Annotated in this window: 93 protein-coding genes, 1 tRNA gene, 5 pseudogenes and 1 riboswitch (1 of these 100 cut by a window edge); of the genes and pseudogenes, 68 read left to right on the top strand and 31 right to left on the bottom strand. The window is 54.3% G+C overall.

What is annotated here, in order from left to right; translation table 11 throughout:
• Together A6070_RS07650 and A6070_RS07645 are read left to right on the top strand one after the other, a co-directional pair.
• A pseudogene (locus A6070_RS07650) lies at positions 1–922 on the top strand (cofactor-independent phosphoglycerate mutase) (it extends 298 nt beyond the left edge of the window).
• A gap of 923 nt (positions 923–1845) precedes the next feature.
• Positions 1846–1922, top strand: a riboswitch (cyclic di-GMP riboswitch).
• A gap of 165 nt (positions 1923–2087) precedes the next feature.
• Positions 2088–4541: an Ig-like domain-containing protein gene (locus A6070_RS07645; RefSeq protein WP_072287764.1), complete on the top strand. Its 2454-nt coding sequence runs from the start codon at positions 2088–2090 to the stop codon at positions 4539–4541.
• Positions 4542–4621: 80 nt separating this feature from the next.
• On the opposite strand, the gene A6070_RS07640 is transcribed toward A6070_RS07645, so the two are convergent.
• Together A6070_RS07640 and A6070_RS07635 are read right to left on the bottom strand one after the other, a co-directional pair.
• Entirely contained in the window at positions 4622–5953 is a 1332-nt protein-coding gene (locus A6070_RS07640; protein ID WP_072287763.1) for a lipopolysaccharide biosynthesis protein, read from the bottom strand.
• A 43-nt stretch (positions 5954–5996) separates the two neighbouring features.
• Positions 5997–7199, bottom strand: coding sequence for a YyaL domain-containing protein (locus A6070_RS07635; RefSeq protein WP_145926447.1), 1203 nt, complete (start codon positions 7197–7199; stop codon positions 5997–5999).
• Between the two features lie 286 nt (positions 7200–7485).
• Here A6070_RS07635 and A6070_RS07630 point away from each other — a divergent pair, with 286 nt between their 5' ends.
• The 20 genes from A6070_RS07630 to A6070_RS15360 all read left to right on the top strand — a co-directional run bounded on the left by A6070_RS07630 (position 7486) and on the right by A6070_RS15360 (position 32368).
• A complete protein-coding gene (locus A6070_RS07630; protein ID WP_072287761.1) occupies positions 7486–8523 on the top strand; it encodes an ATP-grasp domain-containing protein in 1038 nt (345 codons plus the stop codon).
• 78 nt (positions 8524–8601) lie between these two features.
• A complete protein-coding gene (locus A6070_RS07625; RefSeq protein WP_083558821.1) occupies positions 8602–9714 on the top strand; it encodes a glycosyltransferase in 1113 nt (370 codons plus the stop codon).
• Entirely contained in the window at positions 9651–10913 is a 1263-nt protein-coding gene (locus tag A6070_RS07620) for an O-antigen ligase family protein (protein ID WP_145928201.1), read from the top strand. The genes A6070_RS07625 and A6070_RS07620 overlap by 64 nt, the downstream gene beginning before the upstream one ends.
• The gene (locus A6070_RS07615) at positions 10906–12123 is read left to right on the top strand and encodes a glycosyltransferase (RefSeq protein WP_083558820.1); all 1218 of its coding nucleotides are present in this window, start codon (positions 10906–10908) and stop codon (positions 12121–12123) included. Before A6070_RS07620 ends, A6070_RS07615 begins: the two co-directional genes overlap by 8 nt.
• Before the next feature lie 11 nt (positions 12124–12134).
• Entirely contained in the window at positions 12135–13355 is a 1221-nt protein-coding gene (locus A6070_RS07610; protein WP_072287757.1) for a glycosyltransferase family 4 protein, read from the top strand.
• A gap of 18 nt (positions 13356–13373) precedes the next feature.
• On the top strand, positions 13374–14429 hold the full coding sequence (locus A6070_RS07605) for a GNAT family N-acetyltransferase (RefSeq protein ID WP_158514038.1): 1056 nt from the start codon (positions 13374–13376) through the stop codon (positions 14427–14429).
• Positions 14430–14730: 301 nt separating this feature from the next.
• On the top strand, positions 14731–15402 hold the full coding sequence (locus A6070_RS07600) for a hypothetical protein (RefSeq protein ID WP_072287755.1): 672 nt from the start codon (positions 14731–14733) through the stop codon (positions 15400–15402).
• Positions 15403–15501: 99 nt separating this feature from the next.
• Complete coding sequence (asnB, locus tag A6070_RS07595; protein ID WP_072287754.1) at positions 15502–17511, top strand: asparagine synthase (glutamine-hydrolyzing); 2010 nt, start codon at positions 15502–15504, stop codon at positions 17509–17511.
• Positions 17512–17515: 4 nt separating this feature from the next.
• Positions 17516–18526: an NAD(+) synthase gene (gene nadE / locus A6070_RS07590; RefSeq protein WP_072287753.1), complete on the top strand. Its 1011-nt coding sequence runs from the start codon at positions 17516–17518 to the stop codon at positions 18524–18526.
• Positions 18527–18562: 36 nt separating this feature from the next.
• On the top strand, positions 18563–18871 hold the full coding sequence (locus tag A6070_RS07585; RefSeq protein ID WP_235605429.1) for an acyl carrier protein: 309 nt from the start codon (positions 18563–18565) through the stop codon (positions 18869–18871).
• 86 nt (positions 18872–18957) lie between these two features.
• The gene (locus A6070_RS07580; protein ID WP_072288187.1) at positions 18958–20529 is read left to right on the top strand and encodes an AMP-binding protein; all 1572 of its coding nucleotides are present in this window, start codon (positions 18958–18960) and stop codon (positions 20527–20529) included.
• Between the two features lie 21 nt (positions 20530–20550).
• On the top strand, positions 20551–21216 hold the full coding sequence (locus A6070_RS07575) for a sugar transferase (RefSeq protein ID WP_145926446.1): 666 nt from the start codon (positions 20551–20553) through the stop codon (positions 21214–21216).
• On the top strand, positions 21213–22457 hold the full coding sequence (locus A6070_RS07570) for a DegT/DnrJ/EryC1/StrS family aminotransferase (RefSeq protein ID WP_083558819.1): 1245 nt from the start codon (positions 21213–21215) through the stop codon (positions 22455–22457). The genes A6070_RS07575 and A6070_RS07570 overlap by 4 nt, the downstream gene beginning before the upstream one ends.
• 217 nt (positions 22458–22674) lie before the next feature.
• Entirely contained in the window at positions 22675–24624 is a 1950-nt protein-coding gene (locus A6070_RS07565; RefSeq protein ID WP_072287752.1) for a polysaccharide biosynthesis protein, read from the top strand.
• Between the two features lie 172 nt (positions 24625–24796).
• Positions 24797–26131 carry an outer membrane beta-barrel protein gene (locus A6070_RS07560; protein ID WP_158514037.1) on the top strand — a complete coding sequence of 445 codons (1335 nt, stop codon included), beginning with the start codon at positions 24797–24799 and terminating at the stop codon, positions 26129–26131.
• Between the two features lie 38 nt (positions 26132–26169).
• The gene (locus tag A6070_RS07555; protein ID WP_072287750.1) at positions 26170–26979 is read left to right on the top strand and encodes an SLBB domain-containing protein; all 810 of its coding nucleotides are present in this window, start codon (positions 26170–26172) and stop codon (positions 26977–26979) included.
• 249 nt (positions 26980–27228) lie between these two features.
• The gene (locus A6070_RS07550) at positions 27229–29427 is read left to right on the top strand and encodes a GumC family protein (protein ID WP_072287749.1); all 2199 of its coding nucleotides are present in this window, start codon (positions 27229–27231) and stop codon (positions 29425–29427) included.
• On the top strand, positions 29424–30128 hold the full coding sequence (locus A6070_RS07545; protein ID WP_072287748.1) for a tyrosine-protein phosphatase: 705 nt from the start codon (positions 29424–29426) through the stop codon (positions 30126–30128). The genes A6070_RS07550 and A6070_RS07545 overlap by 4 nt, the downstream gene beginning before the upstream one ends.
• Positions 30129–30132: 4 nt before the next feature.
• Positions 30133–32052: a tetratricopeptide repeat protein gene (locus A6070_RS07540; protein WP_072502055.1), complete on the top strand. Its 1920-nt coding sequence runs from the start codon at positions 30133–30135 to the stop codon at positions 32050–32052.
• Complete coding sequence (locus tag A6070_RS15360; protein ID WP_145928200.1) at positions 31991–32368, top strand: hypothetical protein; 378 nt, start codon at positions 31991–31993, stop codon at positions 32366–32368. Before A6070_RS07540 ends, A6070_RS15360 begins: the two co-directional genes overlap by 62 nt.
• A gap of 58 nt (positions 32369–32426) precedes the next feature.
• Here A6070_RS15360 and A6070_RS07530 read toward each other — a convergent pair.
• Positions 32427–33646: pseudogene (locus tag A6070_RS07530) on the bottom strand (6-phosphofructokinase).
• Between the two features lie 179 nt (positions 33647–33825).
• Entirely contained in the window at positions 33826–34284 is a 459-nt protein-coding gene (locus tag A6070_RS07525; protein WP_072287745.1) for a hypothetical protein, read from the bottom strand.
• 298 nt (positions 34285–34582) lie between these two features.
• Between A6070_RS07525 and A6070_RS07520 the strand changes: the two genes are divergently transcribed.
• The 31 genes and pseudogenes from A6070_RS07520 to A6070_RS07370 all read left to right on the top strand — a co-directional run bounded on the left by A6070_RS07520 (position 34583) and on the right by A6070_RS07370 (position 64256).
• Positions 34583–34804 carry a 4Fe-4S binding protein gene (locus A6070_RS07520; protein ID WP_072287744.1) on the top strand — a complete coding sequence of 74 codons (222 nt, stop codon included), beginning with the start codon at positions 34583–34585 and terminating at the stop codon, positions 34802–34804.
• 77 nt (positions 34805–34881) lie between these two features.
• Positions 34882–35948, top strand: a pseudogene (locus A6070_RS07515) (3-methyl-2-oxobutanoate dehydrogenase subunit VorB).
• A gap of 14 nt (positions 35949–35962) precedes the next feature.
• Positions 35963–36709, top strand: coding sequence for a thiamine pyrophosphate-dependent enzyme (locus A6070_RS07510; RefSeq protein ID WP_072288184.1), 747 nt, complete (start codon positions 35963–35965; stop codon positions 36707–36709).
• Between the two features lie 54 nt (positions 36710–36763).
• Positions 36764–37339, top strand: a complete 576-nt coding sequence (locus tag A6070_RS07505; RefSeq protein WP_072287743.1) for a 2-oxoacid:acceptor oxidoreductase family protein — start codon at positions 36764–36766, stop codon at positions 37337–37339.
• Positions 37340–37360: 21 nt separating this feature from the next.
• Positions 37361–37777, top strand: a complete 417-nt coding sequence (locus tag A6070_RS07500) for a DNA polymerase III subunit chi (protein WP_072287742.1) — start codon at positions 37361–37363, stop codon at positions 37775–37777.
• The gene (locus A6070_RS07495; protein ID WP_158514036.1) at positions 37758–38513 is read left to right on the top strand and encodes an RsmE family RNA methyltransferase; all 756 of its coding nucleotides are present in this window, start codon (positions 37758–37760) and stop codon (positions 38511–38513) included. The genes A6070_RS07500 and A6070_RS07495 overlap by 20 nt, the downstream gene beginning before the upstream one ends.
• Before the next feature lie 48 nt (positions 38514–38561).
• On the top strand, positions 38562–39296 hold the full coding sequence (locus A6070_RS07490) for an RNA methyltransferase (RefSeq protein ID WP_083558816.1): 735 nt from the start codon (positions 38562–38564) through the stop codon (positions 39294–39296).
• A gap of 2 nt (positions 39297–39298) precedes the next feature.
• Positions 39299–40630 carry a 23S rRNA (uracil(1939)-C(5))-methyltransferase RlmD gene (rlmD, locus tag A6070_RS07485; RefSeq protein ID WP_083558815.1) on the top strand — a complete coding sequence of 444 codons (1332 nt, stop codon included), beginning with the start codon at positions 39299–39301 and terminating at the stop codon, positions 40628–40630.
• A gap of 119 nt (positions 40631–40749) precedes the next feature.
• Positions 40750–41238: a ribosome maturation factor RimP gene (locus A6070_RS07480; protein WP_072287739.1), complete on the top strand. Its 489-nt coding sequence runs from the start codon at positions 40750–40752 to the stop codon at positions 41236–41238.
• A gap of 76 nt (positions 41239–41314) precedes the next feature.
• Complete coding sequence (nusA, locus tag A6070_RS07475) at positions 41315–42535, top strand: transcription termination factor NusA (RefSeq protein ID WP_072287738.1); 1221 nt, start codon at positions 41315–41317, stop codon at positions 42533–42535.
• On the top strand, positions 42438–43139 hold the full coding sequence (locus tag A6070_RS07470; protein WP_083558814.1) for a DUF448 domain-containing protein: 702 nt from the start codon (positions 42438–42440) through the stop codon (positions 43137–43139). Before nusA ends, A6070_RS07470 begins: the two co-directional genes overlap by 98 nt.
• On the top strand, positions 43132–45951 hold the full coding sequence (gene infB / locus A6070_RS07465) for a translation initiation factor IF-2 (RefSeq protein WP_072287736.1): 2820 nt from the start codon (positions 43132–43134) through the stop codon (positions 45949–45951). Before A6070_RS07470 ends, infB begins: the two co-directional genes overlap by 8 nt.
• 14 nt (positions 45952–45965) lie before the next feature.
• Positions 45966–46256: a DUF503 domain-containing protein gene (locus A6070_RS07460; protein ID WP_072287735.1), complete on the top strand. Its 291-nt coding sequence runs from the start codon at positions 45966–45968 to the stop codon at positions 46254–46256.
• Between the two features lie 4 nt (positions 46257–46260).
• Positions 46261–46620, top strand: coding sequence for a 30S ribosome-binding factor RbfA (rbfA, locus tag A6070_RS07455; RefSeq protein ID WP_072287734.1), 360 nt, complete (start codon positions 46261–46263; stop codon positions 46618–46620).
• A complete protein-coding gene (locus tag A6070_RS07450; RefSeq protein WP_072287733.1) occupies positions 46613–47569 on the top strand; it encodes a DHH family phosphoesterase in 957 nt (318 codons plus the stop codon). The genes rbfA and A6070_RS07450 overlap by 8 nt, the downstream gene beginning before the upstream one ends.
• On the top strand, positions 47569–48492 hold the full coding sequence (truB, locus tag A6070_RS07445; protein ID WP_072287732.1) for a tRNA pseudouridine(55) synthase TruB: 924 nt from the start codon (positions 47569–47571) through the stop codon (positions 48490–48492). The genes A6070_RS07450 and truB overlap by 1 nt, the downstream gene beginning before the upstream one ends.
• A 97-nt stretch (positions 48493–48589) precedes the next feature.
• Entirely contained in the window at positions 48590–48856 is a 267-nt protein-coding gene (gene rpsO, locus A6070_RS07440; RefSeq protein ID WP_072287731.1) for a 30S ribosomal protein S15, read from the top strand.
• 270 nt (positions 48857–49126) lie between these two features.
• Positions 49127–51162 (top strand): annotated as a pseudogene (gene pnp / locus A6070_RS07435) (polyribonucleotide nucleotidyltransferase).
• An 11-nt stretch (positions 51163–51173) separates the two neighbouring features.
• Positions 51174–52433: a M16 family metallopeptidase gene (locus A6070_RS07430; protein ID WP_072287729.1), complete on the top strand. Its 1260-nt coding sequence runs from the start codon at positions 51174–51176 to the stop codon at positions 52431–52433.
• A gap of 47 nt (positions 52434–52480) precedes the next feature.
• The gene (dut, locus tag A6070_RS07425) at positions 52481–52924 is read left to right on the top strand and encodes a dUTP diphosphatase (RefSeq protein ID WP_072287728.1); all 444 of its coding nucleotides are present in this window, start codon (positions 52481–52483) and stop codon (positions 52922–52924) included.
• A gap of 31 nt (positions 52925–52955) precedes the next feature.
• Positions 52956–53570, top strand: coding sequence for an L-threonylcarbamoyladenylate synthase (locus tag A6070_RS07420; protein WP_072287727.1), 615 nt, complete (start codon positions 52956–52958; stop codon positions 53568–53570).
• A gap of 339 nt (positions 53571–53909) precedes the next feature.
• Positions 53910–55142 (top strand): Na/Pi cotransporter family protein, encoded by a 1233-nt coding sequence (locus tag A6070_RS07415; protein ID WP_236718874.1) that lies wholly within the window; start codon positions 53910–53912, stop codon positions 55140–55142.
• Positions 55124–55597: a PhoU domain-containing protein gene (locus A6070_RS16060; RefSeq protein ID WP_236718873.1), complete on the top strand. Its 474-nt coding sequence runs from the start codon at positions 55124–55126 to the stop codon at positions 55595–55597. Before A6070_RS07415 ends, A6070_RS16060 begins: the two co-directional genes overlap by 19 nt.
• Positions 55598–56533 (top strand): Ppx/GppA phosphatase family protein, encoded by a 936-nt coding sequence (locus A6070_RS07410; protein ID WP_072287725.1) that lies wholly within the window; start codon positions 55598–55600, stop codon positions 56531–56533.
• Between the two features lie 95 nt (positions 56534–56628).
• Positions 56629–58398: an indolepyruvate ferredoxin oxidoreductase subunit alpha gene (gene iorA / locus A6070_RS07405; protein WP_072287724.1), complete on the top strand. Its 1770-nt coding sequence runs from the start codon at positions 56629–56631 to the stop codon at positions 58396–58398.
• On the top strand, positions 58388–58981 hold the full coding sequence (locus A6070_RS07400) for an indolepyruvate oxidoreductase subunit beta (protein WP_072287723.1): 594 nt from the start codon (positions 58388–58390) through the stop codon (positions 58979–58981). The genes iorA and A6070_RS07400 overlap by 11 nt, the downstream gene beginning before the upstream one ends.
• Before the next feature lie 15 nt (positions 58982–58996).
• Positions 58997–60298 carry a phenylacetate--CoA ligase family protein gene (locus A6070_RS07395; RefSeq protein WP_072287722.1) on the top strand — a complete coding sequence of 434 codons (1302 nt, stop codon included), beginning with the start codon at positions 58997–58999 and terminating at the stop codon, positions 60296–60298.
• Positions 60299–60541: 243 nt separating this feature from the next.
• A complete protein-coding gene (locus A6070_RS07390; protein WP_072287721.1) occupies positions 60542–60973 on the top strand; it encodes an ACT domain-containing protein in 432 nt (143 codons plus the stop codon).
• Positions 60974–61092: 119 nt separating this feature from the next.
• A tRNA-Pro gene (locus A6070_RS07385) sits at positions 61093–61169 on the top strand.
• Positions 61170–62141: 972 nt separating this feature from the next.
• Positions 62142–63287 carry an iron-containing alcohol dehydrogenase gene (locus A6070_RS07375; RefSeq protein WP_072287719.1) on the top strand — a complete coding sequence of 382 codons (1146 nt, stop codon included), beginning with the start codon at positions 62142–62144 and terminating at the stop codon, positions 63285–63287.
• A gap of 36 nt (positions 63288–63323) precedes the next feature.
• Positions 63324–64256, top strand: coding sequence for a SphA family protein (locus A6070_RS07370; protein ID WP_072287718.1), 933 nt, complete (start codon positions 63324–63326; stop codon positions 64254–64256).
• 51 nt (positions 64257–64307) lie between these two features.
• Here the strand turns inward: A6070_RS07370 and A6070_RS07365 are convergent, their stop codons facing one another.
• Positions 64308–65675: a sigma-54 interaction domain-containing protein gene (locus tag A6070_RS07365; protein ID WP_072287717.1), complete on the bottom strand. Its 1368-nt coding sequence runs from the start codon at positions 65673–65675 to the stop codon at positions 64308–64310.
• A 1089-nt stretch (positions 65676–66764) separates the two neighbouring features.
• On the opposite strand from A6070_RS07365, the gene nuoE reads away from it, so the two are divergent.
• The 12 genes from nuoE to A6070_RS07305 all read left to right on the top strand — a co-directional run bounded on the left by nuoE (position 66765) and on the right by A6070_RS07305 (position 83188).
• Positions 66765–67226: an NADH-quinone oxidoreductase subunit NuoE gene (gene nuoE / locus A6070_RS07355; RefSeq protein WP_072287715.1), complete on the top strand. Its 462-nt coding sequence runs from the start codon at positions 66765–66767 to the stop codon at positions 67224–67226.
• A gap of 11 nt (positions 67227–67237) precedes the next feature.
• A complete protein-coding gene (locus A6070_RS07350) occupies positions 67238–69061 on the top strand; it encodes an NADH-ubiquinone oxidoreductase-F iron-sulfur binding region domain-containing protein (protein ID WP_083558812.1) in 1824 nt (607 codons plus the stop codon).
• 18 nt (positions 69062–69079) lie between these two features.
• Positions 69080–71005 carry a molybdopterin-dependent oxidoreductase gene (locus tag A6070_RS16055; protein WP_083568955.1) on the top strand — a complete coding sequence of 642 codons (1926 nt, stop codon included), beginning with the start codon at positions 69080–69082 and terminating at the stop codon, positions 71003–71005.
• Positions 70909–71760 carry a molybdopterin oxidoreductase family protein gene (locus tag A6070_RS16325; protein ID WP_269085287.1) on the top strand — a complete coding sequence of 284 codons (852 nt, stop codon included), beginning with the start codon at positions 70909–70911 and terminating at the stop codon, positions 71758–71760. Before A6070_RS16055 ends, A6070_RS16325 begins: the two co-directional genes overlap by 97 nt.
• 21 nt (positions 71761–71781) lie before the next feature.
• Positions 71782–72576: an Mrp/NBP35 family ATP-binding protein gene (locus tag A6070_RS07340; protein WP_072287713.1), complete on the top strand. Its 795-nt coding sequence runs from the start codon at positions 71782–71784 to the stop codon at positions 72574–72576.
• Between the two features lie 443 nt (positions 72577–73019).
• Positions 73020–74303 (top strand): hydroxymethylglutaryl-CoA reductase, encoded by a 1284-nt coding sequence (locus A6070_RS07335; protein ID WP_072287712.1) that lies wholly within the window; start codon positions 73020–73022, stop codon positions 74301–74303.
• A gap of 75 nt (positions 74304–74378) precedes the next feature.
• Entirely contained in the window at positions 74379–75482 is a 1104-nt protein-coding gene (locus tag A6070_RS07330; protein WP_072287711.1) for a BtaA family protein, read from the top strand.
• Positions 75479–76849 (top strand): diacylglycerol/polyprenol kinase family protein, encoded by a 1371-nt coding sequence (locus A6070_RS07325; protein WP_072287710.1) that lies wholly within the window; start codon positions 75479–75481, stop codon positions 76847–76849. The genes A6070_RS07330 and A6070_RS07325 overlap by 4 nt, the downstream gene beginning before the upstream one ends.
• A gap of 46 nt (positions 76850–76895) precedes the next feature.
• A complete protein-coding gene (locus tag A6070_RS07320) occupies positions 76896–79622 on the top strand; it encodes a PEP/pyruvate-binding domain-containing protein (protein ID WP_072287709.1) in 2727 nt (908 codons plus the stop codon).
• A gap of 32 nt (positions 79623–79654) precedes the next feature.
• On the top strand, positions 79655–80566 hold the full coding sequence (locus A6070_RS07315; protein ID WP_083558811.1) for a UbiA family prenyltransferase: 912 nt from the start codon (positions 79655–79657) through the stop codon (positions 80564–80566).
• 43 nt (positions 80567–80609) lie between these two features.
• Entirely contained in the window at positions 80610–81605 is a 996-nt protein-coding gene (locus tag A6070_RS07310; protein ID WP_072287707.1) for a GNAT family N-acetyltransferase, read from the top strand.
• The gene (locus A6070_RS07305; RefSeq protein ID WP_072287706.1) at positions 81602–83188 is read left to right on the top strand and encodes an AMP-binding protein; all 1587 of its coding nucleotides are present in this window, start codon (positions 81602–81604) and stop codon (positions 83186–83188) included. Before A6070_RS07310 ends, A6070_RS07305 begins: the two co-directional genes overlap by 4 nt.
• A gap of 27 nt (positions 83189–83215) precedes the next feature.
• On the opposite strand, the gene A6070_RS07300 is transcribed toward A6070_RS07305, so the two are convergent.
• On the bottom strand, positions 83216–84571 hold the full coding sequence (locus tag A6070_RS07300) for an alanine/glycine:cation symporter family protein (RefSeq protein ID WP_456119766.1): 1356 nt from the start codon (positions 84569–84571) through the stop codon (positions 83216–83218).
• Between the two features lie 234 nt (positions 84572–84805).
• Between A6070_RS07300 and A6070_RS07295 the strand changes: the two genes are divergently transcribed.
• Positions 84806–85381 (top strand): class I SAM-dependent methyltransferase, encoded by a 576-nt coding sequence (locus tag A6070_RS07295; protein ID WP_072287704.1) that lies wholly within the window; start codon positions 84806–84808, stop codon positions 85379–85381.
• A 30-nt stretch (positions 85382–85411) separates the two neighbouring features.
• Here the strand turns inward: A6070_RS07295 and A6070_RS07290 are convergent, their stop codons facing one another.
• From A6070_RS07290 to lepA, 11 genes are all read right to left on the bottom strand, one after another.
• Positions 85412–85630 (bottom strand): hypothetical protein, encoded by a 219-nt coding sequence (locus A6070_RS07290; protein WP_072287703.1) that lies wholly within the window; start codon positions 85628–85630, stop codon positions 85412–85414.
• A 90-nt stretch (positions 85631–85720) separates the two neighbouring features.
• Positions 85721–87874: an ATP-dependent DNA helicase RecG gene (gene recG / locus A6070_RS07285; RefSeq protein ID WP_072287702.1), complete on the bottom strand. Its 2154-nt coding sequence runs from the start codon at positions 87872–87874 to the stop codon at positions 85721–85723.
• 17 nt (positions 87875–87891) lie between these two features.
• A complete protein-coding gene (locus tag A6070_RS07280) occupies positions 87892–88095 on the bottom strand; it encodes a DUF1858 domain-containing protein (RefSeq protein ID WP_072287701.1) in 204 nt (67 codons plus the stop codon).
• A 43-nt stretch (positions 88096–88138) separates the two neighbouring features.
• Positions 88139–88615, bottom strand: coding sequence for a transcription elongation factor GreA (gene greA, locus A6070_RS07275; protein ID WP_072287700.1), 477 nt, complete (start codon positions 88613–88615; stop codon positions 88139–88141).
• 112 nt (positions 88616–88727) lie between these two features.
• Positions 88728–91982: a carbamoyl-phosphate synthase large subunit gene (carB, locus tag A6070_RS07270; RefSeq protein ID WP_072287699.1), complete on the bottom strand. Its 3255-nt coding sequence runs from the start codon at positions 91980–91982 to the stop codon at positions 88728–88730.
• Positions 91983–92062: 80 nt separating this feature from the next.
• A complete protein-coding gene (carA, locus tag A6070_RS07265; RefSeq protein ID WP_072287698.1) occupies positions 92063–93190 on the bottom strand; it encodes a glutamine-hydrolyzing carbamoyl-phosphate synthase small subunit in 1128 nt (375 codons plus the stop codon).
• Between the two features lie 128 nt (positions 93191–93318).
• Positions 93319–94590, bottom strand: coding sequence for a dihydroorotase (locus A6070_RS07260; protein ID WP_072287697.1), 1272 nt, complete (start codon positions 94588–94590; stop codon positions 93319–93321).
• A 28-nt stretch (positions 94591–94618) separates the two neighbouring features.
• Complete coding sequence (locus A6070_RS07255) at positions 94619–95560, bottom strand: aspartate carbamoyltransferase catalytic subunit (RefSeq protein ID WP_072287696.1); 942 nt, start codon at positions 95558–95560, stop codon at positions 94619–94621.
• An 87-nt stretch (positions 95561–95647) separates the two neighbouring features.
• Positions 95648–96184 carry a bifunctional pyr operon transcriptional regulator/uracil phosphoribosyltransferase PyrR gene (gene pyrR / locus A6070_RS07250; RefSeq protein ID WP_072287695.1) on the bottom strand — a complete coding sequence of 179 codons (537 nt, stop codon included), beginning with the start codon at positions 96182–96184 and terminating at the stop codon, positions 95648–95650.
• A gap of 214 nt (positions 96185–96398) precedes the next feature.
• Positions 96399–97055, bottom strand: a complete 657-nt coding sequence (lepB, locus tag A6070_RS07245) for a signal peptidase I (RefSeq protein WP_072287694.1) — start codon at positions 97053–97055, stop codon at positions 96399–96401.
• Between the two features lie 5 nt (positions 97056–97060).
• On the bottom strand, positions 97061–98860 hold the full coding sequence (lepA, locus tag A6070_RS07240; protein ID WP_072287693.1) for a translation elongation factor 4: 1800 nt from the start codon (positions 98858–98860) through the stop codon (positions 97061–97063).
• A gap of 210 nt (positions 98861–99070) precedes the next feature.
• Here lepA and A6070_RS16045 point away from each other — a divergent pair.
• A pseudogene (locus A6070_RS16045) lies at positions 99071–99508 on the top strand (AMP-binding protein); the annotation flags it as partial.
• A gap of 41 nt (positions 99509–99549) precedes the next feature.
• Positions 99550–101004: an AMP-dependent synthetase/ligase gene (locus tag A6070_RS07235; RefSeq protein WP_083568953.1), complete on the top strand. Its 1455-nt coding sequence runs from the start codon at positions 99550–99552 to the stop codon at positions 101002–101004.
• 61 nt (positions 101005–101065) lie between these two features.
• On the opposite strand, the gene A6070_RS07230 is transcribed toward A6070_RS07235, so the two are convergent.
• The 14 genes from A6070_RS07230 to A6070_RS07155 form a co-directional block, all read right to left on the bottom strand.
• On the bottom strand, positions 101066–101461 hold the full coding sequence (locus A6070_RS07230; protein ID WP_072287692.1) for an NINE protein: 396 nt from the start codon (positions 101459–101461) through the stop codon (positions 101066–101068).
• 91 nt (positions 101462–101552) lie between these two features.
• The gene (locus A6070_RS07225) at positions 101553–102959 is read right to left on the bottom strand and encodes a DNA recombination protein RmuC (protein WP_072287691.1); all 1407 of its coding nucleotides are present in this window, start codon (positions 102957–102959) and stop codon (positions 101553–101555) included.
• Between the two features lie 61 nt (positions 102960–103020).
• Complete coding sequence (locus A6070_RS07220) at positions 103021–103551, bottom strand: nitroreductase family protein (RefSeq protein WP_072287690.1); 531 nt, start codon at positions 103549–103551, stop codon at positions 103021–103023.
• 5 nt (positions 103552–103556) lie between these two features.
• On the bottom strand, positions 103557–104090 hold the full coding sequence (locus tag A6070_RS07215) for a nitroreductase family protein (RefSeq protein ID WP_072287689.1): 534 nt from the start codon (positions 104088–104090) through the stop codon (positions 103557–103559).
• Positions 104091–104383: 293 nt separating this feature from the next.
• Positions 104384–104659: a nucleoside triphosphate pyrophosphohydrolase family protein gene (locus tag A6070_RS07210; RefSeq protein ID WP_072288180.1), complete on the bottom strand. Its 276-nt coding sequence runs from the start codon at positions 104657–104659 to the stop codon at positions 104384–104386.
• Between the two features lie 28 nt (positions 104660–104687).
• Positions 104688–105185 carry a hypothetical protein gene (locus A6070_RS07205; RefSeq protein ID WP_072287688.1) on the bottom strand — a complete coding sequence of 166 codons (498 nt, stop codon included), beginning with the start codon at positions 105183–105185 and terminating at the stop codon, positions 104688–104690.
• Positions 105186–105731: 546 nt separating this feature from the next.
• Positions 105732–106982 (bottom strand): [FeFe] hydrogenase H-cluster maturation GTPase HydF, encoded by a 1251-nt coding sequence (hydF, locus tag A6070_RS07195; RefSeq protein WP_072287686.1) that lies wholly within the window; start codon positions 106980–106982, stop codon positions 105732–105734.
• Complete coding sequence (locus A6070_RS07190; RefSeq protein WP_201257950.1) at positions 106982–108391, bottom strand: aspartate ammonia-lyase; 1410 nt, start codon at positions 108389–108391, stop codon at positions 106982–106984. Before A6070_RS07190 ends, hydF begins: the two co-directional genes overlap by 1 nt.
• A gap of 1 nt (position 108392) precedes the next feature.
• A complete protein-coding gene (gene hydG / locus A6070_RS07185; protein WP_072287684.1) occupies positions 108393–109817 on the bottom strand; it encodes a [FeFe] hydrogenase H-cluster radical SAM maturase HydG in 1425 nt (474 codons plus the stop codon).
• Between the two features lie 4 nt (positions 109818–109821).
• Positions 109822–110892, bottom strand: a complete 1071-nt coding sequence (hydE, locus tag A6070_RS07180) for a [FeFe] hydrogenase H-cluster radical SAM maturase HydE (protein ID WP_072287683.1) — start codon at positions 110890–110892, stop codon at positions 109822–109824.
• 177 nt (positions 110893–111069) lie between these two features.
• Positions 111070–112827, bottom strand: coding sequence for an NADH-dependent [FeFe] hydrogenase, group A6 (locus A6070_RS07170; protein WP_072287682.1), 1758 nt, complete (start codon positions 112825–112827; stop codon positions 111070–111072).
• Positions 112828–112847: 20 nt separating this feature from the next.
• The gene (locus A6070_RS07165; protein WP_072287681.1) at positions 112848–114308 is read right to left on the bottom strand and encodes an NADH-ubiquinone oxidoreductase-F iron-sulfur binding region domain-containing protein; all 1461 of its coding nucleotides are present in this window, start codon (positions 114306–114308) and stop codon (positions 112848–112850) included.
• Positions 114309–114326: 18 nt separating this feature from the next.
• A complete protein-coding gene (locus tag A6070_RS07160; protein WP_072287680.1) occupies positions 114327–114710 on the bottom strand; it encodes a (2Fe-2S) ferredoxin domain-containing protein in 384 nt (127 codons plus the stop codon).
• A 19-nt stretch (positions 114711–114729) separates the two neighbouring features.
• Positions 114730–115248 carry an NADH-quinone oxidoreductase subunit NuoE family protein gene (locus A6070_RS07155; RefSeq protein WP_072288179.1) on the bottom strand — a complete coding sequence of 173 codons (519 nt, stop codon included), beginning with the start codon at positions 115246–115248 and terminating at the stop codon, positions 114730–114732.
• Between the last annotated feature and the right edge of the window lie 95 nt (positions 115249–115343).

Raw genomic sequence — 115343 nt, 5'->3', positions numbered from 1 at the left:
TCTCGGCAAGGATGGCGACGGCGAGATCATGGAAGATTTTTCGGCCGGGCACATCACCACCGACGAAGCCCGTGAAATCGTATTGACCCTGCAGAAAGAGCTTGGAACGGAGAATTTCCAGTTTTACCCCGGGGTGTCCTACCGTCATCTTCTCGTCTGGCGGGGCGGTGTCGACACCATGAGCTTTACCCCTCCTCACGATATTACCGGGCAACCGGTGGGGGGACAATTGCCCCGTGGCGAGGGTGCAGAGGTGCTTCTGGAACTTATGGAGCGGGCCAGGAGTATTCTCGCCTCGCACCCCGTCAATGAAAAGCGACAGGCGGAGGGCAAGCGCCCCGCCAACGCCATGTGGCTGTGGGGGCAGGGACGGGCTCCCCACATGCCGACTTTGCAGGAGCGTTTCGGATTGAGCGGGGCTGTTATTTCCGCCGTGGACCTGATCAAGGGCATCGGTATTTACGCCGGGCTCGATGTAATCGATGTTCCGGGGGCGACGGGGTACATCGATACCAACTATCGCGGCAAAGCGGAATATGCGCTGGAGGCGTTGAAGACACGGGATTACATATATGTTCATGTCGAAGCGCCCGATGAAGCCTCCCATGGAGGGTTGCTGCAGGAGAAAATCCGCGCCATCGAAGCCTTTGATGAGATGGTTGTCGGCACCGTTTTTGAGGGGTTGCGTTCCATGGGGCCTTTTCGTCTTCTGATTACCCCGGACCATCCCACTCCGCTGCGGCTCATGACGCACACCAGTAAACCGGTCCCCTTTATCCTATATGGCAGCGAAGGGGAATTCGCCTCACAACCTGAGGCCGCCTGTTATGATGAAGCAGCGGCCGCTGCGTCGGGACTCTTTATCGAGAAAGGATTCCAATTGATGGAAATGTTGCTCGCCTCACGGAACCAGGGGGCGTGAGGGCCTGACCGGCTGAAAAATGACCTTTTGTGTTAAGCGCATGGCGCCAAATGGCCGGGTGGTTCAATCCACCCGGCCATTTTTCGTCGATGATTCAAAATGTTCAGGCCAATTTTCCAAACGCAAAAGTTGCTTAACGCAGTGTAGCCAAGCTCTGCCTGGCGGGATTTTATCCATCGGCAAGCCAAATGCGCCTTTTCCCCGGCTGTATTTGGCTTTCGGATTTGTCTGTTGTCGCGATATGGTGACATCCTTCGAAAAACGGATTGTTTTGTCATGTGTACGACACGAAATACTCGCACTGTTTTCCTAACCTACTGAATTTAGATGTCTGATACGGAAAAAACGATTTGATGGCGACTGTCGCTGGCAGGTGACAGGGGTTTTTGCCCGATACCGGGTCTTGCCATGATCTCGCAGATTGATTTTTTGCCTGCTCGGTATAATCCGGTCATTTTTTCTGATTCGATCCTCTCAATAGCCGATCCGTCATGTCTCCATTTTCCTTCCTTTTTCTGATCTTCGAGTATCCTGAACACCTGCCTGTTTGTCAAAATCCAGGGTAAACCATCGAAATGACGCACCTGGCCGGGATGCTAAAGCGATTATTCGTATAGACCCATGGTTTTTGTATCATTAGATAAAAGACACAAAAAAAGACAGTTTTCATTATGGCCTGGCGCACTAAAGAGTTTTTAAGTAATTGAATTATCGATGAAAACTTGGCATGTGGCTTGCTCAATGGCTTGCTGTGCCAGGGAATAATCGCCAAATCGGGCTCATGAGAAATACGGGGAAATCCTGTGATCCGGTGAACAGGCAGATGATTTCTTGTCCTGGTTTTCATCCGGAGTTTCCGAATGGATCCTGTCCTGGTAGCCCCATAAAACGAGGTAAGGAGGTGCCGATGGTATAGGGAAAATTTTCGCTCAGGGCAAAGTCGGAGAGATCCGGCCACGCAAAGCCACGGGTCCAGCGCATGGATAGCCGGGTTGCCGAAAATCCTTAAAACCGGAAAACACCTCAAGGTCAGTCGGTATGTGTGTGGCGCTATGCTTTGGCATTTGCAAAAGGTCAGCGCCTTTTTTGTATGCATGACAAGGCGGACGACAGAATCCGCATTTCAAACCTTCACGTTGAGATTAAAACCGTAAAGAGGGAATCGATGAGAAAAAACCTGAAAACAACCTATCCAGGAAATGCATGGTTTGCCGCTCTGGCAAGCTTGTTGTTGCTCGTGATGCAGTTCGGGTTTCCGGCGTTGTCAGATGCGGGACCCCGGGTGCCGAAGGCCGTAACCCTGTCCGCTGCCTTGAGCAGTACCGGAAGCCAGGTGAATCTGACCTGGACTTCCCCCGATACAACCCCTACGGGGTTTCTGATTGAACGCAGCCAGCAGGCCAGCAGCGGGTATGTGCAGGTCGGCGCGGTCAGCGGAAGTGCCGCCTCGGCGACCGACGCGCCCGGTGGGACAACCGGTTCGTATTATTACCGCGTGCGCGGGTATGTCACCCTTGGCTCCAAAACCTACTATTCGGATTACAGCAATGTGGCTGGCGTAACCCTGACCGCCGCTGAACCGACGGATGATGCCGCTCCTTCGGTAATCATCTCTTCTCCCGAGACCGATCTGCAGGTCAACAATGAGCAGACGTTGACCGTCATCGCCGCAGCCAGCGACAATGTCAAGGTGACCCGTGTCGATTTTTACAATGGCAGTGCCCTTATCGGCAGCGATACGACCAACACCTTTTCAGCATCGCTTCCGTTGAACAAGGACAACAACGGCACGCACAGCATTTACGCCGTTGCACATGACGCCGCGGGCAACAGCTCCAAATCCGCCAGTGTCAATGTGGTGGTGGATATCGTCGATACCGTGGAGAGCCCCACCACGGAATCGTATCCGGCGCCGGTGCTGGATGCGGTGACGGTGGACGGCAGCAACTTCGTTCTGAAATGGTCCGTTCCGAGCAGTGCCTCCGGCCTTCCCGAAGGCGGCTATGACCTGGTGATCGACGGCGTCGATACCGGCAGCACCCATCGCACCACCGCCACCACCGCCACCATCGGCGGCCTGGAGGCCGGTGTCGCTCATACGTTCATGGTCGAGGCCCGCTGGACCCAGGCCGAGCCGGATCAATTTCCCCGCTCCAATCAGGTTCAGGGCATTATCCCAGTAAACGCCTATCCGGCGCCGGTGCTGGATGCGGTGACGGTGGACGGCAGCAACTTCGTTCTGAAATGGTCCGTTCCGAGCAGTGCCTCCGGCCTTCCCGAAGGCGGCTACGACCTGGTGATCGATGGCGTCGATACCGGCAGCACCCATCGCACCACTGCCACCAGCGCCACCATCAGCGGCCTGGAGGCCGGTGTCGCTCATACCTTCATGGTCGAGGCCCGCTGGACCCAGGCCGAACCGGATGAGTTTCCCCGCTCCAACCAGGTTCAGGGGATGATCGAAGCAAGCTCCGACGCGGGGACAACCGACACGGCGACCCGCCAACCGATGTCCCTGCGCGGCAACCCGTCCTTCGATGCGGCGCAGTTGCCCGAAGAGGCACGCCTCTGGTATCAGCGCCTGTGGGCATCCATTGAAAATTCGAATCAGTATCTGAACGCCACCACCCTGGCCGAAAGCAATGACACCTACAACTACGCCCGTCCCCTCAACACCCATATCACGTCGCTGCTGCATGCCTTCCGTATGACCGGCGATCTGCGCCTGCTGGACGAGATCGACCGTCTGGCCCAGATCATGCGTTCCAAGCTCAAGGACTGGTCCATTCTGGTCCTGAACGGAACGACCTACCAGGCTGACGGCTACCTGAACTGGCTGTACTTTTACGATGCGGGATACGAGGGCACCGATATCCACCAGATGGATGAGATGCTTAGCCACTCGCTGGTCGCGGCCTTTGCCTACGCCTTCCATGCCAACCGGGACCTCGATTCACGTTATGCCGAGCGGGCAACTTTCTGGACCGGTTACCTGAAAAATCACTTCGAGGCCAAATGGCGCAAAAGAAAAGGGATTGCCACCGGTTTTCCGTTCCTGACCAAGCTGCTGACCCATGTCTATGTACAATGGATCCGCTATCACTACTATATGCATAAGCTGACCGGCGAAGACGGTTATTACAACGAAGCCGTCCGCCTGTCACAGGATATCAAAAACCACATGGAGTATGTCGGTACCCCCCTGGGCACCACCGCTCAATGGGATCATGGCATGCCGGAACTTGGCGGCAGCACCCTGGGCCCCCAGCCGACCAACTATGCCCGTTATACCATGCAGGGCATGGCCGATCTGGCATTCGAGAATTTCAGTATCTTCGATAACGACAGTCTGCTGACTTCCGTGGCCAATACGGCGGCTTATTACGTATTGAACAGCAAGGCACCCTCGGCCATCGCCTATTATATCGATGGCAGCGGCGAACAAACGGATGACCTCTATGTCATTTCGCCTTTTACCGCAATGGCCTATTGGGACGCATCCGGTAAAATCGTCAACCTTTCCACGCAGATTTTTCAGAATATCGAAGGTGATGAAACAACGCCACGACGGATTTATGTCCCTGCGGGCCTGTTTCTGAATGCCATGAAAAATAAATAGAAAACATCCGTAGCTGAAACACGACGGCCCTGCATTTTGTGCTGCAGGGCCGTCGTTGTGTTTGGGATACAGAGATCGGATCAGATGCCGTTATCGGCCTTTATCACAGTTCTTCGGCAAACCAAAACCCAGATCCACAGGATCAAGGTCAGGTTCAGGAGAAATCCTAAAATGGAAAAGGCGATAATAGTGCGCAGAGCATCCCAGTAAATGCCGCCGGCGACCAGTATGATGGTCCGGGATGAGAGAATGAGGCATTCGAAAAAAAACAGGTTGCGCTGCTGCCTCAGGATCCTGGCGAACAATACGGCAGGAACATTGCTGAACGAAATGAAAATCCACAAGATCAGCCATCTTACGTAAATGCCCGCGGTAAGCCATTCCTTGCCGAAAATCCAGGGGAAAAAGCGCGGCGCCCAGACGAAAATGATGATGGTTGGCAGGGTCGCCAGCAGCATCAGGCCGCAGGTCGATTTGACGAACAGCGGCTGGATGTCCTGTCCCAGATTGTCGACTTCGCTGGCTTTTTGAAACAGTACCTGGCGCAGAGGCCGTAATATGAAATTAGTTGGCAGGTGCAGGATTTTCATGCCGAAAGCATAGGCGCCTGCGATGGCGATGCCGTAAAAATGCCCCAGAAGCAACACCGGCAACCCCTGGGAAAGAGCATTCATGAGGTTCTGTGGCGCGGAGTACAAAGGGAAATCGCGGTATTCCAGGGAGGTTGCTTTTACGTTGTGCCAGTGAAAAAAATAGCCTGCCTGGTCCAGATCCTTTTTGAACACGTTCCAGAGTTTCAGGCTGGCAATGAACTGGGAGACTACCGAGCCAAGAATCAAACCGACGGCGCCTGCCTGAAGCAGGCCGCTCATCAGCCAGATACTCACTGATGCCAGCGACTGGACGATCTGGGCTCTGGAGGTTTCGGCAAACGCCTTGATGCGCACGCACCAGGCCTGCAGGGTCTGGTGCAGGCCAAAAGCCAGGGCCGAGATGGCGAGCAGGGGCACGAACCACCATGCTTCGACCTTTATCAGGTTCCGGATGATGTCGGGCGCGACAATGCCGGTCAGCAGACAGAGAACAGTGATGGCCGCTACGGAAATACAGGCGGCAAAAAACAGGTTCAGAGCCTCGATTTTTCCCCTGGGAAGCATGATAGCCTGGGTATATTGAAGCGTGACGATGGCCGTAATGACTCCCAGTACCGAGTTGTAAGAGCCGAATACACCGAAATCCGTCGGGGAAAAAAGGCGGCTGATGACAGGCATCAGGGCAAAGCCGATTAACTGAGCGATCGCCGTGCCCGACATGACAATGGAAAGGTTGCGCAGAAAAGAGCCTTTTCTGAAGTGTTTTTTCCAGAACCTTTGGAAGACGCCAGACCCGATTTTCACGCTATCGTTGATCATTCTCCCACCTTTTAAGCGGATTCAGCTTGTCGTTACCGGTGTTTCAATTCTGACATCGCCATGGCGGTGGCGCTTGCCGCGCCAATGAAAAAACCATCCCGGCGGGAATGTAAATCCTGCGGGGATGGTCCGGGTTTTCCTCGGCCAGAAAATAGGCTTTTTCCGATATGCTCAAGATTTTACGGTCGTCGGACCATCGGCCGAGCATCGCCCAGGGGGAAATGGCGTAGCGGGCTGCCGTCTCCCGTTTTTTACCTGAACCATCGATATGAAAGGCGAAGGTTGCTCCAGTGAGGTCGTTCATTACGAAGTGAGCGAGAGTGGCGGCCAGGTCCTCCATGAACCCGGGCTCTGAAAAAACATCGAAATTTTCACTGGCGAGATCTGCCGCGGCCTGTACTGTATAACGCGCATATTGAAAAGGCTGCGGATCGTGCGCGTTATGCCCTTTGACGGCCATGGTGTGATTCCACATGGCCGCGGTTCCTTCCCGGACCGGAATTTTTCGTATGTGGCGCCGCACCGTTTCCGCCATGCGGCGTGCCTCGTTTTCATACGCTTCGTTTCCGGTCAGCTGCGCCATGTAATAGTGGTAGCGGATCCACTGCATGGTGACGTGGATGAGATGTTTTTCCAGAAAGGGAAAGCCCCGGGGGATTCCCTTGCGTTTACGCCATTTTGCTTCGAAGTGGTTGGCAAGATAATCGGTCCAGAACCGGGCGCGTTCGGCATACCTCGGGTCCAGGTCGCGGTTGACCTGATAGGCACGGGCGATCGCGGCAATCAGGGCATGACTCAGCATTTCGTCCATTTGATGAACGTCCGTGCCTTCGTATCCTTTGTCATGGCGATACTGCCAGTTCAGATAGCCATCGGTCTCATGGATATTGCCGCCTCTGCGCAGGACGGAGCGATCCCTGAGCTGCGCGCGCATCAGTTCGGCCAGTCGGTCGACCTCGGCGAGGATGCGCATGTCGCCGGTGATCCGGAATACCTGCAACATGGAGGTGATGTGGGTATTCAGGGCGCGGCCGTAATGATAGGTGTTGTTGCTCTTGGCCAGCAGGGTGGCGTTGAGGTATTGCCGGGGATTGTAGAGAACCGCCAGAAACCGGTGATACCAGGGTGCGATCTCCTCTGGAAGTTGCTCGGAGGAAAAGCCGGGATCCGCACGCAGCGGCAGACAAAAGGCGGGTCGCCTGTCCTGTGTGGAGAAGGGAATCGACGGCAGCCACCAAAAAGCCATGAGAACTGGCACCAATAGCAGGAACAGAAGTTTGCCTTTTTGGGTCATCGAAATCCTTACCTTGTGGCGAGCAAAGATGCATCCCGGTGAGAACCGTCTCCATGATGACAGATATCATTGCGTGCTGCAGTAAATTGTAGCAGGTCCCTGCCCCGGCGTCAGGCACATAGGGGTAAACCTGTTACAATGGGAAACAGATCAGATGCTGCCGGGAAGCAGCTGTGAGGCTTATGGTCAAGCCGGTGAAGGGGTGGAAAAACACATATATATTACCAGGAGTGAATCGATGAAGATTGCTATTCATGCCGGGGAAGGCGACTTTTCGAAACGCTGGATAGACTACTGCCAGGAAAAAAAACTCGTTTTCGAGATAGTTGATTGTTTTGATTCAGATATTATTGATACGCTTCGCGATTTTGACATACTTCTGTGGCATTGGCGATGGATACATCCAGAATCCCAACTGGCCGCAAGACAGATCGTTGCTTCAATTGATAAAATGAACATTGTAAATTATCCAAACCTTAATACATGCTGGCATTACGATGATAAACTAGGGCAAAAATATTTATTGGAAAGTATTTCCGCTCCTACTATAAAAACATGGGTTTTTTATGATAAGAAAAAAGCCCTTAAATGGATAAATGAGACGGAATTTCCAAAAGTATTTAAATTGAGGTGTGGTTCGGCATCAGTAAATGTGAGCCTTGTTAAAAATAAAAAAGAAGCCATAAAATTGTGTACCAAAGCATTCCACAATGGATTTATCCCACGAGGTTCCTATTTCAGTGATACAAAAACCAAAATTAAAACAATCAAAAACCGACGCATGCTTTTCGAAAAAATTAAAAGAATTCCGCAGTCCCTGCAACATATTGCAGCATCGAATCGGGTGATTCCCAGGCAGATCGGCTATGTCTATTTCCAGGAATTTCTGCCAGGAAACGATTGCGATCTGCGAATGACCATCTTGGGTGGCAAAGCCTTTGGCGTGATGCGAAAAACCAGGGAAAATGACTTTCGGGCCAGCGGTAGCGGTGTTGTTATTCACGACCCCGCCAAAGTGGATTTGCGCTGCGTAAAAATTGCTTTTGAAACAGCAAGAAAGATCGGTGCCCAAAGCCTGGCCTTCGATTTTCTCTGGGACCGGGACGGACAACCGCGCATAGCAGAGATGAGCTATTGTTTTCCGGAGCGTGGGGTGAAAGGGTGTCCGGGTTGGTGGGATGAAAACCTGGGCTGGCATGAAGGCAGTCTCTATCCCCAGGACCTCATTCTGGAAAGCATGGTCGATGAATATCAGCGAAAAATTACGCGTACTTGATGCTGGCTCCGTAAATGCAGCCTTTTTGCCAGAAACAAGAACATGCGCTGCGGTTTTTGAAAAAGTCCAACCGGAAAGATGCGATGCATGGAGACAGAGTCGAGGCGAATTATCGTTTACTTGCCCGCGTTGACGGGAGGAGGGGCTGAAAGGGTCATGCTCAACCTCGCTCACGGTTTTATATCCGCGGGGTGCGATGTTGATCTGGTGGTTTCCAGCCTGTCAGGTCCTTACCTGGCTGAGGTTCCTGAGGGGGTGTTGTTGCATGACCTCGGAACGCGCCGGGTGTCGAGATCCTTTTGGAAATTCTTTCATTTTATCAAAGCCCGGCCGCATGCCGTTGTCTTTACCACGCTGCAGTACGCGAACATTTTCTGTCTGCTGTTAAAAATTTTTTTCCGGATTAAAAATCCGGTCTTTATACGGGAATCCAATGCCGTATCCCGGAAATTGCGGGGACGAAACCTTAGGGAACGTGCTTTTCGGTTTTTGATCCAAACCCTGTATGCATCGGCCGATGGCATTATCGCGGTGTCCCGGGGCGTAAAGAGCGATTTGACGGCCAATTTTCGGATTCCGCCGCAGAACATTGCGGTTATTCCGAATCCGGTGGTCGTGCCGGCAGTCCTTCCGGAACAGCACAATTGCGCACCTCACGCCTGGCTGGAGGAAGGCAATCCCCCTGTTATACTTGGAGTTGGCAGGCTGGAAGCGCAAAAAGATTTTGAAACCCTGATCGAGGCCTTCTCGCAGGTGAGGAAACGTCTGCCGTGCAGGCTTATCATCCTGGGCGAGGGATCCCGCAGGGCGGCCTTGATGAAGGTTGCACAGGCTCTCGACGTAAGTGACCATGTCGATCTGCCCGGTTTTGTTCTCGATCCCTTTTCGTTCATGCGCAAAGCGGGGGTTTTTGTCCTGTCATCGAGGTGGGAAGGTTTTCCAAATGCTCTCATCCAGGCTCTTGCCTGTGGATGTCAGGTTGTAAGCACCGATTGCCCCTTTGGTCCGGCTGAAATTCTGGAAGAAGGCAAGTATGGTGCTTTGGTTCGTGTGGGAGAACCCCAGGAAATGGCCGAGCGCATCGCTGAGATTTTAAATGGTCATTTGCTCATGAATGAAGGCGTTGATTGGCACGCCAGATATGCAGAGGACAGCATTGTGAATCAATATTTAAGGTTCTTTGGGCTATGATAAAAAACAAATTATTCAATATAGAATTTCCATTATTTATTTATGTATTAAGCGTTATTCTCTTTTCGTTTCATAGTGAGAATTTTATTATATCTTATCTATCTGGAGTGCTTCTCGCTGTATGGTTTGTCGTTGATAAGTTGATAAGAAAAGATTTCGTTATTTTTGGATTTACAATCTATCACACAATTTTCATGGCATTTTTGTTTTTATGTTCATTTGGATTAATCTCTAACCCTGGCGGCTTTGAGAGATTTTTGACTGTTGTACAGATTTTTCTATTATCGATTATAGTAACAGATATTGTTGTAATAAAAAAAGGACTCGATGCCATAAAACTCGCCGTTATTTCGGGGTGTGTCTATGCTTGCTTTATTGTGAGCCTTCAACAAGGAAGCGAGATGATATACGGAAATGTAGACCGTGTTGGATCTACACTCCAAAATCCCAATGCATTTGCTTTAGCCCTCATTGTCGGCATGATTTTTTCTTTTCATGAGATCATTACGGAAAATAAAAAATTCAATAAGCTGCGTAATATTTTAAGTGTTTTACTTATTTTATGGTTTGGCTATTATATTATTTATTATACAGGATCCAGAAAAGGTATTATCTTGCTATTTTTTATCAATATCATGATTTTTGTTTATATTTTTATTTATTCAAAAATCAATCAGAAAATATTTGTTCTTTTTTCGTTTCCAATTATTGAAATGATCCTGATTTATTTTTTGGCAAAATCACCTTATTTTTCCAGGATGAGAAACCTGTTTGTATTGCTGTCCGGGGGGAGTGTTTCCGAGGGGAGCATGGATGTCCGCACCGCTATGTTATTGAGAGCATTTGATCTTTGGAGGCAAAGGCCCTTTTGGGGTTGGGGCATTGACCAATACAGGTTGGTTTCCGGGTTCAATACCTATTCTCATAACAATATTTCCGAGATTATTGTCAATAATGGATTGATTGGATTTCTGTTTTACTATGGGATGTTTTTTGTTTTGTTTTTATCAATATTTAAAAATATAACAAAACAAAATAAAATCATATTTTGGGTGATGACCGGATTGATTGTTTTGCTTATGAATGATTTCGGAATGGTTTCATATTATTCGAAAATACATTGGATTCTTTTTTCAACACTTGTTGCAACGATAAAAATAAACGAGACCAGAGATAAAATAGCGATACAGAATGATTAAAATTGCTATGATATTTATGCGATTTCCAGCAGCAAGCGAAGCATTTGCATCTTCCGATGTGAGGGTTCTTTCTTCATTGGATTGCGAAGTCCACGTTTATAATTTAAGGCCGTCGGTTGCAAACAATCAACAGTTAATAATCGAACGCGGTCTTGAAAATATAAAAATATCAAAAGCCAATTCTTTCAGTATTTTAAAAGGGATTCTTCAGTTTTTTCATCGCCCCCAAGTTGCTATTCCTTTGTTGTTGTGGTGTATTAAGAATTCACGATTTAATATCAATCATTTTTTGAAAACGTTGTTTCTTTTACCGAGAACCCTTGATGTCTTTACGCAGATTGAAAAGACCCGTCCCGATGTTGTGCATCTGTTTTGGGGACATTACCCGGCGATGGTCGGTTTCCTGGTCAAAAGGTTCTGCCAACGGATCCGCCTTTCCATGTTTCTGGGGGCTTACGATCTTCTGACGGCTTTTAACGGAAGCTGGCAGGTTGCATCAAAAGCCGATGTCGTGTGGACGCATGCCCGCTGCAATCTTGACAGGCTGGAAAATGCCGGCATTCCCGGCAGCAAAATTGTGGTGTGGCACCGGGGTATCGATCTGTCGCTGGTGCCTTCCTGCCGCGATAATCATCGACCTTTACGGATTGTCACTGCCGGTCGACTGGTCAGTGGCAAAGGGTTCGCGTTTCTCATCGAGGCTTTTTCCGCCATTCATGGACAATGCCCCGACGTGGAGCTTGTTCTGCTCGGTGACGGACCAGAAAGGGCCAACCTCGAAAAACAGGTGCGGGGCTTCGGGCTGGAGAGGGCCGTGACTTTCAAGGGGCATGTCAAGCATGCGCAGGTTTTCGCCGAGTTCAGCACCAGCCGGGTCTTTCTGTTCTGCAGCCAAAACCCTTCCGAGCGTTTGCCAAATGTTGTCAAGGAGGCGATGGCCTGCGGCTGCGTGTGCGTGGTAACGCCTACGCCTGGGATTGAAGAGCTTGTGCGGGACACGGTAACCGGCTTTGTTGTGCCGAAAGACATGCAACAGATCGTTTTGGTTGTCTGCCGTCTGTTGGAAGATGCCGCTTTGCAGCAAACCATTGCCGCTAACGCGAGGCAGTTCATCGCCGATGCCTTTAATGCCGAAACGCAGATCAGGTGGCAGTTGCGCAGATGGCAGGCTCTTGTTGAGCATGGATCGTTGCAGTCCCGGGGCGAATAGGGGGTACGATTTTGCACATCCTTTATCTGCATCAATATTTTGTGCCGCCCGATGGAGCTTCCGGGACGCGCTCCTATGAAATGGCCCGGCGCCTGGTGCAATCGGGGCATAAAGTTACCCTGGTTACGGGCAGCAGCGGCTTCCCGCCGGGATATCATGTCGGCGAGGGCCTTAAACAGCTCGTCATCGATGGTATTTCCCTGAAGGTTTTGCCGGTTCCCTATTCCAACCGCTTCTCCTTTTACAGGCGATTGCGTGCGTTTTTCGAATATTCCCTGCGCAGCCTGGTTCAGATCTGCAGGGAAGAACGGGTGGATCTTGTCTTTGCCACCAGCACGCCTCTGACCATTGCCATTCCTGGATGGATCGCAAAACTCTGGCATCGATGCCCGATGGTCTTTGAAGTTCGCGATTTGTGGCCCGAAATGCCCATAGCCATCGGCGCCTTGCGAAATCCGGTCCTCATCTGGCTGGCTGAAAAACTTGAACAGTTCGCTTACAGGCATGCCGCGCATGTGATCGCCCTGTCGCCGGGCATTGCCCGTGGTGTCGCCCTTGCAGGTTACCCCGAAAACAAAATTACCGTGATCCCGAACAGTTGCGATGTATCCCTGTTCCGTTTTGACAGTCAGCAGGGCAACCCTTTCCTCGAACAAAATCCGATGTTTCGGGAGAAGCGCCTGGTAGTCTATGCGGGAACCTTCGGTTTTCTTAACGGGGTCGATTATCTTGCCGAGATTGCCAGGGAAATGGCGCTGCTTGATTCCGAAATCTGTTTTCTGGTTGTAGGGCATGGCAGGGAAGAAGAGAAGGTTGCCGAAAAGGCCGCATCCCTCGGCGTTTTGAACAAAAATTTCTGGATGTTGCCGCCGGTTCCCAAAAATTTCATGCCCTACGTTCTGGGGGCCGCCGCCCTGGGCGTGTCGACTTTTATCGACCTGCCGCAGATGTGGAACAATTCCGCCAACAAGTTTTTCGACTGTCTTGCCGCCGGCCGGCCGGTGGTTATCAACTATGCGGGCTGGCAGGCTGAGTTCCTTGCCCGTACCGGAGCCGGGCTGGTCGTTCCCCCCCGGCAGCCAGACGAGGCCGCCCGGCGGATTCACGCATTTCTGCACGATCCGGATCGTTTGTGCAAGGCCCGTGCTGCGGCCCGTGCCGCGGCGGACCAGGAATTCAATCGTGACCGGCTGGCGGCGCAGCTCGAGGGTATTTTCCGATCATTGGTTTGACAGGCGAAGGGGATGGTAGTGGACGCTGAGTTTATTCTGCCGGAGGATCGCAGGTGGCGAGATTTTCTTACAACGGCGTCTCATGATTGCTATCACCTGCCGGAATATGTCCGTTTTGCGGCAAAACACGAAGGCGGCTCCCCCGGAGCGTACTATGTAGAAAACAATGGCATGGCACTGCTGGTTCCCGTGCTCAGGCAGGCGCTGCCGAAAGATCTTGGCGGCACGGGCATGGCATGCGATTTTATCTCCCCATACGGTTACCCGGGTCCGATTTTTTCCGGGGGTACGGATGCGCCCAACGCCCGGGAACTTTTCGCCGGTTTTCTCGATATTGCCAGGAGCCAGGGGGCGGTCGCAATTTTTTTGCGCATTCATCCCTTGTTGCAGGACTTTTTATCCACCATGGCCGATTTCGGCGAACTTGTCATGCATGGACGCACGGTTTTTGGTGAAATGAGCGGGGGGAGGGATGACATCTGGTCCGGATTGAGCGGCAATCACTGGAGAAATATCAAAAAATTGCAAAAATCCGGGTTTGTTTCCGTGCATAACGACTTCGCATGGTGGGAAGGTTTCATAGGCGTCTATCTCGAAACCATGCGCCGGGTCGGAGCAACGCGGCAGTATTTTTTCTCCAGGGATTACTTTGACGATCTCCGGCAGGCGCTCGGCAACCGGCTGCACTTGTGGTCCGTGCACTCGCCGCAGGGGGCACTGGCGGCGGCTTCGATTTTTATCGAAACAGATGGTATCGTGCAGTTTCATCTGGGCGGAACCGCTGCAGAATTTTCTTCATTCGCGCCGGCAAAGCTCCTTATGTACGATGTCGGAAATTGGGCAAATGCCCAAAACGCCAGGTTTTTTCACCTTGGCGGCGGGGTCGGTGGGCGGGAAGATTCTCTTTTCAGCTATAAATCGGGTTTTTTTAAAAACTACTCCAATTTTTACACGCTCCGGATTATCGCCGACGAACCGAAATACAGGCAACTGACAACAATCTGGAAAAACAATACCCTCGATAGCCATTGCGATCTGCATTTCTTTCCCATTTACAGGCAGGAGCTTTCCTGATTCACCCCGGGTTGTCTTTCCTGACCGTCTTTCAACATGCGACGCCAGCATGGTGCAACTCCCCGCAGCTATTGTCTTTGTGTCCCCTGCATTGCTTGACACGGTCGCATCTCGCGTTATTATCTTGAGAAACCACTTAGAAATAGCGTACTTAGCTGGTATCCATCCCTGACCTCCGGATGGACAGCAGCGTAGTTATCATACGAAAAAAATGGCGTCACCATTCCGAGTTCAGGGATGGTGCACGGGATCTCTGACATGGGTGCTATCGGCATGGGCTGTACGGCCCGGAAAGAACGCCATGTACTTCGAGCGAAGCATATTGAGCCTTGTTCTCGATAACCTTGGGCCATTTCCTGCTCTTAAAATATTAGCTAAACGAATGTTTAAAATTGATTACTATTACTTTTTGAAGATAAACTTATCCAGAATTGTTTCTTTAAAACGGATAAGGAATGATGTTTTTATTGAAAAGGCAAGTCAAGAAGATTGGGAAAAAATTCTATCCAAGTTAAAGAAATATTCAAAAACAGAAAGAAAGGAAATTCTGTCAAGACTTTTATTTTACAAGAAAGGATTCAATGGTTGTTATTTTGCAAAAGACAAATTTTCGGATATAATTTCAATGCAGTGGTTAATAACAAGTGAAGATAATGAGTTAATTTCAAGCGAGATGTATAGTGTTTGGGCCTCCTTAAAACCACATGAATGTATGGTTGAGAATCTTTATATTTTTCCTGAATATCGAAAAACAGGGGTGTTTTCCTCGGTAAACTATCTCTTGCTGAAAAAAGCCATGGATAGCGGGATATCGGTCTGTAAAACTTTTATTCGAAACGAAAATGTCCCGGCGCTGAACGGATTTCTCAGCCTGGGTTTCAAAATTGAAGAATTGTATCTCGGCACCAATTTTCTGGGCCATAGCAAAAGAAGGGTCCGGAAAGGCTCATTGGAGGGCTACCGCGCCGGGTAGCTACGGGTCGCCGACGCCCTTGCATATTTTTCCGAGGCACCAATACCATGGAATGCCGGCATTTTGTTGATTCCCATCCCATCGGAGACTTCAGGTTATATGTGTGGAATCGCGGGTGTTTTGAATACGTTGCAACACAATCCGCTGTCCGAACAGCTCGTTCCGCGCATGCTGGCCATGATCCAGCACCGTGGACCCGACGCCTGCGGGGCCTATTGGTCGCCGGACTTTGCCATGGGCAACGCCCGCCTCAGCATCATCGGTCTTGCCTCGGGCCTGCAGCCGATCGGCAACGAAGACGGCTCCCTCTGGATCGTCTACAACGGAGAGGCTTTTAATTATGTCGAGTTGAAAGAGGAGCTTGTAAAGGCCGGCCATCGTTTCAGAACCGATACCGATACCGAAGTTGTGCTGCATCTGTATGAAGAATACGGACCGTCCTGTCTGGAAAAAATCAACGGGCAGTTCGCATTGGCGATCTGGGACGCCGGCAGGCGGGAATTGTTTCTCGCCCGGGACCGATTCGGCATCCGTACGCTTTTTTACTGCGAACAGGGCGGCCGGTTTTCGTTTGCTTCAGAAATAAAGTCGCTGTTCGTTGTCCCCGGAGTTGCTCGCGAGATCGATCCAGGGGCGCTTGACGAGATTTTCACCTTCTGGACAACTCTGCCTCCCCGCACTGTGTTCAAAGGTGTGCAACAGCTTCTGCCCGGGCACTACATGACTGTCGGAGACGGACATGTCAGCCAGCATCGCTATTGGTCGCTGCCATATTTTAATAAATTCGAAAGGTGGGACGGCAGTTTCACCGAAGCCATGGAACATCTCGACGCGCTGCTCACCGATGCGGTGAGGCTGCGTCTGCGGGCCGATGTGCCCGTGGGAGCCTATCTGAGCGGCGGCCTGGATTCCTCGATTGTCACGGCCCTTATCACGCGGCATTTCAATAACAGGCTCAAAACCTTTTCCATGCGATTTGCGGAGTCCGCGTTTGATGAGTCTGTTTTTCAGGATCAGCTGGTCAAGCATCTGGGAACGGATCATTGTTCCGTTGTTGTGTCATCCGATCAGATCCGGGAGTCTCTGCCTGCGGTCATCTGGCATTGCGAAACGCCTCTTTTACGCACGTCTCCGGTGCCGCTGTACCTGTTGTCGCGACTGGTGCGTGAGCACCGTTTCAAAGTTGTCCTGACCGGGGAGGGAGCTGACGAGATCTTTGGCGGATATAATATTTTCAAGGAAGCCAAGGTTCGTCACTTCTGGGGAAGACAGCCTGACTCCACCCTGCGGCCGCGCCTTCTCGAAAAACTCTACCCTTATGTGTTTACCAACCCGTCCCGTGGACGGGCTTTTCTCTATCAGTTTTTTGCCACGCGGCCCGAAGATCGTTCAAATCTTTTATTTTCGCACCAGCTTCGATGGAATAACGGACGACGCAACACAGCGCTGTTTTCCGATACCTTGCGCAGTTGCCTGGACGGTTGCGATTCCTATGAGCGGGTGGCCGCGGGTCTGCCGGCCGATTTCCTTCAGCGGGAATTGTTTTCCCGCACACAGACGCTGGAAGTTGGAATTTTCCTTTCCAACTATCTTCTGTCTTCCCAGGGAGACCGGGTCGCCATGGCCAACTCTCTTGAAATTCGCCTGCCTTTTCTCGATTACCGTGTTGTTGAATTTGCCGCGCGCCTGCCGGCCCACTGGAAACTGCACGGTCTGAATGAAAAATATATTCTCAAGAAAACTTTTGGTGGTCTGTTGCCGGGAAGCATTGCGCAGCGCCCCAAACAACCTTATCGAGCTCCCATCCGTGAAGCTTTTCGCAACACCGTCGGCGACTCCTGGATGGCAGAACTGCTCAGTGAGGCGGCAATTTCCCGGGCCGGGTATTTTCATCCCGACCGCGTAGCGCATCTTGTGTCCCACTTTCGCAAGGACCCGGGCGTTGCCGCCGGCGAAAACCAGAATATGGCTTTGACCGGCATACTTACCACCCAGTTGACCCATCAGCTGTTTGTCGAGGATTTTCATGGATTGCAGGCCGCGCCGGCCACGCTGAAGCGCCTTGTGCGCGAAGACGGGCGGCACATTCAGGTTTCACATCCAGGGTGATGCGATGATTGAAAAACGACGGTTTTCTCCGGATTGCCTGCGGGTGGATCCGGCCGGGGAGGTGGAAGCGATTTGTTCGCGTCTGCGTGAGGTTCTCAAAAATAGCCTTCGCCGTCGGGGATTCGTCCTTGGCCTGTCCGGGGGCATTGACAGCAGCGTGACGGCCGCCCTGGTGGTGCGGGCGGTGGGCGCGGACCGTGTCCTGGGGCTGGAAATGCCCGAAAGACACTCTGCCGAGGAATCCTTGCGGCTCAGCAGTTTGCTGGCCCGCCATTACGGTATCGAAACCTGCCGGGAAGATATTACGCCGGTGCTTGAAGCCCTTCGGTTTTATCGTCGCTACGAGGACGCGGTTCGCAGGGTGGTGCCGGAATACGGGCAAGGATGGAAATCCAAAATTGTTTCTTCCAATCCGATACAAACCGGAGGTTACAACTTTTTTTCCATTGTGGTGGAAACCTCTGAAGGGCAGCGGATGAAGAGGCGCTTGCCTCTGCAGGCCTACCTTGAGATTGTAGCGGCCACCAATTTCAAGCAGCGCACCCGCAAAATGCTCGAATACTATCATGCAGACCGTTGCCACTACGCCGTAGCGGGTACCCCGAACAGGCTTGAGTACGATCAGGGATTTTTCGTTAAACAAGGCGATGGCGCGGCCGATGTCAAGCCGATTGCCCATCTGTACAAAAGCCAGGTGTATCAGCTGGCGGAATACCTGGAAGTGCCTGAAATCATTCGTCGCCGTCCTCCGACAACGGATACCTACTCCTTGAGCCAGGGGCAGGATGAATTTTACTTTTCGCTACCCTACAGGGAGATGGATCTATGCCTTTACGCGAAAAACAACGGCATTCAGGCGAGTGAGGTCGCGCCCTTTGTCGGGCTGGATGCCGCCCAGGTCGAAGGGGTTTTCAGGGATATCGAGATCAAACGCTCCACAACCCGCTATCAGCACCAGCCCCCGTTTCTTGTCGGGCCGGTTCCCCAGATCGATGTCTGCATGGGGCATGGCTGAGAACAGTTTTCCCGGTAATGGACGAAAGGAGGACAAATGAAAGAAGGTTTTTCGGCGGGTACCGGTTCCTCAGGACAGGAGTTGATGTCCGATGCTTCAAACCTGGTCAGGAAATACATCGTTGAAAATTTCATGTTCGGAGACGACGCCGGGCTGGACGATATGACATCCTTGCAGGCCAGCGGGATTATCGATTCGACCGGGATTCTCGAACTTGTCACATTTCTTGAGGAGCGCTTTTCCATTGCCATCTCCGACGAAGAGCTGATCCCCCAGAATCTGGATTCCATCCATAATGTGGTCTGTTTTCTGAATGGGAAATGCCCGCTCCGGAATATCCTCTGAGAAACCTGTCTTGCAGCGGGCCGCAGGGCTTTCGGTGGGGAGGCCGGAATGAATCCGGAATCGAAGGGCAGCAGAAAGCTGAAAATATGCAGACAAATCCGTACCTGGTTCATCATTTTCTCGAATATTCCGCTGCGCGGCATGGTCGTAAGGTGGCGCTGGTCTGCGACGGCCTGCGTCTGACCTATGGGGAGATCGACGCGGCTGCGAACCGGTTTGCACGGTATCTGGTTTCCATTGGCGTAGACCGTCACCAGCGGGTGGTGATTTTTCTGGACAATTCCGTTGAAGCGGTGATCGCTCTGTTCGGCACGCTCAAGGCCGGTGCCGTTTTTGTGCTGCCCAACGTTACCATGAAAAGCGCCAAGCTTGCCTATATCCTCAACAATTGCGGAGCGACGACCCTGGTTGCGCATGATTCCCGCAGACGCGTCATCGAGGAGGCCATGGCCGATGCGGACGGAGTGCGACACCTTGTCTGGTGCCATCACGGACAACCTTGCGAGGCTCCGCAAGGATCTCGCCGCCTGGATTCGTTTACACAATGGTCCGATCTGTTTGTAGCCGGTGACAGCGATGCCGGCGGGCGGCTGCCAGCGGTCATCGACAGGGATCTGGCCACGATCATCTACACCTCCGGGTCCACCGGCGAACCCAAGGGCGTGGTGTCGGCACATTACAATATGGTTGCCGCCGCACGCAGTATCACAACCTATCTGGAAAACGTTGAGACGGATATCGTTCTGAACACCTTGCCGTTTTCTTTCGATTATGGACTTTATCAGTTGCTGATGGTGTTTCTATTCGGTGGGACCCTGGTGCTGGAAAACTCCTTTACCTACCCCCGGGTTGTGCTGGAACGCCTCGCCGTCGAGGAGGTTACGGGCTTCCCCATCGTGCCGACCATGGTGGCCATGCTTCTTCAAATGCGGGATCTTGCCCGTTTCGATTTCAGATGCCTGCGCTATCTCACCAATACCGGGGCGGCGCTGCCGGTGGCTCACATCAGAAGCCTGCGGAAGATGCTGCCGCATGTCCGGATTTTCTCCATGTACGGACTGACCGAGTGCAAAAGGGTTTCCTATCTGCCCCCGGAAAAGCTGGATGAAAAACCCGATTCGGTTGGTATTCCCATCCCGAACAGTGAAGTTTTCGTTGTCGATGCCACAGGACGGGAGGTGGCGGCGAATGAAGTCGGCGAGCTTGTGGTTCGGGGGTCGCATGTAATGCAGGGCTATTGGAACGATCCCGTTGAGACAGCCAGGGTTTTTCGCCCCGGCAATCGGCATGGCGAGATTGTGCTGCATACCGGGGATCTGTTCCGTCGGGATGCGGAGGGCTACCTGTATTTTGTATCCCGCACGGACGATTTGATCAAAACCCGGGGAGAGAGGGTCAGCCCGAAGGAAATCGAAAATGCCCTGTGCGCTCTCGATGGCGTTGCGGAGGCGGCGGTTGTCGGGGTTCCCGATGAGGTGCTTGGCAAAGCCCTTAAGGCTTTTGTTGTTTGTGGGCGGCAGGCTCATCTGAGTGAGATGCAGGTGCAGGCATATTGCCATAAGACCCTGGAGCCATTCATGGTACCGAAATACGTGGAATTCGTGGAGGCGCTACCGAAAACCTCAAGCGGTAAAATCGACAGGAAAAGCCTGCATTGACGGCCGGAAGGAGGTGTCGGCATGGGCCAGGGCATCAAGACAGTCTGCAAAAGGGGGATGGATCTGATCTGTGTTCTGCCGGGATTGATTCTTTTGTCTCCCTTGCTGGCGGCTGTTGCCCTCGGGGTTTTGTGGAAAATCGGGCGTCCCGTGCTGTTTTGCCAGGCACGGCCCGGTCTCGGGGGCAAACCTTTCATGTTATACAAGTTTCGCACCATGACCGATGCCAGGGATGCCTCCGGGAAACTGCTGCCTGACGGTATGCGCCTTACGCCGCTGGGGATTTTTTTGCGCAATGCCAGCCTTGATGAACTCCCGGCCCTGTTCAACGTTCTTAAAGGCGACATGAGCCTGGTCGGTCCGCGACCGTTGCTGATGCGATATTTGCCGTATTATACGCCACGGGAACACATGCGCCACGATGTCCGGCCCGGCATTACCGGCTGGGCCCAGGTAAACGGCCGCAACTACCTGCCCTGGGATGAACGGCTGGCGCTCGATGTCTGGTATGTCGATAACTGGTCCTTGTGGCTGGATCTGAAAATTCTGATCAAAACCTTTTTACAGGTGCTGCGACGCGAAGGCGTGTCGGCCGATCCCGACGCCGCGGAAACCGATCTTGACCGGGAGCGGTCCGCCCGGTGCAAAGAGGGACATTCCGATCCGGGTACAAAGGAGTGCAGATGACATTGCATGCAAAAGGTGCCTCGGGCATGGACGGCAGCTGGGTCATGCCGCCGTGGCCGGTGTTCGACGAAGAGGACATTGCCGCCGTTTCGCAGGTGTTGCGCTCCGGCAAGGTCAATTACTGGACCGGGACGGTCACCCGCCGGTTCGAAGCCGAGTTTGCCGAGCGGTTGGGGGTGCGTCACGCCATCGCTCTGGCCAACGGAACGGTAGCCCTGGAGCTTGCCCTGCATGCTCTCGGCATCGGTCCCGGCGATGAAGTCGTGACCACCTGCCGCACCTTCATCGCCTCGGCAAGCGCGGTGGTTGCACGCGGTGCCGTTCCGGTTCTTGCGGATGTCGATCCCGATAGCCAGAACATCACCGCGGAAACGATCGCCAGGGTTCTTACGCCGCGCACGCGTGCCATTATCGTCGTGCATCTGGCCGGCTGGCCTTGTGAGATGGAACCTGTCATGCAGTTGGCCCGATCTCACGGGCTGAAAGTGATTGAGGATTGTGCTCAGGCCCATGGCGCCACCTACCGTGGGCAGCCGGTGGGCAGCATCGGCGACATGGGCGCGTTTTCCTTCTGCCAGGATAAAATCATGACCACGGGTGGCGAAGGCGGTTTGCTGGTCACCAATGATGACACACTGTGGGCCAAGGCCTGGGCGTATAAAGACCACGGCAAAAGTTTTGCCGCCGTTACTGCCTGCCGTGGCGAACCGGGATTTCACTGGTTGCACGAATCCTTTGGCACCAATTGGCGCATGACCGAAATGCAGGCGGCGCTGGGTTGCCGGGCTTTGCGGAAACTGGACCAATGGCTGCAGACAAGGCAGCGCAACGCGCATATCCTCACCCGGACCCTGGCAGGCCTTCCGGCCTTGCGTCTGACTCCGCCGCCAGCGCATGTGGGGCATGCCTACTACAAGTATTATGCCTTTCTCCGGCCGCGGATGCTCAAGCCGGGCTGGACCCGGGAACGCATTCTTTCCTGTTTGGAAGAGCGAGGTGTTCCTGGCCTGACGGGTGTATGCGGAGAGATCTATCTGGAAAAAGCTTTTACAAAAACCTGCCTTGGCCCGCCTGCGCCTCTGCCTGTTGCCCAGCGACTGCACCAAACCTCGCTTATGTTCCTGGTTCATCCAACGTTGCGGGAAGAAGACATGTTTATCATGGCAAACCGTATCGGTGAGATTTTGATGCAGGCCTCCAACGGCGACGCTGCTGCCGCAAGGCAGGTTTTGGATGGATGAAACTGGTTTTGCCGGGCACGATCCGTTGCGCATTTTCTTCAGTGACCGGATGGCCGCGCCGTTTGACAAAGCTCCGCCGTATGATATTTCTCTAAGTATGTAGATACTGAAAATATAAGCCTTCATTGATTTGGTATCGCGTCCTGGAATGACCGGGATGCGTGATCGGTTGCATGAAGGGGGTAGGGAGGCTTTTCAATCCTTCAGGAGGTAAAAAATGTTGAGCCTTCCTTTGCCATTTCAAAAAACCGGCGTCCGCAAGCTTCTGATTTTGCTCTTTCACATCGGAGCGATAGTCTTCTCTTTTGTAGATGCATTCGCGCTGCGATTCGATCTGAGGATACCTGCCGAATACTGGTCGGTGATCGTAACGCTGCTGCCCATTGTGGTACTCATCAAACTGCCTGTTTTCTGGCTCATGGGGCTTGCCGAGGGGTGGTGGCGCTACGTTTCCATGCCGGACCTGCTGCAGATTTTCAAAGCCAATATCGCGGCTTCTGTGGCTTTGGTCCTGTATGTGGTGTTTTTCCATTCCTATGAAGGCTTGCCCCGATCGGTCGTTCTTCTCGATTTTCTTCTGTGTTTTTCCATCATGATCGGTGTGCGGGTCGCGACCCGCATACTGCGCGAGCAGTTCGCGCTCAACTCCAAAGGCTATAACTCCAGGCACAAGTCGGTTCTGATCGTCGGTTCCGGGACTGTCGCCCAGACGATCGTTCGCGAGATCCGTGAAAATCCCAAACTCGACAAAGCGGTGCTGGGGTATATCGACAACGATATCCGGCGTCAGGGGAAAGTCTTCTATGGCGTGCCGGTGATGGGCACCCAGGATGACCTCGAAAAGATCTGCACCCGTCACGGGGTCGATATGGTTGTGGTTGCCCAGTCTTCCGTGACACCCCGGGATTTACGCGAGATCGCCACCTCTTGCAAGCGACACGGTATCGCTTGCAAAATACTGCCAACCCTCGGCGACATCATCGACGGCAGGGTTTCCATGGAACAATGCCGTTCCGTGTGCCTCGAAGATCTGCTCGGCCGATCCCCCATTCGCCTCGATGTGCGGGAAATCAACGCTTATCTCCACGGCAAGTCCATTCTGGTCACGGGCGCCGCGGGCAGTATCGGTAGCGAAATCTGCCGGCAGGTTGCAAATTTCGACCCGGCGCAGCTGATTCTTTTCGAAAATGCCGAAACCCCCTTGTTTCACCTCGAAAACGAACTGCGGGAAAAATTTCCCCGTCTTTCCCTGCTTCCCAGCCTCAGTGATATCCGGGATATGGAGAGAGTCTCAGCGGTTTTTTCCCGGTACAAACCCCAGGTCGTGTTTCATGCGGCGGCCTATAAGCATGTCCCGATGTCCGAGGTCAATCCGGTCGAAGTGGTTAAAAATAATGTTTTCGGAACCAGGAATATCGTCGATGCAAGTCTGGCGGGGGGCGTTGAACATTTCGTTCTGATTTCCACGGACAAAGCGGTCAATCCGACCAATATCATGGGGGCCACCAAGCGGGTTGCCGAACTCTACGTACAGAATCTGCCGCGTTCCGGGGAAACCAGAGCGGTTACCGTTCGGTTCGGCAATGTTCTGGGCAGTCATGGCAGCGTCATACCGACTTTCCGGGAGCAGATTCTCAGAGGTGGGCCGGTTACCGTAACTCATCCGGAAATTACCCGTTTTTTCATGACCATACCGGAGGCGGTACAGCTGGTTCTTCAGGCCGGGTGCATGGGGCAGGGGGGAGAGATTTTCCTTCTGGACATGGGTGATCCGGTCAAGATCGTCTGTCTGGCTGAAGAAATGATCCGGCTTTCGGGGCGCAAACCCTACGAGGAGATCGAAATTGTTTTCACCGGCCTGCGACCCGGGGAAAAACTCTATGAAGAACTGCTCATTTCCGGAGAGGGTGTCAAGGCGACCCGTCATGAAAAGATTCGTATTCTGGAGGCGGCATGTTTTTCGGAACAGTGGCTCAGAGACGAAACCGCCCTGCTGCTCCAGGCAACCCATGAGGCTGATGTCGAACGGGTGGTAGCCCTGCTCAAGGAATTGGTGCCCGAATATTGTAACCACAGTGCCACAGGGATACTGGATGAAGGGAACCCGTCGACAAGATCGGCGAACTTCAATCTGGCGGCGAGGAAAAATCCGGATTCGCCTGTATAAATCGATTGGACGTTTTCAGGAATTGTGAAGGGCTAGGGTCGGCGGCGCGGGTAATAGACTTTCCGACGGTTTTTGCTAGCATTTTAGCAGGTGTGTAATTCCTGACAGGCTTTGGAGGTTACAAAAGATCCGGGGTTTCCGGATGCAGACTGATGATGCAAAGGGGGATGCGATGATCGGTAGACGGATATTGGGAATGGCGTTTCTGATTGTGCTTGGCGGTCAGGCATGGGGTGCGGATATTGTCGCAACGGACGTGGAATCGCAGGAGATCGTCCCTCCCAGCATTTACAGCGAAGGCCCCTTCGAACAGGCAACCACCGCCGTCCGACTGGGCGATGTGCTCGGCGGCAAGGCTGGCTATATCCACCCTTATCTGTCCGTCGGCGGTTTTTATACCGACAATCTCTTCAATCGCGAATACGATCGCGAAGGGGACTTTATTACCCGCATCACCCCCGGCATCTGGGTCGTCCTGCCGAACAGCCGTTACCCTTTGATTCGTGTCAATACGCTTAATACGGCACCCGGCGGTCTTGAATTGAGCCGGTTCCGCAGCAAGGGAACCACCCGCCTGCAGGCCTATGGAAAATATCAGGCCGACATCCTTCTGCACGACAAATTCGATTCCGAAGATCAGGTCAATCAGCGCGCCGAGGCCTATGCCCGCTATAATTTCCGTGGCGGTCTTTCCTTTGATGTGCTCGATATTTACGAACTTGACCATGATGCCTATGGCACCGGAACCAGTCGCGAACTGGATAAGTTCAAATCCAATCTCGTGACGGCCGGGGCAAGTTACGAAATTACGCCTAAAACCAGCATCGAAGCGGAATACGGTTTCTATACCTTGAGCTATGATGCCCAGCGAAACGCCTATCGCGAGCGGGAAGACCACAGTTTTGCAGGACGGTTTTTGTACAGGATACTGCCGAAAACCTCGGTTTTTGTCGAATACGACTACATTTCTCTCGATTACGACGAGAACATACTTTCCGACAGCGAGGAACACCAGGTGTATCTTGGCGCGCAATGGATGGCAACGCGAAAATCCCGTTTGCGCGCCCGCTTTGGCTACGGCCTGAAGGATTTTGACGATTCCGATACAGGCGAAGTCGACAATTTTCTTGCCGAAGTGCAATTGCGGCACAGGTTTACGCCAAAATCCTATATTGAATTCAATGCCACACGCCAGACCAATGAAACAGATATCGCTGAAACAGACTATACCTTGTCCCAGAAATATCAGGTTCGGTATTTTCAGAGAATTCTTCCGAAGCTGATGACAACCGCAAACATCTATTATATGCGAAACAGCTACCGAGGCGAGGGTGTTTCCGGGGATCGTCTTGATGAATACTATGGCGCAGGGCTTGACATGAAATATTCCTTGACGAATTGGCTTGCGCTCTCCGGGGGGTATACTTTTATAAAAAGGAACTCCAACAACATCGCTTATGATTATGATCGCAACAATGTTTATCTCAGCCTGATTTTCGCCCTTTGATACCTGCTATTGAACGGGGTTCACAGCGGAGGCCATTGATGATGAAACATCTCGTCTTTATGAGTAGTTTGCTGTTTACGCTTTTTCTGAGCTGCCTGACATTCGCGGCAGTCGAACAACTGGACTACCGGGTCGGAGAGGGCGATGTGCTCAAGGTTATGGTCTACGATAACCCCGATCTGGATACAACCGCCAGAGTGAGCGGAAAGGGGACCATCCTGTTTCCCCTTATCGGCGAACTGGATATCGAGGGGCTTACCGTGTCCCAGGTCTCCGCCAAAATAGCCCGAAAGCTGTCCGAGGGATACATTCTCTATCCCCAGGTCTCGGTTTTCGTCGAAGAGTTTCGCAGCAAAAGGGCCATCATCATGGGGGAGGTTCGGGCTCCGGGGTTGTACGAACTCAGCGGCGCGACCAGCCTGATGGAATTGATATCCAAGGCCGGAGGATTGACCGCCGACGCGGGCAGCGAGGTGAACATCAAACGAAAAAATCCGGACAATCCCGGACAGGATGACCTGATTGCGGTGGATCTCAAGACCCTGCTCGAGGAACAGGAAACCTCGCCGAATGTACCAATCAAGGATGGTGACAGGGTTTTTGTTCCGCGCGCCGGGGTGTTTTATGTCACCGGTCAGGTTAACCGACCGGATGCCTATAAACTCGAGATGGGGACATCGGTTATCAAGGCCATCACCATGGCAGGTGGCTTCACCGAGTTGGCTGCCCAGAAAAGAGTCCGCCTGATCCGCAAGGTCGATGGTGTTGAGACCGTTATGGAGAAGGTTCCGATGCATACTGCTGTCATGCCGGAAGATGTCATTGTGGTTCCTGAGAGTTTTTTCTAGTCTGGTATCCATCCGGAAACTCCGGATGGATACAGCGTAGTTTTCATATGGGAAACGAGCAATTTTTCGTTGTGGCAAGGGAATCAAGGGGTTGCGCGGAGGCGTACATCGGTACGCCGCACAAGCAAGCCTGCGGATCGACACCGCCACGGCGGAAAAGGGCCGGTTCCGGATGAAAACTAGTCTGGTTTCGGGCAGGTATCCAACCGGGTGCAATTCAACAAATACTACAGGAGGCAGAGAGTTGATATGCCTTTTCAAAAAACCGATCTTCACCTGCTTGATCTGATCGCAACGGTACGCAAGTACCGTCGCCTGGTGCTGTCTTTTTTCCTTGTCGTGTTTGGACTGGTGGTGCTGTTTACCTATGCGTCCACGCCTCTGTACGAAGGCGCCGCCAAAGTACTCATAGAAAAGGGCGAGGCTGATGAGCTGGCCGCGCGGGGCCGGAGCAGTTCCTTTGATCCCGTTTTTTACGAAACCCAATTGCAGCTGATCCGCAGCCGGGCTGTCGTGGAGCGGGTCGTGGACATGCTCAATCTGGAGAAGGATTACGAGCAGTATCTGGAGTCCGCCAGCAACAGACGCACCGTGCTGCAATTCGCCTGGCAGCTGCTTGGCGATATGACCGATGGTGTCCGCAAGATGCTTTTTCGCAAAGAAGACAGTCCCGCGGGAGAAAACGGACGCAAAGCCTCGATTGTTGAAAAGATCACCGAAAACCTGCTGGTACGGCCGGTTGAAGGGACCCGGCTGGTGACGATAAATTTTCTGTCCCCCAACCCCGAACTGGCCGCGCTGGTGGCCAACACCACGGCCAGGGCCTATATCGAGGAAACACTGCAGCTCAAGATGGATGCCACCCGTCGCAGCCTCGAGTGGATGGGCCGTAAAGCGGAGGATGAAGCACAAAAACTCAAGGCCGCCGAGCAGGCTTTGCAGGATTATATGAAAGCCAACGATATCGTGACGATGGAGGATCGCATTGCGGTGGTGCCGGAGCAACTCTCTGAAATCAACCTGCAATTGCTGCGGGCCGAGACCCGCCGCAAGGAGATGGAGATTCTGGTCAACAAAATCGGCAGAGCAGGAAGAAACTATCAGAAACTGGAAACCATTTCGGCCATCACCTCGGATCTGGCGCTGCAGAGCCTGCGGTCGCAGATTGTTGAAACCGAAAAGAGCATCATGGAGTTGTCCAACAAATTCGGTTCGAAGCACCCCCTCATGGTCAAGACCAGAGGTGATCTTCAGGTTCTGGAAAGAAAAAAACGCCAGGAGATCGACCGGATCATCGATTCGTTGCGAAACGAATACGAGCTTGCTCTTTCCAATGAGCAGACCCTTCGAAGCAAATTGACGGGAAGCAAATCGGAAGCCATTGGCCTGAATGAAAAGTTCATTCAATACGGGGCCCTGAAGAGGGTGGTCGATACCAACAGGCAGCTTTACGATGCCCTGATGCTGAAACTGAAGGAGCAGAGCATCACCGGGGAAACCAATCCCGTCAATCTCTGGATCGTGGAGCAGGCCGCCGTCCCCAAAATACCCTCCAAGCCATGGAAAAAAGGCAACCTTATCCTTGGCCTTGCTATCGGTCTTATCGGGGGTATTGTGCTGGCATTTCTGATCGATTATTTCGACAACACCATCAAGGATCCGGAACAGGCCGAAAGTATTCTGGGTCTGCCGATCCTGGGAGTCATGGCCAAGCGCCGCAATCTGAAATACGATGTAGAGGAAACCGTTCTGCGGGAGCCTCATTCGTCGTTTGCCGAAAGTTACCGGGGCTTGCGTACGGCGGTATTTCTCTCGTTTGCCGACCAGGCGCCACGACGCATTCTGCTGACCAGTGCCGGCGTCGGCGAGGGCAAGACCACTACCTCCGTCAATCTGGCCATAACCCTGGCCCAATCGGAAAAGCGGGTGCTCCTGGTCGATGGCGACTTGCGCAAGCCACGCATTCACCACGTTCTCAAGGTGCCCAATACCCGCGGTCTGAGCAATTATCTGGCCGGTGCCGTCGACGGACATATCGTGCAGAAAACCGCGATCAAAAACCTGTTTGTCATTACGGCCGGTCCGATTCCGCCAAATCCCTCCGAATTGCTGATTTCCAGCAAGCTGCCGGGACTGATCGATTCGATGAGCAGCGAATTCGATGTCATCGTTTGCGATTCGCCACCGGTGCTTCCGGTATCGGACGCCCGCCTTTTGTGCCGCCTGTTCGAAGGCGTCATCATGGTGGCGGCCGGTGGCAAGACCTCTTACGAATTTGCAGACCGGGCCCTGCGCATTCTCAAGGATTCCGGTGCCCGGGTTCTCGGTCTGGTGATCAACGCTCTTGAGATAGAAAAATCGTCCTATTATCACCACAGCTACTATCATCACTACGGCAGTGACAAAAAAGACAAGACTCCTGTGGCAGAACCGGGAAAATCTTCATGATCGATCTGCATTGTCACATTTTACCCTCCATGGACGACGGTGCATCGTCCATGGAGGAGTCTCTGGCCATGGCGCGCATCGCGGTCGCCGACGGAACCCGGACGATTGTCGCCACGCCACATGTAAAAAACGATATTCCATCCCCGCAACTTATCGAACGAAAAATCGCACTACTGACCGAATGCCTGCAACAGCATAACGTAAACCTCGATATTCTCCCTGGCGGGGATGTCTCTTCGGTGCTGCCCGTCGATATCGTATCTCTTTATACTCTCAACAGATCCCGTTACGTGTTGCTGGAGTACCCCCACAGCCATCTTCCGGCCAACGCGGAACAAACGATATTCGAGTGGCGGCTGGCTGGTTTGTGGCCCATTATCACGCATCCCGAGCGCAATCCCGGCATTCTCAAAAACCCTGAGGCGCTGACGCGCCTGGTGGAGGTCGGGGCCCTTGTGCAGATCACCGCCGGCAGTCTTGCCGGGGGGTTTGGGGCGGACGCTCAGGCCTGCGCCTGCCATCTGGTATCATCGGGCCTGGTTCATATACTCGCCAGCGACGGGCATTCCTCCGGCCATCGGCTGCCACGGTTGTCCGAGGGACTGCGCATCGCCACCCAGCTGATTGGAAAAGCCGCTGCACTCAGGCTGGTTGAGGATAATCCTGCCGCAATTATTTCCGGAATGGTGGTGGATGTCTAGAATCATGAACTGGTTTTTGGTCGCGATCTGGTTGTTGAGCCTGTTTGGCGATGCTTTGCCCTGGACATGGCGATGGGCCGCCGTGGCGGTTTTTGTTTGCGTGTTTCTTGGCATGCGTTTGTGGCGTAACACGGAAAAGTTCTTTCGCCCGCCGGGGTTTGCCGCCCTTGCCGGCTGGCTGGCGTTGCTGCTGTTTCAGTGCCTGCCCCTGCCACCGGCAGTTCTTGGTTTTTTATCGCCGGGAAGTCACAGCCTCTACAGCGAAACCATCTGGGTGTTGCGGCCCGGCACATGGATGCCGCTGGCCGTTGCCGCTCAACCGGCTTTTTCCGGGATCATGCAATTCTGGGTATTGGCTTCGGTGTTCTGGCTGACGGCGCAGGCCGGGGCTGACCACATTGCGCTGGGCAAGCTTCTCAAACGCTTCGCAACAGGTGCTGGCGTGGTCGCCGTCCTTGTGATCTGTGCTCTGCCATTCAGGGTGCAAGGATGGGATGCGCTTCTGCCTCCGGGAATCGTGGTGGCTCTGGCAGCTGTCATGCCTCTGGTGTTGACCTGCCACCTGTATGTCAAACCTCAGCAGAACTATGGGAAATGGACCACACGCGTCATTCAGACCTTGCGGCATCCTGGCGGTCATCTTCCCGCTTACCTTTTGGCCTTTGTGATTCTGATGGGCGGGGTGGTCCTGTTCTGTGGCGCCGTGCAGACCCGGATTGCGCTGGTCGGCGGGTTGCTGATCATGACAGTCATGCTCCTTGCCCGCCGGGGAAGCAGAAGCCGCAGCGGCGCGGCGGTCGTCATCACCCTCGTCATGCTGCTTGTCGTCGGCATAGGGACCTGGCAGATCGGCAGGGACCGCGGGGTTCAGGAGGTTGCCCCGGTTTCCGCCGGACTGGACCAAAAGGTTCTGGCCCGCGATTTTCTGCTTGCCGGGGCCGGCCCGGGCAATCTGCCGTCTCTGGTTGCCCGTTACACCCGCCTGCGGGAAGATCCCGGTGCCCCTCTGGAAGGCGGCAAAGGGCTTGTGCTGCTCAGCGCAGGGGGATTGGCCGGTACCGTCATGTCGCTGTGGTTCTGGGTCATGGTACTGGTAACCGGAATTATCGGCTGGGCGGGCCGGCGCAATCACATGGCGCTATTTCTGTTGCCAGGGATATTGGCAGGTCTCATCGTCTGCTTCGCCTCCGGAATCGACACTTCCCAGCCCTTTGCCTCCTGGCCGGGCATGGCCGCCTATTTTCTGGCTGCCTTGTTGATAGGTATCGGATGTTTCAGCTCCACCGGTGAGCCGGGTTCCGCTATCGGCAATCTGCATTCCGTCGAACGCAGGGTCATGATGGCGTTCTGCATAATGATCGGTCTGGCCGGGTCGGTTTATGTGCTGGGGAAAGTGGTTGTTTCTTTTGGTCCGCCGATCGCGGATGATGGTAATGCCATCGAAGGGGCGGCGCCACAGTATCTTGCCGCCGGGGTTGATAAATATCTGCTTTTCGATCCCCTGGCGGATGCCAACTGGTACGCTGCCGGCAATTACATGGCTTCTCAAAGGATGGACGATCAGGCGCTGCGATATTACAAAAAGGCCCTGCGCCTCAACCCTCTTGCCGGAGATTCCATTTATCGTCTGGGAGTTTTCCTGTCCGGGCGTGGTCATGGTGACGAAGGAGCAGCACTCATGCAGGCCGGGTTGAAGAACGCTCCCCTGACCCTGTCACTGCGACGTGACCACCTGCTCTACATGCTGACCCGGGGGAAAGGAAGGCGGGTCTGGAGGCCTTGTCGGAGTTGCTGCTTCTGGCGCCGGATCAAACGGGTTTCTGGTTGCGATATTTTGAAAGCCGGAAGATCGCCGTCCATAGATGGCTGGACTATCTGCCCCGAGAGCGGAGGCTTACCGCCAATACGGGGACTATCTCATTGAGCGCGAGGAGAAACGTGCGGCAGAGGCCGTTTACAGGCGCGCCATCAGACATGCCGTTGCCGAACCGTGGGTTTCGACGGATATGTATCTGCATGTTGCCGGTTATTTCATCGGCCAGGAACGCTTCGAGCCTGCGCTGGAGGTGTTGCGCGCCGCCATGGAGGCGCACCCCGAGGATCTGACCCTGCTGGTTTCCGCGGCCGGCCTGTATGAGCGGATGGGAATTGTCTATCGTGCCCGTGAGCTGTATCGTAAAGCCTTGCTGCTCGATCCCGACAATTCAGAAGTGCGTTTGAGGCTGGATGCACTTTTCTGATCCGGCTGATCGCTTTATGCCGGCAAAGGTTTTGTGTTGCAGGCTCCGCGCATGTCTGTTACCCGGCTGTCGGCTTCAGGGTTGCGTCCTCGCTGGTCATGATAAAGGTGGGCTGGGCGTGAAAGGTTTCGTATTTGGGCCGCAGTCTTTCCTGGTTGTAGTATCTGTCTATGATCACCACTTTTTTGCGGCTTGTGACTACCTCAATGGGGACGTTGGCGTAACAGCCATTCCGCAGGGCGACCAGGTGGCCCGTGCGGTTTTCCAAAATCAGGTCCAGTGCGAGATTGCCGTAGGCCATGGGAACGATGGAATCTATGGCGTCCGGGTTGCCGCAGCGGACCAGATACCCGAGGCGCTGATTGACCACATTGATGCGGTGGCCGTTGTTGAATTGAGGCGATAATTCCTTGAGTTGCAAGGCGACCTTGTCTCCGATTCCGCCCAGTTTGCGGTGCCCGTACTGATCCTTTTCCTGACTTTCAAAAGACATCCCCTGCTCATCGATGGTGGTCGCGCCTTCGGAAACCAGAACCACGGCGTAGGCACTCGGGTGCCGATTGCGGTCCGCTACCAGCAGTGCGGTCAAATGTTCCATGTCAAAGGGGCATTCCGGAATCACGCAGCGGTCCGCTGCTCCGGCCATGGTTGGGAGCATGGCGGTGAATCCCGCATAGCGACCGAACACTTCGATGACAAGCAAACGTTCGTGGGACCCGGCAGTGGTGCGTAATGTGTGGGTCAATTCTATGGTGCGGGTGACGCAGGTACTGAAACCTATGCAGTAATCGGTGCCCGGGACATCGTTGTCCATGGTTTTGGGAATGGCGACCACCGGCACTCCTTCGCGATGCAGACGTTCGGCATAGCTCAGGGTGTCGTCCCCTCCGATCGGAATCAGATAATCTATGCCGATATTCTCCAGGGCGCGCAAAACGTGAGGCGTGACATCATTTATCTGCTGACGGTAAGTTTGCTTCAGATGGTCGGGCAAAGCTGCTGCGGGCAGGCGGGCGGGCAGGGTTCTGGATGTATGCAGGAAGGTGCCGCCGGTTCGGCCTGCCCGATTGACCAGATCTTCTGTAAGAATCTGGACATGGTCACTGTTGTCCGCATCTTTTTCCGGAATGTAGTCTACCAGCCCCCCCATCCGCGGCGAATACCGACAACCCGATAGCCCTCCCGCAGTGCGCGAAAGGTTACGGCCCTTATGGCCGGATTCAGGCCGGGGACGTCGCCGCCCCCGGTTAAAATGCCGATGGTTCCGCGATATTTCATAAGTTGTTCTCCTGTCGGAATTCTCATCAATATCCAGCGAATTTATGCGAATGCCTCAAGCATGGTCCGGATATAATGCAATGGTCCTACGGAAACCAATTATAGCGAAACTCCTGCACCCCGCAAAAAAACGGCCTGCGAAAAAAATCCGCAGGCCGTTTTTTTGCGGGGTTGAGTGATCAACGCAGGCCGACATCCCAGGCAACGGACAGACCCGGTTGTGCAAAAGTTCCACTGATGAAGCCGTGATTGTAGCGCGTGGCGGGTGCCCTGTGGACAACGGATCTGTGGTGGCCTCCGGAGCGTTTGACACAATAATTGCTTGCGCGATTGTGCCTGGCACGGTAGATATTGCGATGCGCCTCTTGCTTCATGCGTTGCAGGTTGCGGCGCTCCCACTGATTCACATGGCCGTCAGACCGCGCCTGGTGGCTGAACCGCCGGATATGACGCTGCTCCTGGCGTAGACGCGCAAGCTCGGGGCGGGTGATTTCACCTGATTTTACCCCCTGGGCAATTCTTTTCTGGAAATGCGCACCTTGCAGGCCGACGCGGTCTGCCGACCAGGCCGGTGCCGCCATCAGACAAAACATACCGAGAGCGAAGAAACTCAAAGATCCAAAAACTTTTCGATTCATGATTTATTCTCCTTTGTGGTGAAGTTGTCGTTTCAGCCATTCAGACGAATCGGCTTCGCCATGGTTTACCGCTATGGCGAATTTTTCCATGTCGATAGGGCCTATGGCGTTTCCATCGCTGGCGTGAACGCGTGAATGGAACATGGTAATCAGCGAGAGCGTTTCGAAGGCCAGTGCGTTAAGAACGCGCGAACTTTCATTCAGTGTTGCCAAAAATCAGGTGATTTGATATGGTTCGCCAATTGTGCGGTACAACTGAAGGTCGTAACCTCCGGACATCATGATGAGGATTCAGTCTGTGAAAAAAATCATTATTGACGAGGAATTTTGCAAGGGGTGCGGACTCTGTGTCGAAGTCTGCCCGAAAAAATTGCTGAAAATCGGCAGCAAACTCAATAAACAGGGTTATCCTCTGGTGGAAATAGACGAATGTGATCAGGACAAATGTCTATCCTGCGCCTTGTGTGCGCGGGTCTGCCCGGATGTAGCGATCACCGTGCTTAAAACCTCTGACAAATAGCATTTCGGCCCTGTGCGGTTTGTACCCGGAAAGAAATGTTTTTTAGTACCCAGGTTTATCGCAGCCAGGAGGTTGTTTTGAAAAAACGTTTATTTGTAAAAGGCAATGAAGCGATCGCCATGGGAGCGCTCGAGGCCGGTTGTCGATTTTATTTCGGCTATCCGATTACCCCTCAGAATGATATTCCGGAATATATGGCGCGAGAAATGCCCAAGATTGGCGGAACCTTCATCCAGGCTGAAAGCGAAGTGGCGGCTATCAATATGGTGCTCGGCGCCGGGGCGGCCGGCGGTCGGGTCATGACGTCCTCTTCCGGGCCCGGCATTTCGCTTAAGGCCGAGGGCATGTCTTTCATGGCCGGTTCCGAGGTTCCCGCGGTAATCGTCAATATCCAGCGTCCCGGCCCCGGTCTGGGCGGCATCGATGTCTCGCAAGGCGACTATTTTCAGGCGGTCAAAGGTGCCGGGCATGGCGGATATCATCTCATAGTACTGGCGCCGCACTCTGTTCAGGAGCTTTACGATCTGACCATGCTGGCTTTCGATCTGGCGGATTGCTACCGGATTCCCGCTCTGATTCTGGGTGACGCCATGCTGGGGCAGATGAAAGAGGCTTTGCTGCCGCATGCCTATCAGCGCCCTGCGGATCTCGCGGCCAAGGATTGGGCGGTTACCGGAAAGCGCGGAAGGACCAAAGGCAATACCATCAAGTCCCTTTATCTTGGTGACGGTGAGCTCGAAGCCCACAATTGGCACCTTCATGCCAAGTACGACTTGCTCAAAGCGCGCGAAACCCGCTGTGAAACCGCCGGACTGGAGGACGCCGAGCTTATCCTGACCGCTTTCGGCGGCGCGGCGCGCATTGTGAAGACGGCTGTCGCAATGGCCCGCAAGGAAGGACTCAGGGTTGGTCTGATCCGCCCGATCACACTGTTTCCATTTCCGGCTGGCGTTTATCGTGAAGCGACCGGTCGTACTCCCAAAGTGCTTTGCGTGGAGCTGAATAACGGGCAGATGGTCGAAGACGTACGGCTGTCATCCGATCCGCGGGCCGACGTAAGGTTTTATGGTCGTCCCGGGGGACCGGTTCGTTGCCCAATCCCGAGGAAATTTTCGAACAGATCTGCAAGCATTATAAGGACTGATCATGGCTGATAAGATTCAGACGGTATTTCAACGTCCTTCGTCATTGAAAGAGGTGCCTACCCACTATTGTGCCGGTTGCCATCATGGCACCGTGCATCGACTGGTGGCCGAGGCTATCGATCTGCTCGACGTACAGCAGCGTACCATCGGTATCGGGTCAGTCGGTTGCAGCGTTCTGCTGTACGAGTATTTTGATATCGATGTGGTCGAGGCACCCCATGGACGCGCGCCTGCCGTTGGCACCGGCGTCAAACGTGTGCATCCCGACAGTGTCGTTTTTACCTACCAGGGTGACGGCGACCTTGCTGCCATCGGCACCGCCGAAATCATTCACGCGGCCAACCGGGGCGAGTTGATCACCGTTATTTTTCTCAATAACACCACCTACGGGATGACCGGAGGCCAGATGGCACCAACGACTTTGCCTGGCCAGGTTACCACAACTTCTCCGTATGGACGCAGCCTGTCCGTGGAGGGCCATCCCATCCGCATGGCGGAATTGCTCGCCATGCTTGGCGGTACGGGGTTCTCCGCCAGGGTGGCCGTGGATACCCCCAGGCACGTCATGGAAGCTGGCCGTACGATCCTCAAGGCCTTTGAAATGCAGGTCAAAAAGCAGGGGTTTGCTTTTGTGGAGGTTCTGGGAGCCTGTCCTACCAACTGGGGGATGACACCCATCGCGGCCAATGCCCGTGTTGGCGGCGAAATGATGGACTTTTTCCCCCTGGGAGTCTACAAGGACATTACAGCCGGCGGATAGGGCCGGTGACCCGATGTTGTTTCCCTTATCAGTGCTGGAAATGGATGTTACCCAATGAACGATAACGTTTTTATGGCCGGATACGGCGGGCAGGGCATCCTGCTGATCGGCAACCTGCTGGCGTACGGGGCTATTCTCGAAAACAACAATGCCACCTACTTCCCCGCCTACGGTCCGGAAAAACGGGGTGGAGCGGCAACCTGCACCGTGATTGTCTCCGATTCCGAAATCGGCTCTCCGGTTATCGGTCACCCTTGTTCGGCGTTGCTTTTCAACCAGCTTGCCATGGACAAATATTTCGACCGTATCGCTCCGGGCGGGCTGTGCATTTACAACGCGTCGCTGGTTGAGAAGGTGCCGGAACATCGTCCGGAGGTGCGCCTGCTGGCGGTTCCCGCCAATGAACTGGCCGCCGAGGTCGGTAACGCACGTCTGGTCAACATGATTATTCTTGGCGCATACGCTTACTTGTCCAAAGTTGTCTCCCTTGACAGCCTGAAAGAGGGCCTTGAATACATTCTTCCCGAACGTAACAGGCGGTTCATTCCGGCCAACATCGAAGCTCTGGATCGGGGGGCAGAATTTGCCCGCAAGGTGCAACAGACCGCTGGTAAGCAGGGCGGTTTCTGAACCCATCCGGATGGGTGATAGATGACACGTGTTGAATTTGTTAAAATTCTGCGTCCGGAAAAAGCCAGACACATTTGCGAGTTGGTCGAGGGATTCTATTCGCTTGGCAAACGGGTGCTGGTAATGGTATGCGACGCCAATCAGGGGGTAACCCTGGATCGTTTCATGTGGACCTGGAAAAAAGGTTCGTTCATCCCCCATGTATATGACAACGGCGCCGTCGATTGTCTTGACGAACCAGTCATTATTACGGTAGAAGAGCGCAATCCGAACGGCGCCAAAATTCTGATCATGTGCAGGGGCTGTTCGCAGCAATTCGTGAGACAGTTCGACCTCGCCATCGATTTTGCCGAAGCGTATGATCCTCAGCTTCTGCAGTCCGCGCGTCGCAGGTTTGCTGCTTTTCGGGAGGCCGGATTTGAGGTTGCCATGCGTTAATGGCGGCGGTTCGCAAAGCATCGTGCGGCTGGACCGTGCGATCGTTGTGGAGCAGGAAGTGGCCCTGCCGCCTGAAGCGGTCAGGGCCTTGTCCTTTTGGCGTGCCCGCCCCGGCAGTATCCTGACCGTTGTCGATGGCCAGAATGCCCGGTTTCGTGCGCGGTTGCTGGAAAATAACCGCGTTTTTCCTTTTCAGTCAATGGCAGACCGTACCCGGCCCGTCGTGCCGTTGACCCTATACCAGGCCCTTCCCGAAAAAGAGCGATTCGAGCTGGTGCTTCAGAAATGTGTGGAGTTGGGGGTGCGGCGCATTGTTCCTTACGTTTCAGCGCGGTCCACAACGTTGCAACAACGGGATTCCCGGCAGCGCAAATCCCATCGCTGGCCGGACATCGTGCTGAAAGCCGCCAGACAGTGCCGTCGCGCCGATATCCCACAGCTGGGACCGGTAATGACCTTTGATCAGGTTCTGGCTGAAACGGCCCTGTGGGATGTGGCGGTAATGCTTTATGAGGGTGAGACGGCGGCAAGTCTGCGGAATGTCATACTGCAGCCGGACATCGCCAACGCGGCTTTGCTGATAGGACCTGAGGGCGGCTTTACCCGGCAAGAGGTCATTCAGGCCCGGCATTTATCCGTGTTGCCTGTGAGCCTGGGACCGCTTATTCTGCGCACCGAGACCGCTGCTATTGCTGGCACGGCCGTCATGCAATGGATACTGGGAGCGCTCGAGTGAACAGCTTGAAGCTGATATTTTTGAAATCGCTACATAAAAAGGATGTCGATGAAATCTGAAAATGTTGCGGTGGTGCTTGTAGAACCCCAGGGGCCGTTGAACATCGGCTCCGTATGTCGCGCCATGATGAATTTCGGTTTTTCCGATTTACGACTGGTGAACCCGGTTGCGGATCACTTGTGTGACGATGCGCGCAGGATGGCGGTCAAGGCCTCCGCGCTTCTCGAAGGCGCCCGGATCTTTTCCGACTTGCAATCGGCTTTGTCGGATTGCCGTCTGGCGATGGGGACGACCCGTCGTTTTGGCAAGTATCGCGAAGACTTTCTGCACCCCGACGATGCCGCCAAAGAGTTTGCCTCTGTCACCTTCAGCGGACGGGTGGCCTGGGTTTTCGGGCGGGAAGACAAGGGGCTCGAGACCGCTGAACTCGACCTTTGTCAGCGTTTTGTGACCATCCCCACCGATGATGCCTGCCCGTCGATGAATCTGGCCCAGTCGGTATCGATCTGTTTATACGAAACAGCACGGGCCCGTGCCCGGGCTATCGGAAAAACAGGCGGAAGAAAGACGTTTTCCTCTCTGGAGGTCGTAGAGGGCATGTTTCAGCACATGCGTTCGACCTTGACCGATATCGGGTTTCTGGATCCCCAGAACCCGGACCATATCCTGCGCAGTTTTCGCAGGATTTTCGGCAGAGCCGGGCTCAACGACCGGGAGGTGCGCATTTTGCGCGGGCTTTGGAGCCGTCTCGATTGGCTGAACAACCAACGCAGGGATCACTAGAAATGCCGAACCCGGATGTGATCGAAGATCTTTATATCGAGGCTGTTGCCTACGGAGGCAATGGCATCGGTCATTATTGCGGCAAGGTTGTTTTCGTGCCTTTTGTTGCTCCGGGCGACCATGTGCGATGCCGGATCGTTCAGCAAAAAAAACGCTACAGCGAAGCCACTGTGGAAGAAATCATCTCTTCCTCCACCATGCGCATCAAACCGGCGTGCCCGGTGTTCGGCCTGTGTGGCGGATGTCAGTGGCAGCATCTCGATTACCAGGAGCAGTGTGTCTGGAAAGAACGGATATTCAGGGACTTTGTGGTACGCAAACTGGGCGCCGATCCAGGGGTCGTGCTGCCGATCATGCCCTCCTGCCATCAGTGGGAATATCGCAGTCGGGTGCAGTTCAAATGTCTGAATACGCCGGCAGGCTTGCAGGTGGGTTTTTATCGACGGGGCAGCCACTTTGTGGTTCCGGTTTCACATTGTCCCGTCATTCACCCCGCCTTGAACCGGGCCCGGGAACTGTTTCGTGCCTGGATAGATAAAACCCCCTGGGCAGGGCAGGTGCCCCAGATCGATCTGGCCGTGGATGATGGCGGCCGTGTGCGGGCCGTGGTGCATTGTCTGTCTGGCGATCTCGATGCGTTGAGCCGTCATCTCAAACCCCTTGCCGAGGAAGCGGATTTTGCGCTGTTTGTTCAATCGGGCCGCAAGGAAAATCTGCTGCATGTGTGCGGACCCATGGAATTGATTATCGAGGTGGATACGCCCGTGTTGCGTCTTGGTTACGGCCCAGGCGGTTTTGCCCAGATCAATCTGTCTCAAAATCGTGCGATGGTCCGTGAGGTAATCGCAACCTTGATATCCAATCCTCCCGGAAGGGTGCTGGATCTATTTTGCGGCATGGGCAATTTCAGTCTGCCCGTGGCCAGGCTTGCGCAGCAGGTGATCGGAGTCGAGTCTTATCGACAGAGCATCGAAATGGCACGGCTCAACGCGCGCCTCAACAATATCGATAACGCCCTCTTTTTTGTCGGTGAATCGTTTGGGGCAGCATCCCTTTACGCCGCGGAGGGCGCCATTGATCTGGTGATACTCGACCCTCCGCGCAGTGGCGCTTACGATGTTGCCAGAGAGTTGGCCCAGGTGCGGCCGGAACGAATTCTTTACGTCTCCTGCGATCCGCCGACCCTGTCGCGGGATTTACAGCCGCTGCTGCACAATGGCTATCGGCTGGTCTGGTCCCGACCGTACGATCTGTTTCCCCACACCCATCATATCGAGAGCATAACCCTGCTGGAGAAAGTTCCGGGGGAGGTCCGGGGAGTAACCAAATATTAATTTTTCACTTGCTTTATTCGGTACTTCGTGATAATAGTGCTCTGTCAATTTAGTTCACTGCTGAAAAAGTGGGCCCTTCGCTCACTTTTTTTATTTTAAGTGCCGAAAGTTTGTGTGCGATGAAACAAGAAGCTGTTGTGGAAAAAATTCGAGCGCTGGTTCTGCCCGTACTGGAAGCCAAGGGGCGCGAATTGGTGGATGTTGAATATAGCAGGGAAGGTCAGGGCTGGGTCCTGCGTCTTTATATCGATGAACCTGGCGGGGTAACCCTTGACAGTTGTGTAGAGGTCAGTCGGGAAGTCAGCGTGCTGCTTGAAGTCGAAGACCCCATTGAAACGGCCTATAACCTTGAAGTTTCGTCGCCGGGGCTGGATCGTCCACTGACCCGGCCCGCCGATTACGACCGCTTTGCGGGTCGCCTTGTGCGGGTCAAGAGTCGCGTTCCCATGGAATTGGACGACAAGGGGCGCGGTCGTAAAACCTTTGTCGGTATCCTTGTCGGGCTTCGTGACGGCAACGTTGTTATCGACCTTGAAGATAAAAAAGGGTATCGGGTGGAAATTCCGCTCGAGGATGTGGCAAAGGCCAATCTGGAAATAAAATTCTGATCAAACGCGCAGGCGTTCATCGCATAGGTCCGCCATCGTACGACGGTGGACGCAAAAAACGTCGAGGGGGAACTGGATGTTGGTGAATCTTAACCATATCATTGAGCAGGTCGTCAAGGAGAAGGGGATCGATCGGAGTGTGCTGGTTGAAGCTCTCGAATCCGCCGTGCTGTCGGCTGCCAATAAGAAATATCGCAATACCCGGGATCTTGAGGCGCACTACAACGATGACTTGGGTGAGGTCGAGCTTTTCGAGTTTGTAACGGTTGTGGATGAGGTTGTCGATTCCTATAAGGAGATCGATCTCGAAGAAGCCCGCGAAATCGACGAAGAGGTCGAAGTTGGCGACTCCCTCGGCATGAAAATCGAGAGCGGCAACTTCAGTCGCATCGCCGCCCAGACAGCCAAGCAGGTTATTATCCAGAAGGTCCGTGAGGCCGAACGGGAGAAGATCTACAACGAGTTCAAGGATCGTGTCGGCGAATTGGTCAATGGCATCGTGCGACGTTACGAGCGTGGTGACCTGATTGTCGATCTCGGGCTGGCCGAGGGTCTGCTGCCACATCGTGAGCAGGTGCCTCGTGAAAACTACCGGCAGGGAGATCGTGCACGGGTTCTTATTTCGGAGGTGAAGATTTCCACCAAGGGGCCGCAGATTATTCTCTCCCGCACCCACCCGGGCCTGGTGGCTGCCCTGTTCCAGTTCGAGGTGCCGGAAATCGCCGAAGGCATCGTTGAGATCAAGGCGGTGGCTCGCGAGGCCGGCAGCCGCACCAAAATAGCGGTCGCTTCTTATGATCCGGATGTTGATCCGGTCGGTGCCTGCGTCGGCATGCGTGGATCCCGTGTGCAGAATGTTGTTTCGGAACTTCGCGGCGAGAAAATCGATATCGTGCCATGGTCTCCGGATGTCGGACGCTTTGTCTGTGCTTCGCTGGCTCCCGCCGAAGTCACCAGGATCTACCTTGATAATGATGAGCAGGCGCTTGAAGTCATTGTTCCCGATGATCAGCTTTCGTTGGCCATTGGCAAGAAGGGCCAGAACGTGCGACTGGCGGCCAGGCTGACCGGCTGGAATATCGATATCAAGAGCGAGACCAGGGCTGCTGAAGCGGCCAAGGAATCTCTTGAACAGGGCGCTGCGGCAGGCGGTGACGATGCGGCGGCGGAAGCGTCCGGACAAACGGTTGTCGATCCGGATGTTGCCGGCCCTGAAGATGCTCATGCGGCTGTTGAAGAGTCCGTGGAGACAGGCGAAACGAATGAAGAAGGCCCGGCCGACGATTCGGCGATCTGATTCAAAGAGCGGCGCAAGGCACACACCGCAGCGGACCTGCGCTGCTTGCAGGAAGTCCCTTGACCAGGGCTTTTTGGTGCGGTATGTTCTGAGCCCGCAAGGTAATATTGTTGTGGATTACCGCAAAAAATTGCCGGGGCGTGGCGTTTACACCTGCCTGGATTTTGCGTGCCTGGAGATGGCGGTAAAAAAGGGGCAGCTTGCTCGTGCCTTGCGCCTAGGCGGTACGTTTTCAGCGGATGCGCTGTGGCGGGAACTGTGCGGTCAGATCCGATCCAGGGCATTCAGTCTGCTGGGGATGGCTCGCAAAGCGGGGCAGATCGTGTCGGGAACACAGCAGGTTTTGTGTGAACTGCAGGCCGGCAGGGATATAGCCTTGCTGGTTTTAGCGGAGGATCTTTCGCTTGCCATGGCAGCGAAAGTTCAGAATGCGGCAAATCGCAACGCGGTTCCCTGCTTTGTGTTTTCCGCCAAGGATCAGATAGGGCATTTGCTTGGAAAGTCGGAACGCGGTGTTGTCGCGTTCAGGAGCGGACCCTTGGCAGGCGCCATCAGGGAAGAGTTGGAACGGTTGAAAAAATTCGCGGGGGAGTTTAATGGGTAAAAAATTACGAGTATATGAATTAGCGCAAAAAATGGGGCTGGATAACAAAGTTGTGCTCGAAAAGCTGCACGAAGCCGGTATCGAGGCCAAAAGCCACATGAGCGTGCTTGACGAAGAGGATGTCGAAAAGATCGAAGGTGCGCCCGCCAAGGTGGAAGAAGTTGAAGAACGGCGCATCACTGCTGGCGTTATCCGCCGTCGACGGAAAGAAGTCCCCGAAGAAGAAACGGCGGCACCCCCCGCATCCGCCGAAGAGCATCCTCAGGCGCAGACTGTTGTTGAGGAACCCGCCCCCGCCGCAGATATCAAGCCCGCTGCCTCCAAGCCCGAGACTCCCGTTGCATCGGTGCCCGAACCGATATCCGCGGATAAACAGGATTCAGGGCCGAGTGAGCCGCTAGATGAAGAACAGGTTTCCGAGCCAGCAAAAGTTGTCAAAGAAGCGGCACCAGTCGCTGAACAGGAAGGTTCCGGCAAGCAGACTGCCGAGTCACCTGCCGCAGCTTCCGAGGCGGGGCCGGTAAAACGCGAACCCGAAGTATCCAAAACGGCTGATAAGACAGAAGGGCAGCCCGAAATGGCTGAAACTCCGGTGACCAAGGATAAAACTAAAGTGGAAAAAGTCACAGCCAACCGTGCAAAGATACTCGGTCGCGTCGAACTTTCAACTCTGTCACCGCCGCCCAAGAGACAGGAGCGTGGAGAGCGGCCTGAACGGGGCAAGCCCGAGAAGGCTCGGCCTGATCGTGCCAGGCCCGCGCGTCCTGCACCGGCTGGCGCCGCTCGGGGTAAAGAAGTCGCGCCCCAGATTGTTGTGCCTTTCGATGGTGGCCCGGCCCCCGACAAGGAAGTTCGTGGGGGGAAAAAGGGTAAAAAATCCAAAAGTGGTGGCTACGACAAGGATAAAGAGGTTGCGGACGGCGGCAAGGGGCGCCGCGGGCGCCGTGAGGTTTACGAGCCGGACCACGACGATCGGCGAGCACGTCGGGGCAAAAAGAGCCCCAAAGTACAGAAAAAAACGGAAGTTACCCTTTCCAAAGCCATCAAGCGCATTATTCGCATCAGCGATGTCATCACTGTCGGTGAGTTGGCCAAGCGTATGGGGGTTAAAAGCAAGGACCTCATTACCGAACTTATGCGCCAGGGGCAGATGGTCACCATAAATCATCCCCTCGATTACGAAACCGCTGCCATATTGGCATCCGAATTCAACTATGAAGTTGAGAACGTGGCTTTTGATGAAGAACACGTGCTGACTGATGATGCCGTCATAACCGATGAAAGCGGCAGTGATGAAGGTGCCATTCCACGTCCGCCTGTGGTTACCATCATGGGGCACGTCGATCATGGCAAGACAAGCCTTCTTGACGCCATTCGTGCCACGAATGTCACCTCCGGTGAGGCTGGCGGTATAACCCAGCACATCGGCGCATACGATGTCACCGTGAATGGCAGAAAGATCACCTTTCTGGACACCCCGGGTCACGAGGCGTTTACCTCGATGCGGGCGCGGGGCGCCAAGGTTACCGATATCGTGGTGCTTGTGGTTGCCGCCGACGATGGTGTTATGCCCCAAACCAAGGAAGCCATCAATCACTCCAAGGCGGCCGGCGTTCCGATCATTGTCGCCATCAACAAGATGGACAAGCCCGACGCCAATCCTGATCGTGTCAAGCAGGAACTGACCGAATTCGAAATGGTCCCCGAGGATTGGGGCGGTGATACTATTTTTGTAGAGGTTTCGGCAAAAACCACAGCTAACCTCGACAGCCTTCTCGAAATGATTCTTCTGCAGGCGGAAGTTCTGGAGCTGAAGGCAAACCCCCACAAGCGCGCCAAAGGCGCCATCGTCGAAGCCCGTCTGGACCGGGGCCGTGGCCCTGTCGCGACGGTTCTGGTGGAAGAAGGTACGCTGCGCATTGGCGACCCCATCGTGTCCGGACTGCACTATGGGCGGGTTCGTACCATGACCAATGACCGCGGCGACCGATTGGAAGAGGCCGGACCGTCCTGCCCGGTCGAAGTTACCGGTCTGTCGGGCACGCCGGTTGCCGGAGATACCTTCCACGCCGTAGAGAGCGAAAAAGTGGCCAAGGACGTCGCTACCCACCGTCAGCGCAAAATCCGGGAGCAGGAATTGGCCACTACCAGCAAAATCTCCCTGGAGCAGCTCTATGCGCGCTTGCAGCAGGGTGAAGTGCAGGAACTCAAGGTTATCATCAAGGCCGACGTGCAGGGTTCCGTGGAGGCGGTTCGCGACTCTCTGCTGAAATTGTCCACCGATGCCTGCCGCCTGGTTGTTATCCATACGGCGGTCGGCGGCATTAACGAGAGCGACGTTTCACTCGCCTCCGCTTCCGATGCCATCATCCTCGGTTTCAATGTGCGTGCGGAGGCGAAGGCTGCTGCCTTTGCCGAAGAAGAAGGTGTCGACATCCGTTTCTACAATGTCATCTACGATGCGGTTAACGACATTCGCGATGCCATGGAAGGTCTGCTGGCGCCCACTCTGCGTGAAAAAGCCCTCGGCAAGGTCGAGGTTCGCGAGACATTCCACGTATCCAAAGTGGGTACCATCGCCGGTTGTTACGTCACCGACGGCAAGGTGCTGCGCAATTCCCAGGTGCGACTGATTCGCGATCATGTGGTGATCTGGGAAGGTAAGCTGGCTTCGCTCAAGCGATTCAAGGACGATGCCCGCGAAGTTCAAAGCGGTTACGAGTGCGGCTTGAGCCTTGAAAATTACAACGACGTCAAGGTCGGGGACATCATCGAAGTGTTTGAAATGGAAGAAGTCAAGACCTCCCTCTGATAGAGGCAAGCGGCATGGTCGTCGGTGTCCTGAGAGTCGAGTTGCACATCCATGGTCCACAAAGCCTGAAACAGAAACGCTCTATCGTCAAAAGCCTGCTTGGTCGCTGTCGATCGCGCTTTCCTGTGAGTTGCGCTGAAGTGGACCATCACGAACTCTGGCAGCGAACGACTCTCGGTTGCGTCGTGGTTGAACAGGATGAAGCCGCTGCAGACAGGATTTTGCAGAAGGTTGTTGCCGAGCTTGAGCATTGCGCTGTTGCCGACCTGTGTCGGCAGGATATCGAATTCATTCATTATAGGTAGAGAATTGGAACACCCGAGACCCCATCGCGTTGGCGAGCAACTGCAAAAAGAGATTTCGGCCCTGCTGCTCAAGGGGCTGAAAGATCCCCGTGTCGGCTTCGTGACCATCACCGCCGTCGATGTGACACCGGACATGCATCTGGCGCGGGTTTTCTACACCGTCTACGGCACCGACAAGCAAATTGCCGATACCCAGGCCGGCCTCAAAAGCGCCGTACCTTTTCTGCGGCGTGAACTCGGCCGCCGGATGCGCATGCGGTACGTACCCGATCTGGTTTTTGAATTCGACAAATCGCTTGAATACGGCAATCGCATAGACAATCTGTTGCGCACCATCAGCGAGGAACAGTCCAGCGATGATTGACGCCATTCTTCGGGCTATCGGACAGGGGCGGACGTTTCTGGTCGCCTCCCACGCTCATCCCGATGGAGACGCGGTCGGATCAACCCTCGGACTGGTGAATTGTCTTCGTGATCTCGGCAGGGAGGCGGTGGCTTTTAACCTCGATAACGTTCCTGCCAACTTTGCTTTTTTGCCTGGAGCACAAAGCTTGCTGTGCAGACCGGAAGACCTTGGCCGGTACGATGTGGGATTCGTTCTCGATTCCGGTGAACTGTCACGGGCCGGAAGTTTTCTCCCTCTGCATTGCCGGCAGGTGATCAGTATCGACCACCATCCATGCTCCGAGCGTTTTGGCGATATCAATTATGTCGATGAACAGGCCTGCGCCACCGGTGCTCTTGTTTATCGCATTATTCACGCGGCCGGGTTTCCGGTGTCCGCGGACGTTGCTCTGTGTCTTTACACCGCCATATTGTCCGATACCGGTTCTTTCCGCTATTCCAACGCCAATCCCGAAGCTTTTCAGATCGCGTCATCGCTGGTGGCCTGCGGGATTTCGCCCTGGTATGTGGCGGAGAACCTTTACGAAAGTCGTCCGGCTGAGCAACTCAGGTTGCTTGCCATTGTTCTGGAAACCCTTGCAATTTCCCCTTGCGGACGGTTTGGATCGGTGTGTGTGACTCGCGATATGCTGCTATCCGCGGGCGCAAAACCTGAAGACACCGATGGCCTTATCAACTATCCCCGTTCGGTTCGCGGGGTCGAGGTGGCTTTGTGTTTCCGCCAGACTGATGATAACCGGTTCAAGGTCAGTTTTCGGTCAAAAGGCAAGGTTGATGTCGGTGCATTGGCTCGAGGTCTCGGTGGCGGCGGGCATCATAATGCTGCCGGTGCTACCGTCGATGGGGACATCGGTCAGGTAAAGTGCCAGGTTTTCGCGCGTCTCAACGAACTTCTCCCGTTTTCCTGATGAATGGTCTACTGATAATCGATAAGCCGCAGGGAATGAGCTCTCATGCGGTGGTTGGAAAGGTGCGCCGGCTTTTCGGTCTTCGCAAGGTCGGGCATGCCGGAACCCTTGATCCTCTCGCCACCGGTGTGCTTGTGGTGGCCCTCGGACAAGGCACCAGAATCCTTCAATTTCTTCTCGAGGAAAACAAAACCTACCGCGCCACACTCAAACTTGGAGCCGTGACCGATACCCAGGATAGCGAAGGAATGGTTTTGTCCGAGGCCGAATGGTCCCATCTGGGAGAAGCCGAGATTGCCGCTGCATGTCAAGCCATGGTCGGCACCCTGGAACAGGTGCCTCCCATGTACTCGGCCATCAAACAGGGTGGTGTTCCGCTCTACAAGCTGGCCCGGAAAGGCATGGAAGTCGAACGGCAACCCCGATTGGTGACGATTTTCAGCCTTGGTCTGGTTTCGATCAGTCCGCCGGATGTCACCTTCGAGGTACACTGTTCCAAAGGCACCTACGTGCGCACCCTTTGTCACGATATCGGGACCAAACTCGGCTGTGGCGCCTACCTGACAGCTCTGCGGCGCTTGACAAGCGGGGCCTTCAACGAAACCGAAGCCGTGAGCCTTGATACGATAGAACAGACCGCTCCGCAGGAGCGAGGGCGATTTCTGTTGTCGCTTGGCGATGCACTCAGGGGCTATGCCGCGGTTTTTCTTCGGGAGGAGGGCGTGCGAAAATTGCGCTATGGCATCCCGCCCACGCTGGACATGGTGGAAAAAAACGTCGAAATTGAAGAAGGCACCATTGTGCAGTTGCTCGGTCCTCTCGGGCCCATGGGCATGGCGCGCTTTGCTCCTTCCCGCGGACGTGAAACACGGGGTGATTTTGAACTTCTAAGGGTTTTCAATGATAGCGATGGGGGTGAATAGCGCTTTACACTGACGGGCAACTATGGTAATAAGATTACGCTTTATATCGTTATAATAAGTATTTAGATCGAATTTTAACATGAAAGGAGGTGGCAAGGTGCTGGCCACTGATAAAAAGCAGGAACTCATCAATCAGTATAAACGTCATGAGGGTGATACGGGTTCGCCTGAGGTTCAGATTGCTCTGCTGTCAGAACGCATTACCTACCTGACCGAGCATTTCCGTACCCACAAGAAAGACCATCATTCCCGTCGCGGTTTGCTGAAGATTGTCGGGCAGCGTAGGCGTCTTCTGGACTATCTGAAACGCAATGATGTCGAACGTTACCGTGCAATCATAAAAAGCCTCGGTATCCGCAGGTAGTACAGGGCAGCAAGCTTTCCGCCGAGTCGGGAGGCCTGCTGCCTGAGTTTTTTGTATGCTAATGGAGGTTGTCCGGCGAGAACGGCTGGTCCGCATTAAAAGAGCGGCCGTTGTCTCAGGCCAGTCTCCTTTAGCCTTTTTAAGACGTGAATCATTGTCAAAGCTCGCGGTTAGCTCGGAACCGCCAGTCAAACAAAGGAGTACAATTTGGCTTATCAAAAGGTTGAATGTCAGTTCAACGGGCAGACCCTGACCCTTGAGACAGGCAAGATGGCCCGCCAGGCCGATGGCGCAGTCGTCATAACTTATGGCGATACCAAGGTGCTGTGTACGGCGGTCAGTGCCAAACAGATGCGGGAAGGTCAGGGGTTTTTTCCGCTGACCGTCAATTATCAGGAAAAATTCTACGCAGGCGGCAAAATCCCAGGCTCATTCTTCCGCCGCGAAAGAGGGGCAAGTGAGCGTGAGACGCTGGTCTGTCGTCTCATCGATCGTCCCTTGAGGCCTCTGTTTCCCAAGGGATACATGTTCGAAACGCAGATCATGCCGACCGTGATCTCGGTTGACGAACGGAACGATCCCGACACTCTGGCCATGGTCGCTGCATCCGCTGCCGTCGCCATCTCCGACATCCCCTTCAATGGTCCGGTGGCCGCGGTACGCGTGGGACGGGTGGAGGGCGGTTTTGTCGCCAATCCGACCATCGAGCAGCGTGCCGCAAGTGACATTGATATTATCGTGGCCGGTTCCCGCGACGCGATCATCATGGTTGAGGGGGAGACACGCTTCATTAACGAGCAGGAGATGCTCGATGCCCTGTTTTTTGCCCATGAGGCACTGCAACCGCTACTGGACATCCAGTTGGAACTTGTAAAGGTTGCCGGCGTGGCCAAACGTGAATTTGTCGTTCCGCAGGTCGACCCCGCCATTGTCGACAGGGTTGCCGGATCGGCCACGGAGCGTCTTGCCGCAGCTGTGCGGATTCGGGCCAAACAGGATCGCTATGCTGCCGTCGCTCTTATCAAGGAGGAGGTGGTCGCTACCCTGGCGGAAGAATTCGAGGGGAAGGAATCCGAAATCAGCGAAGCCTTCGGGAATCTGCAGAAGCAGATGGTGCGGCAGATGGTGGTTCGCGACAAGGTGCGCATCGACGGTCGCGACAAGGATACCATACGTCCCATTACCTGTGAAATCGGCATTTTACCGCGGGCTCACGGTAGCGCTCTCTTCACTCGGGGGGAAACCCAGGCACTGGTTGCCGCCGCGCTTGGTACGTCCAGGGACGAGCAGCGCATGGATAACGTGCAATCGCTTGAATTCAAAAAGTTCATGCTGCACTACAATTTCCCTCCGTTCTGTGTTGGCGAAACCAGCATGCGGCTGTTTCCCGGTCGTCGGGAAATTGGTCATGGCATGCTTGCCGAGCGTTCCATTTCACAAGTGCTGCCCCTGCATGATGACTTTCCGTATACGCTGCGTGTGGTCTCTGACATTCTGGAATCCAACGGTTCTTCCTCCATGGCCAGTGTCTGCGGTGCCTCCCTCGCATTGATGGATGCCGGAGTGCCGATCAAAGAAGCGGTTGCAGGCATCGCCATGGGACTCATCAAGGAAGGCGACGATGTTGTGGTGCTGTCGGATATCCTTGGCGACGAGGATCATCTCGGTGATATGGATTTCAAGGTCACCGGTACCCGCGACGGGATTACCGCTTTGCAAATGGATATCAAGATTGGCGGAGTCAGCAAGGAAATCATGCGCCAGGCCCTGGAACAGGCGCGCGCCGGACGGATCCATATCCTTGATAAAATGGCGGAAGCTATAGCGGCCCCGCGGGGCGATTTGTCTCCCTATGCGCCGCGCATCACCACGATCCATGTCAAACCCGACCAGGTGCGTACCGTCATCGGCCCGGGGGGTAAAAATGTACGCAGCATTATCGAGGCCACCGGCTGTGCCATCGATATCGAGGACGACGGCCGCATCAATATCGCTTCGTCCGATGGCGATGCCTGCAAAACCGCCATCAAGATGATCAGGAATCTGACCCAGGAAGCCGAAGTGGGCAAGCTTTACATGGCCACGGTTAAAAAATCATGGAATTCGGCGCCTTCGTGGAAATATTCCCTGGCACCGAAGGCCTTGTGCATATTTCCGAACTGGCCAAGGAACGTGTCAAAAACGTTACCGATATTCTCCGGGAAGGGGACCAGGTTCTGGTCAAGTGCCTGGATATTGATCGCCAGGGTAAAATCAAACTGTCACGCAAGGAAGCCCTTGGTGAAACCCTTCCCGAAGAAGGGTAAGTCAGACCGTCATGGTTCAGAAAACTGTTCTGGATAACGGGATCCGCATTCTTACGGAGCGCGTGCCGGGTGCCTATTCGGCAACGGCGGGCTTCTGGGTCGAATGCGGATCCCGCCATGAACCTTCTGAGCTCAGCGGCGTTTCCCATTTTCTTGAACACATGCTGTTCAAAGGAACCATCCATCGCAGCGCGCCGGCTATCGCCAAGCAAATCGATTCGGTAGGCGGCGCTCTCAACGCCTTTACCAGTTCTGAATACAGCTGTTATTACGCCAGGGTTGCCGGCCACGACCTGCCTCTTGCAATCGACCTTCTGTCCGACATCATTCTCAACTCCGTTATTGACCTTGACGAACTGGAAAAAGAGCGCCGGGTAATTCTCCAGGAACTTCACATGCTGGAAGATTCCCCCGAGGATTGTATCCACGAGATGTTCGCGCGTTCGTTCTGGCAGGGCAATTCCCTGGGCAGACCCGTGATCGGCTCGATGTCATCGGTCCAGTCCCTGGAACGTCACCACCTGGTCGATTATCTCGAAAGATTTTACGGTGGCGGCAATCTCATTATTTGCGTTACCGGGGATGTGCGGCATGATGAGCTTGTTGCCCGGATTGAAAGACTTTTCAATGGTTACGCTGCCGGGAAGAAACCGGTTTCGCAAACGCCCCCTGACGGTCACTCCTGTATCCGTTCCGTTTTTAAGGATATTGAACAGGTTCACTTTTGTCTCGGGTGTTCCGCTCCTCCGCAAACGCATGATCAACGGTTTGCCGGCAATGTTCTCAATACCATGCTTGGTGGCAGCATGAGTTCCCGGCTGTTTCAGGTCCTTCGTGAAGAACGGGGAATGGCCTATTCCATCTACAGCTACCTCAGCGCCCATTCCGATGTCGGCGCCCTGATTGTATATGCAGGTACTTCCGCCGGCGACCTGCAGCATGCCGTCAATCTGGTGCTGAAAGAGCTGTCCAGGTTCCGACAGGCAGAGCCGATGGCCGCGGAGCTGCAGGCAGCCAAGGATCTGCTCAAAGGACAATTCATGCTTTCGCTGGAAAGCACGGAAAACCGCATGACCCGTCTTGCCAAAAATGAAATCTACCTGGGACGGGTCCAGTCGCCCGCCGATGTCGTCGAAAGTTTGCAGCGGGTTTCCGGTAGGCACATTCTGGAACTGGCTCGAACCTATCTGCGCGATGATTGTATAAATCTACAGATACTTGGACCGATTCGAGGGGACGCATTCCCTGCCGTCGACATGACGCTCGGCTGAATTATTTCCGTCCTGACCGGGCAATAGTCCCCTTGTCTTGCATTTTTATGAAAACGATTACAATTAAAATAAAAAGAATGCGTTCCCAAGCCCTGTTGCCTGCCTACATGAGCCGGCATGCCGCAGGCATGGATCTTTATGCCTGCCCGGATTCGATCATGGTGCTTGAACCCGGAAGCCGCGCCGTGATTCCAACCGGAATCGCCGTCGCCATCCCGCCCGGTTACGAGGGGCAGGTCAGGCCACGCTCGGGTCTGGCTCTGCATCGCGGTGTTACCCTGGTCAATGCGCCCGGAACAATCGATGCGGATTACCGGGGGGAAATCGGCATCATCCTTATCAATCACGGTAGCGAGACCTTTATGGTTTCGCCAGGGGACCGTATTGCCCAGTTGGTTATCGCGCCGGTTCGGCAGGCCGTTCTCGAATTGGTCGAGAATCTTGACGAAACCGGTCGCAACGATGGGGGGTTTGGTCATACCGGTTGCTAGCTTTCGATCGGCACAGGAAAGGATACGAGTCATGATTCTTGCCATAAATCCCGATACACCTCAAAAACGATTGATCAACCGGGTTGTTGAATGCGTCAAGCAGGGAGGCGTGATCGCTTACCCCACCGATACGATTTACGGACTGGGTTGCGATATATTCAATCGCAAAGGGGTCAAGCGCATCTACCAGATGAAGGAGCGCAGTCAGCGCAAGCCCTTTTCATTTATATGCGCCGATCTCTCGGATGTGGCCAACTATGCACAGGTCAGCAACTTTGCCTTCAAAATCATGAGACGCTATCTTCCCGGTCCCTACACCTTCGTGCTTGAAGCCACGCGGGTGGTTCCCGACCTGCTCGTTACCAAACAGAAAACGGTCGGGATTCGCATCCCGTCCAATTCCATCGCTCTGGCCATTGTTCGTGAACTGGGCCATCCTCTGGTGACCACCAGCGCCAACATTTCAGGAGAGGAACCCTGTTACGACCCCTCCGTTATCAATGAACGTCTCGGCAGGCAGATCGATATGATTGTCGACGGTGGCATTATTACGGGTGAGGCCTCCACTGTTATCAGTCTGATCGATGACAAAATAGAGGTGCTGCGCCAGGGAGCGGGCAACACCGACTGGATTCATCAGCTTTAGGCCTGAAGCTATTGTTTTTTTCTGCAACGTCGTTTGCATTTATCCAGCCTTGCCGCGACTGGCACCAGGTGCCCTTCATCTTGAAAAACCCTCCCGCATCGGGTATAGTGCCGCCGGTCGTGTGATTTTTTCCCCTTCGTCGCATATCGTTTGTCGTCCGACGCGTTAAGTCGGCACGTAAAGCCTATGTCGGGTGCCAGATTCGAAGGTGGTTTTCTATCCACGGCAATGTAACCCGACTTTGTCAGCACGACGGGTAATTGTTTTCACCTTGGCAGATGGAAAAAGCCCACCAAAGGACTTTTTCAACAATCTGCCGGACAGAGGAGAATCCTTCCCATGCTGAATTTGTTCAATCAGGCGACCTTGTTTGGCCTGATCGGTGGTCTGGGACTGTTTCTGTTCGGCATGAAAATCATGTCAGAAGGTCTGCAGAAGGTCGCCGGAAACCGGATGCGCAAAATTCTTGCCGCCCTGACCACCAACCGGTTTATCGGCATGTTTGTCGGTCTTGCGGTTACAGCGATCATTCAATCCTCCAGTGCCACGACCGTCATGGTGATAGGATTCGTCAATGCCGGGCTCATGACGCTGATGCAGGCTATCGGCGTGGTTCTCGGGGCCAATATCGGCACCACCATCACCGCCCAGCTTCTTGCCCTCAAGATTACGCAGTTTGCACTGCCGGCCATTGGTGTGGGCACGGGACTGAAGCTGTTTTCCCGCAACAAAACCTGGATATATTGCGGCGAAATTCTGCTGGGTTTCGGCATTCTGTTTTACGGGCTCGCCACCATGAAAGGTGCCTTCGACCCCTTGAAGGGGAGCGATGTGTTCCGGGAATTCTTTTTGATGGTGGGGGATAACTACCTTCTGGCCGTCCTTTCCGGAGCTCTGCTTACCATCCTCGTCCAGAGCAGCAGTGCCACTATCGGGATTACCATGGCTCTGGCAAGCAGCGGCCTGTTGAATTTCGATGTCAGTGTTGCCCTGATTCTCGGCGAGAATATCGGTACCACGGTTACTGCCAATCTTGCGGCTATCGGCACCAACCTGGCGGCGCGCCGCACGGCCCTGGCCCACCTCCTGTTCAACGTGCTGGGCGTCATTTTTATCGTCCTGTGCTTTCCGGTCTTTTTGCAGGCGGTTGACAGCCTCACCCCCGGCGATCCCAGCTTTATCGTGCGGACCACGGCCGAATCCGCCGAGATCGGGGCCGCCATTGGCGATCAGCCAAACATATCCTGGCACATTGCCAATGCGCACAGTCTTTTCAATGTTATCAATACCCTTATTTTCCTTCCGCTTATCGGACTGCTGGCCAAACTCGCCTGCATGATCCTGCCCGGCAAGGATGAATTGATGGAGTTTCACCTTAAATACATCGACAACCGTGTTCTCAATACCCCTCCCATCGCTCTTGGACAGGCACGATCCGAAACCCGGCGCATGGCGCATCTGACCCTGGAAATGCTCGATGAAAGCATGGCTTTTTTCCGCGATGGAAATCTCAAGCGCCTGACAGCGCTTGAAAAAAAGAAGAAGTCGTCGACTTGCTGCAAAAGGAGATAACGGATTTCCTGGTAAACCTCTCGCAGAAATCCATTACCCAGGACATGTCCCGCGATGTCGCTTCCATGATGCACATGGTCAACGATCTCGAACGGGTTGGCGACCATTGTGAAATGTTGTGGCGCCTGATCGGACGATTGCGTGAGTTGAAATTGCCCTTTTCCTCCGTCGCCTGGCAGGAGGTCGAGGAACTGGCGGGGAAAACCCGGGACTTTCTGGCGTTTGTGGTCGATGCTCTCGATCGAAACGATGCCAGCATCAAACCCATTGCCGTAACCATGGTAACCGCCATCGACGAACTTGAGGATACCCTTCGCAACAACCATATCGCACGCCTGAATACCGGAGAATGCTCCGTGCAGCAAGGATTGATTTTCATCGATATGCTGCAGGGGTTTTCCAAGGTCGGCAGCCATGCGTTTAATGTGGGCAGGGCTGTTGTGGGAGAACGCTAAATGCTGGCTGCCATCGATGTCGGATCCAACACCGTGCGCCTGGCTGTCGGGCAACCCCGTCAGGGAGGGTTCAGTAATCTGCGTTATATCCGCCGTGTTACCCGGTTGGCCGGCGGTTCTGATCCCCGCACAGGCCTTGCCGCGGATCGCATGGATCACACGATAGTCGCTCTGGAAGAGATGTCGGACCTTGTCGCCTCTGCCGGAATTGATGCCGTGCGAGTCGTAGGAACCGAAGCCTTGCGCCGGGCTCCCAACGCCGAAGAATTCGTCGCAAGGGTAAAACTGGCCACGGGTTTGGCTCTCCATATCATCGGCGGTGAAGAAGAGGCACGACTCAGCTGCCTGGGAGTGTTCGCAGCACTGGATCCACGCCCGGATCATTGTCTGGTGTTTGATATTGGTGGTGGCAGCACCGAATTTATATGGAGCGAACAGGGGAACATTGTATTCAATCGCAGTTATCCTCTGGGAGTAGTGGATCTGTGTGAGAGATATGCGGAGCCCTCCCGGCAATTGGCATATATCGATACGATCCTCGAGGACGTTGTTCGCGACCTGACCCTGGCAGGCATTATCGGAATGGCTCGCCAGAACACTGCCACTCTGGTGGGAACAGCTGGCACGGTCACCACTCTGGCTGCAATAAAACTGAGGATGGTTGAGTACGACGGTATGCGGGTGAACAATCTTGTGCTGTCCAGAAACGAAATCGAATCACTGGCCTGCCGACTCGCCCCCTTGTCGATAGCGCAACGCGAGCAGCTTCCAGGGCTCGAGAAGGGCCGAGGCGATCTCATTATGCCGGGGCTTCGCATCATTCTTTCGATTCTGGATCGTTTTGAGAAATCAACCATGAAGGTAAGTGATTTCGGACTTCTGGAAGGGCTTTTACTGCAAATGACAGGGAATTCTGATGACTTTGAGAAGGATTGACAAGCTCTGAGCGGTTTTCGTATAGTCTCTGACGTTATTTTAGAACGCCATTTTGCATTCAATCGACGCTTTGTCTCAGCCGAAAAGGACGCAACATGAAACGCACCATGTTATCTGGAAACGAAGCCATCGCCCGGGGTGCCTTCGAAGCCGGGGTCAAGGTCGCATCGGCCTATCCCGGTACACCGAGTACGGAAATCCTGGAAAATATTGCACGATATTCCACTATCGATGCGTCCTGGGCGCCTAATGAAAAGGTGGCACTGGAGGTCGGCATCGGTGCATCCTTTGGTGGCGGAAGAGCGCTCGTGGCCATGAAGCACGTTGGCGTCAATGTGGCTGCCGATCCACTGTTCACGCTTTCCTATACCGGCGTGCGCGGCGGCCTGGTCCTTGTAACGGCCGACGACCCCGAACTGCATTCCTCCCAAAACGAACAAGATAACCGTAATTACGCCAAGTTTGCGAAAATCCCCATGTTCGAACCTTCGGACAGTCAGGAAGCGCTCGATTTTACCCGGCTCGCCCTGGAAGTCAGCGAACGGTTCGATACGCCGGTCATGTTGCGCACCACCACCCGTATTTCCCATTCCAAATCGGTCGTCGAACCGGGCGAGCCTGCGGCCGGACCATCGACTGCAGGCTGTATCGAGAAAAATCCCGCTAAATTCGTCATGCTGCCGGGCAATGCCCGCAAGCGCCACACGGTGGTGGAGGAACGCCTGCGCAGCATGGAAGAGTGGGCTTGCCACCAGTCCTTCAACCGGATCGAGGTCGGCGAGGGGAAAGTCGGCGTTATCACCAGCGGCGTTTCCTACCTTTACGCAAAAGAAATTCTTCCTGACGCCGATATTCTGAAACTCGGGCTGGTCTATCCCCTGCCTAAGCAGCTGATTCGGGATTTCGCCAGTCGCTACGACACCCTTTATGTTATTGAAGAGCTCGATCCCTTTATCGAAGAACAGGTCCGGGCTCTGGGGATCGCCGTGCATGGCAAGGATCTGTTGCCCATTTGCGGCGAACTGACGCCGGCACGGTTGAATAAAGCGCTGACCGCCAAGGATGTCCAAAACTATTTCGTACCATCCGAACCATTGCCCAACCGGCCTCCCAATATGTGCCCTGGCTGTCCTCATCGCAGCATCTTTTACAGCCTGAACCGGCTCAAGGCTTTTGTTACTGGTGATATCGGCTGTTATACGCTCGGTTTCATGGAGCCCCTTTCCGCCATGGATACCTGCATCTGCATGGGCGCCAGCATCGGCAATGCCACGGGGATGACCAAAGTTCTTGATCCGGAAGAGGCCCGGCGGGTGGTTGCGGTAATCGGTGATTCCACCTTCCTGCATACCGGCATCAACGGTTTGATGGATATGGTTTACAACAAATCGACCGCCACGGTTCTGATCCTGGATAATCGCATTACCGCCATGACCGGGCGTCAGGAAAACCCCGGTTCCGGCTACACCCTGATGGGAGAGGAAACCACGCGCATCGATCTTGAGGCCTTGTGCCGCAGTGTCGGCGTGAAGCATGTCACCGTGATCGATCCCTACGACATCGAACACACCCGCAACGTTATCAAAACCGAAATGCAGCGTCCCGAGGTTTCGGTTGTCATCGCCCGGCGACCCTGTATGCTGGTCAAACGTGACCCGGTGAAGCGGCAACCCTCCCTGGCTGTCGATGCGGACAAATGCACCGGTTGCAGGGCCTGTCTCCAGCTTGGTTGCCCGGCCATCGAATGGCAACCGGATGCCGGCGATAAGGGCAAGGCGGTCATCAATCCGCTACTGTGTTGTGGATGCGGCCTGTGTTCCCAGATGTGCCATTTTGACGCCATAGGAGTCCGTCATGAAGGATAAAGTGACCAATATTCTTATTTCCGGGGTAGGGGGACAGGGCATCCTTCTGGCCAGCGAAGTTCTGTCCGAGGTTCTGATGCTGGCCGGATACGACGTCAAAAAAAGTGAAATTCACGGTATGGCGCAGCGAGGCGGCAGTGTCGTTTCCCATATACGCTATGGAGCCAAGGTCTTTTCTTCGATTATTCCTGAAGGGCAGGGAGATATTCTGCTGGGATTCGAATTGCTTGAAACCTATCGGTACCTGCCGTTGCTGCGGCAGGGCGCCAAGGTGGTAGCCAACGATCTTAAAATCCTGCCGCCGCCAGTGACTCTTGGCAGGGAAAAATATCCTGAAAACATTCCACAGAAAATCCGGCAGGCGTTTCCCGACACCCTCGTGATGGATGGCCTCGCCGTGGCATCCCGCGCCGGCAATCCGCGGACCGCCAACATCGCCCTGCTGGGTGCTTTGTCCACCGCTTTGCCCATCGAGACCAGCTACTGGTACGAAACGCTGCAGAAAATGGTGCCGGAGCGGTTTCTGGAGGTCAATATCAAGGCGTTCGACCTGGGGCGGCAGACTGCCGCCAGCCAGATCTGAAAGGAGTCGCAAGGCATGCTCTGGAACGAGGAATTTGAAACCCTGCCGCGCGAAGCCATCGAGTCGTTGCAGCTGAAACGTCTGCAGAACACGCTTGAGCGGGTCTACGCCACGGTTCCATTTTATCGGCAATCTTTTCTCAAAGCGAAAATCACCCCGGATAAAATCAAGTGTCTGACGGATCTTCAGCGGCTGCCCTTTACGCTGAAACAGGATATGCGCGACAACTATCCGTATGGGTTGTTCGCTGTGCCCCTGGAACGTATCGTTCGCATTCATGCGTCTTCCGGCACCACCGGAAAGCCGACGGTTGTCGGCTACACCCGCCGCGACATCGATATCTGGGCTGAACTGATGGCGCGATCCTTCGCTGCCGCCGGAGTAGGCCGCGGCGATGTGATCCACAATGCTTACGGGTATGGACTGTTTACCGGTGGCCTGGGCGCCCATTACGGCGCGGAGAAGCTCGGTGCCGCCGTCATTCCCATGTCTGGAGGCAACAGTAAAAAACAGATCATGATCATGCAGGATTTCGGTTCCACAGTCCTGACCTGTACACCTTCCTATAGTCTCTATCTTGCGGAAATCGCCGCCGAGGAAGGGGTGGATATCAAAAGTTTCCCGTTGCGGGTCGGGATTCTGGGCGCGGAGCCCTGGAGCGAATCGATCCGTGCCGAGATCGAAGCCAAACTCAACATCAAGGCCATCGACATCTACGGTTTATCCGAGATTCTTGGACCCGGGGTCGCCATTGAGTGCATCGAGGAACAGCACGGACTGCATATCTGGGAAGATCATTTCATTCCGGAAATCATCAACCCCGACACAGGCGAAGTGTTGCCGGACGGCGAGCAGGGTGAACTGGTGATCACCACCATCACCAAGGAGGGCATCCCGATGATCCGTTACCGGACGCGGGACATCACCCGACTGATTGCCGAACCCTGCCGCTGCGGCCGCACCCACCGGCGCCTCGAGCGTATGAGTGGGCGCAGCGATGACATGCTCATCATCCGGGGAGTCAATGTCTTCCCCTCGCAGATTGAGAGCGTGCTTATGACCATCGAAGGTGTTGAGCCCCACTATCAGCTGATTGTGGATCGTGATGAAAATCTGGACACCCTTGAAGTGCAGGTCGAAGTCAACGAGGATATATTTTCAGACGCCGTCAAATCCCTGCAGGATCTGGCCGGTCGTATCCGTAAGGAAATCAAGGATATCTTGGGCATCACGTGCAAGGTACGTCTGGTGGAGCCCAAAACCCTTGCGCGCTCCGAAGGCAAGGCCAGGCGGGTCGTTGACAACCGTCCCAAATAGTTTTCAACCGGAAACGGCCCTTTTCCGCCATGGCGGCGTCAATCCGCAGGCTTGCTTGTGCGGCGTACCGATGTACGCCTCCGCGCAACCCCTTGATTTCCTTGCCACAGCGAAAAATTGCTCGTTTCCCATATGAAAACTACGCTGTATCCATCCGGAGTTTCCGGATGGATACTAAATAGTGTCCGTCCGGAATCCCCGGATGAAAACTGAATAGCCAAGCATTACCTACATGGGGGGCGTATGAAGGTTCAGCAGATTTCCATTTTTATCGAAAATACATCCGGGCGGCTTGCCGAGGTAACCAAGGTTCTCGGAGCGGCGGGGGTCAACATCCGGGCACTGGCTCTCGCCGATACATCCGATTTTGGCGTTCTGCGGTTGATTGTCGATAAAATAGACCTTGCCAAAAAAGTGCTTGCGGAGAAAAACTTTACTGTTTCTAAAACCGATGTGGTTGCCGTGGAAGTCCCCGATCGACCACTGGGTTTGGCGCAGATTCTCGAACTTCTCGACGCAGCCGGAATTGCCGTGGAATATCTGTACGCTTTTGTAGAGCGTCGCGGAGAAAATGCGGTGATCATCTTCCGGTTTGACAATAGTGACGATGCGATACGGGCCTTGCAGGCCGAAGGGGTGCGCATCCTGTCCGGTGAAAATGTCTATAATGTCTAGCACTTTTCGGGTAACTCATCGAGATGCTTGATTTTTAAGGGAATTTCCATTCACTTGTTGGGCGAAAATTTGCTTGACAATCCTTGGCGGATACAGCATAATCCGCACTCGTTGATCGACGGGGCGTAGCGCAGCCTGGTAGCGCACCTGCATGGGGTGCAGGGGGTCGGAGGTTCAAATCCTCTCGCCCCGACCAACGTAAAAGGGACGCAGTGAAAACTGCGTCCCTTTTTTATTTCAGCCTCCCGCGACGCACTCTCTTGCCTTTTGATTCTTTTCGATTATATTTCTATTAAGAGCGAAATAATGGCATCTTTTCCGGATATTTTCATCCGGGACTGGACTTTTTATCGTGGGTGCGACAATCCGCGAAATCTCTCAAACAGGGTCGCGCTGCAACCTCACAAAAGTACAGGTTTTGCCTGGCACGATGAAAATGGCTGGTTTCCCGTATCGGAATTGCACTGGGTCCATCAGGAGGTGGCGTATCGGTACCAGGTAATTGCAAAGGAGGCAGCCATGACAACATGCAAGGTAATCCCATTTCGCAAACCGCCGATGCATCCCAAAAGACATATTTTTGCTCGGATTCTCAAGAAGTTTGGTCTGTCACGCCCTCAAAAAGTAGCCCGGAACACCGTAATCTACATCAGGGGCTTCGGCCCCGGAGCCATGACGGTCGGTAGCCGGGATCATAGATAGTTTTCGTCCGGAAACGGCCCTTTTCCGCCGTGGCGGCGTCAATCCGCAGGCTTGCTTGTGCGGCGTACCGATGTGCGCCTCCGCGCAACCCCTTGATTTCCTTGCCACAACGAAAAATTGCTCGTTTCCCAAACGAAAACCGCACATTAGGCAACAACGGTTGCCGGATGAATGCCATCCTTTTATTAAACCTTTCAGCCGGTTTGATCCTTCTTTAACACCAAGTCTCTTCTCGTATTAAAATCAATATTTTCGACAAGACGAAATAGTATTTGTGTATCCTGTTGGTATAATAGCGCTTTGTGGTTATTTCGGGCTCTTTCCTTTAGGCATATGCGAAAGGAGGTAACATTTGCCGGATTTCAAGGCAGCAGACAACCCGTTGATGTATGCGTAAAAAAATTGTTGGTTGACTACGCAGGATTTTTTCGGTTGGGATTCTGTTCATGGCAAGGAGGAGACACCTATGGAATTCATGTTTGGCATACCCAGTTTCGTCCAGTTCGGTCCCGGTGTTGCAAAAAAGGCGGGGGAGGTTGCCCAGGGTCTTGGCGCCCGTAAAGTTCTTTTTGTTTATGACAAGGGAGTAAAAAGCGCCGGTCTGGCGGATGAAGTCCTCAAGGCACTGCATGATTCAAATCTGGAAGTGCTTGAATTTGACGGCGTTCAACCCAACCCTACCGACACCCTGGTCGAGAATGCAGCCGCCATGGCAAGGGAATTTCAACCCGATGCCATCGTCGCCCTCGGCGGCGGGTCTTCTATCGATTGCGCCAAGGCTATAAACATCCTCCAAACCAATCCTTCTCCTATCAATCAGTATGACGGTCTCAATACTGTGCCGAACCCCACTCGGCCGCTGATAGCGATTCCCACCACCGCAGGGACCGCAAGTGAAGTAACAGCGTTTTCCATCGTCACGGATACCACTCGCCAGAAAAAAATGGTTATCGGGGGACAGTTCGTCGGGGCAACCATGGCCCTGGTCGATCCGCAAATGACCTTCGGCATGCCTTCGTCAATCACCGCGTCAACCGGAATGGACGCACTGACCCATGCCATCGAGGCCTATCTTTCCAAAGGGGCCATGGTTCCTACCGATGTCTGTGCCTTGAGAGCCATCGAGTTGATCTACCACAATCTTCCCACAGCGACCCGCAATGGCCAGGATCTCGAGGCGCGCACCAATATGCTCCTTGGCAGCATGATGGCCGGTTTCGCGTTCAACTGTGCGGTTCTCGGTCTGGTGCACAGTATCGCCCATCCCCTGAGCGTTCATTGCGGACTTCCTCACGGGGTGGCCAATGCCGTGGTTTTGCCCTATGTCATGGAATACAACGCACCGGCGGCCTTGGACCGCATGAAAGATATTGCCCTCGCCATGGGACAGCCAGTATCGGACATGGCCCCTGTGGAGGCGGCGAAACTCGCAATCGCAGCGGTGAAAGCACTCTCCAGGGAACTTCAGATACCGTCTCTTGAAGAGCTGGGAGTTCCCCGCAATATTTTTGATCGCCTTGCCGAAGATGCTCTGCTGGAAATATCAACGATTTTCAATCCCCGCGAACCCAGCAAACAGGATGTAATCGACATCCTGGTGAAAGCTTACTGACTATTGACCGTGCCATGACGTTTTGCAGGAGGCGTAATGTTCCGTAACTGGGTGATGGTATTTTACATGCTTTTCGGGTTTGTGAGCATCGCCGGTTCCTGCTGGGCCGGCATCACCGGCAATCAATTTACAAACGGCGGCGACGGTATCAAAACCGCTACCGCGCCGCCTCCAGGCACGTACTATCGGTTTTATAATTTTTTCTATGATGCCGGTAAACTTGCTGATTCTCACGGGGACGATCTTCACGCCGATTTTGATGTCTTCGTCTATGCGAATGTGCATAGGCTGATTCATTTTCCCGGCTGGAAAGTTCTCGGAGCGGACTTCTTTTCCAATATTGTCATTCCTGTGGTTTATACCGACATTGAAGTGGGGGCTGCAGGAGTGCGGGATGATGGTTGGTCTGTTGGCGATATCTTCATCGAGCCGGTAGCCCTGGCATGGCATGGTGAGCGATGGGATGCCGCTTACGGCATGGGCGTCTGGGCGCCAACCGGATCATGCAAGGCCAGCAGGCCCGCATTGCCCGGCAAGGATTACTGGTCAGGAATGTTCAGTGCGGGGGCAACCGTTTACCTTGACGCGGCCAGGACATGGTCGTTGTCCGCCCTCGGCCGCTATGAAATTCACGGCAAAAAAGACGGCGCCAGAATTACCGCTGGCGACGATTTTCACTTCGAATGGGGCTTTGGCAAAGCGCTTCCGCCGGATTGGAAGCTGGGACCCCTGCAATATTGGGAGATTGGCATGGCAGGTTATGCTCAATGGCAGGTCACCGACGACAGGGGCTCTGATGTCGTCTGGGACAAAAGCGTTCACGATCGTGTCTTTGCCGTAGGGCCGGAGATCCGCTGCGTGATCCCTGCATGGAAAACAGTCGTTGAGCTACGCTGTGAAAAGGAATTCGGAGCGGTGGACCGCAGCGAAGGAGTGCTTACGGCCCTGGTTCTCACCCGCGCGCTCTGATCTTGTGACCATCCGGAAAACCCGGATGGTCACAAGCTTTTTCAAAAGAACCTACCTGCTTCTGCTGCTGCGGCCATCGGTTGCAGGCACCTTGATGCCAAGGGATTTGATCTTTCGATACAGGGTACTGGTGTCAATGCCAAGATGTTCAGCGGTACGCGTACGATTGCCACTATGGCGTTTCAACGCTTCGAATATGAGATTCTGTTCCATGGCCTGCAGTGTAGTCAGACCACAGCTCTCAGAAGCCATGGAATAATCCTTTGGCCGCAGTTCAAGCGGCAGACATCGCACTTCGATCATTCCCCCGCGGCACAATACAAAAGCATGTTCAAGGATATTTTCCAGTTCCCGTACATTGCCCGGATAATCATAGTCCATCAGTCGAGCCAGAACCTCGTGGGAAACACCTTCGATCTGACGATTGTACAGACGGTTGAATTTGGCTACGAAATGTTTGACCAGCAGCGGAATATCTTCCTTCCTCTTTTGCAGACCCGGTATCTGCAGATGGATAACGCGAATCCGGTAAAATAAATCTTCCCGAAAAACCCCTTCATGAACAAGCTCCGCCAGATTTTTGTTGGTTGCGGCAAGAATGCGGACATCGACATGAACCGACTTAACCGACCCCAGCGGTTCAAAACAGCGCTCCTGGAGAACCCGTAATAATCGAACTTGCATCGCGGGAGATATGTCGCCGATTTCATCAAGAAACAGCGTCCCGCCATGGGCGCAGGCGAAACGACCGGGCTTGTCCCGTCGGGCATCCGTGAACGCCCCGGCTTTATAGCCAAAAAGCTCCGATTCAAGCAGTGTATCAGGCAGCGCAGCACAATTGACGGCAACAAAAGGCTTGTTGTGACGTGGTGAAAGGTTATGAATTGCACGGGCAAAAAGCTCTTTGCCGGTGCCGCTGGCCCCCTCGATAAGAACGGTGCTGTCGCTGTCCGCAACCGGAGCGATAAAACGGAACAATTCCATCATAAGAGGGCTTCGTCCAATAATGTCCTCAAAGGAATACCGGGATTCCAGCTCTTTGCGGAGCTGTTCCACCTGGCTCAGATCCTGAAATGTCTCAACGCCCCCTACCACGTCCCCCTGGTCGTTTTTGAGTAACGCCGTGGAAATACGAATGGGGATGCGCTGTCCTGCCTGATTGATAATGTGTGCGGTTTCGTTAAACAGGGAAGCTCCTTTTTCCATGGTCTGGCGAAGAGCACAGGCTTTTTCGCAGATATTCGCACGGAACACCTCGCAACAAGGCCGTCCCAGTGCCTGCTCGCGCTTGATGCCTGTAATTTTTTCGGCAGCACGGTTAAAGGAGGTGATTCTCCATTTCCGGTCCACGGTAAAAACGCCTTCATTGATTGAATCGAGAATAATATCCTGTTCTTTTTCCTGGTTGTCCTGATGCATATCGACACCTCCCTCATGACCATATCATCAAATATTGCAAAATGCACTTTTGTTGCAAATAAAAACCATGCATTTTGCCAATTTATGCCTCCAGAACCGACTTAGTCATAAAAAAAACATTCAAATTCGATATGTTGCAAAACATTCAAAAACTGGCATACTAATAGCAAACCTGACAATACATGAGACTTGCCATTCCCTACTGGCAGGGACGCGTTTCCCCTGTCTTTGATGAAGCCCGATGGCTTTTGCGCGTCGATGTAATCCAACGCAGGATTGCGGCGCGAACAAGACAGCGGCTGCTTTCCTCTGATCCATGGGGGCGTGCCCGGGAAATCGCGCAATATGATGTTGAATGCCTTGTTTGTGGTGCGATCTCACGGATTTTCGAAGTTGCGCTGTGCAGTGCGGGGATCAGCGTTTTCAGCCAGTTGTGCGGATCGATGGACGAAGTTCTGCATGCTTTTGTCGAGGGGCGCCTCAAAGACCCGGCATGTCATGTGCCGGGATGGCACCAGGAGGGAATAGGGCAAAACTGTTGGGCGCCGGCAGCGAACAGCAGACAAATTCTCACTGCAATGGACACAACCAGCGAAAGGAGAAGCAAAATGCCAAGAGGAGATGGGACGGGACCGGCGGGTGGCGGTCGACGCAGTGGCGGCGGGCGCATGGGCGGGCCAATGGCGGCAGGCCCCGGAGGAGTTTGCGTGTGTACAAGTTGCGGAGCGGAGGTTCCACATGTCGCCGGGCAACCCTGTAATACGCGCTCATGTCCTAAATGCGGGGCGCAGCTGAGTCGAAAATAGCCCTCTTACCATGGGAAAACAAAAGATTTTTCGCGGCGGCAAGCAATTCTAGGCGTTACGCGAGGGCGCACATCGGCAGGTCGCCGGATTGCCGTAGCACGGCGGAAGATGGCCATTTCCCAATGGAAACCTGCATGGACGAATGATTGCCTATTAAAACGAAGGCTATTTACCAACAAGGCCTTCGTTTTCTTTTTCCGGATTTTGGAGACCCGGGATGCATCAGGAGAGGTTTTAATCTACGAATTCACGACAATTTTCCTAAAAAACACAAGGAAAAAGAATGAATGACGAAGATCTTTTGAAGGCGAATCAGATTATTTCCGGTTTCGATAGGGATTCGAATTCCTTGATTCATATCCTTCAGGAAATTCAGGCAAAACTGGGTTATGTGCCGCAAGAATCGCAAAGAGAAGTCGCCGACTACCTTGGGGTTCCTGTCAGCAAGGTTTTCGGAATTGTCAGTTTTTACAATTTTTTCAAAATCAACCCGCCCGGCAGGCATCAGGTCCATGTCTGCATGGGAACCGCCTGTTATGTAAAGGGTGCCGAAAAGTTGATCGAGAAGATAAAGGCCGAATTCAAAATCCGGCCGGGGGAAACCACTGCCGATCACAGGTTCTCTCTGGAGGAGGTCCGATGCATAGGCTGTTGTGCCATCGGACCGGTTATTACCGTCGATGAAGATGTTTATGGCGGCATGACCCCTGAGAAAGTTTCGGCCATTCTCAAAAAATACGAGTAGAGGTTTATTTTATGCGGATACATTCTTATGAAGATCTGGCGCTGTTGAGAAATCGGATCGCTGAACAGAGATCCGGATCGGCGGGAAAAACCCGGATCGTTGTTTATGGATCGACGTGCGGAATCGCTTCCGGGGCATTGAAAGTTCTGGAAGCCATTGAAAAAGCCGTTGGAAAAACCGGCAGGGACGATGTTGAAATTCTGCAGCACGGTTGTATGGGATGTTGCTTTATCGAACCCTACATATCCGTCAGGCAGGAGGGTAACTCGACGTTGTACGGATTTCTCGATGCCGAAAAAGCCTGCCACGTGGTAGAGAGCCATTTGCTGCGGGGGGAAGTTTTGCATGACTATCGTATCGATGAAAGCATGCCCTTTTTCAGACGACAGGAAAGACGGATAACCGGTCTGCTCGGGGTTATCGATCCATTGAGTATCGAGGACTATATCCATCATGAAGGATATGCGGGACTGGCCGAGGCATTGCGCAAAGACAGCGCCGATATCCTTCAGGAAGTAAATGGCTCCGGACTGCGGGGCAGGGGCGGTGCCGGTTTCCCTACCGGAAGAAAATGGCAGTTTGCCCGCCAGGCCAGGGGTGACCAGAAATATGTAGTGTGCAACGCCGACGAAGGCGATCCGGGAGCCTACATGAACCGGGCTGAAATCGAGGGCAATCCCCATGCCGTGCTGGAAGGTATGGCTATTGCCGGCTATGTGATAGGTGCCAATCGGGGGTACATCTATGTTCGTGCCGAATATCCCCTGGCCGTGGAAACCCTGCGTAAGGCCGTTGCCCAGGCCCGGGAATACGGCCTTCTGGGTAAAAACATTCTGGGGACCTCCTTCGATTTTGACATCGAAATCTTTCTTGGTTCCGGCGCCTTTGTATGCGGGGAAGAGACCGCATTGCTGGCTTCCCTGGAACAGAAACGGGGCAACCCCCGCCACCGTCCGCCGTTTCCGGCCATCGAGGGACTGTTCGGGAAACCGACGGTGATCAACAATGTCGGCACCTTGTCCAACATTCCGCTGATCATCCGCAAAGGGGCACAATGGTGGAAGTCGGTGGGAACCGATACCACCAGGGGGACGAAAGTTTTCTGCCTGACCGGAAAAATCCGCAACAGCGGCCTGATCGAGGTTCCCATGGGTATCACCATGAAGGAAATCGTCTTCGATATCGGCGGCGGCATTCCTGACGAAAAGAAATTCAAGGCCGCTCAGCTGGGAGGTCCTTCGGGCGGTTTTATCCCCGCCGAACATCTCGATCTGCCCATCGATTATGAATCCCTCCAGACTATCGGGTCCATCATGGGCTCGGGCGGCATGGTCATTCTCGACGAAGACTCCTGTATGGTCGACGCGGCTCATTTTTTCCTGCAGTTCGATCAGGATGAATCCTGCGGACAGTGCGTGCCCTGCCGGATAGGACTGCCACTGATGATCCGGATGCTGGAAAAAATCAGTGGGGGAAAGGGAGAGATGTCAGACCTTGAAAATCTGACCGTCGTGGCGGAGAGCCTGCGCAAAACCTCTCTCTGCGCGCTTGGACAAACCGCCGCCAACCCGACACTGAGCACACTGCGTTTTTTCCGCGATGAATACGAGGCCCATATACGGGATAAAAAATGTCCTGCGGGGGTTTGCCGGTCACTCATACGTTTTTCCATCGATAAGGATAAATGCGTCGGCTGTGGCATCTGTAAAAAAGTCTGCCCCGAGAATGCTATCCACGGAGAACGCAAGGAACCACACTGGATTGACGAGGAAAAATGCGTCAAGTGCGGTTTGTGCAAGGATGCCTGTAAGTTCGATGCCATCATCGTTTCCTGACAATCAAAGGCTGAAAATATGATTCAGATAATAATTAATGGCCAGCCATGCATGGCGAAAGAAAACTCTTTGCTATTGAACGCTTGTGAAGAAAACGGTTTTAACATTCCTCACCTGTGTCACAAGGAGGGGTTGAGTTCCGTCGGGGTATGCCGGCTTTGTATCGTCAGGGTCAAGGGGATGAAGGGGCTTGTGCCATCCTGCTGCACCGTTGTGACCGAGGGCATGGAAGTTACCACCGAGGATGAGGAGATCTGCCGGTTGCGCCGCATCAACCTGGAAATGATCCTGGCCGAACATGAGCACAATTGTCTTGTCTGTGAAAACAGCGGAAAGTGCGAACTGCAGAATCTGGCCTATGCGCTGGATGTCAGTTCTCCGCGGTTTCCGGTCAACAAGAAATTACGGCCCATCGAGGAGTCCAGCGAAGTGATCGCAAGAGATCCCAACCTCTGCATCCTGTGCGGACGCTGCGTGCGGGCCTGCGCCGAAGTGACGGATCGCCGGATTCTGGAGTTTGCCAACCGCGGACCCGAACTGCTGATTAATGCCGGGTTGCAGGAACCACTGGCTGACACCGACTGCGCCTCATGCGGCGCCTGTCTGCAGGCCTGTCCGACCGGAGCGCTGACGGTAAAGCTGGCACGTTTTCAGGGCCGGAGTTGGGAAGTGAAGAAAGTGCAGACCACCTGTACCCATTGCGGCGGCGGATGCCAGATCGAATTCTGGGCCAAGGGCAACAGGCTGGTAAGGGCCTATGGGGTGGAGAAGGAGGGGGCCGAGAATCGGGGGCATCTGTGTGTCAAAGGGCGCTTCGGATTCGATTTCGTTCACAGCGCCGACAGGCTTTCAACACCACTGATTAAAAAAAATGGGCAATTCATAGCGGCCAGTTGGGACGAGGCCCTGGACAGAGTTGCTGAAAATTTCCAGAAAATCAAGAAAGCACATGGCAGTGACGCCATTGGCGGCATTGCGTCCTCCAAAAGCACCAATGAGGAAAATTACCTTTTCCAGAAATTCATGCGCGCCTGCATCGGAACCAATAACGTCGACTTCTGTACCCGTTTCTGCCATACCCCCAGTGCTGTCGCATTGGGTCGTGCATTTGGTGGGGGGGCCATGACCAACTCTCCGGCACTTATTGAAAAAGCTGAAGTTGTTCTCATAGCCGGTCTTAATCTTACGGAGATGTATCCGGTTTTTGCTGATTTTGTCAAACAGAAGGTCAAGGCAGGAAAACTGAAGCTGATTGTTGTCGATCCACGCCGAATAGATCTGGTCGATTACAGTCAGGTTTGGATCCGCCCGCGGATCGGGACAGATATCGCCTGGATCAACGGCCTGATGAACGTTATTTTGAATCGGCAACTGCAAGACGACGAATTCATCGCTTCCAGAACCGTTGGGTTCGATGATCTGCAAGCGGCGGTAAAATACTATACTCCGGAAAACGTTGAAGCCATAACCGGAGTGCGTGCCCAGACCATAGAGGACGCCGGCATGCTGTACGGCAACGCTCCAAGGGCCGCCATTCTGTATGGCATGGGCGTTACTCAGCATATCCATGGAACGGACAATGTCTCGGGGTTGTGCAACCTGGCGCTGCTCACTGGAAACGTGGGCAAAGCAGGCACCGGGGTGAACAGCATTGCCAAGCAGAATAACGGGCAGGGAGCAGGGGACATGGGTTGTCTGCCACCTATTTATCCTGGCGGGCAGCCTGTCGCTGACGAAGTTGTCAACCAGAAATTCAGTAAGGCGTGGGGCGTGCCCCTTTCAAAAAACCGGGGCTTACCGAATCGGACATGGTTCTGGAAAAGGAAAGAATCAAAGGTCTTTATGTCATGGGAGGAAACCCGCTGGGCAGCGGGCCCAATCTCAGGAAAATTCAAGAAGTATTTACGGCAATGGACTTTGTCGTCGTGCAGGATATGTTTCTGAGCGAAACGGCCATGCTGGCCGATGTCGTTCTGCCGGCCTGTTCTTTCGCGGAAAAGAGTGGTTCCTTTACAAGTGCTTCCCGTCTGGTGCAAAAGGTAGATAAAATTATCGAGCCGGTGGGAAAAAGCCGGCCTGACTGGGAAATTTTGTGCGATCTGAGCGACCGAATGGGCTATCCAATGCCCTATCGTGGGCCACAGGACATAATGCAGGAAATTGCGGCATTGGCTCCCTCATATGGAGGCATTTCCCATGGACGTTTGGAAACGGCGGGATTGAGAGTACCTTGTCCATCGGCGGACCATCCGGGAACCGAGTTTCTCTGGGGAAAAACTTTCAAAACGCCTGATGGAAAAGGGCACTTTTTCCCCGCTGCCTATCAAGCACCCGCAGAAGTTCCGAATGAGGAATATCCATATTTACTGACAACCGGAAAGGATCTTTATCATCTCCACACAGGGTCCTACACCAACAAATCCGTGCCTCTGTCCAGGCTGGCTCCGGAGGACTTGCTGGAAATAAGCGTGTCCGACGCGAAAAAGATAGGAGTCGCCAATGGCGACAAAGTACGGGTTAGGTCCCGCAGGGGCCATATCGACATCACCGCGCAAGTTACCGACCGAGTGCCGGACGGGACTGTCTTTGCGACTTTCCATTCCGGAGCGGTAAATGATTTGACCATCGATAGTCTGGACGCAATGGCCAAGGTTCCGGAACTGAAAATGTGCGCGGTTACAATTGAAAAGGTCGCATAAGACTATTTCAGGGATATTGCCATGCCTGATGAGCAAAAAAAACCGGAAAGCACAATGCCTGGATTGAGAAAAGTACGTCATATTCTGGCTGTCGCCAGCGGCAAAGGCGGGGTCGGCAAAACCACCATCGCTGTAAATGTTGCTTTTGCACTCAAGCAAAAAGGTAACAAAGTTGGTCTTCTGGATGCGGACGTCTATGGCCCCAGTGTGCCGGTGATGCTGGGAATCAGTGAGTCACCGGGTTGGCAGGACAAGATGATAATTCCCGCGCAAAAGTTCGGGCTTAGAATCATGTCGCTGGGCATGGTCACCGAAAAAGGGCAACCGGTTGTCTGGCGTGGGCCGCTGGTATCCAAGGCAATCAGCCAATTGCTAGGGCAGGTTTTGTGGGGTGATCTGGATTATCTGGTTGTTGACCTGCCACCCGGGACAGGAGATCCGTCCATTACCATGGCGCAGTTGCTGCCGACGGCAGGTGTGCTGATGGTGACAACACCTCAGGAGGTAGCTCTGGCCGATGTACGCAGATCCATCGACCTTTTCACTAAATTCAATTTGCATATTGTTGGCCTGGTTGAGAACATGTCCTATTTCTTGTGTGGCCATTCTGAAGAGCCCATCGAGATTTTCGGCCAGGGCGGCGGTGAAAGATTGAGCAAAGAGTTCGGTCTGCAACTGCTCGGGAAAATTCCCATTGACCTGGACCTCCGCAAAGGCGGCGACTCCGGTGTGCCGCTAGTGGTGTCGGCACCGGATTCTGTGTTAGGCAGGATATTTCGAAACATTGCTGAAAAAATCATGAATGTTTTGAGCTGACGTGACCCGACAGCCATAGCTAGTTTTCATCCGGAAACGGCCCTTTTCCGCCGTGGCGGCGTCAATCCGCAGGCTCGCTTGTGCGGCGTACCGATGTACGCCTCCGCGCAACCCCTTGATTTCCTTGCCACAACGAAAAATCGCTCGTTTCCCATATAAAAACTACGCTGTATCCATCCGGAATTTCCGGATGGATACTAGCTAAGCAATCCTCTGCCGCAAAATATTTCATAAACGATGCGTGTATCAGCAAAATTGCCGCGACCGTCCCAACCCGGTTGCGGCAATTTTTTAATCGAGACTCCACCGTCCTTGCCTGATCGGTATGACCTGTTATGTTGTAAAAAACCAGCTATTGCGTTGGAATGTGTTTCACTTTTTGCGGGACAAAAGCCACATATCGATATTTACGTGAGATAAATGGTTCGCATACAGGAGAGACCATGACTGTTTCCAGGAAATTTTCAGAAAGTGCCATAAAATCGGTTCTTCAGGGAAAGGATCCCGGCGAACTCGCCGTACAACTTCAAATGCGAACGGTGGATGAGTTTCCCCTGCCGCCAAGCTTGCCAAGGGAATCCGTGGCGGACCAGCCTTCACAGGAAACAAGGCTTAGAATCCTCGAAGGGCAGGGGATAAGATTCGAGTACCTTACCGGACGGAAACGGGTAGAGGATCCAGGCGTTTTTCAAAGCCACATCGAAAACTATATCGGCATCGCGCAATTGCCGGTCGGCGCCATTGGTCCGCTGAGGATCAACGGCGTCCATGCACACGGGGATTTTTACGTCCCTTTGGCAACGTCCGAAGGGGCTTTGATCGCATCCTATAATCGTGGCGCCAAGATAGCGAGCCTCAGCGGCGGAGTGAGGGCTTTTTGCCTGACGGAAAGGGTTTCGAGGGCGCCCGGCTTTCTCTTTGCCGATTTGATTCAGGCCGGGGAATTCATTGTATGGGTCATCCGTCATTTTGAAAATTTGCGGGAAGAAGCACAAAAAACCACGACCCACGGACATTTGGAAGACATGAAGGTTACCCTTGAAGGAAACCATGTCTTTCTTCATTTTGAATACACTACCGGCGATGCCGCCGGCCAGAACATGGTGACGATTGCCACGGAAGCTGCATGCCGTTTTATTGTGGCAAAATGCCCTGTCAAACCCAAACTCTGGTTTGTTGAAAGCAATATGTCCGGCGACAAGAAAGCCACCGCGCTGTCGTTTTTGTCGGTCCGCGGGAAAAAAGTCATTGCGGAAACCGTCATCCCCCGAAACCTGATAAAACGCATGCTGCATACGACGCCCGAGATGATGATGGAGTACTGGAAGATGTCCTTTGTTGGCGGCGTTCAAACAGGATCCATCGGTGTGCAGGGCCATTACGCCAACGGATTGGCGGCGATGTTTATCGCTTGTGGTCAGGACGCGGCTTGTGTTGCTGAAGCTTCAGTCGGACTTACCCGACTTGACCTGGACGATAATGGCGATTTGTATATCTCGGTCTCCCTGCCTAATCTCATCGTCGGGACCATCGGCGGGGGCACCGGGCTTCCGACCCAAAAAGAATGCCTTGCGATGCTTGGTTGCACAGGATCGGGTTCGGCCAGAAAATTTGCCGAGATTTGCGCCGCCGTCGCCCTTGCCGGAGAAATCTCCATCATGGGTGCTTTATCGTCCGGCCAATTTACCCAGGCGCACATAAAATACGGCCGCAAAACAAAAAAATGACCTCCCGGCATTGCGCATCAGTGTTTGTCACCTTATCCAAATGTTTTCAGAATCAAGGGGTTTCATGCAAATGTCATGAAAGATCGCGACACCATAGAGCAGCGCGCGAGATTTGACATCATCCGTTACGCCAACTGTTGGGAGGATGCCGATGTCCTGTTGCCGGCACTGGCTGTGCGGGAGGGAGGCGACTATCTGTCCATTGCTTCGGCCGGTGACAATACCCTGAGCCTGTTGCACGCCAAGCCATCCATGGTTCTTGCCGTGGATATCAGCGCCACGCAACTGGCATGTCTGGAATTGCGCAAGGCAGCTTTTCAGAGCCTGGCGTATGAAGAAGTTCTGCAATTTATTGGCGTCAATCCAAGCACTACCAGGGACAGGACTTACCGACTGGTCCGGGGCCGGCTTTCTCCGCTCTCAAGACAATTCTGGGATGCCAACCCCGGGATCATCGCCAAGGGAATGATCCATTGCGGCAAATTCGAAAGGTATTTCCGGCTTTTCAGAAAGATGGTCTTGCCAATGATCCACGGCAGGAAGGTGGTTTGCGATCTTATGCAAAACAAAAGCGAGGCGCAACGTCATGCCTTTTACCGGGAAACGTGGAATAATCGACGGTGGCGGGCGCTTTTCAGAATTTTTTTCAGTCGCAAGATCATGGGGTATCTCGGACGGGATCCGGAATTTTTCACCTATGTCGAAGGGGATGTCGCATCTCGTCTTCTGGAACGGGCCGAATATGCTCTGACGGCATTGGCTACGGATCAGAATCCTTATCTCGAATTCATACTCACCGGAAATTTCGGAAAAACGCTGCCGTTTTACCTGCGCGAGGAAAACTTTGAAAAAATCCGCGACCATCTCGACCGATTGATCCTCTTCCATGGGAACCTTCTCGAAGCTCTGCGTGCCCATGCTTCTCTTCGATTCGACGGGTTCAACCTTTCGGATATTTTTGAATATATGAACTATGCGGAATATGTGTCCGAGCTGCAAAAAGTCATTGACGCTTCGAAACCAGGAACCCGGGTGGTTTACTGGAACATGCTGGCAGACAGAAAAAATCCCCTTGCATTGAAAAACCGGCTCGCCACACTGGAAGATCTCGCTGCTGACCTGTTCAAACAGGACAAGGCCTTTTTTTACAAGGCACTTGTGATCGAGAGGGTTCTTTGAACGAATTGCATCTTGAAATAGGTGCCGCTCTTGTCTACGCCGGCATTTTCATACTGATTTTTGCACTCGGCGAAATTATCCGTTACTTGCAGCCTTCCTGTCCCGAATTGTCCAGAAAATTCATCCATTTTGCCGGCGGACTCACTGCGTTGACTTTTCCACGCCATATTCAATCCCACTGGAGCATCCTGTGCCTTGCCACAGGCTTTGCCGCGGTCCTCGTCCTGGCAAAGATGAAGGGATTGCTGAGATCGGTGCATGGTATTGAAAGAAAATCCTATGGTGCCATGTTGTTTCCCGTCTCCGTTTATCTTCTGTTCCTTCTCGGTCAGTCCAGAACCATTTTGTATTTCGTTTCGATTCTGGTGATGACCGTCTCAGATACCCTTGCGGCGGTGATAGGCGACCGGTATGGATCGATACGATATGAAGTCGAGGGCGTGACCAAGAGTCTGGAAGGTTCCACGGTCTTTTTTTTCGTCACCTTTTTATGCGTGCATATTTCCCTGTTGTTGATGACACCGACTGGCAGGCTTGAATCGGTGCTGATGGCATTTGTGATCGCTGTCCTCATAACCGCTTTCGAGGCTGTTTCGCCAACAGGCAGCGATAATTTCTTCGTCCCCCTGGGGACGTTCTTCATTCTTGGAAACATGATGAAACAGCCCCTTCCGGCCATGCTGAATCACATCGGAATCCTGCTCGCCATGATGGTGGCCACGGCGATCCTCACAGCAAAGATCAAGCTGTTTAAAACCACCGGTTTGATCGGCATGATACTGGTCAATTATGCCGCCTGGACCCTGGCTGGGGTTACATGGTTTCTGCCTTTATTGCTGGGGCAGATTCTGCTGTATGGGCTGGTGGCATATTTTGTCGATAAGGTGACAGAGGGAATTACCGGTTACCAGATTAAATTCCTGTTTTATGCCGTCTTGTTGCCGGTTCTGCTGATCTTTGCCGCCAATGCCCTGCACGCCAGGCTGACCTTTTTTTTGCCCTATGTGACTTCGATAACAACGACTCTGGCTATTATAGGTTACTTTTTCCTGGCAATTCTGAAGCCTTGCAAGGATGAGTGGCTTCGTTGTCTGGCGAGAAACCGCGCCCTGTCGATCCTTTGCTGTGCCGGATTATCTGTTGCTGGCGTCTGCCTGATCCCCATTTTTTTCCACGGCCAGGCTGTTATTGTTTCGCTGTTTATCGTGTTTGGTGCCACAAGTTTTGCCTTGTGTCTGTTTCATTTCCTCTTCCAGAAAATGGGTCTCGGCCTGCAAATTGTATTACGACAGAGGGTGCGCCTTTTATGCTCACTGATTGCCGTCGCCCTTGTTTTTCTGCTGCAGGAATTCGCGTTTTCTTCCTGAGTACGAGGCTGTGGTCTGGATTTTTATCTCTGGAGAAACGATCACTATGAAAACATTGCCCTACATTGTTTGGAATACGGATATGGTCGAGGAACAAACCGACAGTGTCATGCTTCTGGGGGGGAAGGCCATGGGCCTTCATCGTCTCAGAAATCTTGGAGTCGACGTACCTGTCTGGGCCACGGTCACATCTCTGTTTTTTCGACATTTGTGTTCCCGGGATGCCGGATTGCAGGCTCTTCTCTGTGATGAAGAGCCCGAAATTTCAGCAAAAGCTGCCGCCTTGCACGAACATATCGGAGCCCTTTCGATCCCGGAAGAAGGCATGGACGTTCTCAGGTCGGTGTGGGACACCGTATCAGAGCAAGGCCGCGTGCCGATCGCGGTAAGATCCTCGGCGGCGGATGAGGACAGCATGCATCTTTCCTTTGCGGGTCAGATGGACAGTTTCCTGAATGTGCTGTCTTTTGCGCAGTTCATCGAGGCTTTACGCCGGTGCTGGGCCTCCCTTTTCAACGAGCGGGCCGTGTTTTACCGTCAAAAGAGCGGGCTTGACTGCTGGTCGTTGCAAATCGCGGTGGTTGCACAGCAAATGGTCGAACCGGATGTGTCCGGCGTCATCTTCACCGCGAATCCTCTCAACGGCAACCGTAACGAAATGCTGGTCTGCAGCACTTGGGGGCTTGGAGAAGGTCTGGTTGCCGGAACCCTTCCTGCCGATACCTATGTGCTCGGGGCGGGAGGCGTCTGCCTGCGACAAACGCTGGCCGAGAAACAGCAGCGGGTAGCCTGCCACGCAACGGGAGGAACCGAAACGGTTGATCTGGCCGACGACAGGCATTTTCAGGCAACTTTGGATGATGTTTGGCTGCAAAAACTCTATCGTCTTGCAACTCGGGTGCAAACCACCGCGGGCCGGCCGATGGACATCGAATTTGCGGTGTGCAAAGACACTGTTTACCTGCTGCAGGCCCGACCCGTAACCGCCCTGGAGGATGCTGCCGCCGAACCGTCGCGGGACAACCCAAGGATCTGGGACAACGCCAATATTGTTGAAAGTTATTCCGGGATCACCACTCCGCTGACTTTTTCCTTTATTCGCAAAGCCTATTTCGCGGTTTACTGGCAGTTTTGCCGGATAATGGGGGTCAGCAGCAGAACCGCATTCCGGAACCGTCATATTTTTGCGAATATGTTGGGTTTTATCCAGGGCAGGGTGTACTACAATCTTTTGAACTGGTATCGCCTCATTGGCTTGTTGCCCGGCTATAAATACAACAAGTCCTTCATGGAGCAGATGATGGGGCTTCAGGTGATCAGTTCTTTTTCTCCGGAAGAAGAATCCAGGAACCTGGTTAAAAAATACCTGGTGCATTTTCCAAAAATGCTGTGGACAGGGTTCAGAATGTTGCTCAATCACTTTACCCTGAGTAGAAAAATTCGTGCTTTCCATGCCTCTTTTGATCACTTATATAGCCGACATGCTTCCCAGAATTTTCAGGAACTCAGTGTTTTCAGCCTGATGGAAATCTATCGTGAACTGGAAAACAAGGTACTCTGGAACTGGAAGGCGCCGATACTCAACGATTTTGAAGCCATGGTTTTTTTCGGACTGCTGCAAAAATTAACGGCGGCATGGATATTGGATGCCAACGGTAGCCTGTACAATGATCTGCTCTGCGGCGAAGGAGGCATCAAGAGTACGGAAGTCACCGACGGACTGATCCAGTTGGCGGCAACAATCGAAGCCGACAAGGAACTGAAAGCAACCTTCCTGGAAAACCCGCCTTCTGAAATTTTGCGGCGTCTGCAGTCCGATCCGTCCCTGTCCGGCTTCGCTCGGCTATTCGGTGATTACCTTGAAAACTACGGAGTCCGCTCCATCGATGAGATGAAACTGGAGTCGATTCCGGTCAAGGACGACCCCACCTTCTGCATCACTGTTCTCCAAAATTATCTTCGTTGCGGCATTCCCGACTCCGGCAAGCGAAAGGAACGGGACAGGCACATACGCCAACAGGCTGAAGAGGCTGTGCGCACGCGTCTGCAGGGGAAAAAATGCTTTCGCATGGTACCGCAACACATTGTCTACCGTTGGGTTCTTAAAAATGCCAGGGCAGCCGTCCGAAACCGTGAAAACCAGCGGTTTGCGCGCAGCCAGGCCTATGATGTGACGCGCAGGATTTTTCGTGCCATCGGACAAAAATGGCAGATGGCCGGGATTCTCGATGATAGGGAGGACATTTTTTACCTCGATGTCGAGGAGATCTGGTCCTATATAGAAGGAGCCTCGACCTGTCCAGACCTGCGCCAGCTGGCGAACCTTCGCCGAAAAATATTTGCATCCTACGCTACCGCAACACCCGACGACCACATAGAGACATACGGTGAGGTTTATCGCGGCGGCGATTATGCCGGTGGGCAGCATGAGGTTGATAACGCCGAACAACTGCAGGGGCTCGGCTGTTGCCGGGGTGTTGTTGAAAACACGGTGCGCATTATCCGGAAACCTGACGCCGATACCAGGCTCGATGGCGAAATCATGGTGGCGCAACAGACCGATCCCGGCTGGATCGTGCTCTTTCCATCCATCAGTGGGCTGATCGTTGAGAAGGGCAGTCTTCTCTCGCATTCGGCCATTGTTGCCCGGGAAATGGGCATCCCGGCGGTTGTCGGCGTCAAAAACGCGACCAGATTACTGCGTGACGGGGACAGGGTCCGTCTCGACGGGAGCACCGGGACGATCACCCTGATGCGCCAAACCGGTCCATGAGGTCATTTCTTGATCCGGTAGAGAGGCACGGCATGAGCCATCGATGGTGGATTTATTTCCAGGAACGCTTCCCGATCTTTGCCCATGGTCCACTTATTTTAGCCTTCAGCCTGTCTGCCATGGGTTATTCAGCACTTTTGCGGGGTGCGAACAACCTTCGCCCCGATGCGGCCGGCATCGCCTTTGTCACAGCACTGTTTTTCTTCCTGCAGCTTCGCATTGCCGATGAATTCAAGGATGCCGAAGAAGATGCCCGTTATCGGCCTTATCGGCCTGTTCCCCGGGGATTGATCACTCTGTGCGAGTTGGGCTGGCTGGCGGCAGGAACAGCTGCACTGCAACTGGCGGGATCTCTCTGGTTGCAACCCCCCCTGGTGCTGCTGTTGATAGCGGCCTGGGGTTATCTGGTTTTGATGAGCAAGGAATTTTTCCTCCGTTCATGGTTGAAACAACGGCCGCTCGCCTACATGCTTTCCCATATGCTAATCCTGCCGATTTTCGATGGCTATGCCACGGCTTGCGACTGGCTGGTGGCGAGAGTCGCTCCGCCTGCAGGGCTTGAGTGGTTTCTTGCCGCCAGTTACTTCAACGGCATGGTGATCGAAATCGGCCGCAAAATCCGTGCACCTGCCGATGAGGAAGAGGGGGTGGAAACCTATTCATTTTTATGGGGGCGATCTGCAGCGCTTGCGGCATGGTTGTTGGTGATGTTTTTGTCGGCCTGTTGCGCTTTGCAAGGTGCCGCCCTGTTGCGCTTTGTCAAACCTTTGAGCGTGTTTTTCGCCTGTATGCTTTTATCCGCGATCACGCTCGCCTGCGCTTTTGTTCATGCTCCCAGACCCGGCAGGGGCTGGCAAGTGGAGGTTTTTTCCGGCATCTGGACAATTGGACTGTATCTTGGACTCGGGATTGCCCCATGGATTGTTCATTTTGCACGTTTTTGAGAAGCAACATCCGGAGAAAATACCTTGCGAAGGGGAGGGCAAGATGGCGCAACTGCTTAAGATTGCATCGTTGGCACAGCTGGAGGCCCTCGCTGGACTTGAAGGGATCAAAGCACTTTCCGCGGATCTCTTCATGCTCCACAAACCCGATACTCACCTGGCAATACGGGAGGGGGATGATACGCTTCTGGGCCGATGTTCCCTGTGGTGGCATGCCACGCCAGTTTATCCTGAAGAACGTCTGGGGCTGATTGGCCACTTTGAAGCGCAAAATGCTGAAGTTGCCGCAATGCTGCTTAAGGAAGGCTGCCGCATTCTGTCGATATGTCAATGCACCCTGGCAGTTGGTCCCGTTGATGGAAACACCTGGCGACGCTATCGCTTCATTACCGCACGCGGCACCGAACCGCCATTTTTCATGGAACCGGACAACCCGGATGCCTATCCAGGCTACTTTTCCGATGCCGGTTTCAGACCCCTGGCCCGTTACTATTCCAATCTTGATCCCGACCTCGGATGGTCGGTTCCTGAAACCGAAACGCTTCGATTAAACCTGGAAAGGCAAGGGGTGCGCCTGCGATCCCTGAAGTTTGATGACTATTCCGGGGAACTGGAAAAGATCTACCGGATCTCCCTCGATGGGTTCCGTCACAACTTTCTTTATAAGCCTGTCGACCGTGATGAATTTTGTAAAATCTATTCCTGCATCCAGCCTTTTATTGTCCCTGAACTGGTCTGGTTCGCTGAAGCAGGGAACAGGCCGGTAGGGTTCCTGTTTGCGGTTCCGGATATGCTGCGTATCCGACGGGGAGTGCCCTCCGATACGGTGATATTCAAATCGATGGCGGTTTTGCCGGAATGGAGCGGCAGGGGCATCGGGTCACTGTTGCTGGGGACCGTCACCGAACAGGCCTGTCGCCAAGGGTTTCGAAGGGGCATACACGCGCTTATGCACGAGGCGAATCGATCACGCCTGATGAGCGGCCATCATGGCAGGGAATTCCGGGAATACACCTTGTTTTGTCGGAATCTGCCATGAATATCATCCAGATGTTGCAACTCCAGACGATGAGACGTCCCACTGCGGCGGCCATCATCGAACCCGCCGGCAGGCTCAAGGATCGTATTGCCACTTTTGCGTCGCTGGAGGAATCATCGGCCAGGGGCGCGGCTTTCCTTAAAGAATGCGGGCTACGCTCCGGCGATGTGGTGCTTGTTTTTCAGCCCATGTCCATTGATCTCTATATTTTACTGCTGGCGCTGTTTCGGGGCGGTATGATCGCCATGTTTCTCGATCCTTCGGCGGGCCTCAAGCATCTGGAGACCTGCTGTTCCATCCTGCCTCCACAGGGGTTCGTCGGGCCACCGAAAGCACATCTGCTAAGGCTTGCAAGTCCGGCGTTACGAAGCATCCCGCTGCATCTCGTAATCGGCCGGAGCCTGCCGGGAGCACGGTCCTGGAAAAACGCGGAAGATTTTGCACCGCTGCGCGAAGATCCCCCTGACTCACCGCATGCCCCGGCGCTGATTACCTTTACCAGCGGCAGCACTGGAGCACCTAAAGGGGTAGTGCGCAGCCACGGCTTTTTACGCGAGCAGCACCGGATCCTGGAACAAACCCTGGCCATGAACGCAGGAGACCGGGATCTGACCACTTTGCCCGTGTTTGTTCTTGCCAACCTCGCCTCGGGAGTAACTTCCATTATCCCGGATGCCGATCTGCGACGACCCGGATTTATCGATGCAGCCCCGGTACTGCGGCAGATCAACAGGTTAGGTCCGGTGCGCACCGTAGCATCTCCGGCCTTTCTGGAGTGTCTGTGCATCGCACAGTTCAGAAACGGAGGCCCTGTTCATGGATTCAGGCAGGTTTTCACCGGAGGCGCGCCGGTGTTTCCCCAGACCTTGCAGAGGTTTGCTCATATCTTTGAAAATGCTGATATTATAGCGGTTTACGGGTCCACGGAAGCCGAACCGATAGCCACTATCCGATGGGCCGATGTAACGGCACAGGATAAGGGAAAAATGGTCAGCGGAGCCGGATTGCTCGCTGGCATACCTGTGCCGGGTCTCCGGGTGGGGATACTCGACAACCGGCGAATCGTTGCTCGCGGCGTCTGGAAATCTGCGCAATTCTCTGACTTTCTGCTTCCGGCGGGCGAAACAGGTGAAATCATCGTCACTGGCGAGCATGTGCTGAAAAGCTACCTTCACGGTCACGGCGATAGCGAAACAAAAATCCTTATGGATGGTGACGTCTGGCATCGCACCGGCGACAGTGGGTATTTCGACCAGCGAGGCAGGCTCTGGCTTATGGGCAGAACATCTGCGGTCATCCAGGACCACCGGGGAACCCTGCATCCTTTTGCCGTGGAGTGCGCCGCCACGCAATATCCAGGGGTTTGCCGGAGCGCATTGTTACAGCATGGCAGAAAACGTCTCCTGCTGGTCCAGCCCAGGGATGCAGCAGGATGCGTTTCGCTGAAAGGTCTGTCAGAGACACTGTCCTGGGCCGGGATCGACGAGGTGCGATGCCTGAAAAGAATCCCCTGCGATAAAAGACATAACGCCAAAGTGGATTATCCGGCCCTTATTAGAATGGTTGAAAAACACCGCCGGTAAATATCTTCGGAATTTTGTCCGCTCTGTTTAATGATCCGCATACATGCGGGCAGGATCACGAAAATAGGTCCGGGTCTGACGCACTACCAGGGGACTGAGCCATAGCAGTCCGACCAGATTGGGCCAAGCCATAAGCGCATTGAAAATATCGGAGATAATCCAGACCAGTTCAAGACGGATGGAAGCGCCAACCGGCAACAGCAAACAGAACAAAACCCGGTAGGGCAGCACGAATTTCGCACCGAACAGGTACCCTATCGAACGATCACCGTAGTAGGACCAACCCAGGCAAGTGGAAAAGGCGAAGAAAATAATACTGATGGCGACCGCGTATCCGCCAAGCCCCGGCAAACCTGCGTCGAAGGCCCGGGCGGTCAGGTCGGCGCCGCTCAGGCCGCTGCGATAGGCGCCAGTGGTGATGATTACCAGGGCGGTCATGGTGCATATAACCAGGGTGTCGACAAACGGGCCGAGCATGGCGACCAAGCCCTCGCGCACCGGTTCCTTGGTGCGCGCCGCCCCGTGGGCGATAGGAGCGCTGCCGAGCCCCGCCTCGTTGGAGAAAACCCCACGGGCCACACCAAAACGCACCGCCTGGGCCACGGCTGCTCCGGCAAAACCGCCTGCCGCGGCACTGCCGGAAAAGGCATCGTGCACAATGGTGGCCAGCCCGGTTGGAATCGCTGACCAATGGCGGGCCAGTATAAAAAGGGCTCCCACTACGTAGAAAGCCGACATGAAGGGCACCAGGCGGCTGGCCACCTTGCCGATGCGGCGGATGCCACCAACAGTCACGGCGAAAACCAGGCCACAAATAACCAATCCGGTAACATACTTGGGTACCCCGAACAGGGTTTGTACCGGTTCGGCTACGGAATTGGCCTGGGCCATATTGCCGAGCCCGAAGGATACAAGCACGGCAAACAGGGCGAACAGGCGCGCAAGCCATTTGCAGCCGAGACCCTTCTCCAGATAGTACATGGGGCCGGCGCTGATTGTGCCGTCGCCATGGATAGTGCGAAAGTGCAGGGCCAGCAGGCATTCGGAAAATTTGAGTGCCATGCCGAATATTGCCGTAGTCCACATCCAGAACACGGCACCGGGCCCGCCCATGGCAATGGCGGTACCGACTCCGGCGATGTTGCCGGTGCCGATGGTGGCCGCCAGAGCCGCACTCAACGCCTGAAAATGGCTGATCTCGCCAGCATCCTCAGGGTTGTCAAAACGTCCGGAGACAAGCTGCCAGGCATAACGGAAACGATGCAACTGCACCAGGCCGAGCAACGCCGTCATGAGCACGCCCGTACCGACCAACAGCACCACCGTGACAGGTCCCCAGACCACATCCGCCACCCGTTGTAACCAGGCATCCACGCCGTTTATCTACCTTTCTCCCGCCGGGGCATGACAAGCATGCTTAAAAATCCGGGTCAAAAAGACCCGGGGCACGGAATTATCAGATTGCAGATTATCATGTGAAACAAATTTTTGCGAAAGATCCGCCAATCTTTCTATCGAGAGGATTTTCGTATCCAATCGGCAACACTTTGCGGTTGCCTGCCGTCAGGCTTTGATAAACTGTTTTGAGGCAAATAAGGATAAACAAGGAAACGAACCATGTCCTTTCATTTCGACCTGCTCTCGCGGGGGTATGATCAATTTCTGGGAAGAACTCTGGGGGCTCCGGATATGGAATACTGGAGAACCGCCCTCGGGCTTCCCGTCAGGGGGCGCCTGCTTGACGCTGGCGGCGGAACTGGCCGGGTCTCCGCTGCTCTGCGCCCCGATGTCGAACAGGTCGTCATCGTGGATTGCTCCCAGGGAATGCTGCGTCAGGCTCGAAAGAAGGGGAATATGGCCCTGGTGAGGGCTGATGTTGCACGTTTGCCTTTTATCGATGCCTCCTTTGAACGAGCCCTGATTATAGATGCCCTGCATCATTTTCCCCTACAGAAGGAGAGCATAGCAGAGGTGGCACGGGTTCTCGCCCCGGGGGGATTGCTGGTAATAGAGGAGTTCGATATCCGGAGGTGGGGAACTCGCGCCATAGCTCTGGCGGAAAAAATCGTCCTGATGGGGAGCCGTTTTCCCACGCCGGAGGAAATCCGACACATGCTTAAAGAGGCAGGATTCTCCGTTCTGGAGATTCAGAAGGGAAAGTGGAACAGCCTTCTGTTCATTGCAAAAAAATAGGGGCCGCCATGACGGGAAGCGAAACAAGGCTTACCATCCGTAAGTGTCCCTTGAGAAAACCTCACAGAAGGCCAGTTCGGCAATGGAGAGCTTGTGCAGCAGATAGGCGCGGTCTTTTTTGGGAACTTTGCGCAGGTAACGGGCGGCGAGTTTGGAGCGTTCAACGTTGTTCAGGCAGTCAACGTAGAATTGCAGCTTTTCGAGGCGGGCTTTGACGCGAGCATGGCGGCGTTGACCTGGGGACGTCATGACAGACCCCCCAGCCGACCATTAGCGCTTGAGTCGGATAAGATATATTATGTAAACCAATAAATATAGTTTTTATTTCTTATTGCGGTATTAACCGAGACTGGCCAGTTCAAGACGCTCCCCCCACCGATCTTTCAGAGCCTGGCGCAATTCGTGGTATCGATCAGCAGTCAGGAATGCCGGGTCTTCAGCGATCCGGAAGGCTTCTTGACGTGCCTGATCCAGAGTGCGTCCGTCACGGAACAGATTGGCTACACGAAAATCCGGGATGCCGGACTGCCGGGTTCCGAGAAACTCTCCCGGACCCCTGATTTCCAGGTCCGCTTCCGCGATTTTAAACCCGTCATTGGTGGCAGCCATGACCTCCAGACGTTTCAGCCCGTCTTCGCTGCATAATCCGGATTTGACCAGCAGGCATTGGCTTTGATGAGCACCGCGCCCAACGCGGCCTCGCAGTTGGTGCAGCTGCGCCAGGCCGAACCGCTCGGCATGTTCAATCATCATGACTGTGGCGTTGGGCACATCGATTCCGACTTCGATGACAGTGGTCGAAACAAGGATGTTTATGGCTCCGGACTTGAAATCCCGCATGATTTGTTCTTTGGCATCGGGACGCATTTTGCCGTGCAATACCCCGATCCGCTGTTCGGGAAAAATATTTTCCTGAAGGAAAGCAGCGCCTTCTGTTGCCGCCAGCAGATCGCTCTTTTCGGTTTCTTCAACCAGCGGGTAAACAATGTACGCCTGTCGGCCTTCGGCCAGCTCGCGGCGGATGGTTTCATAGGCCTTAATGCGTCTTGCTTCCGGAATGATCCTGGTGATCACCGGTTTCCGGCCAGGAGGCAAAGCATCGATGACGGACAGGGAAAGATCGCCGTATACGGTAAGGGCGAGAGTGCGGGGAATCGGCGTGGCCGTCATGATCAGCAGGTCCGGATGGTTGCCCTTTTTCCTCAAGGCGGCGCGTTGCAAAACTCCGAAGCGATGCTGCTCGTCAATAATGCCGAGGCCGAGTTCAGCGAATCGGACATCTTCCTGCAAAACGGCATGTGTTCCCACAACCATCTGCGCAGCGCCATCAGCCAGATCCTGCAGGATCTGGCGGCGCAGCGAGGCCGTTGTGGATCCAGAAAGAAACCGCACAGTCAGCCCCAGAGATTCCATCCATGCGTGGAACTGTAAAAAGTGCTGCTCGGCAAGGATTTCGGTCGGAGCCACAACCGCTACCTGGGTTTGATTTTCGATGGCAACCAGCGCCGCCATGAGCGCAACAATGGTTTTTCCACTACCGACATCGCCTTGCAGAAGCCGGTTCATGGGATGGGGCGCCATCATGTCGCCCTTGATTTCCCGCAGAACCTTGCGCTGTGCCTCGGTAAGACGAAACGGCAGCATGGTTGCCAGGGGCTTGGTATAGACATGCTCGACTTTAAAGGCACGCCCCTGCTCCAGGATCACACCCCGGTGTTTCAGCGCCATGCCAAGTTCCAGATAAAACAACTCATCGAATACCAGCGTGCGTCTGGCGACACTGCAGCCTTCATCCAGTTCCTTCAGAGAGGAATCTGGGCCGGGGAAATGAACTTCCCGCAGTGCTTCGTCCAGAGGCATGAGCTGCTGTCTTCGCTGAATTTCAACAGGCAGAGGAGATACAGCCAGGTGGGCATAGTGATCGACAACCTGCTTCCAGATCTTGCGTGCGGATTTCTGTGTGAGCCCTTCGGTAAGAGGATAGACAGGCAGGATGCGGCCAAAATTCAGAGGATCGGCATGGATAAGGGCGTTGGGATCCTGACCCGCGGCTAGGAATTCGACGTCAGCATGGTGCATCTCGCGAATGTTTCCGAACTGCTTGACTTCACCGTAAACTACACATCGCCGGCCGACAGGATATTGTTTTTCGATCCAGGTTTTGCGGTAATGGAACCATTTAAGGTTCAGAGAGCCGCTTCCATCTCCGACAACAACTTCGAAAAGTTTCCGTCTTGACCGGGAGGTTGTCTTTTCGGTACTGGCCAGAACTTCACCGAAGATGGTTGCCCGCGTGTCGGGCATGAGATCTGCGATACGGGTAAACTGACGGCGGTCTTCGTAGCGAAACGGCAGGGTGTACAGGGCTTGTTCTACGGTACGGATTCCAAGCCGGGCCAGCTTCTCCGCAATCCGAGGGCCAACCCCCCGGATGCTATCCAGGGGGGTTGCCAGATATCTGTGACTTTGATCGTAGGTGGGCTTCAGGGACATGCCCCCTGCCCTCCTTGTCAGTTTTTGATAACAGCGTTGAGATCCTTGAGCAGTGCTTCCACGTCAACACCGTGAGCCGTGGCGCCTTGCTCCAAGGTTTCATAACGGGCGGCGGCACAGCCGAGACACCCCATTTTGTACTTCATGAAAACCTGAATCACCGGCTGACCGTAAGCAAGTATTTCGCTGAATTTCATGTCTTTGGTAATTTTATCGCTCATGACTGTTCCTTTGCGGGAAATTGCCACCATGCGGCGGGATGATTTACATGTACTCGATGTTTACCACTTCGTAAATTTTCAGCCCGGATGGGACCTTGATGCGAACCTCGTCATCGAGACGGTGGCCGATCAGAGCCCTGCCAACCGGAGAAGTAACGGAAATTTTCCCCTGTTTGAGATCGGCTTCATCTTCACCTACTATGCGGTAGGTTACTTCACTTTCCGTGTCGACGTCAAACAGGGTGACATTTGCGCCGAAAACTATTTTATCCGTGACCACGGCGCCGGGCTTGATAACTTCGGCACGGGCTATTTTGTCATTGAGTTCCTTGATGCGGCCCTCGATGAAACCCTGACGATTTTTGGCGGCATCGTATTCAGCGTTTTCGGAAAGGTCGCCATGCCCGCGCGCTTCGGCGATATCCTGTACGACCCTGGGGCGCTCCACGCGGATCAAACGTTTCAATTCGTCTTGGAGATTGCGGTAACCTTCTTCGGTCATGGGGATGCTGTGGGACATGGTTCGATCTAACCCTTTTCTGTAAAAATCACCGGGCGGGTAAACCCGCCCGGTTGGTTAAGCTGAAATTTATTGATCCTGAAAAAATGGAAGGCCGCCATCAGGATGGCGGCTATTGTTTCGCATAATACTCCTGAAGAGGGACGACGTCAAGTTTTTCTCGCCCGAGAGCCAGAACCGCATCAACAGCGGCAATGATGCCTTCCATGGTTGTATAGTAAGCGATGCCGTTCATCAGGGTTGTGCGCCGGATGGAATACGAGTCGGACACCGATTGCGCACCGAACGTGGTATTGAAGACCATATCGATCTCCTTGCTCTTCAAAGCATCCACGCAGTGGGGACGACCCTCCTTGACTTTATTGACCGAAGTTACCGGCAGATTGTTGTCTCGGAGGAACAAGGCCGTTCCCCGCGTGGCAACGAGGGTAAAACCGCCGGCAACCAAACGTTGCGCGGGTTCGAGAAATGCCTTCTTGTCTTCGTCCTTGAGGCTGACGAAGACCGTTCCTTCGGCAGGCAGACGAACGCCGGCCGCCAACTGGGATTTGGCAAAGGCTTTGTAAAAATCGGTGTCGATTCCCATGACTTCCCCGGTGGATTTCATTTCCGGACCGAGGAGCGTATCGACTCCCGGGAATTTCACGAAAGGAAACACCGCTTCCTTGACGCAGATGTAAGGCGGAATGATTTCGCCGTGAATATCCAGATCTTCGAGGGTTTTGCCAGCCATGATGCGCGCTGCAAGTTTGGCCAGAGGCCGATTGGTGGCCTTGGAGACGAAAGGTACGGTGCGACTCGCCCGCGGATTGACTTCCAGCAGAAAAATGGTGTCGTCCTTGACGGCGTACTGGATATTCATCAGCCCTACGACACCGAGTTCCAGGGCCAGTTCCCGGGTCTGCCGGCGAATTTCTTCGACAATGGCAGGTTTGAGGGAATATGGGGGCAAGGCGCAGGCGGAATCTCCGGAGTGGATGCCGGCTTCTTCGATATGTTGCATGATTCCGCCGATAATCACGTCGCGTCCATCGCACAAGGCATCGACATCGACCTCAATGGCATGCTCGAGAAACTTGTCGACCAGAATCGGGTGATCTGGCGAAGCCTGCACGGCGTTTTGCATGTAGCTGCGCAGGGCATCGACATGATAGACGATTTCCATGGCGCGCCCGCCCAGAACATAGGACGGCCGCACGACAACCGGATAACCGATGCGTCCCGCAACCTTTTCGGCCTCTTCAAAGGAACGCGCCAAACCGTTATCAGGTTGCAGCAGACCGAGTTTGAAGAGCAGAGTCTGGAAACGTTCACGATCCTCGGCCCGGTCGATGGCGTCCGGACTGGTGCCGATGATGGGAACACCGGCCTGCTCCAGCGCGACGGCCAGCTTCAGAGGGGTCTGTCCGCCGAACTGGACAATGACGCCTTCGGGTTTTTCGATATGCACGATTTCCAGAACGTCTTCGAAAGTCAGAGGTTCGAAATAAAGCCGGTCCGAGGTGTCGTAATCAGTGGAGACCGTCTCGGGATTGCAGTTGACCATGATGGTCTCATAGCCGTCCTCGGCCAGAGCCATCACCCCGTGGACGCAGCAATAGTCGAATTCGATCCCCTGCCCTATACGGTTGGGGCCGCCACCGAGAATGATGATTTTTCTGCGGTCGCTTGGCATGGCCTCGCACTCGGTCTCATAGGTCGAGTAGAGGTAAGGGGTATGGGCGATAAATTCCGCCCCGCAGGTGTCGACGCGTTTATACACCGGCCGGATGCCCAACCGCTGTCGCATCGCGCGCACGTCGTCCTCGGTTTTGCCCCAGAGCTGGGCCAGTCGCTTGTCCGAGAAGCCGTTCTGTTTGGCTTCCCGCAGCACTTCCGGCCACTCGTCGGCATCGGGGGGCAGATCCACCAGCTTCACAAGATGCTCTTCCATCGCAACGATCTGTTGAATCTGGAAGAGGAACCATGGATCGACGCCGGTTGCGGTATGGACAGCGGCGATATCCATGCGGGCGCGAAAAGCGTCCGCAATGTACCAGATGCGCTCCCAGTTGGGTATATGCAGCCTGGCATTCAGCAGATCCCTGGTCGGGTCGTCGAGAGGGCTGCCCCATTCTTCCGGCGAAGCGTAGATACGGCTTTCGAATCCGTAAGAGCCGATTTCCATGGACCGCAAACCCTTCTGCAGACTCTCCTTGAAGGTTCGGCCAATGGACATTGCTTCGCCGACGGATTTCATCTGGGTGGTCAGGGTGCTGTCCGCCTGGGGAAATTTCTCGAAGGTAAAGCGCGGAATCTTGGTGACGACATAATCGATGGTCGGTTCAAAGGATGCAAAGGTTTCCCGGGTGATATCATTGGGAATTTCATCCAGGGTAAAGCCGACGGACAGCTTGGCGGCAATCTTGGCAATGGGGAAACCGGTGGCCTTGGAAGCCAGCGCCGAAGAACGGGAGACACGGGGGTTCATTTCAATGACGGCCAGGCGTCCATCGGCGGGATTGATGGCAAACTGGATGTTGGACCCGCCGGTATCGACGCCTATTTCACGGATAATCTTGATCGAGGCATCCCGCAGAATCTGATATTCCTTGTCCGTCAGGGTCTGGGCGGGGGCAACCGTAATGGAGTCTCCGGTGTGCACGCCCATGGCATCGAGGTTTTCGATGGAGCAGATGATAACCACATTGTCGGCTTTGTCACGCATGACCTCGAGTTCGTACTCTTTCCACCCGATAATGGATTCCTCTACCAGAATTTCATTGGTGGGGGATGCATCGATGCCCGCTAACGCCATGGCTTCGTATTCTTCGCGGTTGTACGCAATGCCACCGCCGGTGCCACCCAGCGTAAAGGAAGGCCGAATGATGGCCGGATATCCCACGTATTCGATGATTTCCATAGCCTCATCGTAATTGTGGGCCAGGCCGGAGCGGGGAACAGCGACGCCGATTTTAGCCATGGCCTCCTTGAACAGCGTACGGTCCTCGGCCTTTTCGATGGCCGGGAGGCTCGCGCCTATCAATTCCACGCCGTAACGTTCCAGAACCCCCTTTTTGGCAACGGCCACCGCCGTATTCAGGGCCGTCTGTCCGCCAAGAGTCGGCAGAATCGCATCGGGACGTTCTTTTTCGATGATTTTTTCAAGCACTTCCGGTGTAACGGGCTCTACATAGGTCCGATCGGCCGTTTCCGGGTCGGTCATGATAGTGGCCGGATTGGAATTCAGAAGAATGACGGAATAGCCTTCTTCCTTGAGGGCCTTGCAGGCCTGGGTTCCGGAGTAATCGAACTCGCAAGCCTGGCCGATGATAATCGGACCAGCGCCAATGATAAGAATTTTCTCAATGTCCGTTCTTTTGGGCATGGTTTATCCTTCAATGATCCTAAAGCCCTGCTGCGGGGCGTAACAGTCTGAAATATCGAGACATTGCCACCATGTCTGCCTCAGGAGCGGGACTGACGATGCTTGTCCATGAGTGCGGCAAAACGATCGAAAAGGTAGCGCGCATCATGCGGTCCCGGGGACGCTTCCGGATGATATTGCACGGAGTATGCCGGGAAACTTGCGTGTTCCAAGCCCTCGATCGTGTTGTCGTTGAGATTGACATGGGTCAGGACCGCGGCATCCTGAAGCGAATTGCCATCGACGGCAAATCCGTGATTCTGGGAGGTAATCTCGACCTGCCTGCCGCATTGGCGCTGCACCGGCTGATTGCCGCCGCGATGTCCAAACTTGAGTTTGTAGGTCTGACCGCCAAGGGCCAGTGCCAGCAGCTGATGTCCGAGGCAGATGCCGAAGACAGGCACCTTGCCGAGAAGTTTGCGGATATTTTCCTGGGCATAGACAATCGGCTCGGGGTCGCCCGGCCCATTGCTCAGAAACACGCCATCGGGACGCATGGACAGCACCTCATCCGCCGTCGTGGACGCCGGAACCACCGTCACGTCGCAACCGATGGACACCAGGTTGCGCAGAATGTTGCGTTTGATGCCGAAATCGTAAGCGACCACTTTATAACGGGGCGGACCAGCCGTCTGGTAGCCTTCGCCGAGGACCCAGGTTCCTTCGGTCCAGTGGTATGGCTGCTTGCAGGTCACTTCCCGGACCAGATCCCGACCGACCAGGGACGGGGCCCGGCGCGCCTTTTCGATAAGGGAAGCGGGATCCAGGTCGACCGAGGAGATCACCCCGGTCTGGGCGCCATGATCGCGGATATGCCGCACCAGTGCCCGGGTATCGATCCCCTGAATGCCGACGATGGCGTTCTGTTGCAGGTATTCGTCGAGAGTGGCGGTGCTGCGCCAGTTGCTGGGGTAAGGACAGGCCTCCTTGACCACAAAGCCGGACAGAAACGGACGGTCGGACTCGACGTCTTCGGGGTTGACGCCGTAATTGCCGATAAGGGGATAGGTCATGGTCACGATTTCACCGCAATAGGACGGATCGGTCAGAATTTCCTGATAACCGGTCATGCTGGTGTTGAAAACCACCTCTCCGGTGACTTCCCCCCGGGCGCCGAAGGCTTTGCCAACAAAAACCCTGCCGTCGGCAAGGGCCAGAATTGCTTTCATGGGGACTTACTCCTTACTGTTCTTGAAATGCTGTCGAGGCTTCCGTATCCAGTATTATGGCGCCGTTTCCAAAAGGCGCGCCACCACATACCATCATCAGATTCCCGGAGGTCCGGAACCTCAGCCGTCTATCTTTTAAACCTGACGCGTCCATCCACCAGAGTGCAGATTGCGCGACCTTTGAGTTTCCACCCGCCAAACGGGGTATTCTGGCTTCGTGACCGCCCTGCCGCGGGATCCATAGTCCATTTGACTTCCGGATCAATGATGGTCACATCGGCGGGTCGGCCGACCTCCAGCGTTCCGCCGGGAAGATTCAGGGCTCGGGCCGGGCCGGCCGTCAGGCAGAAAATGGCCTCGGAAAGGGACAGAACCCCCTCTTCCACAAGCCGCAGGGTGAGCGGCAAGGAGGTTTCCAGACCGATGATGCCGTTCAGCGCCAGATTGAATTCCACGTTCTTCTCATCGAGATGATGGGGGGCATGATCGGTGGCAATGACGCTCAGGGTGCCATCCGCCAGCCCGGCGCGTATCGCTTCGAGGTCATCGCCAGAGCGCAGCGGCGGATTCATCTTGGCATTGGTGTTGTATCCCCGCACCGCGTCTTCGGTGAGGGTAAAGTAATGTGGCGCGGTCTCCGCGGTAACACGCACCCCCCGTTTCTGCGCGGCGCGGATGATGTCAACGGCTCCGCGGGTCGAAACATGGGCAATATGCAGACGGGCTCCGGTATACTCAGCCAGCATCACGTCCCGGGCGATGGCGGCGACTTCAGCAACCCAGGGGATTCCGCGCAGCCCCAGTTCGGTAGCCACGAAGCCATCGTTCATTACACCATCGCCGACCAGGGTCAAATCTTCGGAATGGCTGATCAGGGGCAGGTCGAAGGAACGTGCATATTCGAGAGCGCGGCGCATGATTTCGCCGTTGGTCACCGGATGACCGTCATCGGATGCCGCAACGCATCCGGCATTCTTCAGATCTCCGAGTTCGGCAAGGGATTCCCCCTTGAGGCCCTTGGTGATGGCGCCAACCGGATAAACTCTGGTGTGGGCGACCTGTGCGGCCTTCTCCAGAATATAGCGGGTGGTAGCCTTGCTGTCGTTAACCGGGGCGGTATTGGGCATGCAGGCGACCGCGGTAAACCCACCGGCGGCCGCGGCGCGAGTGCCTGATTCGATGTCTTCCTTGTACTCGAACCCGGGGTCGCGCAAGTGCACATGGATGTCAATCAGGCCCGGCGTCACAAGACAGCCGGAAGCATCGATGCATTCGGTATCCTCAACCTCGATGTTTGGCGACATGTCAGCGATGCTGCCGTCCTTGATCAGAAGATCGCACGACATGTCGATGCCGTGTGCCGGATCCAGTACCCGTCCGTTTTTAATAATGGTGTTCATAATTATCCCCTATTCGCGCAGGAACGTGTTATTGCGCCGAATCTTCAAGCTTTTCACCGCCGGAAACGAGATAAAGCAGGGCCATGCGCACGGCAACGCCGTTTTCCACCTGATGAAGAATCACGTTCTGGTTGCCATCGGCGACGGAGGAGGCAATTTCAACGCCGCGATTCATCGGACCGGGATGCATGACGATAGCATCAGGTTTGGCAAGTTTCATGCGCTCCGGGTTGAGCCCGAAAAACATGGCGTATTCCCGCAGTGACGGCAACATGGTTTTGCCTTGGCGTTCCTGCTGAATGCGAAGCATCATGACCACATCCGCGCCATGGATGGCATCTTCGATGCGATGAAACACCCTGGCGCCAAGCCGCTCAATGCCAGGCGGCAGCATGGTTCCGGGACCGCAAAGCCTGACGTTCGCGCCCAGCTTGTGCAGGGCGTAAACATTGGAACGGGCAACCCGGCTATGGGTAATGTCGCCGATAATGGCCACTGTCAGCCCTTCGATCTGCCCTTTGTGTTGCCGCATCGTCAAAATATCGAGCAGCGCCTGACTGGGATGTTCGTGCGCGCCGTCGCCCGCGTTGATGACGGAAAAGTCACAACGTTCAGCCAGGTAATGGGGCGCGCCGGAGCAGGAATGACGCATCACGATAATGTCGGGCTTCATGGCTTCGAGATTTCTGGCGGTGTCTTCAAGGGTTTCCCCTTTGACGACCGCTGAAGTCGATGCGCTGATGTTTACCGTGTCGGCGGAAAGCCGTTTCCCGGCAATCTCGAAGGAGGTGCGAGTTCGGGTGCTGGCTTCAAAAAAAACGTTGATGATGGTTTTTCCCCTCAGGGTCGGAACTTTCTTGATCGGCCTGAGGCTGACTTCCTTGAAGCTCTCGGCCGTGTCGAGAATCAGGGCGATGTCCTCCGGCGACATCTGCTCGATGCCAAGAATATGTTTGTGGTTGAATGCCATATCGCATCTCCTGACTTGAGAGTTCGTTTATTCGAAAACCAGTTGAGCGAGAAAAGCTGAACCTGTTTATATCTTTTCGCCATAGCCTCAGGGCTTGGTCAGACAGACTTCTACGGGGCGCTGCTGCTCGTCAAACCGTACAGTTACTTTCTCAATGGCGGCGGTAGGCACATTCCGTCCGACGAAATCCGGGCGGATCGGGAGTTCCCGGTGGCCGCGATCGATAAGAACCGCCAGCTGGATATTGCGAGGGCGGCCCATATCCATCAGCGCATCCATGGCGGCCCGTATGGTGCGCCCGGTATACAGAACGTCGTCGACCAGAACGATGCGCTTGCCGTCGACGGGAAAGGGAATGTCCGTTCTGCCGACCGGCAGACTGCCACGGGATGCAAGATCGTCGCGATACATGGTGATGTCCACGGTACCAAGCGGAACCGTTGTGCCTTCGATATCCTGCAAGCGTTTTTGCAATCGCAGCGCCAGATGATCTCCACCGGTGCGGATGCCGACCAGAGCCAGATCCGCGGTTCCGTGATTGTGTTCGAGGATCTCATGGGCGATACGTGTCAGGGCCCGACTGATGGCCGCTTCGTCGAGAATGATGGTTTCGGTTTTCCCCATTGGATTACCCCCCCCGGATTTCAGGCAAAAAAAAGGTATCCTCTCTTTCGGGAGAAGATACCCGGACTGGTGCTTTCATCGTTCGCTATTATCGGTATAACCACCCTTGCTAACCTCTCGGATTAACTTAAAAGGCATTATTCTTGCTGTTTCCAAATCTTTCGAATTGTACAGAAAGAAGGTTATCTTGTCAAACCAAAATCTTCCGCCTGCCCTATTCGATGGTGCGGCCGATGCGGTTCCATCGCGGACGGTTTTTGGCGCTGTCCCAAGACCAGTATTTGATGAAAGCCAGACCTTTGATTTTGGATTTTTCGACAAAACCCCAGAATCGACTATCGAAGGAGTGGTCGCGGTTGTCTCCCATGACGAAAAACTTATCCGGCGGCACTGTGACAGGAAACAGGTTGTCGCGTCCGGAGTCTGCACTGAAGGAAGGGTCTTTGTGGACTTCCTGCGGAAGCACCAAAGGCTCGCCGTTGACATAGACTGTTTTATCGCGAACCTCCACCACATCTCCCGGCACACCGACGATCCGCTTGATGAAATCCCTGCGTTTGTAAAACGGCAGTTCCTCATCAAGGGGAAATTCAAAGACGATGACATCTCCCCGACCGGGATCGCGCAGAGGAAGCAGCCGCTCGTCAGACCAGGGAACCCTGGTTCCGTAAACGAACTTGTTGACCAGCAGATGGTCACCAATCAGCAACGTATCTTCCATGGATCCCGATGGAATTTTAAAGGCCTGAAAAAAGAAGGTTCGAATTATCAGCGCCAGAACCAGGGCGACGCCGATGGCCTCGCCCCACTCCCGATACCAGGGTTTCGGGGATTTAAGGGAAGGTGATTCCAATTGCGTTGATTTACCCATGAAAACTATTCCTTTACTTTAAGAATGGCGAGAAAAGCTTCCTGCGGCAGCTCGACATTGCCGACCTGCTTCATGCGTTTCTTGCCCTCCTTCTGTTTTTCGAGCAATTTGCGTTTGCGGGTGATATCGCCGCCGTAACATTTGGCCGTCACGTCCTTGCGCAGGGCTTTAACGTTGGCCCTTGCCACGACCTTGTTGCCAATGGCGGCCTGCACCGCAACCTCGTATTGCTGGCGGGGGATGAATTCCTTCATCTTGCTTACCAGTTCCCGTCCACGAAGCTGGGATTTGTCACGGTGCACGATCAGCGACAGGGCATCGACAACCTCACCATTGACCATGATGTTCAGCCGGACCAGGTCGCTGGGTCGATAGTCGAGAAACTCGTAGTCGAGGGATGCGTACCCCCGGCTCACGGTCTTGAGGCGGTCGTAAAAATCGAGCACGATTTCATTCAGGGGCAGCTCATAAATCACCATCACGCGGTTCGATGTAAGATACTTGATTTCACGCTGGATGCCGCGTTTTTCCTCGCAAAGGGCGAGCACACCGCCGACATAATCGTTCGGCACGTGGACCGAAGCCAGGATGAACGGCTCGAGAATCCGGTCGATGTATTGTACATCGGGCAGCTTGTTGGCACTGTCAACCACCAGTTCCTCGCCCTTGGTCGTGATGACACGGTAGCGTACCGTCGGCGCGGTGGTGATCAACTCCATGTTGAATTCCCGCTCGAGGCGTTCCTGGATTATCTCCATATGCAGCAGTCCGAGGAAACCGCAGCGAAAGCCAAAACCCAGCGCCAGGGAATTTTCCGGCTCGAAAGAGAAGGATGCATCGTTGAGCCGTAGTTTTTCCATGGCATCCCGCAGGGCATCGTAATCACCGCTGTCGATGGGATACAGCCCGGAATAAACCATGGGCTTGACTTCCTGGAAACCGGCCAGGGGCTTGTCGGCGCAACGGTTCAGATGGGTGATGGTATCGCCGACCTTGGCATCCTGCAGCACCTTGATGCCGGCGATGATGAACCCAACCTCCCCCGCCGCCATTTCGGGCATCTCCACAGGATGGGGGGTGAAGGCGCCGATCTTAAGCACTTCATAGCTGCGTCCGCTGGCCATCAGATGGATCTTCTCCCCCTTTTTCAAGGTTCCGTCGAATATCCGCACCAGCATGATGACGCCTTGGTAGGAGTCGTACCAGGAGTCGAAAATCAGCGCTTTGAGCGGCGCATCGGCATCCCCGGCGGGCGCCGGCACTTTGGCGACAATCGCTTCGAGGATTTCGTGAATGCCGATACCCTCCTTGGCGCTTGCCTCGACGGCATCGGAAGCGTCCAGGCCAATGATCTCTTCGATTTCCTCCTTGATGCGCGCCGGTTCGGCGCCTGGCAGGTCAATCTTGTTAAGGACCGGAAATACCTCGAGGTTCTGGTCAATGGCCAGGTATACGTTGGCCAAAGTCTGGGCTTCCACACCCTGCGACGCATCGACAACCAGCAATCCGCCTTCGCAGGCAGCCAGGGACCGGCTTACTTCATAGCTGAAATCGACATGACCGGGCGTATCGATCAGGTTCAGGATGTAGTCCTTGCCGTCATCGGCCCGATATTTTAAACGTACGGCCTGGGCCTTGATGGTAATGCCGCGTTCTCTCTCCAGATCCAGTTTATCGAGAAACTGATTGGTTTTTTCGCGATCCGTCAGGGCACCGGTCGTTTCCAGAAGACGATCCGCCAAAGTCGACTTGCCATGGTCGATATGGGCGATAATGGAAAAATTACGAATCCTGCTGCGGTCCATGGGACTCTTTTCTTTAGGGTTTATGGATAGATATGCGAATGGAGTAATTTACAAAAACCCCCTGTTTTTGTAAAGGGAAAAGGCGCCGGGCCAGGACGCCTGATATTGCCGGGAGGATCATTTTAGCATTGCTTCCTGTCCCTGCCGTCGTTAACATCTCGCTACCGTTTAAAACGGAAGCGGCTATTTGGCAGGCTGCCGAAAACGCTCTTGTATGCAAGCTATGGCAATCTTGCGTCGGTATTCATTCAAGTTTCAGGGAGTGAGGCATTGACAACCATTGATGAACTGATTGGAAATTCCGCAAATAAAACCCCGGGAAAGACAGCCTTGCGTTTCAAGGTCGCGGGATCCTGGCAGAGCATGACTTATCGCCAGCTATGGGAAGACGTGCAGCGCACCGCATGCGGCCTGCGTCAATGGGGGATACGCAAAGGGGACCGGATTGCTCTTATAGGCGGCACTTCGGCGGCCTGGATTACCGCCTACCTCGGCAGCCTGCAAAGCGCGGCTGTTGTGGTGCCCGTGGACAAGGAACTCAAAGCCGGGGAACTGCGCCATGTTCTGGGTGATTGCGGCGCCCGGTTAATATTTACCGATCTGGCACATCTCGGGGTGCTCACCGATATCGCATCCAACCTCCACCATCTTGAAAAAATCGTTACACTGGATACCCCCCCGAAAAGACGATGTCTTCACAAATCAGGCAGACCATGGGAGATATCGTCGATGCCTGGCGTGAACTGGCCAGGCAGTACCGTATTTCCACCGAAGAGCAGCAACGCGTTGAAAGCCTGGGTCGAAACCTTGAGCGGATGTTGCTGCATCCGGAAGAAAGAAAGGTCGCCGGCACCAGAACCGAAGGGATCAAGAGTGTATTCAACGATATGGATGAAACCCGACGCTCCTTTTTCCGGCGCTATGCCGTTGAGCCCCTGGGCCGCTTTGGTCGGGACGGTGACCTTGCCCCGGTGCCTGGCCGCGCACCCACGGATACGGCGGTTATCCTTTACACTTCCGGAACCATGGGACGCTCCAAGGGAGCCATGCTGAGCCACGCCAATATCGTGACCAATATCAAATCGGCGTTGCCGCATCTTGAGGTCGGCGAGGGGATGCACACCCTCTCCTTCCTGCCCATCAACCACGTTTTTGAACAGGTGGCCGGAGTTCTGGCGCCGCTATCCGTCAACGGCACCGTATCGATTGCCGAATCCCTGAAAAAAATCGGACAGAACCTGGTCGAGGAAAAGCCGACATATGTCATGGGGGTTCCTGCCGTCTATCGCGTCCTGCTGAACCGCATCCGTCGTGGCATCGAAGAAAAACCGCTCGCCAAGACCTTGTTTTCCATACCTTTTACCCGATCCCTGGTAACTGCGAAGATAAAAAAAAGTTTCGGTAAAAATATCACCTTCATCAGCGGTGGCGCCGCTCTCGATCCCGAAATCGCCAGAGGCATAACAAGTCTGGGCATCACCATTCTGCAGGGATACGGCATAACGGAGACTTCTCCGATCATTGCCGCGGAATCACCCCATCATCGCAAACTGGGCACCGTTGGCAGAACAATACCCGGTGTCGAGGTGCGCATCGACCACCCCAATGAGGAAGGCGTCGGCGAGATCCTGGTCAAAGGCCCCAATGTCATGCAGGGATACTACAAACGCCCCAGGGCCACCGCCGAAGTCATTGTGGATGGATGGTACCGCACCGGTGATCTTGGCCATCTCGATGCAAAGGGCTATCTGACGATTCGTGGCCGTGTGAAAAACCTGATCGTGACGCCCAACGGCAAAAATGTCTATCCGGAGGAGGTGGAAAACGAACTGCTTAAAAGCCCTTTCGTTGCCGAGGTCATGGTGTACGGCCACAAATTGAACGACACCTCGGAGGAGGTTCATGCCATCATTTATCCGGACCAGGAAGCTCTGGACAATCACGTCAGGCAAACAGGTTGCCCGGCCCTGAATGAAGCCGACGTCAAGGAACTCATCCGGCAGGAAGTGCTGGAAGTCGGGAACCGCCTGGCGGACTACAAACGGATCAAACGATTCACCCTGCGTGACGACGAATTTCCCAAAACAACCACCCGCAAAATCAAGCGGTACGTTGTTGAAGCCGATATCCCCGCATCGCGATAGTGTTCATCCGGGAATCCTGGATAAACACTTGATAGTATCCACGGTGCACGGCCAAAACGGATCATGCAGGCTGTTGGTTGCCATCGGAGACCTGGTCATTGAGCGTCCAGAAGTCGTACAGGACGCCAATACCGAAAAGACCGGCGGTAACAAGATACAAAAGGCCCGTGGCCCATTTGCCAAGATAAAAACGGTGAATACCCAGGACGCCGAGAAAACCGAGTAGCAGCCAGGCAATATTGTAATCGAACCTGCCGGGTAAAAAACGCCGGTCGGCCTGGCGGTTCATGCCGGGAATCAGAAGAAGATCGACGAACCATCCAACAAACAACAGTCCGAGGGTAAAGAAATATATGGTGCCGCTGACGGGTTTCCCGTAATAAAAACGATGGGCGCCGATAAACCCGAAAATCCATAAAAGATAACCGACCAGCAAACTATGGGTGTTGTCTTTCATAACTGTCCTCCTGTCAGATATTTTAAGTATTTTCGAGGTATTTTAACTTAATACATTGTTTTTAAAATATAAAAACCATAGAAAATCGATTCTAACGTGCGGGGTTTTCGCCGGCGGCCGAGATAACCGGTGCGGTTTTTTCGCCGTCGATATCCAGATGGGCACCCTCCAGGATATCCGACGGCAGTATCTTGTTCACCTGCACCCCCAGTTCTCGCAGGTTTTCAGCGCGCCGTACCAGATTGCCCTTCCCCGTCGCGAGCCGCCTGTGAGCCTGTTCATAATACAGGCGACTTTTTCCCAGGAACTCCCCAACTTTTTCCAGATCATCGACAAAACGGACAAAATGATCGTAAAGATTGCCTGCCTGACGGGCGATTTCAAGGGCATTACGGTTCTGGTACTCGTGCCGCCAGATATTCTGAATGGTACGCAGGGTAACCAGTAGAGTCGAAGGCGACACGATCATGATGTTCTGTTCAAAAGCCCTCTGAAAAATGTTTTCGTCCTCCTCCAGCGCCAGGGTGAAAGCCCCTTCCACCGGTACGAACATCAACACAAAATCAAGACTTCTTATTTGTGGCAGATTTTCATATTCCTTGCCCTGAAGTTCCTTGAGATGGGCATGAAGTGATGCCATGTGCTGGCGAACGGCGAGCAGACGGGATTCCTGATCGACTGCGTTGACATACCTCTCATAGGCGGTAAGAGAAACCTTGGAATCGATAACAATATCTTTGCTGTCAGGAAGATGCACGACAATATCCGGACGCGATTGTCTGCCTTGCGTGTTGCGGTAACTGCATTGCACCACATATTCTCTGCCCTTGCGCAATCCGGATTGTTCCAGGAGCCGCTCCAGGACTATCTCCCCCCAGGTGCCCTGGGTTTTTGCGTGTCCCTTCAATGCGGCGGTGAGATTGACGGCATCTTCCTGGATCTGCTGGTTGAGTTCCTGCAACCTGACAACTTCCTGTCGCAAGGAATGGCGCTCACGGGCTTCGGCATGGTAAGCCTGCTCAACCTTGGTTCCAAAGTCCTTGATCTGGTCCCTGAAAGGCATCAGCACCCGATCGAGATTCGTTCTGTTCTGATCCACGAAGATTCGGCTCTTCTCGTCAAAGATCCGGTGAGCAAGATTCTGGAATTCCAGGCGCAACTGGTCCCTGGCTTCATTCAGCAAGCCCAGCTTTTCCGAAGCCTGCTTGCGCTCCTGGTCCAATTGCGTTTCCAGGGATGCCGTACGCGCGGCGGCGGCCGAGAGAGCCTGGTTTTTCTCGGCCTTTTCGGATTCCAGCGTGGAGAGACGCACCGCCATAGCCGCGTTCTCCCGTGCGCGGTTTTCCAGGCGTTCCTGCAATACGGCAATCTGGGCGTGCGTGTCGCGATCCCGCACCAGCCTCGCGGTTCGAGCGCGGCGATAAACCAGCATCCCGCCGAACAAGGCGCCGCAAGCCGTACCTGAACAAAAGGCAATCACCGTTGTCAAAACATCCATGGTCAACCGGCCACGCTAAAAGGAATTGAAATAGGCAACATCTGATTTTTTCCGGCTCTATTTACCGGTTTCCGTAGATGTTGGAAAATATTTTTTCATATTGAAGCTTCTCCGCGGCATGCGGTGTTTTGACTTCATTCGGATAGCCCAGTCCGACGATGGATGCCACGGCCAGATGATCGGGGATCTGCAGCAGGTCCTTAATAAACGCCTCGGCGGATTGCGCTTCGTCATGGCGACGGAGCCTTATCTGCACCCAGCAGCTGCCCAATCCCATCTCTTCTGCCGCAAGCTGCAAAAGCGTTGCGGCAACGGAACAATCTTCAACCCAGACATCACATTGTTGGGGATCGGCGCACAGCACGACCGCCAATGCGGCATTTTTGAGAAAGGACGCCCCATGTTTCTTGCTTTTTCCCAGCTTTGCAAGAAGCGCAGGATCCGAGACGAAAATGAATTGCCAGGGATTGAGGCTTCTAGACGAAGGAGAGCGCAGTAAAACCTCCATGAGGGTTTCGATCTTTTCTTTTTCAATTGGACGGGGCTGATATTTGCGGATACTGCGGCGTTTTCTCAGCAAAGAAAGAACCATACGACTTATCTCCTGTGGTTATAACGGTTTTCGTGAATTTTTTGGACGGGGAGCGCCTCTTCCGGATTCGGCAAAACAGATGCCGATGGATATCCGATGCCGATAATGGAGGCGATCTGAAAGTTATCCGGAAGTTGCAGGAGCTGACGCAATGCACTCGTCGCCGAAATGCCGGTGGCATGCTGACGACCGCGGATCTGAGACCAGCAACTTCCGAGACCGACATCCTCCGCCGCCAGTTGAAGCATCGTGGCAGCAACCGCGCAGTCTTCTATCCATACGTCACTTGTATCGGGGTTGCCACAAATGACGATGCAAACAGGGGCTCCGCCTAGAAAGGAGGCGCCCTTGGGTTTGGCGGCAGCAAGAGCCGCCCTGATTTCCGGATCGGTAACGATGATGAATTCCCATGGCCGGCGCCCTTTGGATGTCGGAGATCGAAGCATGGCCTCGATCAGTAAATCCATTTTTTCCGGTTCAATCCTACGGGAATCGAAATTGCGGATGCTGCGCCGCCTTCGCAGCAAGTCGATGAACATGCCCTATCCTCCTTCCCGGCTCAGGCCGTGCAGCCATACGTTTTGCGGCAACACAAGGCTTGGGGGCCTGTTGCATTAACCCCAGGGGAGCCGCCGGTTTCGCGCCCTATATGAATGGAGCCGGGCGGAAACCGTTTTCCCGAACAGGCACGAAGCACAAACCGGACCAAAAAAACATATTGATTTCGAATGCTTCAAACACTAACAGGGACGGAAACAAAATTCAAGGTACGCTTTCGGAAAGACGGCAGGGCAATGGCAGGGGCAACGGTGGCGCCTGGTTTTGGTACGGGTCAGCGGGCATGCAAAAGCAAACGCAGTTTTTCGACTTTTCTTGTAATGGCACTGTCAACGCGATCCTCTCCCAGCATGAACACCAATTGTTGGGTCATGAGAATAACATCGGCCAGTTCATCGATGATTTCACTTTCGGTAACCTTGCCGCGTTTAAAATGTTTGAGGGCGGCGATCAACTCGGCACATTCTTCAATGGCCTGATCGTACTGGGCTTCAATGCCCCATTTCTGAAGGGTGGCATCAAAAATATCGGCGTAGGCTTTGTTATCCATGAGAACTTCTCGCATTATCGGATCCATGTTATTTTTCAGGTGCGGTTTTCAGGGCTGTGCGTGAGACAGGAAGCTGACAGGGCACCTCGATTTTGATGATCTCTCCTCTCTTTTTGATAAAGACGTTCTTTTTTTCAATCGTCGGATGGTAGTCTTCCCCGGAGCATTTCAGAAAATAATTGTCCCCGTTTTTCAATCCGGGAATAAAAGCCGGTACCGGGTATTCAATGTCATCCAGTGTGCAGACAAGAGCTTTCTCGAGTGCCGGCTCTCCCGCATCCCATTGTTGGTTGCCGTTTTCGTCAAGAAAGGCATCGATGATCAGAATGCCGTTTTCCGTCGGCATCAAAGGAGCGCCTCCGAAAAAAAGGTTGAAAATATTGTCTTTTTTGATGCCTTCCTGTTTGATATTGAATTCGCCGGCGGCTTTTTCCGCCCATGCGGTATGCCTGTAGCCGCCCGATATCAGTATAAAACAGCTCACAATCAACAGAAAAAAAATACTCAAACCTGCATTTTTTAACATGTCGCGCTCCAGAGGCGAAGAATTCCAGCAATCGTCTGCCATTCCCAAAGATTGCCGGATGGGTCATTATAGCGGCAATCACCCCAGACTGCCAACTGGCAAAAACATCGGTGGAAAATATCGGAAAAGAAAACTTTTTGGGATATAGTGAAAACCAGCTGATAAACCCTGGCGCTTGAGAGGGCCTATGAAAAGGATGGGTTTGATATTTTGTCTGGCGCTCAGCCTGGGAGGCTGCAGGGAGGCAGGCTCCCAGGTTGCGTCTGCCCAAACCGAAATGCCACTGGAAGTCACCTCACCTCAAACCGCTGTGCCGGAAAACGAAAAACTGCGTTTTCCGCACAAACCCCATGCCACACTCATGGCCTGCAGCACCTGTCATCGGGGAGGCAACGAAAAAGCAGCCCTTACCCGGGAAATGGGACACGGGCTGTGCCTCGATTGTCATCGGCAGAACAAAAAAGGCCCCGTCGAATGTGCGGGGTGTCATTCACGGTAGCCCTGGCTTGAAATGTTTCGTAAGTCAGTTTCCCATATGGATACAAGCTACAAGCCCGTGCTGCTGATTTCCGGCGCCATTTCGCGATAGATTTCCTCCGCCGAGGGGAATGGTCTGAGCGCGCGTTCGAAAATACCCAGCGAATAGGCAATGGTCAGACCGTAGTTACTGCAAGGAACACCAGCCTGCTGGCAGTGCATGATGCGGGACAGCACCTCGCGTCGGTTCCACATGCAGGATCCGCAGTTGATGACCAGTTTGTAGGTCGCCAGATCTTCAGGGAAATCATGCCCCTGTGTATGGACAAATTCAAGCTTCCCTCCCACATACTGCTGCAGCCAGCGAGGTATCTTGACTCTCCCGATATCTTCTCCGATGGGGTGATGGCTGCACGATTCGGCAATCAATACGCGATCGCCCGGCATAAGGTTCTCGATGGCCATGGTGCCACGCACATATTCTCCCAGATCCCCCTTGAAACGGGCGAAGAGAATGGAAAACGATGTCATCGGCACGTCTTCCGGGGTGTCGGCTGCAACCTTCAAAAATGCCTGGGAATCTGTTACCACCAGTGCTGGCGGGCGCTTCAGACGGTCAAGGGCATCGCGCAGTTCCCGTTCCTTGACCACCATGCAATAGGCATCGTTATCGAGAATATCGCGAATGGACTGAACCTGAGGAAGAATCAAACGCCCTTTGGGCGCCTCCATATCGATTGGAACAACCAGAACCGCAAGTTCTCCCGACGGCACCAGATCCCCGAGGATGGTAGGGGGATTGATAAATTCGTCAGGAACCGTTCGAATCAGCGCTTCGCGTAAATCGAGAACCCCCTCGCCAGTTTCGGCTGTCGTTGCCACGCAGGGAACTCCGTCCTCCGAAAAGCGGGCAAGATGCTCAGCGGCGGGTTGCGCAATGTCGCATTTATTGAAAACGACGACCACCGGAATATGCCGCTGCTGCAGTTCGGAAAAAATGGCTTCCTCGAAATCTGCCCACAGCCCGGCTTCCGCTACGATAAGTCCGATATCGGTGCGATCAAAAACCTGTCGGGTTTTCTGCACGCGCATTTCCCCAAGGGCGCCGACATCGTCGATACCCGCGGTATCGATAAAAAGCACGGGTCCGATGGGCAGCATTTCCATGGGCTTTTCCACGGCGTCGGTAGTCGTGCCGGCCACGTTGGATACAATGGAGACATTCTGCCGGGTCAAAGCGTTCAGCAGGGACGATTTGCCGACATTGCGACGGCCGAACAATCCGATGTGAAGACGCATTCCTTTGGGGGTCGATTTCATCATGGCACCTTCTTTATGGGCGTACCGAGTCGGGTAACGCTCTGCGGAGATACGAGTTCATCAAATTTTTCTTCTGTTACCAGACCTTGCTCGATGGCAAGTTCGCGCAGGCCGCGCCCCGTTGAGGCGACCTGCCTGGCAAGTTCGGTGGCTCTCTGGTAACCGATGCTGCCGACCAATGCGGTTACGCTGGCCGTTGAGTTCTCGACATGCTGCCGGCACCGGGCTTCATTGGCTTCCATCTGTTCAACGCAAAAACGACGAAAAATGCCGCAGGCTCCGCGCAGCAGATCGAGGCTGCCCAACAAGGCATCGGCCACCAGAGGGAGGAACGGATTGAGTTCCAGTTGTCCCATGGCGCACGCCTGGGCGATGGTCTGATCGTTGCTCATGACCACCAGAGCTGCCTGGGAAACCGCTTCCGGGATAACGGGATTGACCTTGCCGGGCATAATGGAAGATCCTGCCTGCCGGTGAGGCAGGCGGATTTCCCCGATTCCGGCATCCGGCCCGGATGACAGGAAGCGCAGGTCTCCAGCGATTTTGAGCAGGTTGACGGCCAAAGCCTTCAGAATCCCGCTGACTTCGACAAACGCATCGGCATTCTGTGTGGCATCTATGAGATTTTCAGCTCGCGCGAGCCCGCATCCGGTAATGCCGCGGAGCTTTTCCACCACTTTGAAAATATACTGTCGGGGAGCTGCAACACCGGTACCGATAGCCGTGCCGCCAAGATTTACGACTCTGAGCCGTTCCTCGCATTTATAAATCCGCCATCGGTCCCTGCCAAAAGCATCCGCGTAAGCCGACATCTCCCGACCAAGAGTCGTCAGGGCCGCATCCTGGAACTGGGTGCGGCCAATCTTGACCACATGTGCCAGCTTTTTCTCCTGCCCCTGAAAGGCTTCGAGCAAGGCCACAACTTCCGTTTCCAGCAGTCTCAACTGCAGAATCCCGGCCACTTTCAATGCTGTCGGGAAAGTGTCGTTAGTCGACTGGTGACGGTTAATATCCTCCAGGGGACTGACGAAATCGTAATTTCCCGGCGCATGCCCGAGGAGTTGCAAGGCTCGATTGGCCAGCACCTCATTTACATTCATGTTGGTCGAAGTGCCGGCACCGCCCTGCAGGGCATCGACGATCACGTGACCGTCGAGTTGCCCTTGCATCATTTCCGTGCAGGCCGTTTCAATGGCCAGCCCTTTTTCACCGTCCCAGCAGCCGAGTTCCCGGTTGGTCTGGGCGCAGGCAAGTTTGACCGCTCCGAAGGCATGCACCAGGGCCCGGTGAACCGGACGTCCCGCCAGCGGAAAATTCTCCCGTGCCCTGACAGTGTGAATGCCGTACAGCGCATCGCAAGGGACGCTCATTTCCCCAAGCAGATCTTTTTCGGTACGGTAATCGCCCATATCAGAAATAGATATCGCGAACCTCGCGCTCCTTGATGTCCTGCAACTGCTGGAGGGTTCTGCTTTTCATTTCCCCCTCTTCCATATTGGCGATCTCTGCCGCGATCAGCTTCTCGCCAACGGCCCGCGTTTCTTTCGAAGCATAATCAACCAGGTACTCCTGAAGGGTCAGCAAGGCATTGGGTGTGCAGTAACGTTTTATGAATCCGGGAATGCTGAATTCCATGAAATGTTCGCCGGTTCGACCGCTGCGATAGCATGATGTACAAAAGCTGGGCACATAGCCGTCGGCCATCAGTTCCCGCATGACATCATCGAGCGAACGGATATCCCCCAGACAGAACTGTTCCCGTTCCATGACCTGGGCATCGCCGGCCTCGGTGTATCCGCCGATTTCAATACGGCTTCCCGCATCGATCTGGGATACGCCAAAGGACATGAGCTCGCGACGCAGTTCAGGGTTTTCGCGAGCGGTAAGAATCAGGCCGGTGTAAGGCACCGCAAGGCGAAGGATGGCGATAACGCGCTTGAATTCTTCATCGTTGACGAAATACCGCTCATCGAACTCAACCCCCTGCGCCGGGCGCAGCCTGGGAAAACTCAGGGTATGGGGACCGACATTGTAACGTTCCTGCAGATAGAGTGCGTGGCGTACCATACCGAGAACTTCGAAACGCCAGTCGTAGAGGCCAAACAGTACGCCAAGCCCGACATCGTCGCAGCCGGCTTCAAAGGCCCGGCTCAGACCGTCCAGCCGGTACAGATAATTGCCCTTGCGGGTATCGCCGGGATGCATCATGGAGTAGGTATCGTGATGATAGGTTTCCATGAAAATCTGGTAGGTGCCGATTCCGGCTTCCTTGACTTTTTTATAACCTTCGATATCCAGGGGCGCGGCATTGATGTTGACACGCCGGATTTCTCCATGGCCGGAATGCACGGAATAGACGTTTCGCACCGTTTCGGCAATGAAATCCGCATCGTATTTCGGGTGCTCGCCGAAGACAAGGATCAGACGCTTGTGACCCTTGTCTTCCAGGGCCACAACCTGCTGGCGAATTTCTTCCGGAGCCAGGGTTCTGCGGACAGCCTGAAAGTTGGAGCGTTTGAATGCGCAATAAGTGCAGTCGTTGATGCAGTCGTTGCCGATATACAGCGGCGCGAACAGCACAATGCGGTTACCGTACACGTTTTCCTTGAGTTGACGCGCGGCAGCGAAAATTTCCTGAACCAGCTCAGGATCCTCGGTCAACACCAGAGAGGCTGTCTCCTCCAGACTCAGGGCCTGCTTGGCGAGACTTTTGGCAATGATTTCACGGATACGCGATGCGTCCGGTTTTTTACCGGCGAGCAGTCCGTGCAGGTAGTCTTCATCGATAAAATCAACCGCCCGATCACTGAGTTTCAAAGATGGCAAAGCACACATGGTATCAACCTTCTTTCCGCTTGGATGTTGTCTTATATTGAAGATGATAAAGCGAATCGCCCCGCCCTCTGCCGGGACTTCTTCCGAGAAATTCAATCTGTTTCAAGGCAGCGTCCCTGCTTTGTTCCGGGGTTTCGGTGGAAGCCGCCTTGCTTGGATAGATTTCGTACAATCGCCGGTATTTCAGAGGTGTCAGGTTGGGCATGATGACATTCGCACCCCAACACAGGCCCATTTCCCGGCCGGCTTTTCCGTCCAGTGTCGCCAGAGCGGTGGTGCTCGGAATGTTGGCGCCGGGACAGACCAGCCGCGCAAGGGCCACAACCCGCAACCCCATGGCAAGGGAATTCGGCACCTGCTCGTCTCCCATGCCTCCATCCTTCCAGTTGCCCATGGGAGTCTGGGGATGCGGGATGTATGGACCGACGCCTATCATGTCGAGCTGCAGATCGGCAAAAAGCTGTATATCTTCAGCCAGGTCTGAATATCGCTGTCCCGGAATGCCGATCATGACACCGCTGCCGGTTTCATACCCGATATCCTGCAGGGTTTTGAGCATCGCAATCCGCGAGGTACTGGCATGTCCTTCACGCGGCGGATGAATGCGGTCAAACAGCGCACGGTTGGAAGTTTCGAATCTCAACAGGTAGCGGTCGGCCCCGGCTTCGCGCCACATTTTCCATTCGGCAGGGTCCCGTTCGCCGAGACTCAGGGTAACGGCAAGTTCGGTTTCCGTTTTAATGCGGCGAATGACCTCGCCTATGAAAGCCGCTGTAAGCCCGGCGTCTTCCCCTCCTTGCAGAACCAGCGTGCCAAAACCGTATTCGACAGCCTTGAAAGCGCAATCCATGATTTCTTCAAGGGTGATCCGATAACGCTGAACAGCATGATTGTCGCGTCGGATTCCGCAATACAGACAGTTGCGCGAACAGATGTTGGAAAGTTCCACCAGACCCCGCAGATGCACGGCATCGCCAACGTGCTCGTGGCGTGTCTTATCTGCCCGGGCCTGAAGAGTATCAAGCTCGGATCCCGCGGGGCACTGAAGCCATCGCATGATTTCCTGCTTCGTCATGTTATCCATCATCCTGTCCGCTGAAGTACTGTTTAGTTCCGATTTTTCGCCATACTACAAAAATATCGGCGGACTTTCTTTGATTCAGGTCAAATTTGGCAACTTTACGAAAGAACGAAGAAAAAAGGCCGGATGCATTGCATCCGGCCTTTTTGGATCAGAAGGAATGATACCTTCTTACAGCTGCTGGCGCTTGAAGTAGTGCGTATGCAGCAGATGATGTGCTTTTTCGCTGAGCGGCTTGCCCAGGTATTTTTCATACAGCTCGATGATGTACGGGTTCTCGTGGGACTTGCGCAGTTCCTTGCCGGCATCTTCGTTGTACAGAACCTGATTACGCTTGGCAAGAATCTCCATGTCGCCATGATGGTAGGGCTGTCCACCCCCGCCGATGCAACCGCCGGGGCAGGCCATGATCTCGATGACATGGAACTGCTTCTCGCCGCTACGTACCATTTCGAGCAGCTTGCGGGCATTGCCAAGACCGCTGGCCACACCGACATTGAGGGTATGCGGGCCGACCTTGATTTCGGCGGTTTTCACGCCGGTCAGGGTGCGAACGGCTTCAAACTCGACTTTAGGCAGGGTTTCGCCGGTAGCCAGTTCATAAGCGGTACGCAGGGCAGCTTCCATGACACCACCACTGACCCCGAAAATCGGTGCCGCACCGGTCGAAGCACCCAACGGGGCATCGAAATCTTCGTCGGGCAGTTTGGAGAAGTCGATGTTCATGCGTTTGATCAGTCGGCCGAGCTCACGGGTCGAAATAACGATGTCCACATCGGGGTTGCCATTGACGGCGAACTCGGGACGGGAACATTCGTACTTCTTGGCGAGGCAGGGCATGACCGAAACCACGACCATCTTCTCGCGGGGAATGCCCAGGATTTCAGCGTAGTAGCTCTTGGCAATGGCGCCAAACATCTGCTGGGGCGATTTGGCGGTGGAGGGCACATCGAGCAGGTCGGGAAACTGATGCTCGAAGAATTTGACCCAGGCGGGACAGCAGGAAGTCATGATGGGCAGTCTGACATTCTTGTCGCCATCGAGGAACTTCTGCAGACGATCGAGGAACTCGGAGCCTTCCTCCATGATGGTGAGGTCGGCCGCGAAGTCGGTATCGAACACATGGTCGAAACCGAGGCGGCGCAGAGCGGCGGCCATCTTGCCGGTGACGCTCTGACCGGGCTCCATGCCGCAGGCCTCACCCAGGGCGGCACGCACGGCGGGAGCGGTCTGGACCACAGTGACTTTGTCGGGATCGGCGATGGCGTCGATGACCTTCCAGGTGTGATCGTTTTCGACCAGTGCGCCAACGGGGCAGACGGCCGTACACTGACCGCAGTTGGTGCAGACCGTATCGTACAGGTTCATCTCGAAGGCGGGAGCGACGACGGCGTCGAAACCGCGATTCACGCCGGACAGGACGCCGCAGGTCTGGACATTGTTACACATGGTCTCGCAGCGACGGCACAGAATGCACTTGTCCATATCGCGGATGATGGACGGAGAAACGTCCTGTCGATAGGTGGACATGGCGCCGGAGTAGCTGACCTCACGGATGCCAAAGTATTCAGACAGATCCTGCAGCTCGCAGTTGCCGGACTTGGCGCAAACCAGGCAGTCCTTCGGATGGTCTGACAGCATCAGCTCCAGAACGGTACGGCGGGAATTCAGAACACGAATGGTGTTGGTTTTGACCACCATGCCGTCCATTACCGGCGTTGCGCAGGCCGGAGCCAGGTTGCGACGTTTTTCCACTTCGACAACACAGACGCGGCAGGATGCAACCATGTTGTTGAATTTCATTTCGTCCATCTGCAGGAAACAGAGGGTAGGAATATGGATGTCGAGCTTTTTGGCTGCATCCAGTATCGTGCTACCCGCCGGCACCTGAGTTGTTTTACCGTCGATGGTTATATTCATCATAGACATGAGACACGTCTCCTTTATCTTTACTGTTTGATGATGGCGTCGAACTTACACTTGTCCAGACAGGCGCCGCACTTGATACAGGCGGACTGGTCGATGACATGGACTTCCTTCGGCTTGCCGCTGATGCAGTTGACCGGGCAAACCTTGGCACACAGGGTACAACCCACGCACTTCTCCGCCACCACCGTGAACTCGAGCAGTTCGGTACAGACCCCGGCAGGACACTTCTTGTCCTGCACGTGGGCGCGGTATTCGTCTTCGAACACGCGCAGGGTCGACAGTACCGGGTTGGGCATGGTCTGGCCAAGGCCGCACAGGGCGGTGTCCTTGATGTTCACCGCCAGGCTGCGCATCTTCTCAATGTCTTCCTCGGTGCCCAGGCCCTTGGTGATCTTGTCCAGCATTTCGTAAAGACGCTTGGAACCGATGCGGCACGGGGTGCATTTGCCGCAGGTTTCGTCCATGGTGAAGTCCAGGAAGAACTTGGACACCGCCACCATGCAGTCGTCTTCGTCCATCACGATCATGCCGCCGGAACCCATCATCGACTGGCGGGCGATCAGGTTCTCGTAGTCGATGGGAGCGTCAAGGTCCTTGTAGGTCAGCGCGCCGCCGGAGGGGCCGCCGGTCTGCACCGCCTTGAACTGCTTGCCGTGCGGAATACCGCCGCCGATTTCGAAGATGACTTCCTGCAGGGTGGTACCCATGGGAACTTCGATCAGACCGACGTTGTTGATCTTGCCGCAGATACAGAAAACCTTGGTACCCTTGGAGGTCTCGGTGCCGATCTTGTTGAACCAGTCGGCGCCCTTCATGATGATGGCCGGAATGTTGGCCAGGGTCTCGACGTTGTTGACGATGGTCGGCTTGTCCCAGTAACCGGCTTCGGCGGGGAACGGCGGCTTGGTGTACGGCTCGCCGCGGTTGCCTTCCATGGAGTTGATCAGGGCGGTTTCCTCGCCGCAGACAAAGGCGCCGGCGCCGTATTTCAGTTCCAGGTCGAAGCTGAAGTCTGTGCCCATGATGTTGTCGCCCAGCAGACCCATTTCCTTGGCCTGTTCGATGGCCATTTTCAGGCGTTTGATGGCCAGCGGATATTCGGCGCGGATGTAGATGGTGCCCTTGTTGCCGCCGATGGCGTAGCCGCCGATGGCCATGGCTTCCAGAACGCTGTGCGGGTCGCCTTCGAGCACCGCGCGGTCCATGAACGCGCCCGGGTCGCCTTCGTCGGCGTTGCAGACGACATATTTGGTGTTGGAGGCGTACTTGGCGGCAAAACCCCATTTGACGCCGGTGGGGAAACCCGCGCCGCCGCGACCGCGCAGGCCGCTGTTTTTCATCAGTTCGATAACATCGGCGGACTTCATCTCGGCCAGGCATTTGCCCAGGGCCTGATAGCCGCCGACGGCGATGTAGGATTCAATGGATTCCGGATCGATGAACCCGCTGTTGCGAGTGGCTATTCTAAGCTGATTTGCCATAGCTGTTCTCTCCCTTTATTAAAAAACAACGCGCTCGTAGTTGACCGGTATCACGCCCTCGACCAACTCGCCGCTTTTGATGTATTTCTGCACCAGTTCCTTGGCTTTGTCACCCTTGACATAACCGAACACCACCGGCTGTTTGCCGGGCAGGATGATTTCCACGGTCGGCTCGGCATAGCAGTAGGTATGGCAGCCGACCTGACCGAATTCCACGTTACTGATGCCCTGCGCGGCGCATTCCTGCTTCATGGCTTCCAGCGTTTCCTTGCCGCCGGAGGCGATGCTGCAGGTCGCCAGGGAAACGTTGACGATGATTTTTTCGCTTTTGGATTTATTTGCGGCAGCCTGCAGGTCTTCACGTTTTTTCTGCAGTTCCGCCAGAGAATTGATCTTGGCCATATCGAATTATCTCCCCGTATTAAGCAAAGTCGGCAATAATGTCTTTAACCTGGTCAGGCGTAACGTTGGCATACACCTTCTCGCCGACCAGAACGACGGGCGCCAGCGCACAGGCGCCGACGCAACGCAGACAATCGATGGAGAACTTGCCATCTTTCGTCACTTCACTGATTTCGACTCCGAGCTGCTTTTTAAGAGCATCGACAACCTTGTCGGCGCCCTTGACGAAGCAGGCGGTACCCATGCACACGGAAATTGGATGCTTGCCCTTGGGGACCATGGTGAAGAAGGTGTAGAAGCTGACGACGCCATACACGTGGGCGAGGGATACTTCCATCTGATCGGCAACAAATTCCTGGACTTCCTTGGGCAGGTAGCCGAACAGGCTCTGGGCCTTGTGGAGAACAGTTACCAGATGCCCCTGCTTTGTGGGCAGCGTAACGACGAAATCGGCAAGCTGCTGATACAGCGTAGCCGGCAACGTAGCACGATCTGGAATTCTGCATTCCCCGTTTTTTTGACATGTGGACGTTTGCATTGTGTTCTTCCTCTCCTTTTTAGTCGCCAAATCGGAATTTGGCTTTGGTTTACGAAAGAAACTCAGGATCTTCTTCAGCATCGGCGCCTCCTTGT

It is taken from the genome of Syntrophotalea acetylenica (assembly GCF_001888165.1).
Classification (GTDB): Bacteria; Desulfobacterota; Desulfuromonadia; order Desulfuromonadales; family Syntrophotaleaceae; genus Syntrophotalea; species Syntrophotalea acetylenica.
The sequence above is the reverse complement of the archived record's forward strand: the minus strand, read 5'-3'. Positions and strand labels throughout refer to the sequence as shown.

Bases quoted from the DNA above. Each gene is read 5' to 3' on its own strand.
- A6070_RS07645 (WP_072287764.1), top strand. From the start codon at position 2,088: ATGAGAAAAAACCTGAAAACAACCTATCCAGGAAATGCATGGTTTGCC.
- A6070_RS07640 (WP_072287763.1), bottom strand. From the start codon at position 5,953: ATGATCAACGATAGCGTGAAAATCGGGTCTGGCGTCTTCCAAAGGTTC.
- A6070_RS07635 (WP_145926447.1), bottom strand. From the start codon at position 7,199: ATGGCTTTTTGGTGGCTGCCGTCGATTCCCTTCTCCACACAGGACAGG.
- A6070_RS07630 (WP_072287761.1), top strand. From the start codon at position 7,486: ATGAAGATTGCTATTCATGCCGGGGAAGGCGACTTTTCGAAACGCTGG.
- A6070_RS07625 (WP_083558821.1), top strand. From the start codon at position 8,602: ATGCGATGCATGGAGACAGAGTCGAGGCGAATTATCGTTTACTTGCCC.
- A6070_RS07615 (WP_083558820.1), top strand. From the start codon at position 10,906: ATGATTAAAATTGCTATGATATTTATGCGATTTCCAGCAGCAAGCGAA.
- A6070_RS07600 (WP_072287755.1), top strand. From the start codon at position 14,731: ATGTACTTCGAGCGAAGCATATTGAGCCTTGTTCTCGATAACCTTGGG.
- asnB (WP_072287754.1), top strand. From the start codon at position 15,502: ATGTGTGGAATCGCGGGTGTTTTGAATACGTTGCAACACAATCCGCTG.
- nadE (WP_072287753.1), top strand. From the start codon at position 17,516: ATGATTGAAAAACGACGGTTTTCTCCGGATTGCCTGCGGGTGGATCCG.
- A6070_RS07585 (WP_235605429.1), top strand. From the start codon at position 18,563: ATGAAAGAAGGTTTTTCGGCGGGTACCGGTTCCTCAGGACAGGAGTTG.
- A6070_RS07580 (WP_072288187.1), top strand. From the start codon at position 18,958: ATGCAGACAAATCCGTACCTGGTTCATCATTTTCTCGAATATTCCGCT.
- A6070_RS07575 (WP_145926446.1), top strand. From the start codon at position 20,551: ATGGGCCAGGGCATCAAGACAGTCTGCAAAAGGGGGATGGATCTGATC.
- A6070_RS07570 (WP_083558819.1), top strand. From the start codon at position 21,213: ATGACATTGCATGCAAAAGGTGCCTCGGGCATGGACGGCAGCTGGGTC.
- A6070_RS07565 (WP_072287752.1), top strand. From the start codon at position 22,675: ATGTTGAGCCTTCCTTTGCCATTTCAAAAAACCGGCGTCCGCAAGCTT.
- A6070_RS07560 (WP_158514037.1), top strand. From the start codon at position 24,797: ATGATCGGTAGACGGATATTGGGAATGGCGTTTCTGATTGTGCTTGGC.
- A6070_RS07555 (WP_072287750.1), top strand. From the start codon at position 26,170: ATGATGAAACATCTCGTCTTTATGAGTAGTTTGCTGTTTACGCTTTTT.
- A6070_RS07550 (WP_072287749.1), top strand. From the start codon at position 27,229: ATGCCTTTTCAAAAAACCGATCTTCACCTGCTTGATCTGATCGCAACG.
- A6070_RS07545 (WP_072287748.1), top strand. From the start codon at position 29,424: ATGATCGATCTGCATTGTCACATTTTACCCTCCATGGACGACGGTGCA.
- A6070_RS07540 (WP_072502055.1), top strand. From the start codon at position 30,133: ATGAACTGGTTTTTGGTCGCGATCTGGTTGTTGAGCCTGTTTGGCGAT.
- A6070_RS15360 (WP_145928200.1), top strand. From the start codon at position 31,991: ATGGCTGGACTATCTGCCCCGAGAGCGGAGGCTTACCGCCAATACGGG.
- A6070_RS07525 (WP_072287745.1), bottom strand. From the start codon at position 34,284: ATGAATCGAAAAGTTTTTGGATCTTTGAGTTTCTTCGCTCTCGGTATG.
- A6070_RS07505 (WP_072287743.1), top strand. From the start codon at position 36,764: ATGAACGATAACGTTTTTATGGCCGGATACGGCGGGCAGGGCATCCTG.
- A6070_RS07500 (WP_072287742.1), top strand. From the start codon at position 37,361: ATGACACGTGTTGAATTTGTTAAAATTCTGCGTCCGGAAAAAGCCAGA.
- A6070_RS07490 (WP_083558816.1), top strand. From the start codon at position 38,562: ATGAAATCTGAAAATGTTGCGGTGGTGCTTGTAGAACCCCAGGGGCCG.
- rlmD (WP_083558815.1), top strand. From the start codon at position 39,299: ATGCCGAACCCGGATGTGATCGAAGATCTTTATATCGAGGCTGTTGCC.
- A6070_RS07480 (WP_072287739.1), top strand. From the start codon at position 40,750: ATGAAACAAGAAGCTGTTGTGGAAAAAATTCGAGCGCTGGTTCTGCCC.
- nusA (WP_072287738.1), top strand. From the start codon at position 41,315: ATGTTGGTGAATCTTAACCATATCATTGAGCAGGTCGTCAAGGAGAAG.
- A6070_RS07470 (WP_083558814.1), top strand. From the start codon at position 42,438: ATGTTGCCGGCCCTGAAGATGCTCATGCGGCTGTTGAAGAGTCCGTGG.
- infB (WP_072287736.1), top strand. From the start codon at position 43,132: ATGGGTAAAAAATTACGAGTATATGAATTAGCGCAAAAAATGGGGCTG.
- A6070_RS07460 (WP_072287735.1), top strand. From the start codon at position 45,966: ATGGTCGTCGGTGTCCTGAGAGTCGAGTTGCACATCCATGGTCCACAA.
- A6070_RS07450 (WP_072287733.1), top strand. From the start codon at position 46,613: ATGATTGACGCCATTCTTCGGGCTATCGGACAGGGGCGGACGTTTCTG.
- truB (WP_072287732.1), top strand. From the start codon at position 47,569: ATGAATGGTCTACTGATAATCGATAAGCCGCAGGGAATGAGCTCTCAT.
- A6070_RS07430 (WP_072287729.1), top strand. From the start codon at position 51,174: ATGGTTCAGAAAACTGTTCTGGATAACGGGATCCGCATTCTTACGGAG.
- dut (WP_072287728.1), top strand. From the start codon at position 52,481: ATGAAAACGATTACAATTAAAATAAAAAGAATGCGTTCCCAAGCCCTG.
- A6070_RS07420 (WP_072287727.1), top strand. From the start codon at position 52,956: ATGATTCTTGCCATAAATCCCGATACACCTCAAAAACGATTGATCAAC.
- A6070_RS07415 (WP_236718874.1), top strand. From the start codon at position 53,910: ATGCTGAATTTGTTCAATCAGGCGACCTTGTTTGGCCTGATCGGTGGT.
- A6070_RS07410 (WP_072287725.1), top strand. From the start codon at position 55,598: ATGCTGGCTGCCATCGATGTCGGATCCAACACCGTGCGCCTGGCTGTC.
- iorA (WP_072287724.1), top strand. From the start codon at position 56,629: ATGAAACGCACCATGTTATCTGGAAACGAAGCCATCGCCCGGGGTGCC.
- A6070_RS07400 (WP_072287723.1), top strand. From the start codon at position 58,388: ATGAAGGATAAAGTGACCAATATTCTTATTTCCGGGGTAGGGGGACAG.
- A6070_RS07395 (WP_072287722.1), top strand. From the start codon at position 58,997: ATGCTCTGGAACGAGGAATTTGAAACCCTGCCGCGCGAAGCCATCGAG.
- A6070_RS07390 (WP_072287721.1), top strand. From the start codon at position 60,542: ATGAAGGTTCAGCAGATTTCCATTTTTATCGAAAATACATCCGGGCGG.
- A6070_RS07375 (WP_072287719.1), top strand. From the start codon at position 62,142: ATGGAATTCATGTTTGGCATACCCAGTTTCGTCCAGTTCGGTCCCGGT.
- A6070_RS07370 (WP_072287718.1), top strand. From the start codon at position 63,324: ATGTTCCGTAACTGGGTGATGGTATTTTACATGCTTTTCGGGTTTGTG.
- A6070_RS07365 (WP_072287717.1), bottom strand. From the start codon at position 65,675: ATGCATCAGGACAACCAGGAAAAAGAACAGGATATTATTCTCGATTCA.
- nuoE (WP_072287715.1), top strand. From the start codon at position 66,765: ATGAATGACGAAGATCTTTTGAAGGCGAATCAGATTATTTCCGGTTTC.
- A6070_RS07350 (WP_083558812.1), top strand. From the start codon at position 67,238: ATGCGGATACATTCTTATGAAGATCTGGCGCTGTTGAGAAATCGGATC.
- A6070_RS16055 (WP_083568955.1), top strand. From the start codon at position 69,080: ATGATTCAGATAATAATTAATGGCCAGCCATGCATGGCGAAAGAAAAC.
- A6070_RS16325 (WP_269085287.1), top strand. From the start codon at position 70,909: ATGGGAGGAAACCCGCTGGGCAGCGGGCCCAATCTCAGGAAAATTCAA.
- A6070_RS07340 (WP_072287713.1), top strand. From the start codon at position 71,782: ATGCCTGATGAGCAAAAAAAACCGGAAAGCACAATGCCTGGATTGAGA.
- A6070_RS07335 (WP_072287712.1), top strand. From the start codon at position 73,020: ATGACTGTTTCCAGGAAATTTTCAGAAAGTGCCATAAAATCGGTTCTT.
- A6070_RS07330 (WP_072287711.1), top strand. From the start codon at position 74,379: ATGAAAGATCGCGACACCATAGAGCAGCGCGCGAGATTTGACATCATC.
- A6070_RS07320 (WP_072287709.1), top strand. From the start codon at position 76,896: ATGAAAACATTGCCCTACATTGTTTGGAATACGGATATGGTCGAGGAA.
- A6070_RS07315 (WP_083558811.1), top strand. From the start codon at position 79,655: ATGAGCCATCGATGGTGGATTTATTTCCAGGAACGCTTCCCGATCTTT.
- A6070_RS07310 (WP_072287707.1), top strand. From the start codon at position 80,610: ATGGCGCAACTGCTTAAGATTGCATCGTTGGCACAGCTGGAGGCCCTC.
- A6070_RS07305 (WP_072287706.1), top strand. From the start codon at position 81,602: ATGAATATCATCCAGATGTTGCAACTCCAGACGATGAGACGTCCCACT.
- A6070_RS07295 (WP_072287704.1), top strand. From the start codon at position 84,806: ATGTCCTTTCATTTCGACCTGCTCTCGCGGGGGTATGATCAATTTCTG.
- A6070_RS07290 (WP_072287703.1), bottom strand. From the start codon at position 85,630: ATGACGTCCCCAGGTCAACGCCGCCATGCTCGCGTCAAAGCCCGCCTC.
- recG (WP_072287702.1), bottom strand. From the start codon at position 87,874: ATGTCCCTGAAGCCCACCTACGATCAAAGTCACAGATATCTGGCAACC.
- A6070_RS07280 (WP_072287701.1), bottom strand. From the start codon at position 88,095: ATGAGCGATAAAATTACCAAAGACATGAAATTCAGCGAAATACTTGCT.
- greA (WP_072287700.1), bottom strand. From the start codon at position 88,615: ATGTCCCACAGCATCCCCATGACCGAAGAAGGTTACCGCAATCTCCAA.
- carB (WP_072287699.1), bottom strand. From the start codon at position 91,982: ATGCCCAAAAGAACGGACATTGAGAAAATTCTTATCATTGGCGCTGGT.
- carA (WP_072287698.1), bottom strand. From the start codon at position 93,190: ATGAAAGCAATTCTGGCCCTTGCCGACGGCAGGGTTTTTGTTGGCAAA.
- A6070_RS07260 (WP_072287697.1), bottom strand. From the start codon at position 94,590: ATGAACACCATTATTAAAAACGGACGGGTACTGGATCCGGCACACGGC.
- A6070_RS07255 (WP_072287696.1), bottom strand. From the start codon at position 95,560: ATGGCATTCAACCACAAACATATTCTTGGCATCGAGCAGATGTCGCCG.
- pyrR (WP_072287695.1), bottom strand. From the start codon at position 96,184: ATGGGGAAAACCGAAACCATCATTCTCGACGAAGCGGCCATCAGTCGG.
- lepB (WP_072287694.1), bottom strand. From the start codon at position 97,055: ATGGGTAAATCAACGCAATTGGAATCACCTTCCCTTAAATCCCCGAAA.
- lepA (WP_072287693.1), bottom strand. From the start codon at position 98,860: ATGGACCGCAGCAGGATTCGTAATTTTTCCATTATCGCCCATATCGAC.
- A6070_RS07235 (WP_083568953.1), top strand. From the start codon at position 99,550: ATGTCTTCACAAATCAGGCAGACCATGGGAGATATCGTCGATGCCTGG.
- A6070_RS07230 (WP_072287692.1), bottom strand. From the start codon at position 101,461: ATGAAAGACAACACCCATAGTTTGCTGGTCGGTTATCTTTTATGGATT.
- A6070_RS07225 (WP_072287691.1), bottom strand. From the start codon at position 102,959: ATGGATGTTTTGACAACGGTGATTGCCTTTTGTTCAGGTACGGCTTGC.
- A6070_RS07220 (WP_072287690.1), bottom strand. From the start codon at position 103,551: ATGGTTCTTTCTTTGCTGAGAAAACGCCGCAGTATCCGCAAATATCAG.
- A6070_RS07215 (WP_072287689.1), bottom strand. From the start codon at position 104,090: ATGTTCATCGACTTGCTGCGAAGGCGGCGCAGCATCCGCAATTTCGAT.
- A6070_RS07210 (WP_072288180.1), bottom strand. From the start codon at position 104,659: ATGGATAACAAAGCCTACGCCGATATTTTTGATGCCACCCTTCAGAAA.
- A6070_RS07205 (WP_072287688.1), bottom strand. From the start codon at position 105,185: ATGTTAAAAAATGCAGGTTTGAGTATTTTTTTTCTGTTGATTGTGAGC.
- hydF (WP_072287686.1), bottom strand. From the start codon at position 106,982: ATGAAATCGACCCCCAAAGGAATGCGTCTTCACATCGGATTGTTCGGC.
- A6070_RS07190 (WP_201257950.1), bottom strand. From the start codon at position 108,391: ATGGGCGATTACCGTACCGAAAAAGATCTGCTTGGGGAAATGAGCGTC.
- hydG (WP_072287684.1), bottom strand. From the start codon at position 109,817: ATGTGTGCTTTGCCATCTTTGAAACTCAGTGATCGGGCGGTTGATTTT.
- hydE (WP_072287683.1), bottom strand. From the start codon at position 110,892: ATGACGAAGCAGGAAATCATGCGATGGCTTCAGTGCCCCGCGGGATCC.
- A6070_RS07170 (WP_072287682.1), bottom strand. From the start codon at position 112,827: ATGTCTATGATGAATATAACCATCGACGGTAAAACAACTCAGGTGCCG.
- A6070_RS07165 (WP_072287681.1), bottom strand. From the start codon at position 114,308: ATGGCAAATCAGCTTAGAATAGCCACTCGCAACAGCGGGTTCATCGAT.
- A6070_RS07160 (WP_072287680.1), bottom strand. From the start codon at position 114,710: ATGGCCAAGATCAATTCTCTGGCGGAACTGCAGAAAAAACGTGAAGAC.
- A6070_RS07155 (WP_072288179.1), bottom strand. From the start codon at position 115,248: ATGCAAACGTCCACATGTCAAAAAAACGGGGAATGCAGAATTCCAGAT.